The sequence below is a fragment of the Variovorax robiniae genome, assembly GCF_037889955.1.
In the GTDB taxonomy this organism is placed as follows: Bacteria; Pseudomonadota; Gammaproteobacteria; order Burkholderiales; family Burkholderiaceae_C; genus Variovorax; species Variovorax robiniae.
Genome location: NZ_JBBKZS010000008.1, coordinates 112,705 through 225,266 on the forward strand (window position 1 = coordinate 112,705; position 112,562 = coordinate 225,266).

At 66.7% G+C, this 112,562-nt stretch carries 103 protein-coding genes (2 of these 103 only partly in view); 57 read left to right on the forward strand and 46 right to left on the reverse strand.

The genetic code is table 11. The features are described from left to right. Positions 1–2,068: the 3' portion of a penicillin acylase family protein gene (locus tag WKW79_RS19450; RefSeq protein ID WP_340336834.1), read on the forward strand. 410 nt of this gene lie to the left of the window's left edge; the window shows 2,068 of its 2,478 coding nt (coding positions 411–2,478); its start codon lies off the left edge, out of view; its stop codon occupies positions 2,066–2,068. Between the two features lie 76 nt (positions 2,069–2,144). Here the strand turns inward: WKW79_RS19450 and WKW79_RS19455 are convergent, their stop codons facing one another. The 4 genes from WKW79_RS19455 to WKW79_RS19470 all read right to left on the reverse strand — a co-directional run bounded on the left by WKW79_RS19455 (position 2,145) and on the right by WKW79_RS19470 (position 5,802). Then, positions 2,145–3,965 (reverse strand): AfsR/SARP family transcriptional regulator, encoded by a 1,821-nt coding sequence (locus tag WKW79_RS19455; protein ID WP_340336835.1) that lies wholly within the window; start codon positions 3,963–3,965, stop codon positions 2,145–2,147. Between the two features lie 44 nt (positions 3,966–4,009). Next, positions 4,010–4,363: a DUF4242 domain-containing protein gene (locus WKW79_RS19460; protein ID WP_340336836.1), complete on the reverse strand. Its 354-nt coding sequence runs from the start codon at positions 4,361–4,363 to the stop codon at positions 4,010–4,012. After that, a complete protein-coding gene (locus WKW79_RS19465) occupies positions 4,360–4,680 on the reverse strand; it encodes a hypothetical protein (protein WP_340336837.1) in 321 nt (106 codons plus the stop codon). The genes WKW79_RS19460 and WKW79_RS19465 overlap by 4 nt, the downstream gene beginning before the upstream one ends. A 108-nt stretch (positions 4,681–4,788) precedes the next feature. Then, positions 4,789–5,802: a LysR family transcriptional regulator gene (locus WKW79_RS19470; RefSeq protein ID WP_340336838.1), complete on the reverse strand. Its 1,014-nt coding sequence runs from the start codon at positions 5,800–5,802 to the stop codon at positions 4,789–4,791. A gap of 131 nt (positions 5,803–5,933) precedes the next feature. Between WKW79_RS19470 and WKW79_RS19475 the strand changes: the two genes are divergently transcribed. Both WKW79_RS19475 and WKW79_RS19480 read left to right on the forward strand, forming a co-directional pair. Next, entirely contained in the window at positions 5,934–6,923 is a 990-nt protein-coding gene (locus WKW79_RS19475) for a Bug family tripartite tricarboxylate transporter substrate binding protein (RefSeq protein WP_340336839.1), read from the forward strand. A 3-nt stretch (positions 6,924–6,926) separates the two neighbouring features. Next, positions 6,927–7,937: a methyltransferase gene (locus tag WKW79_RS19480; RefSeq protein ID WP_340336840.1), complete on the forward strand. Its 1,011-nt coding sequence runs from the start codon at positions 6,927–6,929 to the stop codon at positions 7,935–7,937. A 160-nt stretch (positions 7,938–8,097) separates the two neighbouring features. Here the strand turns inward: WKW79_RS19480 and WKW79_RS19485 are convergent, their stop codons facing one another. The 3 genes from WKW79_RS19485 to WKW79_RS19495 form a co-directional block, all read right to left on the reverse strand. Continuing rightward, positions 8,098–9,624 carry an AMP-binding protein gene (locus WKW79_RS19485; protein WP_340336841.1) on the reverse strand — a complete coding sequence of 509 codons (1,527 nt, stop codon included), beginning with the start codon at positions 9,622–9,624 and terminating at the stop codon, positions 8,098–8,100. Between the two features lie 42 nt (positions 9,625–9,666). Beyond that, the gene (gene sauS, locus WKW79_RS19490; RefSeq protein WP_340336842.1) at positions 9,667–11,106 is read right to left on the reverse strand and encodes an acylating sulfoacetaldehyde dehydrogenase; all 1,440 of its coding nucleotides are present in this window, start codon (positions 11,104–11,106) and stop codon (positions 9,667–9,669) included. A gap of 172 nt (positions 11,107–11,278) precedes the next feature. Further along, positions 11,279–12,265, reverse strand: a complete 987-nt coding sequence (locus tag WKW79_RS19495) for a tripartite tricarboxylate transporter substrate binding protein (protein WP_340336843.1) — start codon at positions 12,263–12,265, stop codon at positions 11,279–11,281. Between the two features lie 333 nt (positions 12,266–12,598). Here WKW79_RS19495 and WKW79_RS19500 point away from each other — a divergent pair, with 333 nt between their 5' ends. Next, positions 12,599–13,888, forward strand: coding sequence for an SGNH/GDSL hydrolase family protein (locus tag WKW79_RS19500; protein ID WP_340336844.1), 1,290 nt, complete (start codon positions 12,599–12,601; stop codon positions 13,886–13,888). Between the two features lie 15 nt (positions 13,889–13,903). Here WKW79_RS19500 and WKW79_RS19505 read toward each other — a convergent pair whose 3' ends face one another. From WKW79_RS19505 to WKW79_RS19515, 3 genes are read right to left on the reverse strand one after another with little or no spacing between them, the layout of a single operon-like run. Next, complete coding sequence (locus WKW79_RS19505) at positions 13,904–15,619, reverse strand: cobaltochelatase CobT-related protein (RefSeq protein ID WP_340336845.1); 1,716 nt, start codon at positions 15,617–15,619, stop codon at positions 13,904–13,906. Positions 15,620–15,647: 28 nt separating this feature from the next. Next, a complete protein-coding gene (locus WKW79_RS19510; RefSeq protein ID WP_340336846.1) occupies positions 15,648–16,586 on the reverse strand; it encodes an AAA family ATPase in 939 nt (312 codons plus the stop codon). Positions 16,587–16,603: 17 nt separating this feature from the next. Next, positions 16,604–17,437, reverse strand: a complete 834-nt coding sequence (locus WKW79_RS19515; RefSeq protein ID WP_422823925.1) for an IclR family transcriptional regulator — start codon at positions 17,435–17,437, stop codon at positions 16,604–16,606. Positions 17,438–17,613: 176 nt separating this feature from the next. On the opposite strand from WKW79_RS19515, the gene xsc reads away from it, so the two are divergent. After that, positions 17,614–19,434, forward strand: coding sequence for a sulfoacetaldehyde acetyltransferase (gene xsc / locus WKW79_RS19520; protein WP_340336847.1), 1,821 nt, complete (start codon positions 17,614–17,616; stop codon positions 19,432–19,434). 63 nt (positions 19,435–19,497) lie between these two features. Here the strand turns inward: xsc and WKW79_RS19525 are convergent, their stop codons facing one another. Both WKW79_RS19525 and WKW79_RS19530 read right to left on the reverse strand, forming a co-directional pair. Next, the gene (locus WKW79_RS19525; RefSeq protein WP_340336848.1) at positions 19,498–20,925 is read right to left on the reverse strand and encodes a hypothetical protein; all 1,428 of its coding nucleotides are present in this window, start codon (positions 20,923–20,925) and stop codon (positions 19,498–19,500) included. 88 nt (positions 20,926–21,013) lie between these two features. Continuing rightward, positions 21,014–21,976 carry a LysR family transcriptional regulator gene (locus tag WKW79_RS19530; RefSeq protein ID WP_340336849.1) on the reverse strand — a complete coding sequence of 321 codons (963 nt, stop codon included), beginning with the start codon at positions 21,974–21,976 and terminating at the stop codon, positions 21,014–21,016. Between the two features lie 80 nt (positions 21,977–22,056). Between WKW79_RS19530 and WKW79_RS19535 the strand changes: the two genes are divergently transcribed. The 9 genes from WKW79_RS19535 to alkB all read left to right on the forward strand — a co-directional run bounded on the left by WKW79_RS19535 (position 22,057) and on the right by alkB (position 32,224). After that, positions 22,057–24,996 carry a molybdopterin oxidoreductase family protein gene (locus WKW79_RS19535; RefSeq protein ID WP_340336850.1) on the forward strand — a complete coding sequence of 980 codons (2,940 nt, stop codon included), beginning with the start codon at positions 22,057–22,059 and terminating at the stop codon, positions 24,994–24,996. Then, on the forward strand, positions 24,993–25,844 hold the full coding sequence (locus tag WKW79_RS19540; RefSeq protein WP_340336851.1) for a 4Fe-4S dicluster domain-containing protein: 852 nt from the start codon (positions 24,993–24,995) through the stop codon (positions 25,842–25,844). Before WKW79_RS19535 ends, WKW79_RS19540 begins: the two co-directional genes overlap by 4 nt. Continuing rightward, positions 25,841–26,764: a dimethyl sulfoxide reductase anchor subunit family protein gene (locus tag WKW79_RS19545; protein WP_340336852.1), complete on the forward strand. Its 924-nt coding sequence runs from the start codon at positions 25,841–25,843 to the stop codon at positions 26,762–26,764. Before WKW79_RS19540 ends, WKW79_RS19545 begins: the two co-directional genes overlap by 4 nt. A gap of 248 nt (positions 26,765–27,012) precedes the next feature. Next, positions 27,013–28,023: a taurine ABC transporter substrate-binding protein gene (tauA, locus tag WKW79_RS19550; RefSeq protein WP_340336853.1), complete on the forward strand. Its 1,011-nt coding sequence runs from the start codon at positions 27,013–27,015 to the stop codon at positions 28,021–28,023. A 22-nt stretch (positions 28,024–28,045) separates the two neighbouring features. Then, positions 28,046–28,834 carry a taurine ABC transporter ATP-binding protein gene (locus tag WKW79_RS19555; RefSeq protein ID WP_340336854.1) on the forward strand — a complete coding sequence of 263 codons (789 nt, stop codon included), beginning with the start codon at positions 28,046–28,048 and terminating at the stop codon, positions 28,832–28,834. Then, a complete protein-coding gene (locus WKW79_RS19560) occupies positions 28,827–29,714 on the forward strand; it encodes an ABC transporter permease subunit (protein ID WP_340336855.1) in 888 nt (295 codons plus the stop codon). The genes WKW79_RS19555 and WKW79_RS19560 overlap by 8 nt, the downstream gene beginning before the upstream one ends. An 83-nt stretch (positions 29,715–29,797) precedes the next feature. Then, positions 29,798–30,895 carry a bifunctional DNA-binding transcriptional regulator/O6-methylguanine-DNA methyltransferase Ada gene (ada, locus tag WKW79_RS19565; RefSeq protein ID WP_422823927.1) on the forward strand — a complete coding sequence of 366 codons (1,098 nt, stop codon included), beginning with the start codon at positions 29,798–29,800 and terminating at the stop codon, positions 30,893–30,895. After that, positions 30,892–31,578, forward strand: coding sequence for a 2OG-Fe(II) oxygenase (locus WKW79_RS19570; protein ID WP_340336856.1), 687 nt, complete (start codon positions 30,892–30,894; stop codon positions 31,576–31,578). Before ada ends, WKW79_RS19570 begins: the two co-directional genes overlap by 4 nt. A 4-nt stretch (positions 31,579–31,582) precedes the next feature. Beyond that, positions 31,583–32,224, forward strand: coding sequence for a DNA oxidative demethylase AlkB (gene alkB / locus WKW79_RS19575; RefSeq protein ID WP_340336857.1), 642 nt, complete (start codon positions 31,583–31,585; stop codon positions 32,222–32,224). 14 nt (positions 32,225–32,238) lie between these two features. Here alkB and WKW79_RS19580 read toward each other — a convergent pair whose 3' ends face one another. From WKW79_RS19580 to WKW79_RS19590, 3 genes are all read right to left on the reverse strand, one after another. Then, positions 32,239–32,433 carry a hypothetical protein gene (locus tag WKW79_RS19580; RefSeq protein WP_340336858.1) on the reverse strand — a complete coding sequence of 65 codons (195 nt, stop codon included), beginning with the start codon at positions 32,431–32,433 and terminating at the stop codon, positions 32,239–32,241. Positions 32,434–32,531: 98 nt separating this feature from the next. After that, positions 32,532–33,098, reverse strand: a complete 567-nt coding sequence (locus WKW79_RS19585) for a hypothetical protein (RefSeq protein WP_340336859.1) — start codon at positions 33,096–33,098, stop codon at positions 32,532–32,534. A gap of 14 nt (positions 33,099–33,112) precedes the next feature. Then, positions 33,113–33,700: a 2OG-Fe(II) oxygenase gene (locus tag WKW79_RS19590; RefSeq protein WP_340336860.1), complete on the reverse strand. Its 588-nt coding sequence runs from the start codon at positions 33,698–33,700 to the stop codon at positions 33,113–33,115. A gap of 92 nt (positions 33,701–33,792) precedes the next feature. On the opposite strand from WKW79_RS19590, the gene WKW79_RS19595 reads away from it, so the two are divergent. Next, the gene (locus tag WKW79_RS19595; RefSeq protein WP_340336861.1) at positions 33,793–35,067 is read left to right on the forward strand and encodes a hypothetical protein; all 1,275 of its coding nucleotides are present in this window, start codon (positions 33,793–33,795) and stop codon (positions 35,065–35,067) included. Between the two features lie 11 nt (positions 35,068–35,078). On the opposite strand, the gene WKW79_RS19600 is transcribed toward WKW79_RS19595, so the two are convergent. Beyond that, positions 35,079–35,333: a hypothetical protein gene (locus WKW79_RS19600; RefSeq protein ID WP_340336862.1), complete on the reverse strand. Its 255-nt coding sequence runs from the start codon at positions 35,331–35,333 to the stop codon at positions 35,079–35,081. Between the two features lie 236 nt (positions 35,334–35,569). On the opposite strand from WKW79_RS19600, the gene WKW79_RS19605 reads away from it, so the two are divergent. Beyond that, positions 35,570–36,547: a Bug family tripartite tricarboxylate transporter substrate binding protein gene (locus tag WKW79_RS19605; protein WP_340336863.1), complete on the forward strand. Its 978-nt coding sequence runs from the start codon at positions 35,570–35,572 to the stop codon at positions 36,545–36,547. Positions 36,548–36,571: 24 nt separating this feature from the next. Here the strand turns inward: WKW79_RS19605 and WKW79_RS19610 are convergent, their stop codons facing one another. Together WKW79_RS19610 and WKW79_RS19615 are read right to left on the reverse strand one after the other, a co-directional pair. After that, positions 36,572–38,245 (reverse strand): alpha/beta hydrolase, encoded by a 1,674-nt coding sequence (locus WKW79_RS19610; RefSeq protein WP_340336864.1) that lies wholly within the window; start codon positions 38,243–38,245, stop codon positions 36,572–36,574. A 71-nt stretch (positions 38,246–38,316) separates the two neighbouring features. After that, complete coding sequence (locus WKW79_RS19615) at positions 38,317–38,883, reverse strand: LuxR C-terminal-related transcriptional regulator (protein WP_340336865.1); 567 nt, start codon at positions 38,881–38,883, stop codon at positions 38,317–38,319. An 89-nt stretch (positions 38,884–38,972) separates the two neighbouring features. Here WKW79_RS19615 and WKW79_RS19620 point away from each other — a divergent pair, with 89 nt between their 5' ends. The 4 genes from WKW79_RS19620 (at position 38,973) to WKW79_RS19635 (ending at position 42,383) form a co-directional block, all read left to right on the forward strand. After that, complete coding sequence (locus tag WKW79_RS19620; RefSeq protein WP_340336866.1) at positions 38,973–39,773, forward strand: CoA transferase subunit A; 801 nt, start codon at positions 38,973–38,975, stop codon at positions 39,771–39,773. 1 nt (position 39,774) lies between these two features. Next, positions 39,775–40,413, forward strand: coding sequence for a 3-oxoacid CoA-transferase subunit B (locus tag WKW79_RS19625; RefSeq protein ID WP_340336867.1), 639 nt, complete (start codon positions 39,775–39,777; stop codon positions 40,411–40,413). Further along, positions 40,410–41,474 carry an aldose epimerase family protein gene (locus WKW79_RS19630; RefSeq protein ID WP_340336868.1) on the forward strand — a complete coding sequence of 355 codons (1,065 nt, stop codon included), beginning with the start codon at positions 40,410–40,412 and terminating at the stop codon, positions 41,472–41,474. The genes WKW79_RS19625 and WKW79_RS19630 overlap by 4 nt, the downstream gene beginning before the upstream one ends. Positions 41,475–41,546: 72 nt before the next feature. Beyond that, positions 41,547–42,383, forward strand: a complete 837-nt coding sequence (locus tag WKW79_RS19635) for a hypothetical protein (RefSeq protein WP_340336869.1) — start codon at positions 41,547–41,549, stop codon at positions 42,381–42,383. A gap of 17 nt (positions 42,384–42,400) precedes the next feature. Here WKW79_RS19635 and WKW79_RS19640 read toward each other — a convergent pair whose 3' ends face one another. After that, complete coding sequence (locus WKW79_RS19640) at positions 42,401–43,324, reverse strand: SMP-30/gluconolactonase/LRE family protein (RefSeq protein ID WP_340336870.1); 924 nt, start codon at positions 43,322–43,324, stop codon at positions 42,401–42,403. 60 nt (positions 43,325–43,384) lie between these two features. Next, positions 43,385–44,341: a LysR family transcriptional regulator gene (locus WKW79_RS19645; RefSeq protein WP_340336871.1), complete on the reverse strand. Its 957-nt coding sequence runs from the start codon at positions 44,339–44,341 to the stop codon at positions 43,385–43,387. An 88-nt stretch (positions 44,342–44,429) separates the two neighbouring features. Here WKW79_RS19645 and WKW79_RS19650 point away from each other — a divergent pair, with 88 nt between their 5' ends. From WKW79_RS19650 to WKW79_RS19730, 17 genes are all read left to right on the forward strand, one after another. After that, on the forward strand, positions 44,430–45,881 hold the full coding sequence (locus tag WKW79_RS19650; protein ID WP_340336872.1) for an aldehyde dehydrogenase family protein: 1,452 nt from the start codon (positions 44,430–44,432) through the stop codon (positions 45,879–45,881). A gap of 57 nt (positions 45,882–45,938) precedes the next feature. Continuing rightward, the gene (locus WKW79_RS19655) at positions 45,939–46,901 is read left to right on the forward strand and encodes an ABC transporter substrate-binding protein (RefSeq protein ID WP_340336873.1); all 963 of its coding nucleotides are present in this window, start codon (positions 45,939–45,941) and stop codon (positions 46,899–46,901) included. Between the two features lie 194 nt (positions 46,902–47,095). Next, positions 47,096–48,169 carry a multiple monosaccharide ABC transporter substrate-binding protein gene (gene chvE / locus WKW79_RS19660; protein WP_340336874.1) on the forward strand — a complete coding sequence of 358 codons (1,074 nt, stop codon included), beginning with the start codon at positions 47,096–47,098 and terminating at the stop codon, positions 48,167–48,169. Between the two features lie 72 nt (positions 48,170–48,241). Next, a complete protein-coding gene (gene mmsA, locus WKW79_RS19665) occupies positions 48,242–49,765 on the forward strand; it encodes a multiple monosaccharide ABC transporter ATP-binding protein (RefSeq protein WP_340337047.1) in 1,524 nt (507 codons plus the stop codon). Continuing rightward, entirely contained in the window at positions 49,755–50,972 is a 1,218-nt protein-coding gene (mmsB, locus tag WKW79_RS19670; RefSeq protein WP_340336875.1) for a multiple monosaccharide ABC transporter permease, read from the forward strand. Before mmsA ends, mmsB (WKW79_RS19670) begins: the two co-directional genes overlap by 11 nt. Continuing rightward, positions 50,972–52,498, forward strand: a complete 1,527-nt coding sequence (locus WKW79_RS19675) for a sugar ABC transporter ATP-binding protein (protein WP_340336876.1) — start codon at positions 50,972–50,974, stop codon at positions 52,496–52,498. The genes mmsB (WKW79_RS19670) and WKW79_RS19675 overlap by 1 nt, the downstream gene beginning before the upstream one ends. Further along, on the forward strand, positions 52,491–53,540 hold the full coding sequence (locus WKW79_RS19680; RefSeq protein ID WP_340336877.1) for an ABC transporter permease: 1,050 nt from the start codon (positions 52,491–52,493) through the stop codon (positions 53,538–53,540). The genes WKW79_RS19675 and WKW79_RS19680 overlap by 8 nt, the downstream gene beginning before the upstream one ends. After that, positions 53,537–54,556 (forward strand): galactofuranose ABC transporter, permease protein YjfF, encoded by a 1,020-nt coding sequence (yjfF, locus tag WKW79_RS19685; protein WP_340336878.1) that lies wholly within the window; start codon positions 53,537–53,539, stop codon positions 54,554–54,556. Before WKW79_RS19680 ends, yjfF begins: the two co-directional genes overlap by 4 nt. Positions 54,557–54,581: 25 nt before the next feature. Next, on the forward strand, positions 54,582–55,514 hold the full coding sequence (locus tag WKW79_RS19690; protein WP_340336879.1) for a dihydrodipicolinate synthase family protein: 933 nt from the start codon (positions 54,582–54,584) through the stop codon (positions 55,512–55,514). Then, a complete protein-coding gene (locus WKW79_RS19695; protein WP_340336880.1) occupies positions 55,511–56,908 on the forward strand; it encodes a CoA transferase in 1,398 nt (465 codons plus the stop codon). The genes WKW79_RS19690 and WKW79_RS19695 overlap by 4 nt, the downstream gene beginning before the upstream one ends. A 147-nt stretch (positions 56,909–57,055) precedes the next feature. Next, positions 57,056–57,331 carry a hypothetical protein gene (locus WKW79_RS19700; protein WP_340336881.1) on the forward strand — a complete coding sequence of 92 codons (276 nt, stop codon included), beginning with the start codon at positions 57,056–57,058 and terminating at the stop codon, positions 57,329–57,331. 310 nt (positions 57,332–57,641) lie between these two features. After that, positions 57,642–58,742, forward strand: coding sequence for a LacI family DNA-binding transcriptional regulator (locus WKW79_RS19705; RefSeq protein WP_340336882.1), 1,101 nt, complete (start codon positions 57,642–57,644; stop codon positions 58,740–58,742). 2 nt (positions 58,743–58,744) lie between these two features. Beyond that, complete coding sequence (locus WKW79_RS19710; RefSeq protein WP_340336883.1) at positions 58,745–60,355, forward strand: FAD-dependent oxidoreductase; 1,611 nt, start codon at positions 58,745–58,747, stop codon at positions 60,353–60,355. 40 nt (positions 60,356–60,395) lie between these two features. Further along, complete coding sequence (locus WKW79_RS19715) at positions 60,396–61,667, forward strand: ABC transporter substrate-binding protein (protein ID WP_340336884.1); 1,272 nt, start codon at positions 60,396–60,398, stop codon at positions 61,665–61,667. Positions 61,668–61,701: 34 nt separating this feature from the next. Then, positions 61,702–62,637 (forward strand): carbohydrate ABC transporter permease, encoded by a 936-nt coding sequence (locus tag WKW79_RS19720; protein ID WP_340336885.1) that lies wholly within the window; start codon positions 61,702–61,704, stop codon positions 62,635–62,637. After that, positions 62,627–63,469 carry a carbohydrate ABC transporter permease gene (locus WKW79_RS19725; protein WP_340336886.1) on the forward strand — a complete coding sequence of 281 codons (843 nt, stop codon included), beginning with the start codon at positions 62,627–62,629 and terminating at the stop codon, positions 63,467–63,469. The genes WKW79_RS19720 and WKW79_RS19725 overlap by 11 nt, the downstream gene beginning before the upstream one ends. 18 nt (positions 63,470–63,487) lie before the next feature. Next, a complete protein-coding gene (locus WKW79_RS19730; protein ID WP_340336887.1) occupies positions 63,488–64,546 on the forward strand; it encodes an ABC transporter ATP-binding protein in 1,059 nt (352 codons plus the stop codon). An 18-nt stretch (positions 64,547–64,564) separates the two neighbouring features. Here WKW79_RS19730 and fusA read toward each other — a convergent pair whose 3' ends face one another. The 5 genes from fusA to WKW79_RS19755 all read right to left on the reverse strand — a co-directional run bounded on the left by fusA (position 64,565) and on the right by WKW79_RS19755 (position 69,877). After that, entirely contained in the window at positions 64,565–66,625 is a 2,061-nt protein-coding gene (gene fusA / locus WKW79_RS19735; RefSeq protein WP_340336888.1) for an elongation factor G, read from the reverse strand. 197 nt (positions 66,626–66,822) lie between these two features. Next, on the reverse strand, positions 66,823–67,644 hold the full coding sequence (locus WKW79_RS19740; RefSeq protein WP_340336889.1) for a methyltransferase domain-containing protein: 822 nt from the start codon (positions 67,642–67,644) through the stop codon (positions 66,823–66,825). A 46-nt stretch (positions 67,645–67,690) separates the two neighbouring features. Continuing rightward, positions 67,691–68,272, reverse strand: a complete 582-nt coding sequence (locus WKW79_RS19745; RefSeq protein WP_340336890.1) for a putative pterin-binding protein — start codon at positions 68,270–68,272, stop codon at positions 67,691–67,693. Between the two features lie 125 nt (positions 68,273–68,397). Next, on the reverse strand, positions 68,398–68,892 hold the full coding sequence (locus WKW79_RS19750; RefSeq protein ID WP_340336891.1) for a hypothetical protein: 495 nt from the start codon (positions 68,890–68,892) through the stop codon (positions 68,398–68,400). 91 nt (positions 68,893–68,983) lie between these two features. Continuing rightward, positions 68,984–69,877, reverse strand: coding sequence for a LysR family transcriptional regulator (locus tag WKW79_RS19755; RefSeq protein WP_340336892.1), 894 nt, complete (start codon positions 69,875–69,877; stop codon positions 68,984–68,986). A gap of 112 nt (positions 69,878–69,989) precedes the next feature. Here WKW79_RS19755 and WKW79_RS19760 point away from each other — a divergent pair, with 112 nt between their 5' ends. The 5 genes from WKW79_RS19760 (at position 69,990) to WKW79_RS19780 (ending at position 75,756) form a co-directional block, all read left to right on the forward strand. Next, positions 69,990–71,516, forward strand: coding sequence for a CoA-acylating methylmalonate-semialdehyde dehydrogenase (locus WKW79_RS19760; RefSeq protein ID WP_340336893.1), 1,527 nt, complete (start codon positions 69,990–69,992; stop codon positions 71,514–71,516). Between the two features lie 132 nt (positions 71,517–71,648). Next, positions 71,649–72,803 (forward strand): acyl-CoA dehydrogenase family protein, encoded by a 1,155-nt coding sequence (locus WKW79_RS19765; protein ID WP_340336894.1) that lies wholly within the window; start codon positions 71,649–71,651, stop codon positions 72,801–72,803. A gap of 42 nt (positions 72,804–72,845) precedes the next feature. Then, entirely contained in the window at positions 72,846–73,961 is a 1,116-nt protein-coding gene (locus WKW79_RS19770) for an enoyl-CoA hydratase/isomerase family protein (protein ID WP_340336895.1), read from the forward strand. Positions 73,962–73,987: 26 nt separating this feature from the next. After that, complete coding sequence (mmsB, locus tag WKW79_RS19775; RefSeq protein WP_340336896.1) at positions 73,988–74,884, forward strand: 3-hydroxyisobutyrate dehydrogenase; 897 nt, start codon at positions 73,988–73,990, stop codon at positions 74,882–74,884. A gap of 152 nt (positions 74,885–75,036) precedes the next feature. Continuing rightward, positions 75,037–75,756, forward strand: coding sequence for an oxygen-binding di-iron domain-containing protein (locus WKW79_RS19780; protein ID WP_340336897.1), 720 nt, complete (start codon positions 75,037–75,039; stop codon positions 75,754–75,756). A 30-nt stretch (positions 75,757–75,786) separates the two neighbouring features. Here the strand turns inward: WKW79_RS19780 and WKW79_RS19785 are convergent, their stop codons facing one another. The 3 genes from WKW79_RS19785 to WKW79_RS19795 form a co-directional block, all read right to left on the reverse strand. Next, the gene (locus tag WKW79_RS19785; RefSeq protein WP_340336898.1) at positions 75,787–77,019 is read right to left on the reverse strand and encodes an MFS transporter; all 1,233 of its coding nucleotides are present in this window, start codon (positions 77,017–77,019) and stop codon (positions 75,787–75,789) included. Between the two features lie 8 nt (positions 77,020–77,027). After that, on the reverse strand, positions 77,028–77,378 hold the full coding sequence (locus WKW79_RS19790; protein WP_340336899.1) for a GFA family protein: 351 nt from the start codon (positions 77,376–77,378) through the stop codon (positions 77,028–77,030). A gap of 260 nt (positions 77,379–77,638) precedes the next feature. Beyond that, the gene (locus WKW79_RS19795; RefSeq protein ID WP_340336900.1) at positions 77,639–78,838 is read right to left on the reverse strand and encodes a cation:proton antiporter; all 1,200 of its coding nucleotides are present in this window, start codon (positions 78,836–78,838) and stop codon (positions 77,639–77,641) included. A gap of 66 nt (positions 78,839–78,904) precedes the next feature. Between WKW79_RS19795 and WKW79_RS19800 the strand changes: the two genes are divergently transcribed. Further along, positions 78,905–79,369, forward strand: coding sequence for an EVE domain-containing protein (locus WKW79_RS19800; protein ID WP_340336901.1), 465 nt, complete (start codon positions 78,905–78,907; stop codon positions 79,367–79,369). Beyond that, on the forward strand, positions 79,369–79,902 hold the full coding sequence (locus tag WKW79_RS19805; protein ID WP_340337048.1) for a GNAT family N-acetyltransferase: 534 nt from the start codon (positions 79,369–79,371) through the stop codon (positions 79,900–79,902). Before WKW79_RS19800 ends, WKW79_RS19805 begins: the two co-directional genes overlap by 1 nt. On the opposite strand, the gene WKW79_RS19810 is transcribed toward WKW79_RS19805, so the two are convergent. Then, a complete protein-coding gene (locus WKW79_RS19810; protein ID WP_340336902.1) occupies positions 79,869–80,777 on the reverse strand; it encodes a LysR family transcriptional regulator in 909 nt (302 codons plus the stop codon). The genes WKW79_RS19805 and WKW79_RS19810 overlap by 34 nt on opposite strands. Before the next feature lie 85 nt (positions 80,778–80,862). Here WKW79_RS19810 and gtdA point away from each other — a divergent pair, with 85 nt between their 5' ends. The 4 genes from gtdA to WKW79_RS19830 are packed head-to-tail and all read left to right on the forward strand — an operon-like array spanning position 80,863 to position 84,955. Further along, positions 80,863–81,942, forward strand: a complete 1,080-nt coding sequence (gene gtdA, locus WKW79_RS19815) for a gentisate 1,2-dioxygenase (protein ID WP_340336903.1) — start codon at positions 80,863–80,865, stop codon at positions 81,940–81,942. Between the two features lie 51 nt (positions 81,943–81,993). Next, on the forward strand, positions 81,994–82,698 hold the full coding sequence (locus tag WKW79_RS19820; RefSeq protein WP_340336904.1) for a fumarylacetoacetate hydrolase family protein: 705 nt from the start codon (positions 81,994–81,996) through the stop codon (positions 82,696–82,698). 11 nt (positions 82,699–82,709) lie between these two features. Further along, on the forward strand, positions 82,710–83,981 hold the full coding sequence (locus WKW79_RS19825) for a 3-hydroxybenzoate 6-monooxygenase (RefSeq protein WP_340336905.1): 1,272 nt from the start codon (positions 82,710–82,712) through the stop codon (positions 83,979–83,981). Further along, positions 83,978–84,955: a Bug family tripartite tricarboxylate transporter substrate binding protein gene (locus tag WKW79_RS19830; protein WP_340336906.1), complete on the forward strand. Its 978-nt coding sequence runs from the start codon at positions 83,978–83,980 to the stop codon at positions 84,953–84,955. The genes WKW79_RS19825 and WKW79_RS19830 overlap by 4 nt, the downstream gene beginning before the upstream one ends. A 116-nt stretch (positions 84,956–85,071) precedes the next feature. On the opposite strand, the gene WKW79_RS19835 is transcribed toward WKW79_RS19830, so the two are convergent. Next, on the reverse strand, positions 85,072–86,892 hold the full coding sequence (locus WKW79_RS19835; protein WP_340336907.1) for a winged helix-turn-helix domain-containing tetratricopeptide repeat protein: 1,821 nt from the start codon (positions 86,890–86,892) through the stop codon (positions 85,072–85,074). A gap of 205 nt (positions 86,893–87,097) precedes the next feature. Between WKW79_RS19835 and WKW79_RS19840 the strand changes: the two genes are divergently transcribed. Then, the gene (locus WKW79_RS19840; RefSeq protein WP_340336908.1) at positions 87,098–88,435 is read left to right on the forward strand and encodes a vanadium-dependent haloperoxidase; all 1,338 of its coding nucleotides are present in this window, start codon (positions 87,098–87,100) and stop codon (positions 88,433–88,435) included. Positions 88,436–88,458: 23 nt separating this feature from the next. Here the strand turns inward: WKW79_RS19840 and WKW79_RS19845 are convergent, their stop codons facing one another. The 10 genes from WKW79_RS19845 to WKW79_RS19890 all read right to left on the reverse strand — a co-directional run bounded on the left by WKW79_RS19845 (position 88,459) and on the right by WKW79_RS19890 (position 98,016). Further along, positions 88,459–88,785 (reverse strand): chaperone modulator CbpM, encoded by a 327-nt coding sequence (locus WKW79_RS19845; protein ID WP_340336909.1) that lies wholly within the window; start codon positions 88,783–88,785, stop codon positions 88,459–88,461. A 2-nt stretch (positions 88,786–88,787) separates the two neighbouring features. Then, complete coding sequence (locus WKW79_RS19850; protein ID WP_340336910.1) at positions 88,788–89,750, reverse strand: DnaJ C-terminal domain-containing protein; 963 nt, start codon at positions 89,748–89,750, stop codon at positions 88,788–88,790. 24 nt (positions 89,751–89,774) lie between these two features. Then, positions 89,775–90,434, reverse strand: coding sequence for a histidine phosphatase family protein (locus WKW79_RS19855; protein WP_340336911.1), 660 nt, complete (start codon positions 90,432–90,434; stop codon positions 89,775–89,777). Then, on the reverse strand, positions 90,431–91,030 hold the full coding sequence (locus tag WKW79_RS19860) for a glutathione S-transferase family protein (RefSeq protein ID WP_340336912.1): 600 nt from the start codon (positions 91,028–91,030) through the stop codon (positions 90,431–90,433). Before WKW79_RS19860 ends, WKW79_RS19855 begins: the two co-directional genes overlap by 4 nt. A gap of 55 nt (positions 91,031–91,085) precedes the next feature. Further along, entirely contained in the window at positions 91,086–91,727 is a 642-nt protein-coding gene (locus tag WKW79_RS19865) for a CDP-alcohol phosphatidyltransferase family protein (RefSeq protein ID WP_340336913.1), read from the reverse strand. A gap of 28 nt (positions 91,728–91,755) precedes the next feature. Beyond that, entirely contained in the window at positions 91,756–92,511 is a 756-nt protein-coding gene (locus WKW79_RS19870) for a glutamine amidotransferase (protein ID WP_340336914.1), read from the reverse strand. An 11-nt stretch (positions 92,512–92,522) separates the two neighbouring features. Next, positions 92,523–93,080, reverse strand: coding sequence for an SRPBCC family protein (locus WKW79_RS19875; RefSeq protein ID WP_340336915.1), 558 nt, complete (start codon positions 93,078–93,080; stop codon positions 92,523–92,525). 5 nt (positions 93,081–93,085) lie between these two features. Beyond that, on the reverse strand, positions 93,086–94,495 hold the full coding sequence (locus WKW79_RS19880; RefSeq protein ID WP_340336916.1) for a GTPase/DUF3482 domain-containing protein: 1,410 nt from the start codon (positions 94,493–94,495) through the stop codon (positions 93,086–93,088). Further along, entirely contained in the window at positions 94,492–95,871 is a 1,380-nt protein-coding gene (locus WKW79_RS19885; RefSeq protein ID WP_340336917.1) for a DUF2868 domain-containing protein, read from the reverse strand. The genes WKW79_RS19880 and WKW79_RS19885 overlap by 4 nt, the downstream gene beginning before the upstream one ends. A gap of 279 nt (positions 95,872–96,150) precedes the next feature. Then, the gene (locus tag WKW79_RS19890; protein WP_340336918.1) at positions 96,151–98,016 is read right to left on the reverse strand and encodes an ABC transporter ATP-binding protein; all 1,866 of its coding nucleotides are present in this window, start codon (positions 98,014–98,016) and stop codon (positions 96,151–96,153) included. Here WKW79_RS19890 and WKW79_RS19895 point away from each other — a divergent pair. Further along, positions 97,987–98,661, forward strand: coding sequence for a helix-turn-helix domain-containing protein (locus tag WKW79_RS19895; RefSeq protein WP_340336919.1), 675 nt, complete (start codon positions 97,987–97,989; stop codon positions 98,659–98,661). The two genes, WKW79_RS19890 and WKW79_RS19895, sit on opposite strands and share 30 nt — an antisense overlap. Beyond that, positions 98,654–99,367, forward strand: a complete 714-nt coding sequence (locus tag WKW79_RS19900; protein WP_340336920.1) for a nucleotidyl transferase AbiEii/AbiGii toxin family protein — start codon at positions 98,654–98,656, stop codon at positions 99,365–99,367. Before WKW79_RS19895 ends, WKW79_RS19900 begins: the two co-directional genes overlap by 8 nt. A 35-nt stretch (positions 99,368–99,402) precedes the next feature. Here the strand turns inward: WKW79_RS19900 and WKW79_RS19905 are convergent, their stop codons facing one another. Together WKW79_RS19905 and WKW79_RS19910 are read right to left on the reverse strand one after the other, a co-directional pair. Further along, the gene (locus WKW79_RS19905; RefSeq protein WP_340336921.1) at positions 99,403–100,341 is read right to left on the reverse strand and encodes a class I SAM-dependent methyltransferase; all 939 of its coding nucleotides are present in this window, start codon (positions 100,339–100,341) and stop codon (positions 99,403–99,405) included. A gap of 73 nt (positions 100,342–100,414) precedes the next feature. After that, positions 100,415–101,296 carry a LysR family transcriptional regulator gene (locus WKW79_RS19910; protein ID WP_340336922.1) on the reverse strand — a complete coding sequence of 294 codons (882 nt, stop codon included), beginning with the start codon at positions 101,294–101,296 and terminating at the stop codon, positions 100,415–100,417. A gap of 94 nt (positions 101,297–101,390) precedes the next feature. Between WKW79_RS19910 and WKW79_RS19915 the strand changes: the two genes are divergently transcribed. Continuing rightward, complete coding sequence (locus WKW79_RS19915; RefSeq protein WP_340336923.1) at positions 101,391–102,224, forward strand: DODA-type extradiol aromatic ring-opening family dioxygenase; 834 nt, start codon at positions 101,391–101,393, stop codon at positions 102,222–102,224. Positions 102,225–102,267: 43 nt separating this feature from the next. On the opposite strand, the gene WKW79_RS19920 is transcribed toward WKW79_RS19915, so the two are convergent. Next, a complete protein-coding gene (locus WKW79_RS19920; RefSeq protein ID WP_340336924.1) occupies positions 102,268–103,164 on the reverse strand; it encodes a LysR family transcriptional regulator in 897 nt (298 codons plus the stop codon). A 172-nt stretch (positions 103,165–103,336) separates the two neighbouring features. On the opposite strand from WKW79_RS19920, the gene WKW79_RS19925 reads away from it, so the two are divergent. From WKW79_RS19925 to WKW79_RS19935, 3 genes are read left to right on the forward strand one after another with little or no spacing between them, the layout of a single operon-like run. Then, positions 103,337–104,908: an AMP-binding protein gene (locus tag WKW79_RS19925; RefSeq protein WP_340336925.1), complete on the forward strand. Its 1,572-nt coding sequence runs from the start codon at positions 103,337–103,339 to the stop codon at positions 104,906–104,908. A gap of 15 nt (positions 104,909–104,923) precedes the next feature. Beyond that, positions 104,924–106,132, forward strand: coding sequence for an acyl-CoA dehydrogenase family protein (locus WKW79_RS19930; RefSeq protein ID WP_340336926.1), 1,209 nt, complete (start codon positions 104,924–104,926; stop codon positions 106,130–106,132). Positions 106,133–106,153: 21 nt separating this feature from the next. After that, positions 106,154–107,125, forward strand: a complete 972-nt coding sequence (locus WKW79_RS19935; protein WP_340336927.1) for a tripartite tricarboxylate transporter substrate binding protein — start codon at positions 106,154–106,156, stop codon at positions 107,123–107,125. Between the two features lie 125 nt (positions 107,126–107,250). On the opposite strand, the gene WKW79_RS19940 is transcribed toward WKW79_RS19935, so the two are convergent. Both WKW79_RS19940 and WKW79_RS19945 read right to left on the reverse strand, forming a co-directional pair. After that, entirely contained in the window at positions 107,251–107,670 is a 420-nt protein-coding gene (locus WKW79_RS19940) for a nuclear transport factor 2 family protein (protein WP_340336928.1), read from the reverse strand. A 107-nt stretch (positions 107,671–107,777) separates the two neighbouring features. After that, on the reverse strand, positions 107,778–109,229 hold the full coding sequence (locus tag WKW79_RS19945; RefSeq protein WP_340336929.1) for a glycosyltransferase family 2 protein: 1,452 nt from the start codon (positions 109,227–109,229) through the stop codon (positions 107,778–107,780). 110 nt (positions 109,230–109,339) lie between these two features. Here WKW79_RS19945 and WKW79_RS19950 point away from each other — a divergent pair, with 110 nt between their 5' ends. Beyond that, on the forward strand, positions 109,340–109,903 hold the full coding sequence (locus WKW79_RS19950; protein WP_340336930.1) for a cytochrome b: 564 nt from the start codon (positions 109,340–109,342) through the stop codon (positions 109,901–109,903). A 27-nt stretch (positions 109,904–109,930) separates the two neighbouring features. Here the strand turns inward: WKW79_RS19950 and WKW79_RS19955 are convergent, their stop codons facing one another. After that, positions 109,931–110,374: a universal stress protein gene (locus tag WKW79_RS19955; RefSeq protein WP_340336931.1), complete on the reverse strand. Its 444-nt coding sequence runs from the start codon at positions 110,372–110,374 to the stop codon at positions 109,931–109,933. A gap of 104 nt (positions 110,375–110,478) precedes the next feature. Here WKW79_RS19955 and WKW79_RS19960 point away from each other — a divergent pair, with 104 nt between their 5' ends. Then, positions 110,479–112,562 carry the 5' portion of a heavy metal translocating P-type ATPase gene (locus tag WKW79_RS19960; protein WP_340336932.1) on the forward strand. 241 nt of this gene lie beyond the right edge of the window, so the window shows 2,084 of its 2,325 coding nt (coding positions 1–2,084); its start codon is at positions 110,479–110,481; the stop codon falls past the right edge of the window.

The window sequence follows — 112,562 nt, forward strand, 5'->3', positions numbered from 1 at the left end:
ACGAGTGCGAGAAGTGCTTGCCGACAAGTCGAAATGGATGCCCAAGCAGTTCATCGATGCCGGCTTCGAGCCCAAGGCCGACTGGACCGACTACGACGTGGCGATGGTCTGGATCGGCACGATGGCCAACCGCTTCTCCAATGCAAGCAGCGAGATTGCCAACCTGCGACTGCTGAACCAACTGAAGCAGGCACGCGGCGACGTCGTCGGAAAGCAGTTGTTCGACCAGATCCTGTGGCTCGAGGACCCCTTGGCGCCCACCACGGTGCCGCGCACGACGAAGCTTGCGGCCCAGGCCGATTCCCCGACGCGTGGCGAGGCGCAGATGGCGCGGCTGGGTCAAGTCTCACCGGAAGTGTTGGTGGCGATGAACGACGTGGACGCTGCGCGGCGTGGCGTCGTGCCGACGGAGACGCGGCCCACCGCGAGCAACCTCTGGATTGCCGGGCCGAGCAAGACCACGGACGGCTCCACGGTCTTCATCAACGGCCCGCAGTTCGGCTGGGTCAACCCGTCGTACGTCTTCGCGGTCGGCCTGCACGGGGCCGGCTTTGACGTGACCGGCAACACGCCGTTCGCACACCCCGTCGTGCTGTTCGGCACCAACGGAAAGATCAGCTGGGGCGCGACGGCCGGGCCGCAGGACGTCAACGACATCTACCAGGAGAAGCTCAATCCGGCGAACCCGCACGAATACCTGTTCAATGGGCAGATGCGCAAGATGGGGCAGCGCACCGAGGTCATCAAGGTCAAGGGTGCTCCCGACGTGTCGCTCGACGTCTATTCGACCGTGCACGGCCTGGTTACCAGCTTCGATGTGCCCAACAACGCCGCCTATTCGATGCGCCGCAGCTGGGACGGCCTGGAGCTGGAATCCATGGTGGCCTGGATCCGCTCGATGCAGGCTCAGAACTGGACCGACTGGCTGGCGCAGGCCCGGCGTGTCGCGATCACGATCAACTGGTACTACGCCGACACCGACGGCAACATCGGCTACGTGTCGCCGGCGCGGCTGCCGATCCGGCCGGCGTCGCAGGATGTGCGCCTGCCCGCGATCGGCGACGGCAGCATGGAGTGGGCCGGCTTTCGGCCTTTCAGCGACGTGCCGCAGGTGCTGAACCCGGCGCAGGGATACATCAGCAACTGGAACAACCAGCCGGCACCCGGCTCGACCGGTGACGGCAACAACTACGGTGCGGTCGACCGGGTCAACGAATTCAATCGTCGCTTCGAGGCCAAGCCGCGGCTCACGCCGGACGAGGTCTGGCGCCTCAACTACGACACCGCGTTTGCCGACACCAACGCGCGCTACTTCATTTCGTTCATCAACGAAGCAACGAAGGATCTCCCGCCCGGCGATCCGGTCAGGCAGGCGGCCCAGACGCTCGCACGCTGGAACATGCTCGACGAGGACACGCGCGACACGGGTCGCTACGAAGGCGCAGCCGCGACGATCATGCGCGAGTGGCTTCCGATCATGTACCGCAAGCTGCTGCAGGCCGACCTGCCGCCGGCCTTGCTGCCTGCGTACTCCAACCCCGGCTATGCCAACGCGGACACTGTCGGCAGCATCCGGCCGGGCAATGGGTCGAAGCTGCTCTACAACGCCTTGCTCGGCTCCCGTGCGGGCGTGCCGCAGACGATCGACTTCTTTCATGGGGCCGACAAGAATGCCATGATCCGCAGCGCGATGTCCGATGCGCTCGCGCAACTGACCACCCGCTTCGGCGCCGATCAATCGAAGTGGCTGACGCCGGTCACGCGGCACACGTTCCTTCCCAAGAATTTCATCGGCGCGCCGCAGGCCGGCCCCGACGAGACGTTGACGCTGCCGACCTACATGAACCGCGGCACGCAGAACCACAAGGCCGTGCTGACGAAACAGGGCGTGACGCTCTGCACCGTCGCACCGCCCGGCCAGAGCGGTTTCATTGCGCCCGACGGCCGCAAGTCGGGGCACTATGCGGACCAGATGCAGCTTTACAAGGACTTCGGCTGCAAGCCCGAATGGCTGACGCCGGCTGCGTTGGACGCGAATCTCGAGTCGACGAAAGTACTGAAGTACTGAGGCAACAATCCGAAGTCCTGCCAGGTACCAGGCTCGATAGGCGGCGCGAACGGCTACCGGGCCTCTTGGGCTTTCTTCAACATCTGCCGAGCAGCGTTGCGACGGGAGTGGCGAGCGCCAGCAACACGGGGTTGCCGATCTCTTCGGCGAGCAAGGCCGCCGCGCTGCCGCTGGCGTGGTCCCCCAGTGCCGCACGATGAAGATGGGCCCGCATCGTCAGCTCTCGCATTCCGCTGCGCGCCGCAAGGCGCTGCATCTCTTCGATCCAGCCTGCCGCTTGCGGCAGGCCCAGATCCACAGCCAGCGCACACAACACATCCAGCGCGTACCCCTTGCCCCACAGATAGGCGTCAGGCAGGCGCACGCTGCGAGCGATGGCATCCGTCAGGATCTCGACGGCGCGCTCAGTCTCGCCGCGTGCTATGGCAACACGTCCACGCCCGCGTCCGGCAATGCCTTCCCAGCACGGATCGCCCAACTGGCAGCCGAGCGCGAAAGCATGCTCGAGGCGGTCTGCCGCTGCGTCCACGTCGCCGTTCATCAGGTCAATTTCAGCGCGCAACGATTGAGGCCATGGCACGAACGCCGTCCAATGCCGCTGCGCCTTTGCGACTGCAATGTCGATGACCTCGGCAGCGGCGGCCAACTCACCCTGCAGCAGGTACGACCGGCCGATCATCGACGTCGCGTAGGCGATCTGCTTCTGATCGCCGATCTCCGCAGCAAGCGATGCGGCCTCGCTCAGCAATGCAGTTGCATGCGTGTAGTGCGCCATGTCGCTCAGCGCGCTTCCGTGTACGGTGAGGATTCGCGCCTGCTCCCCTCGATCGCTGCCAGCCAACGCGGCAGCGCGTCGGAGCCAGGGCAGCGCGCGCTCATAGCGCCCGCGCAAGAACTCGACGTACCCGAGTTCCCGGCACGCCGCTGCGGCGAGCGCTGGTGAAGCCTCCTCTCCCACGCCAAGGGCTTCGTGCAGCGCAGTTGCACCTTCCTCGTCGCGTCCTCTCGCGGCGTGTACCAATGCGCTGCCCAGTGCGACGCGGGTGCGCGCACGCAAGACGGGGTCGCCCGTCGCGTCGGCCTCGACGATGGCACGGCGCAAGCATTGCAAGCCGGCTTCGAGCACGCCGCCGCTGATGGCGGCCTCGCCCGCCTCGAGTTGTGCCATGGCCGCCATGCGTCCGGTCGCCGGTGGTGCTGTCGGCAGGGCAGTGACCGTGCGCATTGCCGCTTCGAGCGTGGCACCGGGCGCCACACCGAGTTCGCGCATGAAGAGCGCCCTGCAGGCCGCGACCTGGCGCGATGCGCCGACGCCGTCGCCGGCCGCCGCAAGGCTGCGCACCAGCAGCGCCTGGAAGTTCTCGTCGAGCGGGTTCAAACCCACCAGTCGGGCCGCGAGATCGGTGGCTTCGATCGCCGCGCCCGCAGCAAGTCGAGCCAGTGCGGCCTCCCGCAACACAGCCTCCGAGGTGGCCTGCAAGTGACGCCGCTGCGTGGAGAGCCATACGTCAAACGAAGGACTGCTGGCGAAGCTGATGCCCTCCAGCAATTCGCGGCCCAGGCCGGGCATGTTCAATGCCTCATCCCAACGGCCCCTCGACACAACGTCGACATCGACGTAGCTCGCCGGGTCTTCCAGGGAAAGCGACAGGGGATCGCCGCGCAGGGCGTCGTCGCTCAGCAGTCGGCGCAGTTCGCTCAGATTCCACCGCAGCGCAGCAAGCGGGTCCTCCGCGTCTTCGAACAGGAGCGACGCGAGGTGCTTGCGGCTGACTGGCGATGGGCTGCGCACCAGGAAGGCGAGCAAGCCCCACACCTTGTTGCCGCGCGCGCCTGGCAAGGGCTCGCCATCGCGCACCACACGCGGCGTACCCAGAAGCTGAATGGCCAGACCCATGCGCAATGGTCCCTCGGCAACTGCTGGACCGCAAGCCGCAGGTGTCACGCCGCGTCGGCGGTGGTCGGGTCGATGATGGAACTCACACGCGCGACGCTGTTCGCTGGAAAGCCACCGCGCTGTGCGTGCTCGCGCACGATCGCTTCGCTCGACGCGTTGTAGATGCAGTACATCTTGTCGCCCGTCACAAAGCTCTGCACCCACTGCACGCCGGGGCCCAGCGCTTGAATCACGCTGTTGGACTTCTGAGAAATGGCATGAAGCTCGGCCGGGTTGAGGGAGCCGAGGCCGGGAACATTGCGTTCGATCACATATTTGGGCATCACATCACCTTTTCGTTGAAAAGAAGGAATGCCAAGGATCGCAAGCGGGCGTTTGAGCGGTCGTTTGATGGTCACTTGGGTGTGCCGCCGGGCACGGGCGTCGGCCTTCCAGGCCGGCGCGTATTGCGAGTTTCGGCCCGGCGCTCGCCGGATATTGCAGCCTTGTCGGTTCCAATCGCGCCGCCTTCGGCGACCTTGGGCATGTCGCTGCCTCGTGGGGTGACGCCTTGTGTCAGTCGCGAGTCCTTGCGCACCTCTCCTGCCCGCTGAGCCTTGTCACTGGCCACCCCCGGTGTTTGTGGAGGAACCGCCACGCCCGGTGGGCTGGATTGCGCCCAGGCTCCGCCAGTCAGCGCGCTCAGCAGCGTGAGTGTGTAGAAAATTCTCTTCATCCTGACTCCTTCAAAAGTTGAGCGCCGTCGGCGCCAGTGCGAATGCACTCTGCTACTACGCAAGCGGAAGGCGTTTGGATGTGCGGGACCCCGGGATCGCCGGCCTGCTCAGCCGGGATCGGGGCGCAAAGTCGCCGACGCCCGAGAGCGCCGCCCGATCGCCCAGCGCGGCATCGAGGTGGCGGGCGCGTGGATTTCCCGTTGCTGCTCGATCTCACGAAAGAGCTGTGTCACGAAGTCCATGAACAGCCGCACCCGCGCGATGCGCCGTGCACTTGGTGGATAGAGCATGTTGACCGGCGGCACCTCGTCGTCCATCTCCCAGTCGGCGAGCGCTGCGACCAGCGCACCGCTCGCGATCTCGCGGCCCTGGCGCTTGTGCCAGTCGAGCACGCGGATCACGCCGGCGCCTGCGACCGCCAGGTCGCGCACCATGTCCCGGTGCGCGTTGTCGACGACCAGCCAGCCGCCCGCCGTCACCGAGACCCGTTCATCCCCGCGCCGGAAGCGCCAGAGGTCCATGACCGACCCATGGTTCGACCGGATGCACATGCAGTTGTGGTGTTCGAGCTCGCTGGGGTGGCGTGGCATGCCGTGCGCCGCCCAGTATGCGGGCGCTGCGCACACCACGAAGCCGGTCGCGCCGATGGGGCGCAGCACCAGGTCGCCGATCGCCTGCGGCCAGCCCATCACGAGGAAGACATCGACGCCGCGCACCTGCTCGTCCGTCGCGCGCATGAAGTAGCGGATGTCAAGCTGGATCTCGGGGTACATGGAGGCAAATCGCGGCAATGCGGCCGTCAGGCATTCCTGGGCGATCACCGGCTGCACGCCGACCACCACGGTGCCGCGGGCGCGCGACGTCGACGCGCTCGCCTGCTCGTCGGCCAGGGCCAACTGCTCGAGTGCGGGCAAGCAAGCTTCCAGGTACGCCCCACCGGAGGCCGTGAGCACCAGCCCTTGCGCATGCCGTTCGAACAGGGTCATGCCAAGCTCTCGCTCCAGCGCGCCGATCATCTTGGCGACGGCGGCAACGCTCACGCCGAACCGGCGCGAGGCCGCGGAAAAGCTGGAGGTCTCCGCAGCGGCGACGAAATAGTGGAGCGAACGCAGTTTGTCCATGCCCGACCCCGTAGAGGCCCCGAGGGGGCTTCAACTTCCGGTTGATGCCACCGGCGCGCGGAGGAGTATTCCCTTCGCGCCGCTTGCCGCGCATATTGAGCGCATCGGGCTGTTGCGACAAGGAGCACACCATGGACACCGGCCGTCGTTCCTGTACCTTCGCCGCACTGGCGGCTGCCGGGCTCGCTGTCGTCGGCGCACCGGTTGCGCGTGCCCAGGCGCCCACGTGGCCGTCGCGCCCTTTGAAGATCGTCGCGGGTGGCGTCGGCAGCGTGACGGACATCCGGGGCCGCTGGCTGGCCGAGCGGCTCTCCAGCGCCCTGGGGCAGCCCGTCATCGTCGAGAACAACGCGGCCGCAGGCGGCAATGTCGGTGCGGAAACCGTCGCGCGCAGCGCACCGGACGGCTACACGCTGCTGCTGATCCATCAGGGAACGGCGGCCTTCAACCCGCACTTGTTCGCGCGCACAGGCTACGACCCGCTCACCGATTTCGCGCCGATCACGCGATGGGGCTACGGCTCGCTGCTGCTCACGGTGGCACCGGGCGTGCCCGCCACGTCGGTGCGCGAACTCGTCGCACTGGCAAAGGCCAAGCCGGGCGAGTTGAATTTCGCCTCACCGGGCATCGGTACGCCGCCGCACCTGGCCAGCGAATTGTTCAAGCGTGCGGCGGGAATCGATGCGGTGCATGTGCCTTACAAGGGCGGCGGCGCGATGATGGCCGCGCTGCTCGCCGGACAAGTCACGTGGGCCATTGAAGGCCTCACGGCCCAATTGCCGCAGGTGCGTGCCGGATCACTGCGTGCGCTGGGTGTGACCGGCGCGCAGCGGTCACCCTCGCTGCCGGACGTTCCGACGATTGCCGAAGCGGGCGTGCCGGGCTACGAGTTTGCGGGCTGGACGGGCATCGCCGCGCCTGCGAACACGCCCAGACCCGTGATCGACCGCCTCTACGCCGAGATCGTGAACATCAGTTCAACGCAGGACGCCCGCATCTGGTTCGCCAATGGCGGCGCGGAGCCCGGCCTTCTGGCTCCGGAGGCCTTCGGCGCGTTCATCCGCAGCGAGAACATGCGCTGGGGCCAGGTGATCCGCGAAGCCGGCATCCGGATGGAATGAACGATGGACCGCAGCGGCGAGTTGCTGGGGCTCATCAATGCCAACTGGACGACGCAGGTCGTGCGCGCGGCCTGCGTGCTCGATATTCCGGGACGTCTTGCTGAAGGCGCGATGGGGGTGGAGCAACTGGCCGGCGCGACCGGGTGCCACGCACCGTCCGTGCATCGGCTGCTGCGTGCGATGGCCACGCTCGACCTGTGTGCCGAGACGGACGCAGGTCAATACGCGCTCACATCGATGGGCCGTCTGCTCTGCGAGGACGATCCCGGCTCGCTGCGCGCCTGGGCGCTGCTGGTCGGCGGGCCGCACTGGGCGCGGTGGGGCGAGTTGCACGAGAGCGTTCGCACCGGCCTCAGCCACAAGCAGCGCCATCTCGGCGAGGTGGGCTTCGGTGATCTCGATGCGGACCCGGCCACGGCCGCGCTCTTTCACGGCGCGATGGTGCAGATGACCCGGCGCGTGGCGGATGCCATCGTCGCAGCGCTTCCGCTGGACGGCGCCGACTGCATCGTCGATGTCGGCGGAGGGCAGGGCGAGTTGATCGCGAGGGTATTGCAGAGCCGCGCGCAACTGCGCGGCATTCTCTTTGACCTGCCCACGGGCGTGGTTGGTGCGCAGGATGCACTTCGGCGAGCGGGGGTGGACGATCGTTGCAAGGTGGTCGGCGGAGACTTCTTCCACCGCGTTCCCGCAGGCGGCGACATCTACCTGCTCAAGAGCGTTCTGCACAACTGGAACGATGAGCGAGCGACGCAAATCCTTGCGAACTGCCGGGAAGCCATGCGGCCGGGTGGTGCGGTGATTGCCGTGGAAAGGGTGATGCCGTCGCGGCCGGGCACTTGCGGAAAAGATCGGGTCGTCGTCAGGTCCGACCTGAACATGCTGGTTGCCCTCACCGGGCGGGAGCGCACCCGCGATGAGTTTGACGCGCTGTACGCAGGGGCGGGCATTGGCGGGACGCGCTTCCTACCGACGCATGGCGATTTTGCGCTGGTCGCCGGCGTCGTGGACTGAGCGAGCGGCGATCGGACACAAGTGCTGCACGGCGCGGCGCTTGATGCTTGAACCGGCCACTGCAACTTGCAGGAGCTACGACGGCCGTGGGCCCCAGGTTGCCTGTAGGCCTCCCCCCACGGGACAGACCGCTTGCAGACTCGCCATCAAAAGCGCAGGCTCAGGCGGCTTTAGCAGTGTCGAACAGCGGCGCCAGCTTGAGGCGTTGCACCTTGCCCGACGGCCCTCGCGGCAGGTCGTCGACGATGCGGAAATACGCGGGCGTCTTGAATCGCCCGAGCGTCGTTTCGCAAAAAGTGCGCAGCGCGTCTTCGTCGACCGCATGACCTTCGCGCAACACGACGCACACGCCGATCTGCTGTCCGTAGTGCTTGTCAGGCACGCCGACCGCGGCGGCCTCGCGCACCGCGGGGTGCTGGAGCAGCGCCTCGTCGATCTCGCGCGGCGCGATGTTCTCGCCGCCCTTGATGATGAGTTCCTTGATGCGACCGGTGACGAAGAAGAAGCCGTCCGCATCGCGGTGGCCGAGGTCGCCGGTGCGCAGCCAGCCATCTGGCGTGAAGCTGTCGCGGGTGGCCTGCTCGTTCTTGTAGTAGCCGCGCATGACGTTGGGCCCGCGGATGGCGAGTTCGCCGGTGTTGCCGTCGGGCACTTCATGCAGTGCCGCATCGATCACGCGCGCTTCGCAGCCCGATGCGCGGCCGACCGAGCCGAGCTTGCGTTGTTCCGGCGCCATCGGATTGGAGAAGGAGGGCGCCGCCGTCTCGGTGAGGCCCATGGTCTCGACGATGCCGATGCCGAACATCGATTCGAAAGTGCGGTGATGCTCGGGCGGCAAGGCGGCGGAGGCGGAGCGGCAGAAGCGGATGGGGTCGGTTTGCGTGCGCGACGGAACGGCGCCTTCGAGCAGATAGGAAATCATCGTCGGCACGACGTTGATCCAGGTGCATCGCGTGCTCGCCACCTGTTCCCAGAAACGGCCGGCCGAAAAGCGCGCGGGCATCGCCAGGCTGCCGCCATGCGCGAGCGGCGCGAGCATGGTCACGGCGAAGGCGTTGATGTGATAGAGCGGCAACACGGCGAGCACGCGGTCGCTGGCAACCAATGCGTGCTCCCGGCTGATTGCATGCGCATTGGCCGCGAGGTTGGCCTGCGTCAGCATCACGCCCTTGGGTTGGCCGGTGGTGCCGGAGGTGTACATCAGCAGGGCCACTGCACCCGGGTCGGGTGCTGGTGCGCGCGCCGCCTGATCGGGCTCGCCCGGCAGTGTCCTGTCATCCGGGTCGACCACGATCACTGTTACTTCGCGCCCGATGCCGTCCAGCATGGCGCGCACGCGTGCCTCCCATTCGGGGGCGACACATGTGATGCGGCAGTCTGAGTGCATCAGCACGTAGCGCATCTGCTCGGGCTGCGAGACCAGGTTGATCGGGTTGACGCACAGGCCGGCATGCATGGCGCCGAGCAGCAGGCGCAGGGTCTGGAGGCCGTTGGGCATGACGATGGAGACGATGTCGCCGGGTCGCGCGCCATGGCGATGCAGCACGGCCGCGACGGTGCGGCAACCGTGGGTCAATTCGCCATAGCCGATGCGGCGGCCGTCCTCGGCCGACACTGCGTACGTCGCCGACGGCTGGCATTCCGCCTGCTGTTCGATCAGTTCATGGACCGTTCGCGCCGCGCTCATCTCAGTGCTCCGAGGCGTTGAACGCGCATTCGGGGGCGAGCGTCATTTGCCGTGCTGCGCAAAGTACGCGCCGAAGATCTCTTCCTCGCCCGGCACGCGCTCCGGAATCGGCCGCGAGATGCGCGTGATGTTGAGGTAGTGCCGGTAGTTCATGTTGTCGGAGAAGTTGTTCTTGCCCCAGGTGCCGCAGCCCATCGAGAGCGAGAAAGGCAGCCCGTTGTCGAAGCTGCCACCGGTGGCGATGCAATGCGCCTGGTCGACGATCACGCGCGAGACCGGCAGGTGCAGGCCGAGCTGCAGCGCGCGCTCGGGCACCGCGCTGTGCAGGCCCACCGAATGGCCTGCGCCCTCGTAGGCGTAGATGCGCGCGACGGTGGCGGCGGCCTCGTCGAAATCACGCGCCGCGTAGATGGCGAGCACGGGGCTCAGTTTCTCGCCGGAGAAGGGGTGGTCATGGCCGAAGCTGTCTTCCGCGACCATCAAGATGCGCGGCTCGGTCGCGGCGATGGCCAGCCATCCCTCGCGGTTGGCGCCGGGCAGGGCGGCGGCGCGCTCGCAGATGGTGCGCGCCGACTGGCCGATGACGGCGGGCGAGAGCTTGCCTTCCGGCCACATCAGCGCCTGCAACGTCGCCTTCTGCGTCGCGGCCAGCATGACGGCGCCGCGGTCCTTGAGGGCGGCCAGCATCTGCGGGCGCACCGCGTCGACGATCACCAGGCTGTTCTCCGACGAGCAGCTGGTCGCGTTGTCGAAGGTCTTGGAGCGCAGGATGCGATCGGCCGCCGCGTTCACGTCGGCTGTCTCGTCCACGATGCCGGCCACGTTGCCCGCGCCCACGCCAAAGGCCGGCGTGCCGCTCGCATAGGCCGCCCGCACGTTGGCTTGCGAGCCAGTGGCCACGACCAGGTCGCACAGGCGCATCAGCTCTGCCGTCGACTGCTTGTTGATCGGGGCAGGCAACAATTGCACCAGGTCGCGCGGCGCGCCGATGCGGTCGAGTTGCTGATGGATGAACTCGATGAGCCGCGCCGCCGTGGACCAGCCCTTGGGCGAGGGCGCGACGATTACCGCGTTGCGGCCCTTGAGCGCATTGATGATCTTGTTGGCCGGTGTCGCGCCGGGGTTGGTCGAAGGCGTGATGGCGCACACGACGCCCACCGGCCGCGCAATTTCCACGATCCCGCTCGCCGGGTCTTCCGAGATCACGCCCACAGATCGCGCACCCTTGAGGTCGCGCAGCAGGCCGAAGGTCTTGCGGTGGTTCTTGCGCACCTTGTCCTCGACGTTGCCAACGCCGGTATCGGCCACCGCCAGCTCGGCGAGCTCACGGTTGCGCGCAGGCTCGATGATGGCCCAGCCCGCCGCAACGACGGCCATGTCGACCTGCTCTTGTGTCCAGGTTTCGTAGATGCGTTGCGCCGCGCGAGCTCGTGCCACGAGTTCGGCAATGGGGCTGGTAAAGGTGGGAGGCAATTCAGTCATACCGATCAGTCAGATTCATGAAGTTCCTGGAGCAGTGCGGTGCGGCGCCAAAAAGGTGTGAAGATTTCGTAGCGAGGGCGTCGAGGTCGGGTTCGCGGCGCGGAACCGTACTCAAGTACGGTGAGGACCGCGGACCCGAGATCGGCGTCCGCAGTAGAAAGATTCATACCTTTTAATCGACGGAGATGTGGGCGTCTTTGACCAGCTTGTTCCACCGCACCAGTTCCGCGTTGACCACCTTGCCGAGCGCCTCCGGCGGCCCGCCGACGCCTTCGCTGCCCTGGGCCAGCAGCTTGTCGCGGATCTCCGGCTCATGCACCACGGTGTCGATCACCTTGTTGAGCTTGTAGATGATAGGCCGGGGCGTTTTCGCCGGCACGAACACCGCATACCAGGAGTCGACCTCGAAGTCCGGAATGCCGGCCTCCTGCATGGTCGGCACGTCGGGGAAGGCGGCGCTGCGCTTCGTGGTCGACACGGCCAGTGCCTTGAGCTTGCCGGCCTTCACGAACTGCGCCGCCGCGGGGATCGACACCCACAGCAGCGGCACCTGCCCGCCCATCACGTCGGTCACGGCCGGACCGCCGCCGCGGTAGGGGATGTGGGTCATCGCCACGTCGGTGCGCAGCTTGAACAGTTCGCCGGCCAGGTGTCCCGGCGAGCCGTTGCCCACCGATGCGAAGGACAGCGTGCCCGGCTTCTCCCGGCCCAGCGCCACCAGTTCGGCGATGGTGTTGGGCCTGAACTGCGGGTTGGCCACGAGGATCTGCGGAAGAGAGGCGACCATGCCGACGGGCTCGAAGTCCTTGGCCGTATCGAAAGTCAGCTTGGGATAGATCGCGGGATTGATCGTGTGCGAGGACAACGTGAACAGCACCGTGTAGCCGTCGGGCGGCGACTTGGCGACCGCCTCGGTGCCGATGGAGCCGGCCGCGCCGCCGCGGTTCTCGATGACCACCGGCTGGCCCAGCAGCGCCTGGAAGCGCTCCTGCACGATGCGCGCGATGACGTCGGTGCCGCCGCCGGGCGGGTAGGGGACGACGAGGCGGATCGGCTTGGTGGGGTAGTCGGTGGCGGGCTGGGCCTGGGCGCCCAGGCCGATGCCCGACGCGATGGCGGCGAGCAGGCCGATCCTGAGCAAGCGTGCAAGGCAATTCATTCTTCGTGTCTCCATGAACGACAAGGTCAGAGGACTTGAGCAGGGTTTCCCGGGCCGATGCGGAACGCGCCCAGCCCGGGCGCAATGTTGCGCGACACTTTCGATTGCGCTACCAGAGCTTCCACCAAGGCCGCCGGGCTGGCGGAGCCTCGCGATATTCAGCATAGCCGTGGGTGCGCGCGTGCGCCAGTTGGGTTTCGCTCGCCCGTCGCCGACCACGCTTGTCGAAGGGCCAATGCGAGCGCTGCCGGCCCGATCGGCGTAGAACCTGCGCTCGCCGTGAATGACGAGGCCGGGCGGGCGGCTACGGCCCAACGCAACGAGGAGAGCGTCATGAGAACCATCGTTCGAGCCTTTGCCGCGTTGAGTCGCGGTGTCTTGCACCGAGTGTCCAGGGCATTCGGGCGTCCGGGACTGCCGCGCCGCGCGCTGCTGGCGGCCGCGACATCGACCTGCCTGCTCGGCATCTCGCCCACTTGGGCGGCGTGGAGCGATGAAAGCTGGGTCGCGACCTGGGCCGCCGGGCCGCACGCGGGCAACGACTTCGGCACGGCCATCACGCAGTTCGGCGCCCAGACCACGCTGCGGCAGGTCGTGCGCGTCAGCAGCGGCGGCAGTGCGGTGCGGGTGCGCTTCTCGAACGAATTCGGGACGCAGCCGCTGGTGATCGGTTCGGCGCACGTCGGCCTGCGCAGTTCGGGCGCCGGCATCGTTCCCGCGTCGGATCGGGTGCTCACCTTTGGCGGCGCGAACTCGGTCACCATCCCGCCCGGTGCGCCGGCCCTGAGCGACCCGGTCGCGCTGACCGTGCCGGCGCAGGCGGATCTGGCGGTCAGCCTGTACCTGCCCAACGCCACCCAGGGCGCGACACGGCACTTCATCGCACTGCAGACCAATTACCTTTCGCAGTTCGGCGACTACACGGGCATGCCGGTCCCGCCGGTGATGTCGACGGTGCAGGCCTGGTTCTTCCTGTCCGCTGTGAACGTGCTCGCCGGGACCGGGGCGTCGACGGTCGCGGTGCTTGGCGATTCCATCACCGACGGCTTCGGCTCCACGGCCGACACCAACCGGCGCTGGACCAACAGGCTGGCGGAGCGCTTGCAGGCCGCGGGCATGCCGGTGGCGGTGGCCAATGCGGGCATCTCGGCCAATCGGGTGCTGCGCAACGTCACGGCGCCGAGTGCGACGGCGCGGTTCGATGGCGATGTGCTGGCCCAGAGCGGGCTCAAGTACGTGATCGTGCTCGAAGGCATCAACGACATCGGCCTTGGCGCCCTGGCCTCGGCCGAGCCGGTGACGGCCAGCCAGCTCATCGCCGGGTACCGCCAGCTCATCGCGCGTGCGCACCAGAAGGGGGTGCGCATCTTCGGCGCCACGCTGCCGCCGTTCGAAGGCGCGGGCTATTACTCCGCGGAAGGCGAAGGCAAGCGGCAGGCGGTGAACAACTGGATCCGCACCGGCGGCGAGTACGACGGCGTGATCGACTTCGACCAGGCCATCCGCGACCCGAATCGCCCGTCACGCATGCGCACGCAGTACGACAGCGGGGACCGCCTGCATCCCAACGATGCCGGGTACCGGGCGATGGGGGACGCGATTTCACTGCAACTGTTCCGGTAGCGGGTTGGTTGGCCTTCAGTGCCGCAATCGGGCCATCAATCCCACGATCTCCCGGAACACCTGATTGCCCGTTGAGGCCGCGAGGTCGATCACCTGGCTGTGCCGGTAGTACGGGCTCAAGTCCAGCCCGACGCCGATCGCGCCAATCTCGACCTGACCTGCCTGCTCTTGACGCGACACCACATCGCGCAGGTGGTGGTCGAGGTAGTGCGGGTCGTTGGCGAGCTGGGTGGCGCTGTCCATCGGCGAGCCGTCGGAGATCACGAGCAGCAGCTTATGTTCTTCTGCGCGTGCCATCAGCCGGGCACAGGCCCAGTCGACCGCCTCGCCATCGATGCCCTCGCGGAAGAGGTCGGCCTTGAGCAGCGCGGCGATGGCGGGACGGGCGCGGCGCCACGGTGTGTCGGCGCTCTTGAAGACCAGGTGGCAGCGCTCGTTCAGGCGGCCTGGGTGATGCGGCTTCCCGGCGCGTTGCCAATCGCGCATCGCACGGCCGCCGTTCCATGCGCCGGTGGTGAAGCCGAGGATTTCGCTGGTCACGCCGGCCAGTTCAAGTGCGCGCGCGAACACGTCGACCAGCATCGCGACCGATTCCGCATGCGCCTTCATCGAGCCCGAGCAGTCGATGAGGAAGGTGACTGCGCAGTCTGCCACGGGCTCATGCCGTTCACGGCGGAACACGCGGCGTTCGGTGGGCGAGGCAATGAGTTGCGCAAGGCGGCGGCCGTCGATGTGGCCCTCTTCCTGGCCGCCGTCCCAGCCGTCGCGCGCGGGCACTGCGAGCAGTGTCCGCAGCTCTCTTGCGAGGCGTGCGATGTTGACGCCCTGGCCGGCGATGCGGCGGTCGAGCTGTTCGCGGTATTCCACCAGCACCGCCTTGCGCGCGAGCGATGCGGCCTCGTGCTCCCGGTCGTAGGCGGTGGTGAAGACGCGGTAGGCACCGGCCGCGGCTTCGAGCACCCTGCTGCGGCCCGTGTCGGCCACGGCAAATGCCTCCTCGAACTCACGGTCCATCTCGGCGATGAGGCTGAAGAGGTTGTGGCGCTTGTCGTCGGGCTCGGCCGCGCCGTCGCGAGGATCCTCGCCTGCCTCGTCGAGCATGCCGGCGACGGTGCGTGCAATCGACAGCGCATGCGTGGCATAAGCGGCCTGATCGGCGCGGTCGCGGCGCAGGCCCGCCAGCGCGTGGCCGATGCGCGGCGACAGCGCGAAGCGCGTGGCCTCCAGCATGTCCTCGGTTTCTTCCAGAACCTGTTCGCCATGCACGCGGGCGCGGCAGACTTGCGCGACGGTGTAGAGCAGCAGGCCCTTGGCCGTGTCGGTCATGCCGGAATGGTGGAAGTCCAGCGACCATTCGTCGTGCCGGTGCCGCAGGTTGCGGGCCATGCCGGGCATGGACGCGGGCACCATGGCCTCACAGCGGAACTGCTCCAGCATGTCGAAGATGAAGCGCTCGACGGCGGCTTCCGGTTTCAGGCGCGCATGCAACTCGGCGTCTGACGTGCTGAGGCGCAGCGCGATGCCATCGGCCACTCCGCGGAAGGAGTCGAAGTCGTCTGTATCGGGCGAGGGATGCAGGTGCGGCGCGAACCATGGCAGCGCCGCGTTGCCGCGATGCAGGCGCCGGCCCCGGAAGTGCAGGTCGCGCTCGCCGCTTTCGGCTCGGATCACCGCGGCGCAGAGTTCGAGGGCACGCTGCTCCTGGCGGATGCGCTGCTGCAGGTCGCTCATGGCGGCGTTCGCGAAGCCCCAAGGCGCGTCATGGGAAGCAGCGCTGGAAGTATTCGGCCACCAACGGGCGCTCCGCCTCATCGCACTTGTTGACGAAGGAGAGCCGGAAGGCCACCGCCGGGTCCTTGAAGATCTCGACGTTCTCGGCCCAGGTGATGACAGTGCGCGGCGACATCAGCGTCGACAGGTCGCCCGCCGCGAAGCCCTTGCGCGTGAGGTCGGCCACGGCGACCATCCTGGCAACTGTTGCATGGCCTTCGTCGTTGGCGAGCGACGGCACGCGCGCCTGCACGATTGCGATCTCCTCCTCGTGCGGCAGGTAGTCGAGCGAGGCCACGATGTTCCACCGGTCGATCTGCGCATGGTTGAGCCGCTGCGCGCCGTGGTAGAGGCCATTGAGGTTGCCCAGCCCCACCGTGTTGGCCGTCGCGAACAGGCGGAAGTACGGATGCGGCCGCAGCACGCGGTTCTGGTCCATCAGCGTGAACTGGCCATCGCGCTCCAGGATGCGCTGGATCACGAACATCACGTCGGGCCGGCCCGCGTCGTATTCGTCGAAGATCAACGCAACGGGGCGTTGCAGCGACCACGGCACGATGCCTTCCTGGAACTCGGTCACCTGCTGGCCGTCGCGCAGCACGACCGCATCCTTGCCGACCAGGTCGAGCCGGCTGATGTGGCCGTCGAGGTTGAGGCGCACGCAGGGCCAGTTCAGGCGCGCGGCCACCTGCTCGATGTGGGTGGACTTGCCGGTGCCGTGCAGGCCCTGCACCATCACGCGCCGGTCGCGCATGAAGCCGGCGAGGATGGCCAGCGTCACGTCGGGGTTGAAGCGGTAGACGGCGTCGATCTCGGGCACATGCTCGTCGCGCTCGCTGAAGGCGGGCACCTTGAGGTCGGTGTCGATGCCGAAGGTGTCGCGCACGCTCAGCAGGCGGTCGGGGAGGAGGGCGGCGGTGTCGGTCACGGCTTGCAATCAGGTGGTCACGCGCGGGCGCGGGTGTCGGTATCGGCGTCCATGCCGAGACGGCTCAAGGCGAGTGCGGCGCGGCGCAGGGCTGGCAACAGTTTCCTGGCCTTGGCCATGTCGAGCCGCATCACCGGCGCCTGCACCGCGAGGCACAGGTTGGAAGGGCCTTGCGGGTTGGGCACCAGCGCGGCGATGCACAGCAGGCCGGGCAGGAACTCCTCGTTGTCGAAGGCATGGCCGTCCTTCTGCACGCGCTCGATCTCGGCTTCGATGTCCGGCAGCGTCGTGAGCGTTCTTGGGGTGTAGGCCTCAAGCGGCACGTTGGCCAGCAGGCGGCGGCGTTGGGCAGGGTTCATCTGCGCCAGGAATACCTTGCCGCTGGCCGAGCAATGCACCGGCACGCGCGAGCCGGGGTGCAGGTAGAAGCGCAGCGGCGCGGCCGTTTCCACGCGGTCGAGGTACACCACCTCGCCGCCCGAGAGCGCCGTGAGATTGCAGCTTTCCCCGACTTCCTCGACCAGGCGGCGCAGCACCGCGTGGCGCGCGCCGTGCAGGCTGTCGTTCATCAGCAGGTTCTCGGCCAGGCGGCGCAGGCGCGTGCCCATGCCGTAGTGGCGGCCATCACCCTCGCGCTGAAGCAGGCCGGCGCCTTCCAGTTGTTGGAGCATGCGATGAAGCGTAGGCTTCGGCAGCCCCATTTCCTCGACCAGGCCCTGCAGCGAATAGCTCTGGTCCTTGGCCGCAATGGTTTCGAGCAGCGCGAAGAGCCGCATCGCGGGCGTGTCGGCGCCGGCGTCCGATGTCGCTTCCAGCTTGGGCTCGGCCTTGGGGCTCTTGACGATCTTCATGGGGTCGCATCATAGGCTTTTGCAAAAAAATAGTACATGGCGTTCCGGTTTTTGAAATTTGTTTGACGCCCGCGCCGGGCACACCTATATTCGGCGCCATGCGAATTCGGAACTGGACGTTCCATCTTTCGTGATGCCGCCCGCCGGCCAACCCGCCCTTCAGGAGACATATCCACATGACCAAGCAGCCCCCCGCGAACACGCGCACCGCCGTCACCGGCGTGCAGAAGATGACCCCTTCGGAAGCCTTCGTCGAGACCATGGTGGCCAACGGCGTCACCGACATGTTCGGCATCATGGGCTCGGCCTTCATGGACGCGATGGACATCTTCGCGCCGGCCGGCATCCGGTTGATCCCGGTGGTGCATGAGCAGGGCGGCGCGCACATGGCCGATGGCTATGCGCGCGTGTCGGGCCGCCACGGCGTGGTGATCGGCCAGAACGGGCCCGGCATCAGCAACTGCGTGACCGCCATCGCGGCGGCGTACTGGGCGCACAGCCCGGTCGTCATCGTCACGCCCGAGACCGGCACGATGGGCATGGGCCTTGGCGGCTTCCAGGAAGCCAACCAGTTGCCGATGTTCCAGGAGTTCACCAAGTACCAGGGCCACGTCAACAACCCGAAGCGCATGGCCGAATACACCGCGCGCTGCTTCGACCGCGCCATCTCCGAGATGGGCCCGACCCAGCTCAACATCCCGCGCGACTACTTCTACGGCGAAGTCACCTGCGAGATCCCGAAGCCGATGCGCGTGGAGCGCAGCGCCGGTGGCGAGAACAGCCTGGCCGCCGCGGCCGAACTGCTGGCCTCGGCCAAGTTCCCGGTGATCCTCTCAGGCGGCGGCGTGGTGATGGGCGATGCGGTGGAAGAGTGCAAGGCGCTGGCCGAGCGGCTCGGCGCGCCGGTGTGCAATGGCTACCTGCGCAACGACTCCTTCCCCGCGAGCCATCCGCTGTGGGCCGGCCCGCTGGGCTACCAGGGCTCCAAGGCAGCGATGAAGCTGATCGCGCAGGCCGACGTGGTGATCGCACTGGGCTCACGCATGGGCCCCTTCGGCACGCTGCCGCAGCACGGCATGGACTACTGGCCGAAGGACGCGAAGATCATCCAGGTCGAAGCGGACCACACCAATCTGGGCCTGGTGAAGAAGATCACCGTCGGCATCCATGGCGATGCCAAGGCTACCGCGAAGGAGCTGCTCAAGCGCCTCGACGGCAAGACGCTCGCTTGCGACGCCACCAAGGCCGCGCGCGCCGAGACCATCAAGGCCGAGAAGGCCGCCTGGGAAAAGGAACTCGACGAGTGGACGCATGAGCGCGATCCCTTCAGCCTCGACGCCATCGAGGAAGCCAAGGGCGAGAAGACGCCGACCGGTGGCACGTACCTCCATCCGCGCCAGGTCCTGCGTGAGCTGGAAAAGGCCATGCCGCCGCGCGTGATGGTCTCGACCGACATCGGCAACATCAACGCAATCGCCAACAGCTATTTGCGCTTCGACGAGCCGCGCAGCTTCTTCGCGCCGATGAGCTTCGGCAACTGCGGCTACTCGCTGCCGACGATGATCGGCGCCAAGTGCGCGGCGCCGGACCGCCCGGCCGTGGCCTATGCCGGCGACGGCGCCTGGGGCATGAGCATGGTCGAGATCATGACCGCCGTGCGCCACGACATCCCGGTGACGGCGGTGGTCTTCCACAACCGCCAGTGGGGTGCGGAGAAGAAGAACCAGGTGGACTTCTACAACCGGCGCTTCGTCGCGGGTGAATTGGAGAGCGAGAGCTTTGCGGGCATTGCGAAGGCGATGGGCGCGGAGGGCATCGTGGTCGACAAGCTGGAAGATGTCGGCCCGGCGTTGAAGAAGGCAATCGACATGCAGATGAACGAAGGCAAGACCTGCGTGATCGAGATCATGTGCACGCGGGAGCTTGGCGATCCGTTCCGCCGTGATGCGTTGTCCAAGCCCGTGCGGTTCCTTGACAAATACAAGGACTACGTCTGAATAGGTGGGAGTCCCCCTGCGGCGGGTACCGAGCTCGCCGCCATCGGCAACCCACCTTGTCCTTCAGCGTTCGAAACGCTTGAGTCGAGGTGCGAGTGCCGTCACGACACTCGGGGTGATCTGTATCGTCGAAGGTACCTGGCGCCTCTTGATGGTTCGCATGGCGTGCTCCGACGCCTTTGCAACGGCCGGGGGGAGCGTGAAGGTCTTTTCGAGCGCATAGACGCGGAATTTCTTGAAGACACTTCCGAGGTACCGTTTTCGTCCCCGGGTGATTGCATATCCAATCGCGAGTCCGCCCAGGCTCCCTGCGGCGACGGCTGCGGGAGCCATGCCGGCAGCACTCAGCGCGAGCCCCGCGCCAGCGGCGACGGCATATTTCGCCATGTCGCCGACCACGAACTCGACGAGTTCCTCGGTCTCCTTGAACTTCACCTGTGTTCCTACGAATTCGGACAGTCTTCGAGCGTATTCCTCGCCCGCGTCGCGGACTTCCTTTGCAATGTGCGTGCGGTGCACGGGCAACGAGGCCTCCCACTCGTTGCGCAGCTTCAGCCAACGCGTACGTGAATCTGCAACGCTGCTTCCGGGCACGACGAGACTCGCCAGACGTATGGGGTCAGCCTGCGTGATCGCCAATGGGACACTGAGACGCGGAAGCTGCGGAATGTCGCTCACCAGGAACTTCAGGCTTGGCGGGATCAGGAGATCGTCGAACGCCGCTGAAGTCTGTGTCTGCACTGACACGCTTGAACCGTGTTCTGCCGTCAACAGGATGCCCATGTTGTAGTGGTACATCTCGTTGGCCAGGTTCATCAATGCATCCTTGAACAGCTTGGGTGCGTTGGTCTGGTCGGGATCGTCGGCGTATTTGATCGCAGTGAGTTCCCAGGTCGTCCTTGCCCCTCGCGTGTCCTTGGACAGAATGTCGGCGACCTCGTCCAAGAAGGACGCGAATGTCGTCTTGCCCACGTGCCGCCCGATTCCCAGTGCATGCGGAGAGGCGCCGCGTTCGCGCAGGTTCTCGACCAGCGCCAGGAATCCCGAGCCCGCGTCCAACGATGGCCAAGGCACAAGAAGCCCCGCGTCCCTGAGTTGTTTGTCGAGGCCGGACAGGGCCTCCCGAAATTCCGTCCATTGCACCCCCGGAATCCGATCCTCGACCAAGGCTTTGAACGTCGGGATGTGCTCCGCCATGCGCAGCGGCATGTCATGAAGTTTGAACTGATCGCCGCCGCGCGCCATCACGCGCACAAACCCATTTCGGACAAGTTCCCACAGCAGGCCATCACGCTTGAGCAGCTCGGCTCTCGCGATTTCGTTGTTCACCAGGTAGCCGTCGTTCAGCAGGACGGGCTTGCCGTGGATCAGTTCGACGGTGAGCAGGTAGTTGAGAACGCCCACATCGACTTTGAAGCGCCACGGATACCTGACCACGGAATCGTCGAGCAGTCCCATGTAGGTGTACGAGTCGTTCCTGAGCGTCTTCATCGGCAAACCCTTCGGCATTGGATGGTTGAACATCGGCAATGTAGCCCGCGATCTTCGGTTGTGCCGCTCGGCCCGACCTGCTGCACGTTCATTTCTCCGGTCGACCAGACGCTCCTTGTCGTTTGGATCGCGCACTGCGCGGTGCCGCCGCGCTGCAATGCGCCAGGAACTCCGTCGTCGCGCGCCCCAGCCGCTTCTCCCGATGCAGCACGATCGACAGCTTGCGCGCCGCCCTGGGCAGTTTGGTGCGCAGCTCGACCAGCCGCCCGTCGCCCAGGCTCTGCGCCAGGGCGAAGCGCGACAGGCAACCCAGTCCGTCACCCGCCGCGACCACGCGCTTGATCGCCTCGCTGCTGCCCAGCTCGAAGCCCACGCGCACCTGCTCCAGGTTCTGCATCAGCCAGAAATCGGTGGCCAGGCGCGTGCCGGAACCGTGCTCGCGCACCACCCAGGTCGCTTCCGAAAGCTGCGCGGGCGTCGCGATACGGCGTGCCAACGGATGATTCGGCGCGGCGAAGATCACGAGTTCGTCATTGAGCCAGGGATGCACCACCAAGTCGGAATGGGTCTGCGGGCCTTCGATGAAACCTACGTCCACGTCGAACCCGGCCACCGCCTCGGAGACCTGGAAGGTGTTCATGATGCGCAAGTTCACCTGGCTGCGGGGATGCAGCCGCGTCCACTGCGCAACCAGATCGGGCAGCAGGTATTCCCCGATGGTGAAGCTCGCGGCCACACGCAGCGGTGCCGCATGCTCAGCGCTGAAGAGCGACTGCAACTCGGCCGCCTGCTCGATCAGCGCCTGGGCCTTCGGCAACAGGGCGCGTCCGTTCTCGTTGAGCACCAGGCGGCGGCCGATGCGGTCGAACAACTCGGCTCCAAGCGCGCTCTCCAGTTCCGCCAGCGCGGTGCTCGCGGCCGACTGTGAACGCGAGACGCGATCCGCTGCAGCGCGCGTGCTGCCACCGCGCGCAGTGGCCACGAACACCTCGACCTGCCGCAGGTTCAGGCGCAGGCGGCGGAAATCCTGCTGATTCGATTTTTCGATCATTCTGAACAATATTCTCCGCTTTTTCCTTTGAGCACCTTTGCCTACGATCGTGCGCACTCACGCAACGACAAAGGCCCACGGTGTTCAATTTCCTCTCGCGCGAGCCGCTGCACGACCCGCTGGCTTCTCCCTCGCCGACCGCGGAATGCGAGGTCAAGAACACCACCTGCTACATGTGCGCCTGCCGCTGCGGCATCCGCGTGCACCTGCGCGAAGGCGAGCACGGGCCGGAGGTGCGCTACATCGACGGCAACCCGGATCACCCGCTCAACAAGGGCGTGATCTGCGCCAAGGGCTCGTCGGGGATCATGAAGCAGGTCTCGCCGGCGCGGCTCACCCAACCGCTGCTGCGCAAGCCTGGCAGCGAGCGCGGGGCAGGGGAGTTCGAGCCGATCAGCTGGGAGCGTGCCTACGAGATCCTCACCGAGCGCTTGGGCAAGATCCGCGCGACCGACCCGAAGAAGTTCGCGCTCTTCACCGGCCGCGACCAGATGCAGGCGCTCACCGGCCTGTTCGCGCGCCAGTTCGGCACACCCAACTATGCGGCGCATGGCGGCTTCTGCTCGGTGAACATGGCCGCCGGGATGATCTACACGGTGGGCGGCAGCTTCTGGGAATTCGGCGGCCCGGACCTGGACCGCGCGAAGCTGTTCGTGATGATCGGCACGGCCGAGGACCATCACAGCAACCCGATGAAGATCGCGTTGTCGAAGTTCAAGCGCGAGGGTGGCCGCTTCATCTCGATCAACCCGGTGCGCACCGGCTACTCCGCCATTGCCGACGAATGGATCCCGATCAAGCCCGGCACCGATGGCGCGCTGTTCATGGCATTGCTGCATGAACTGATCACCCACAACCTGATCGACCATGCCTTCCTGAAGCGCTTCACCAACGCGCCGCAACTCGTGGTGCTGGACGATGGCGAACGCGAAGGGCTGTTCGCCTTCGACCCGATGCGCGGCCCGCCGGGCGATGGCCGCAATCCGCACAACAAGCTGATCTGGGACCGCGCCGACAACACCGTGAAGCCGGCGTACCCCGAAGGCATCGGCGAGTGGTGCGACCCGGCCCTCGAAGGGCACTACATGCTGGCCGACGGCACGCACGTCGCGCCGTCCTTCCAGTTGCTGCGCGACCGCGTGGCGAGTTGCACGCCGGAGTGGGCCTCGGCCATCACCGGCATCGACGCCGACCGCATCCGCAAGCTGGCGCGTGAGATGGGCGAGACGGCCTTGCAGCAGGCCTTCGAACTGCCGATCCCGTGGACCGACGCCTGGGGCAAGCAGCACCCGACCACGCAGGCGCGTCCGGTGTCCTTCCATGCGATGCGTGGACTGGCCGCGCATTCGAACGGCTTCCAGACCGTGCGCGCGCTGGCCGTGCTGATGAGCGTGCTGGGCACGATCGATGCACCCGGCGGCTTCCGCCACAAGGCGCCGTACCCGCGCCACATCGTGCCGAACTACCGCGCCTTCAACTCGCCGGAGATGATCCAGCCGAACACGCCGCTCAATGCCGCGCCGCTGGGCTTCCCCGCGAATCCGGACGAACTGGCCATCAACGCGGATGGCTCGCCGATCCGCATTGACCATGCCTTCTCCTGGGAGCATCCGCTGTCGGCCCACGGGCTGATGCACAACGTCATCACCAATGCGGTGAAGGGCGACCCGTACCGCATCGACACGCTGATGATCTTCATGGCCAACATGGCCTGGAACTCCAGCATGAACACGATGGGCGTGCGCGAGATGCTCAACCGGAAGGACGAGCAGGGCGAGCACATGATCCCTTTCCTGGTGGTGTGCGACGCGTTCCAGAGCGAGACCGTGGCCTTTGCTGACTTGGTGCTGCCCGACACTACCTACCTGGAGCGGCATGACGTGATGGGCATGCTGGATCGGCCGATCAGCGAGTTCGACGGGCCGGTCGATTCGGTGCGCATCCCGGTGGTGCCCCCGACCGGCGAATGCAAGCCCTTCCAGGAGGTGCTGATCGAACTGGCCTCGCGCCTCAAGTTCCCCGCCTTCACCGCGCCGGAGGGCGGGCGCAAGTTCAGCGGCTACACGGATTTCATCGTCAACTTCCAGCCGCAGCCGGGCATCGGCTTCCTCATGGGCTGGCGCGGCAAGGACGGCACCGAGCACCTGAAGGGCGAGCCCAATCCGAAGCAGTGGGAGGCTTACGAACAGAACAACTGTGTGTTCCAGTACCACATGCCCGAGTCCATGCACTACATGCGCAACTGGAACCGCGCGTACTTGGACTTCGCCAAGGACAAGGGCTGGCGCCAGCGCAACGATCCGGTGCAACTGGCCTTGTACTCCGACACTTTGCAGACCTTCCGCCTGGCCGCGCAGGGCAAGACACGCGGCCGCCAGCCGCCCGACGAACTGCGCAAGCGCATCGAGAGGTACTTCGATCCCTTGCCCTTCTGGTACCCGCCGCTCGAAGACAGCGTGACCGACCGCAAGGCCTTCCCGCTCAACGCGATCACGCAGCGCCCGATGGCGATGTACCACTCCTGGGATTCGCAGAATGCCTGGCTGCGACAGATCCACAGCCACAACTACTTGCATGTGAACCCGCAGACCGCGCGGGCGGCCGGCATCGAGGACGGGGGCTGGTGCTGGGTCGAAAGTCAATGGGGCAAGGTGCGCTGCATGCTGCGCTACAGCGAGACGGTGGAGCCTGGGACCGTGTGGACCTGGAATGCGATCGGCAAGGCGGATGGCGCCTGGCAGCTCGCGCCGGGTGCGGACGAGGCGCGCAAGGGCTTCCTGCTGAACCACCTGATCACCGAGGAGCTGCCTTTCGCCAATTCGCATGGCGGCACGACCATCAGCAACTCCGACCCGGTCACCGGGCAGGCTGGCTGGTACGACGTGCGTGTGCGCATCCGGCCGGCCGAGCCCGAGGAGCCGGAAGAGAGCTTTCCGCAGATGAAGACGATGCCGGCCGCGCCCGGCGTCATCGGCAAGGCCGCGAACGTGTTGACCTACTTTGCCGGGAGGCGGAAATGATCCAGTGGTTGAAGGACTTGATGTTCGCGCCTGAACTCCCTCCCCCGCTGGGGGAGGGCAGGGGTGGGGGCACGGGCGGTGGATCGAGCGCTGCAGAGTTGACGGAGCGCTTGCCCCCACCCCGACCCTCCCCCAGCGGGGGAGGGGGAAATACCCGCTGGGAGCCCGGTGACACCCTCGCCAAGCAACTCGCCCTCGTCATCGACCTCAACGTCTGCGTCGGCTGCCATGCCTGCGTCACCTCCTGCAAGCAATGGAACACTTCCGGTAGCGCCGGCGCGCTGGCCGACCTGAGCCCCTACGGCGCCGACCCCACCGGCACCTTCTTCAACCGCGTGCAGACCTACGAGGCCGGCGCGTACCCGCTCACCGAAACCATCCACTTCCCCAAGAGCTGCCTGCACTGCGAAGACCCGCCCTGTGTGCCGGTGTGCCCCACCGGCGCCAGCTACAAGCGCAAGGAAGACGGCATCGTGCTGGTCGACTACGACAAGTGCATCGGCTGCAAGTACTGCGCATGGGCCTGCCCCTACGGCGCGCGCGAACTCGATGAAGAGCGCCAGGTGATGACCAAGTGCACGCTCTGTGTCGACCGCATCTACGACGAGAAGCTGCCCAAGGAAGACCGCAAGCCGGCCTGCGTCAAGGCCTGCCCGACCGGCGCGCGCATCTTCGGCGATGTGAAGGACCCGGACTCCGAAGCGTCGAAGGCCATCCGCGAGCGCGGCGGCTATGCGCTCATGCCGGAATGGGAGACCCAGCCGTCCAACCACTACCTGCCGCGTCGCGTGACCGAGGTGGTGGGTGATGCGTCGAAGGTGCAGCCGCGCGTCGGAGGTGAGGCATGAACCCGGCCTTCTCCGTCGTCATCTTCACCACCGTCGCCGGCGCGGCGCAGGGACTGGTGGTCGCGCTGGCGCTCGCAAGGCTGGCCGGCGTGGCCGTGGCGCCAGCTTTCATGAGCGATGCGCTGATGGTTGCGGAAGCCATGCTGCTCGTCGGCCTCGGCGCTTCCTTCGCCCACCTCGGCCGGCCCGAGCGGGCCTGGCGCGCGGTGCTGATGTGGCGCACCTCCTGGCTGTCGCGCGAGGTGATCGTGCTGCCCGCGTTCATTGGCGTCGTCGCGCTGTGGTGGCTGGCGCTGCTTGCCGGCATCGATGGCCTGGTGCTGCCGCTGATCGCCATCGCGCTGGCCGCGCTGCTCTGGTACTGCACCGCGATGATCTACGCCTGCCTGCGCTTCATCCAGGAATGGGCGCAACCGCTGACGCTGGTCAACTTCACGCTCATCGGCCTGTCGTCGGGCCTTGTGTTGCTCAGCGCGCTGGCGGCCCTGCTCCACCAGCCGCACTTGCTCGCCGCCACCGGCCCCGCCGCACTGGCCGTCACCGTCGCTGCGTGGTTCACCCGCACGCTCGCACTGCGCCGAAATGCCGCGCTCAAGCACAAGTCCACCCTGCAATCGGCCACCGGCATCCGCGCGGAGAAGCTCGTACAGAAGTCGATGGGCATGTCGGCTGGTGCGTTCAACACGCGGGAGTTCTTCCACAAGGCCGGGCAGGCGGCGCTGAAGAAAGTCAGGCTTGCGCTGATCGTGCTGGGATTTGCCTTGCCGACGGTACTGATGCTGTGGGGCGTGGCGGCAGCGTCGGGGGCGGCCTTCGTGCTGGCGCTGCTGGTGCAGGTGCCGGGGCTGCTGGCGGACCGGTGGTTCTTCTTTGCGCAGGCGAGGCACCCGCAGAACCTTTACTACCAGGTGGTGTCTTGAGGCATGTCGATCGCATGCGGAAGCCCGCCATCCCTTGGGGCAATCGCTGAGCAACACCAGGTGCAAACGTGTCATGCTTTCGTTTGCCTTGCGCGCGTCGCAGTGCGGCGCGCACCTGTTGCGTGCGGCATGCACCAGGCGCAAGGGTAAGTCCCCGTCGGCTGGCTCCATGGCCTGAACGCTGCTGGCACTTCCGGGCCGCCGTCGATGGGAGCAAAGTGCTTCGATCCATTCACAGGAGTATTCAGATGAACTTGTCACGTCGCCTCACCCTGCAACTCTCGACGCTGGCGGTTGCCTGCATCGTGAGCGGCGGCGCCTTCGCACAGGCCAAGGAAGTCACCTTCGCCCACCAGGACATGCTGGTGCCGCTGCGGCTGGTGATGGAATCCGGCGAGGTCGAGAAGGCGACGGGCTACAAGATCAACTGGCGCATGTTCAACGGCGGCGGCGACGTGATCCGCGCGATGGCCTCGGGTGACGTGCAGATGGGCGAGACCGGCTCCAGTCCATTGACGGCCGCGGCGAGCCAGGGCCAGGACATCAAGCTGTTCTGGATCTCCGCCGACATCGCCGATGCCGAGGCGCTGGTCGCCCGCAACGGCGCCAACATCAACAGCATGAAGGACCTGGCCAGCAAGAAGGTGGCGACGCCCTTCGTCTCGACCGCGCACTACCAGCTCATGGCCGGCATGAAGATGGACGGTGTCGATGCGAAGAGCGTCAACGTCATGAACATGCGCCCGCCGGAAATCGCCGCCGCCTGGGAGCGCGGTGACATCGACGCCACCTTCATCTGGGACCCGGTGCTGTCGAAGATCAAGGGCAACGGCAAGGTCATCGCCACCTCGGGCAGCATCGGCAAGAAGGGCGCGCCGACCTTTGAGGGCATCGTGGTGAATTCCAAGTGGGCCGAGGCCAACGAGCCCTTCATGATCGCTTTCGTGAAGGCGCTGAACCGCGCCAACGAGGAATACAAGGCCACCGGAAAGACCTGGACGGCCGACTCCGCGCAGACCAAGGCGATGGCCAAGTGGACCAAGGCCAATCCGGCCGACGTCGGCCCGGCGATGGCGCTCTACACCTTCCCGACCTATGCCGAGCAACTGTCGCCGACCTGGCTGGGCGGCGGCGCGGCCAAGGCCATGGCCAACACCGCGGCCTTCCTCAAGGAGCAGGGCCGCGTGCAGGAGGTCAAGCCCGACTACAGCGCCTTCGTGACCACGACCTACGTGCAGAAGGCGATGGCAGCCAAGTAGGCCTCTACCTCAAGGAGCCCGCATGCCGACCCTCGACATTCGCGACCTCACGGTCAACTACGCCATCAAGGGTGGCACCTTGCAGGCGCTGGCGCCGGTCAACCTGACGATGCACGGCGGTGACTTCACCGTCGCGCTCGGTGCCTCGGGTTGCGGCAAGAGCACGCTGCTCAACTGCATCGCCGGCTTCCTGCCGCCGTCGAGCGGACAGATCCTGCTCGATGGCCAGCCCGTCACCGGGCCGGGCGCCGATCGCGGCGTGGTGTTCCAGAAGCATGCGCTGATGCCCTGGCTCAACGTGCGCGACAACGTGTCGCTGGGCCTGCGCCTGAACGGCATGGGCAAGGCCGAGCGAGATGCGATCGCGCTGGCCAAGCTGCGCCTGGTCAGCCTGGAGAAGTACGCCGACCGCGCCGTCTACGAATTGTCCGGCGGCATGCAGCAGCGCGTCGGCATCGCCCGCGCGCTGGCCAGCGACCCGGCCGTGCTACTGATGGACGAGCCCATGGGCGCGCTCGATGCCTTCACCCGCGAGACGGTGCAGGAGATCCTGCTGCATGCCTGGGCCAAGGCGCAGAAGATGGTCTTTTTCATCACGCATTCGGTGGAAGAGGCGCTGTTCCTCGGCACGCGGCTGATCGTGATGAGCCCGAGCCCCGGCCGCATCTCTCATGTCTACGAGGACATGCCGTTCTCGCGCCAGTTCCTCGCGCACGGCGATGCGCGCAAGGTGAAGTCGGAGCCGGAATTCATCCGCATGCGCGAGGAAGTCCTGGCGATCATCCATCACCGGGAGGTGGCCCATGCCTGACGTGACCATCGCCTCGCCCGTCGTGGTGTCGCCTTCTTCCTCCGCGCCCCCGTCGGCGCCCGTCGTCGCGGCGACCGGCGGGCAGCTCAAGACCAGCGCCTTCAAGGTGCCGGGCGAGGGCTCCAGCGTGGTCATCAGCGTGGTCACGGTGGTGGTGCTGCTCGTGCTGTGGGCCGTCGCCACGAACGTCGGCTGGATCAAGCCGCTGTTCCTGCCGACGCCACAGGCCGTGTTCCAGCAGTTCTACGAATACCTGACCGGCCAGGCCAACGACAAGCCGCTGTGGCAGCACTTCCTGGCCAGCATGTTCCGCGTGTTCTCGGCCTTCTTCCTGGCCTGCATCACCGCGATCCCGATCGGCATCGCGATGGGCATGAGCCGCGTGGTGCGCGGCATCTTCGACCCGCCGCTGGAGTTCTACCGCCCGTTGCCGCCGCTGGCCTACCTGCCGCTCATCATCATCTGGTTCGGCATCGACGAGACGCCCAAGATCCTGCTGATCTTCCTGAGCTGCTTCGCGCCCCTCGCGCTCGCGGCCCGCGCCGGCATGCGCAGCGCCTCGCAGGAGCAGATCAACGCGGCCTACTCGATGGGCGCGAGCTACATGCAGGTGATCCGCCATGTGATCCTGCCCTCGGCCATGCCCGACATCCTGATCGGCATGCGCATCGCGATCGGCTTCGGCTGGACAACGCTGGTCGCGGCCGAGATGGTCGCGGCCAACATGGGTCTGGGCCAGATGGTGCTGAACGCGTCGAACTTCCTGCGCACCGACATCGTGATCATGGGGATCATCGTGATCGGGGTGGTGGCGTATCTGTTCGACCTGCTGATGCGGTGGGTGGAGCGGACGGTGGTGCCGTGGAAGGGGCGGATGTAGAAAGCGAATTCGAAAGCAAGCGGCGGAGTGCCGCGGTCCGGGCCATTGCCTAAAGTCATTCCCATCCACTCAGGAACGAAAGGATGGGCAAGATGAACATGATGATGACCCCCAGCGAACTGCAAGCCGCAGCCACCGTCAACGACCCGCGCTGGGCTGCGGTTCAGGCGCGCGATGGCCGCTTCGACGGGCAGTTCTTCTATTCGGTGAAGACCACCGGCGTGTATTGCCGGCCGTCCTGCGGCGCGCGGCTGGCGCGGCCCGAGAACGTGGCCTTCTACGAGAACACGGCCGAGGCCGAGCGCGCAGGCTTCCGGCCCTGCAAGCGCTGCAAGCCCGACCAGCCGCCGCGCGCGGAACGGCAGGCCGACATGATTGCCGAGCTGTGCCGCTTCATCGAAAGCGCGGAGCAGGTGCCGTCGCTCGATGAACTCGCTCAGCGCGCCGGCATGAGCCATTGGCACCTGCATCGCATGTTCAAGGAAGTGACGGGACTCACGCCGCGCGCCTATGCCACCGCGCATCGCGCGAGCCGCGTGCGCGAAGCCCTGGGCCGCAGCGACACCGTGACGGATGCGATATACGACGCCGGCTACAACGCCAACAGCCGCTTCTACGAGGAATCGGACCACGTGCTGGGCATGACGCCGAGCGCCTTCAAGGCCGGCGGTGCAGACACCGACATCCGCTTCGCCATCGGCCAGTGCTCGCTCGGCGCGATCCTGGTGGCCCGCAGCGGGCGGGGTGTGTGCGCGATCGAACTGGGCGACGATCCGGATCAATTGGCGCGTGCCTTGCAGGACCGCTTCCCGCAGGCGCGGTTGATTGGCGATGATCCGGAATTCGATCGCATCGTGGCCCAGGTGGTTGGCCTGGTCGAGGCACCGGGGCACGGCCTGGACCTGCCGCTCGACGTTCGCGGCACGGCGTTCCAGCAACGCGTGTGGCAGGCCCTGCGCGCGGTCCCGGTCGGCGAGACCGTGAGCTATTCGGAGATTGCAGAGCGAATCGGCGCGCCGAATTCGCATCGCGCGGTCGCGCAAGCCTGTGGTGCCAACACGCTGGCGATTGCGATTCCATGCCATCGCGTGGTGCGCAGCGATGGCGCACTGTCTGGCTACCGCTGGGGCGTCGAGCGCAAGCGCGCGTTGCTGGACCGCGAGCACGAGGCCGTGGCATGAAGGTGGATTGGGAGGCCGTCGGGCAGTCGCTCGACGCGGAAGGTCACGCCATCATCGAGAGCGTGCTGAGGCCCGCGCAGTGCGAGGCGCTGGCTTCGCTCTACGCCAGGGATGAACTGTTCCGAAGCCGCGTCGTGATGGCGCGCCACGGCTTCGGCAGCGGCGAATACAAGTACCTCGCCTATCCCTTGCCGCCGCTGGTGGCGCGTCTGCGCGAAGCCTTCTACCCGAGGCTCGTGCCGATCGCCAACCGCTGGCACCAGGCCATGGGCATCGACGTGCGCTTCCCCCCGACGCATGAGGAGTTCATCGCGCGCTGCCATGCGGCGGGCCAGGCCAGGCCGACACCGTTGCTGTTGCAATACGGAGAGGGCGACTACAACTGCCTGCACCAGGACCTGTATGGCGAGCATGTGTTTCCGCTGCAGGTGGTCCTGCTGCTGTCGGAGCCCGGCCGCGATTTCACGGGTGGAGAATTCGTCATGACCGAGCAACGCCCGCGAATGCAGTCCCGTCCCATCGTCCTTCCCTTGCGGCAAGGGGATGCGGCCATCATCGCCGTGCACCACCGCCCGGTACAGGGCACGCGCGGACCGTATCGCGTGAACCTTCGGCATGGCGTGAGCCGCGTGCGCTCGGGGCATCGGCACACGGCGGGCATCATCTTTCACGACGCGGCCTGAAGCCATGCGCGACCTGTTCGAAGCCGAGGAAGGATTGGCGCTGCCCATCGTGCCGGGGGCTGTGTTGTTGCGAGGGTTCGCAAGTGATCGCGCGCCGAAGTTGCTTGAAGCGCTGGAAGGCGTGCTGGCCGCGTCGCCGTGGCGTCACATGATCACGCCGGGCGGCTTCCGGATGTCGGTGGCGATGACCAACTGCGGCCCGCTGGGTTGGGTCAGCGATCGCACGGGCTATCGCTACGACGCCATCGATCCTGGCAACGGCAAACCTTGGCCGGCGATGCCGCAAGCCTTCCGTGAACTCGCAGGCGCAGCCGCCAGTGCGGCGGGCTTCGATAAGTTCAAGCCTGATGCCTGCCTCGTGAACCGCTATGAACCGGGTGCTCGGCTCTCACTGCACCAGGACCGCGACGAACACGACTACGGCCATCCCATCGTCTCGGTGTCGTTGGGCCTGCCGGCTGTGTTCCTGTTCGGCGGCCCGCAGCGCGTAGACAAGTCAATGCGCCTGCCCCTCGTGCACGGCGACGTGGTCGTGTGGGGCGGCCCGGCAAGGCTCCACCATCACGGCATCCTGCCGCTGAAGGACGGCGACCATCCGTCGACCGGACGCTGCCGAATCAACCTGACCTTTCGCAAGGCCGGTTGAATCTCACGGTCAGGTCAGTGCGCGTGCTCGCGCTCGACCAGACGCTTCAACGCCCGCGTGCCGGCTGCGAGGGCGGCTTCATACGAGTCGAAATCCTTCTCGGAGGTCTCGACATCGCGTACCGATTCGCCCTTGGCGTCGGACTCGATCAAGGCCCAGAAGTACGAGCCTGCGACAGGCTCCCGAACGATGAGTTTGGTGTGTGTCATGCCACTCATATTGGTCCGATGCAAGGGGTATTTCTGTAGGTCATTTCCCCATGTGTTGATTCGTCCAGTTGCGCACCGAAGAGGGGCATGACGCAGGGTCAAGGCGGTGACAGGAAGGGCCGCTTGTCGAACTTCCATTCGGCGTTCGGACCCTCCCGATCGACATAGTGCAGGAAGACCTGTGCCAGCCGATCGCCCATGAATGGTTCGCGCCAGTGATAGCAATCGCATCCCCTGTAGATCAGTCCGTCGCCGGGATCCAGTGACACGGTTGCAATGCCCGTCGGCCCCGCGATCCGGATGGGCCACCGTGCATCTTCATCCATGCCCAAATTGACGGTCATGCTGATTTCACAGGCGGGCCGATCCACATGCGCCCCGAGCAGGCTGCCTCGCTTGTAGACGCGGAAGTACGAGTAGGTCGGCCACAGGCGCAACCCGGTCGCGCGCTCCACCCGGGCGCGCACGCTCTGCAGGAGCATGTCCGTGAAAGGATCGCCGTAGGCAACCGGCGCGTCACGGACCTGGGGATCGCCGGGCGCGATCCTGTCGCTGTCAGCGCGGGCCAGCACATGCGCGCGATGGAGGTCCACGGCGTCGGCGTCGATGACGGCCCGCTCGACGACATACCACTTTTCGGCGAACTCGATGGCGCTGGCTTCCACGTCGACCGAGGCCTTCATGTTGCGTTCCCCGAGATCCTGTGCACCCAGCAGTTGAGTGCGAAGCGCCCATCCTCGAAAGAAGTGCTGCGGCAACGCACAGGCAGCACCTCGTGCGGAAACCATGACGGAAAAATGACGGCCCGGTCCCATCGCGGCTCGATCTCCTGGTAGTCGCTGCTGCCTGGTTGCGCGCCCAGGCCATACAAGCGCAATTGACCTCCCTCGAACGCCTTCGGCTCCTTGTGAAAGTAAAGGACCATCGTCAGGACGCGCGGGTTCGCGCGATCCCGGAGCGTGTCGGCATGCATCTTGAAGAAGGCACCGTCACCGGACCAGGCGATCTCGGGCTCCAGAAAGTACGAATCGACATTGACGAGGCCCAGCCTCGGAATGGCATCCGCGACGGCCTTCCTGATCATGGGCTCGATCAAGGGCATCACGGACTCGATGTCCGGATTCACTTTCGACACACGGTGGGTTTCGTCGACATGGCCCTCGTATCCCAGTGCAACTTTCGACGGGAGGAACACAGCTTCATTGGCGATCGCATATTCGAGCAATCGCTGCGCCGTCGCGTCGCCGACGAAGTCATCCAGGACCATGACGGGCGCCGGGCAGTTCAGCACGATCGTCGAGCCACGAACGGAATCGGAGGGCCATACTTGCGCGCTCGGGACTGAATCGACGGAGGCGCATGAAAGCGACAGTGACGGCGTTCGAGGTGCTGGACGCGCTCGGCCTGGCGCAACTTCAGAAGCGCAGCGGCGACCTTGGCGGGTCGGTACCGCTGCGGGTGGCGCAGGCGTGCGCGCCGCTGTTCGAAGGCAACGCTTTCGGCTTCCAGATCACGCTGCGCCAGCCCATCGTGCTGCGTCGCACTAACGGGCATTTGGCCGTGGAGATGGCCTCCCCGTATGGCGAAGCTTTCACCGCCGCTCATCGCGCTGTGCTGCCGAGGCTTGTGGCGCAGGGGATTCTTCGCGCCGACGGACTGCTGCCGACGACCTTCGCCGACGACTTCGTGAAGGTTGCAAGCGCAAGCCCGGGCGAGGTGCGTGTGCATCTTTGGACCGGGCTTTGCGTGCGCGCCGACGCGGGCGTATGGCTCCGCGTCTCCGCGACGGCGAACCGGCGCAACCGCTTCTTCGAAGTGGAGGAACATTTCATCGCCGACGATGGCGCGTTCGCGCCGTTGATCCTCGAAATCAAATTGCGCCCGGACGCCCCGGATCGCATCCGCCTCGAAGGCGAGATCGGCACCGTGGCGCCCGTTGCACCCGGTGTACGCATCGAGGAGATTTCGCTTTTGCAGGCACCGGAGATCGGCGCCGCGCATGCAGCCTTCTATGACGCGGCCTACTTCGAAGCGAAGGCGCACGGGCCGACACGGAAGTACCGCAAGACGGATCTTTCCGACGACCCCGGCAGCGATGCACCGGCACGCTGCCGCGTGATCACGGTCGGACCACCGGCACACACCATCACGGGCCCCATGCCACGCGTCATCTTCTCCAACCGCGTGCCCTTCGAGGCGAGCCATGACGGCTACGCCCTCACCATCGAGCCGGACGAGTCGTTGCTGCGAGCCGGTGCGCGCGAGGTGGAGCGGGCCTTCGCAGACGCGCTCGGTCCCACCTTCCTGGGCGAGAACCCGCGTGCGATGTTGTATTTCACAAAGTACTTCACGCCCCATCCGCCGGGCGAGCCGCACTTCTTCGTCAAGCCATGGGCCTTCGTGCAAACGCCGCCGGGTTGGTCCTGCCTGCTCGAGGGTGTGTATGGCGAAGGCTTCGATGTCCTGCGCGGGATCGTCGCCACGGATGTGTTCCATGCGACGCCGGCGGTGTTCCAGGTGCATCGATCGGGCGAGCCCATCCGGGTGGCCCTTGGCGCGCCACTCCTGCACGTGCTGCCGATCCCCCGGCGACTGCTGCAGGCAGGCTTTCGCGAGGCCACGCTCCATCACTGATCGACGATGCGCTACTTGACTTTCGCGTTGAGGGCGCGCACTTCGCGCTGCAACTCGAGGAGCAGATTCAATATCGCCGGCGTTCCCACATCGGGGCGTGCGGGACCGGGCGGCGGGGGAGGGGGGCCGCCCGGGCCACCGCCGGTCCCATCGGGTCCCGCGACTTCGTCGAGAAGGTGCCGGTAGTTGTGGATGATCTCGATGACCGCGTTGGGCGATTTGTCCAGATCGATGACTCTTCCGTACCGCTTCTTGATCGCTTCCACGATCTCGAGGTCCTTTGGATTGGTCGGCATGGCGTTCCCAAGGTTGAATCGACTGAAAGTGAGTGGATACTAGGATTGGGCCCCTTGGGTGTCCAGCATTGACCCTGCCGCCGGGTGCGTCGGGATCGAGGGGATTGACGCGACGGGCGGGGGCATGCAATTTGCGTGAGCGATCAACGGGCTCTGCGTTGTGCAGTGCCTGTCGTGCTTCGGCTTCTCGTGAAAGAAAGGGATCCATGGCTTTCATCCGTTCGGCAATCGTTTCGGCTTGCGCTGCGTCCGGCTTCATCTGCGTGTCGCCTGTGTCGGCGCAGGACAGCTACCCAAGCCGCCCCGTCAAGGTCGTGGTCGCGCTGCCGGCCGGTGGCAGCGTGGACATGGTGGCCCGCATGGTCAGCCAGCAGCTGGCGACCGACACGGGCCAGCCCTTCGTGGTCGACAACCGTGCGGGCGGCTCCGGGCAGATCGGCATGCCGGTCGTGGCGAAGGCGCCGCCGGATGGCTACACGCTCGCGGTGTCGCCGGCATCCTTCCTGACGACCAACAAGAGCATCTTCAAGACGCTGCCCTACGACCCGGAAACGGACTTCACGCCCGTCACAAAGCTGGTCAACCAGGCGATGGTGCTGGTGGTGCGGGACAAGGCACGCTTCGCGACGGTGGGCGACATGCTGGCCGCCGCCAAGGCCAGCCCCGGCAAGCTCAACTACGCGTCGTCAGGCGACGGGAGCCCTCAGCACCTGGCGGGCCTCCTGTTCGAAAGCCGCACCGGCGCGAAGCTGACGCACATCCCGTACAAGGGCGGCGCTCCGGCGATCACGGACCTGATGGGCGGGCAGGTGGACATGATCTTCGCGCCGCTGCCCGAAGCACTCCCGCATATCAAGTCCGGCAAGTTGCATCCGCTGGGCGTGCTGAGCGAGAAGCGGGCCGTCTCGGCACCGAACATTCCCACGCTCGGTGAAGGCGGCGTCGATCGCGTCTTTCTTTCCGCATGGATCGGCCTGCTGGCGCCTGCGAAGACGCCTCAGCCCGTGCTGGATCGGCTCGACAAATCCGTGAAGGCGCTGCTTCAGGGAGACGCCAAGGCCAAGCTGCTGGAAATCGGGATGGAGCCCGCGGCCGATGAGGCCAAGCCTCTCAAGCAGGTGATCTCAGAAGAAATCCGTCTGCATGCGGACTTGGTGAAAGCTGCGGGCCTGGTGCCGCAGTAGTCTTCGCCTGGTGCGAGGCACGGCTCACTGGTTCGGCGACTTCGGTGGGCTGGTGCGGGGCGCCGAAGACGGTTCCCAGGAGTCCGGCGTGGTGGCGACGAGCTGCTTCAGATCGTTCCATGGCCTCGCGCCCGGAACGCTCTTTGCGCCCGTCACCGCGCCCTTGGCGAACGCGACCATGCGCTCCTGCAAATAGCGCAGGTCTTGCGCGGGCCAAGTCTCGATCGAATGCGGACCGCGCGCCACGACGATCTCCTTCAATCCGCCGATGCGGTCGTATGCAGCGATGGTCCCTTCCACCGTCTCGGCGCGATCCCACAGCCCCTTGCCGAAGAACGCCGCCGGCCACTTGTCCATGCCCGCCAGCGGCGCCGAGTTGGGATAGAAGACGATGTGATGGTCGGCCGCCATGCCGCCGAGGAACTGGTTGCGATCGGACAGGTCGGGCGATACGCCCACATAGCCCGCGCCACTCGCGAAGGACGACAGCAGGATCGCGCCCTTGATGTTCCTCAGTCCCTTGGCCGGCGTGCAGGTGGGCGCGGGCATGTCGAAGCTGCAGGAGGCCGAGAAGTTCTTCGTCATGGCCCACGCGGTCGACATCGAGCCGCGCGAATAACCGCCGAGCAGGATCGGGATGGTGTCGGCTTTCATGCCGGCGAGCAGCCTGCCACGGGCGGCGGGGCCTTCGAGCACGTGGCCACCCGGCGTCAGCATGCGCATGCCGTCGCCGCTCTCCAGTTGCGCCAGCACCCGGAACACATCCTCGCCTTGCTCCAGCGTGTTGGTGTCGCTGAAGCCGCCCGAGAGACCCTCGCCGCGCCGGTCGTAGGCCAGCACGTCGAAGCCGGCCTGGTTGAGCGCATGCAATTGGTCGCGCCACCAGCGCTGGCCCATGGTCTCGGTGGTCGCGTTGGGGAAGCGGATGGGGACCGTCTTGCCCGTCGCCGGATCGATGCGGTAGGACTTCTCGTCCGGATGCTGGATGGCGGTGAGTTGACCGCCGCCGCCGGGCGCCATGACGACCAGCGCACGCACCTTGCCGCCCTTGCCGTCGTCGACGCCCGCGCCTTCGATGTACCAGCCGCGCAGCTTGATCAGGTCGCGCATGTTCAGGTCGATGCGCTCGAAGGCGTCGCGCGGGGCGGTGAACTCGACCGTGTACGTGCGGGCCTCGTCGGCGGCGATCGCTTCGTTCCACGGCGCCCTGGCGAAGAAGGCGGGGCGGCGGATCTGCTTCAGGTCGACAAGGCCGTCCGGGTCGATCTTGCCGGACGGGTCGAGCACGCCGGTGGAGCGTGTCGCACGCTCCTTGTTGGGCGGCAGCCAGCGCTGCATCTGTGCGTCGATGCGCTTGAAGCACGCGGCATCGGCCTTGCAGGCGGCCCAACGCGTCTTGAGTTTCGCGTCGGTGAATTCGTCGACGTAGTAGTCGCTGCCGGTGTAGTTCACGGGCGGCTTGTTGGCGGTCTGCAGGAAGGGCACGCAGACGCTGCCGCCACTGGCTTGCGGCAGCAGGTAGCCGGGGATTTCCGCGTCGCGGTCGGTGCCGACCCAGGCCTTGCAGTTGGTGAGTGGCGGCGCGGCACGCGCGGTGCGCTGTGTGCTGCCAGTGCTGGAGCAGGCAGCGAGGGTCGCGATGGAGAGCGCCGCGAATGCTGCAGCCAGGCCACGCTGTGCGGCGGAGAATTTCGACATGTAGATTGCCTCCTTGGATTGGCTTGGAGAACCCCAATCAACGCCACTGCGACGAGCTTGACCAGGCTCTCCTATCCCGCCAACAACTTCTGCACCAACTCGGCGGTCGTGCTCGCACTGTACTTGCGCATCAACCGCGCCCGATGCAACTCCACGGTGCGATGGCTGATCCCCAGCGCCTTGCCGATCTGCTTCGAGGTCATGCCCTGCATCACATGTGCCGCGACCTCCCGCTCGCGCGGCGTCAGGTCCGCCGTCTTGCCGGCGCGCCGCGAGCCCAGGTCCTCGAAAGTCCAGATGCCGGCTTCGTGCGGCGCGGCCCGGTTCAATGCATGCCCCGTGACATGGCACCAGAAGGTCTCGCCGCGCAGCGGACCGTCCAGCCGTTTCATCATCCGGTTGTCCGCGTAGCGCCCACTTGCATTCAGGATCGGCTCCATGCGCTTGCCGATGCGCTCGAATTCGGCGACGCTCGGGTACAGCACGCGAAACGACTGGCCGACCAAAGCCTCGCGCGTGGCCCCGAACATCTCGCACAGGCGTGCGTTGCAGTCGACCATCGTGCGATGGCGCGACAGCACCATGCCCACGGGCGCGTTCTCGAAGGCCAGGCGGTAGTCGATATCGGGTGTGCCCATTACGAATTACTACGTATGCGACTACGTAGTATCGTTGCAGCAGTCTCCAACGTGTTTTTTCAACCCACTCGACCCAAGGATTCCACGCCATGGCGAACAAGATTTTTCCCTCCGCTGACGCGGCGCTGAAGGGCATCGTGGCCGATGGCCAGACCCTCGCCGTCGGCGGCTTCGGCCTCTGCGGCATTCCCGAGGCGCTGATCGACGCGCTGCACGACTCGGGCGTCAAGGACCTCACCTGCATCTCCAACAACGCGGGCGTCGACGGCTTCGGCCTCGGCAAGCTGCTGGAGACGCGCCAGATCAAGAAGATGGTCGCGAGCTACGTCGGCGAGAACAAGGAGTTCGAGCGCCAGTACCTGGCCGGCGAACTGGAACTGGAATTCACGCCGCAGGGCACGCTGGCCGAGAAGCTGCGCGCAGGCGGCGCCGGCATCCCCGCCTTCTTCACGAAGACCGGCGTCGGCACGCAGGTTGCGGAAGGCAAGGAACTGCGCGAGTTCGACGGCGAGACCTACGTGATGGAACGCTCGCTGGTGCCCGACGTGGCACTGGTCAAGGCCGACGTGGCCGACAAGTCCGGCAACCTGCGCTTCCGACTGACGGCGCGCAACTTCAACCCGGCCGCGGCGATGGCCGGCAAAGTCTGCATCGTCGAGGTCGAGAAGATCGTCGAGGTCGGCGAGATTGCACCGGACGACATCCATCTGCCGGGCATCTACGTGCACCGCATCGTGCTGAACGCGACGCCTGAAAAGCGCATCGAGAAGCGCACGGTGAGCGCATCGGCGCCGGTCGACCCGGTGGCCGCCAAGATCGAGGCCCAGGCCGTGATCGCCCAAGCCGCCGTCATCGACACGCCTGCTCCCGCCAAGATCAAAGGAAACTGACATGCCCTGGACCCAAGACCAAATGGCCGCACGCGCGGCGCAAGAGCTCGAAGACGGCTTCTACGTCAACCTCGGCATCGGCATCCCCACGCTGGTCGCGAACTTCGTCGGCGACAAGGAAGTCTGGCTGCAAAGCGAGAACGGCATGCTCGGCATCGGCCCCTTCCCGACCGAGGACCAGGTCGACGCCGACCTGATCAACGCCGGCAAGCAGACCGTGACCACGCTGCCCGGCAGTGCGATCTTCGGCAGCCATGACAGCTTCGCGATGATCCGCGGCGGCAAGATCAATCTGTCGATCCTGGGTGCCATGCAAGTGAGCGCGAAGGGCGACCTCGCCAACTGGATGATCCCCGGCAAGATGGTCAAGGGCATGGGCGGGGCGATGGACCTGGTGGCCGGCGTCAAGCGCGTGATCATCTTGATGGAGCACGTCGCTCGGAAGAAGGACGGCACCACCGACCTGAAGATCCTCGAAGCCTGCACCTTGCCGCTGACCGGCGTGGGCGTGGTCGACCGCATCATCACCGACCTGGCTGTGATGGACGTGACGCCCGAGGGCCTCAAGGTGACGGAACTCGCGCCGGGCGTGAGCATCGACGAACTGCAAGGCAAGACGGGCTGCAAGCTCATCCAGTGATCCAACTCAGCGAGCGCGGCTTCGGGCGCATGCCGGACGGCCAGGACGTGGTCGAGTACTCGCTCGACAACGGCCGTGGCCTGCGGCTCTCGGCGATCAACTACGGCGGCATCGTGACCGCGCTGCATGTGCCCGATCGCAACGGGCACAGCAGCAACATCGTGCTGGACCTGCCGACGCTCCCGGACTACGTCGAGCGCAACCCGAACTTCGGCACGATCGTCGGGCGCTTCGCGAACCGGCTGGCGGGCGGGCGCTTCGAGATCGACGGCGTGAAGCACCAGGTCACGCTGAACAACGGCCTCAATTCACTGCACGGCGGCAATCGCGGCTTCGGCAAGCGCTGGTGGCACATGGCGCCGGTGCAGCACGAGGGCGCCACGGCACTCGAACTGCGCTACACCAGCGTCGATGGCGAGGAGGGCTACCCGGGTGAAATGCGCGTGACCGTGCGCTATTCGCTGGGCACCGAAGCCAACGCATGGCGCATCGACTACGAAGCGGTCTGCGATGCGCCGACCATCGTCAACCTGAGCCATCACGGTTACTTCAACCTGGGTGGTACGGGTTCGATCCTCGACCATCGCCTGACGCTCCACGCGAGCCGCTATGCGCCGGTCGATGCGACGCTGATCCCGACCGGTCTGGCCGAGGTCGAAGGCACGCCTTTCGACTTTCGCAAGGCGACGGCGATCGGCGCGCGCATCCGCCAATCGCACCCGCAATTGCTCACCGCGAAGGGCTATGACCACAACTGGGTGCTCGACCGGACGGATGCCGGCGGCGATGGCCTGTCGCTGGCCGCGCGTGTCGAGCATGACCCCTCCGGCCGCGCGTTGGAGGTCTGGACCACGGAGCCCGGTGTGCAGTTCTATTCGGGCAACTTCCTGGACGGCAGCCTGGCCGGCACCGCGGGCCAGGCGTGGCGGCAAAGCGACGGCCTGTGCCTGGAAACCCAGCACTTTCCGGACTCGCCGAACCACACGGATTTCCCCTCCACGACCCTTCGGCCGGGAGAGGTTTTCCGCAGCAGCACGGTGCATCGCTTCGGAATTTGCTGACCGTCAAATGACTTGATCGACCGGCTGTCTGGGGGACTATGCACGCGGCATCCAGCGTGGTTGAATGCAGAAATGGGTTCCCCCAAACTCAAGGTAGACCGGACGATTCATGGGGCAGTCTTGCTGGCTGCCCTGGTGCCGGCCTTTGCTGATGCGCAGACGGCGCCGGCCGATGCGAACCCCAATGCCTGGCGCTATTCCTTGTCGGTTTACGGCTACCTGCCGAACTTCGGCGGGCAGGTCGATTCGGTGACATCACCCGGCGGGCCGGGCTTCCAGGCCAACGTGGGCCAGTTCTCGGACAGCCAGAAGTTCGGCTTCATGGGTTCCTTCAGCGCTGGCAAGGGGAACTGGGGTGCCTTCAGCGATTACCTCAACCTGAACCTCGCGAGTGCCAAGCCCTACAGCCCCGACTTCTCGCTTGGCGGTGGCGCGATCTCGTCGAGCACGGCGACGGACTTCAGCCTGAAAGGCTCGGTCTGGACCCTGGGTGGCGAGTACCGCGTGATGTCCGACCCGGTGCTGACGCTGGACCTGCTGGCCGGCGCGCGCATGTTCGCCATGAAGCCCACGTTGCGATGGAATGTCCTGGGCGATTCCGGGTCGCTGCAACCAGTGAGCCGAGTCGGCGGCAGCGCGGGCACCGACACGCAGTGGGACGGGATCTTCGGGCTGAAGGGGCGGTATGTGGTGGGCAACAACGGCAGGTGGTCGCTGCCCTTCTACTTCGACGCGGGCACCGGACAGTCGCACCTGACCTACCAGGCTGCCGCGGGCGTGAGTTACTCCTACTCGTCGATCGAACTCACTGCGATGTGGCGCTACCTGTCGTACGACATGAAGTCAGGCGGGCCGATCGACAACCTGCATTTCAACGGGCCGATGGTGGGGGCGACGGTGCGCTGGTAAGCGCACGGCTTGTCGATTCACCCGCCGAACAGGTTCGCCGCCACGCCACCGCCGTCGATACGCACGGCAAACAAAGCGCCCGCCAGAGGCTCCGCTTCGCGCTGTTCCGGCGTCAAGTCACTGGTCGCGCTGGTGATGAACATCGTGCACATGTCGGCCCCGCCAAAGGCGCAGTTGGTGATGTAGCGAGTCGGCAATGCCAGGCGGTACAACTCGGCCGCGCTCACGGGGTCGTGGCAGGTGAGGCAGGAGGCGCCCCAGTGCGCGATCCACAGGCGACCGGTCGCATCGGTGGTCATGCCGTCGGGGTAGCCGTCGTCCTTGGCGAAGCGCAGCCACTGGCGCTTGTTGGACAGGTTGCCCGAAGCAGGATCGAAGTCCCAGGCGTAAACGCGCTGGGTCACGGTGTCGTTGAAGTACATGGTCCGACCGTCCGATGACCAGGTAGGGCCGTTGCTCACGGCAATGCCGGTCTCGTGCTTCGTGCAGCGGCCGTCGGGGTCGTAGCGGTAGAGCGAGCCTATCGGTGCTTTGCAGTCCCACTCCATCGAGCCGCCCCAGAAGCGGCCTTGGGCATCGCACTTGCCGTCGTTGAAGCGGTTGGCGGTCAGTTCGGGTTCAGGCTGGTGCAGGTACTCGGGCTTGCGATCGGGTTGGGCCGGGTCGAACAAGGCGAAGCCGCGCCGCAGCGTGATGATGAGGCCGGGTTGGTTCGCGCGTTCGGCCACGGCGGAGATCTCCTCGTCGAAGTCCCAGCTTGCGCGTGATCCGTCCGCCGGCGTGAATCGGTACAGGCGGCGCGAGAGGATGTCGACCCAATACAGCGACTGCTCGCGCTGCGACCAGCAGGTGCCTTCGCCCAGCGTGGCAGCGGCGGGCCAGATGCATTCGAGGGGGCCGAGCAGGGTCGGCGCGGGCACGGTGGCGGATTGTGTGTTCATGGAGTTGTTGTAGTCGTTGGGAGAAAGGCGTCGCGAATCGTAGGGCCGTCCGGCCGCGGGTCAATCCTCCAGCCGCCGCCCATACACCGCCAGGCTCTGCCGCTTCAACGCATTCATCATGATCTTCGCCGCCGGCGACAGCAGCCGGTCGGTGCGGGTGATGATGCCGAACATGTCCATGTGGCAGGGCAGCTCGATCGGCAGGATGGAGACGATGCCGTGTGAGGCGTAGTAGCGGGCCACGTCGGTGGCCAGCACGGCGATCATGTCGCTCTGCTGCAGCATGCGGGTGATGAAGAGCAGGGCGGCGCTCTCGATCACGTTGAGCGGTGGCGGCAGGCCTTCCTCCTGGTACATCAGGTCGAAGCGGTGCCGCAGCACGCTGCCCGCGGGCGGCACGATCCAGCCGGCCGACACCACGTCCCGCAGCGTCAGCCCGCTCATGCCCAGCAGCGGATGGCCGGGGCGCACGAGGGCGCAAACGGGCTCCTCGGTCAGGGCTTCGTAGCGCAGCTTCGACTTGTCGTGCTCCGCGAACAGGCGGGCCACGAGGATGTCGAGCTTGCCTTGCTCCAGCCGCTCCATCAGCACGGGGCTGGTCTCGATCTCGACGGAGATGCGCAGGTTCGGCTGCTCGCGCTTGACCGCGGCCACCGCGCCCGGCAGCAGGGCCAAGCCCGGCGCGGTGATGACGCCGACGTTGACCTGGCCGAAGCGTCCGGCCTTCAGCGCGTTGAGCTCATCGTGCGCCTCGTTCAGCGTGGCGAGCGCGACGCGGGCGTGCCGGATCATGGTCTCGCCATACCAGGTGGGCCGCATGCCGCGCGGCAGCCGGTCGAACAGCGACACCTCCAGCACGTCCTCCAGGTCCTTCAGCAGCTTCGATGCGGCCGGCTGGGTCATGTTCAGCACTTGCGCCGCGCGATGGATGTTGCCTTCCTCGGCCAGCGCCACGAGCAGCAGCAGTTGGCGGGTCTTGAGTCGCGCACGGATGAACCAGTGCGTGTAGTTGGTCATGGGGTAAACGTCAATGCCGGATTTGATATCGATTCAACCAAATTTACGATTTGAAAGATATCAGTGACATTCCTACACTCGCGCCACTTTGAAACGCAGTGACCTCACCCAACGCGCTCGCCATTACATCAATGGCCGCTGGGAGACAGGCGTGACCACCGGATTGAGCGAGAACCCGTCGGACACGAGCGAAGTGGTGGCCGAATATGCGAGGGCCGATCGCATCCAGACAGAGTTGGCGATCCGCGCCGCGTCCGATGCATTCAAGCACTGGAGCCACAGCACGCCGCAGCGACGTGCGGATGTGCTGGACCAGATTGGCAGCGAGATCATCGCGCGCAAGGATCAACTGGGGCTGCTGCTCGCACGCGAGGAAGGCAAGACCTTGCCCGAGGCGGTGGCCGAGGCCACGCGGGCCGGCCAGATCTTCAAGTTCTTCGCCGGCGAGGCATTGCGCGCGGGCGGGGAAAGCATCGCTTCGGTGCGGCCCGGCGTGCATGTGGACGTCACGCGCGAGCCGGTCGGCGTGGTCGGGTTGATCGCGCCGTGGAACTTTCCGTTGGCGATACCGGCGTGGAAGATCGCGCCAGCGCTGGCCTATGGCAACACGGTGGTGTTCAAGCCGGCCGAGCTGGTGCCGGGGTGCGGCTGGGCGCTGGCCGAGATCATCAGCCGCGCTGCCTTGCCCGCGGGCGCCTTCAACCTGGTCATGGGCAGCGGGCGTGAGGTCGGGCAGACACTGGTCGACAGTCCGCTGGTCGATGCCTTGAGCTTCACCGGCTCGGTGGAGACGGGCGAGCGCATCCTGCAGGGCGCCACAGCGCGCCGCGCCAAGGTCCAGCTGGAGATGGGCGGCAAGAACCCGCTGGTGGTGCTGGCCGATGCCGATCTCGACAAGGCGGTCGATTGCGCGGTGCAGGGCGCCTACTACTCGACCGGTCAGCGCTGCACGGCATCGAGCCGGCTGGTGGTCGAGGCCAAGGTGTTCGATGCCTTCGCGGCGCGACTGCGCAAGCGCATGGCGGCCCTGCGCGTGGGCCATGCGGTGGAGCCGGAGGTGCACATCGGCCCGGTCGTCAGCCGTGCCCAGCTGGAGCAGAACCTCGCCTGGATGGGCATCGCACGGGACGAGGGCGCGGAGCACCTGGTCGGTGGCGAACCCTTGCAACGCGCGACGGTCGGCCATTTCATGAGCCCCGCGCTCTTCCTGGCCAGGCCGGAGCACCGCGTGGCGCGCGAGGAAATCTTCGGGCCGATCGCCTGCGTGCTGCGCGCCGACGACTACGAGCACGCGCTGGCCCTGGCCAACGACACGCCCTTCGGCCTCTGCGCGGGCATCTGCACCACCTCGCTCAAGCATGCGACGCACTTCAAGCGGCACGCCCGTGTCGGCATGGCGATGGTCAACCTGCCGACGGCGGGCGTGGACTACCACGTGCCTTTCGGCGGGCGCAAAGGATCGAGTTACGGCCCGCGCGAGCAGGGCCGTTACGCAGCGGAGTTCTACACCTCGGTCAAGACGGGCTACACGCTGGCCTGATCGCGACCGGGGTCGAACATTTCTAGTCGTCATCACGCCAACCAGGAGAACATCACCATGAAACTGACACGCCGCAACCTGACCAAGGCACTCGCCTCCGCATCGCTCACGGGCCTGCTGCCGGCCACTGTCTTCGCGCAAAACAAGATCGTTCTCGGCTTCGCTCAGGTCGGCGCTGAAAGCGAATGGCGTACCGCCAACACGGAGTCGATCAAGTCCTCGGCTGCCGCGGCGGGCATCGACCTCAAGTTCTCCGACGCGCAGCAGAAACAGGAAAACCAGATCAAGGCGATCCGCTCGTACATTGCGCAGAAGGTCGACGTGATCGCCTTCTCGCCGGTGGTGGAATCGGGCTGGGACACGGTGCTGCTGGAGGCCAAGGCCGCGAAGATCCCGGTGGTGCTGACGGACCGCTCGGTCAACTCGAAGGACACCTCGCTCTACGTGACCTTCATGGGCTCCGACTTCACCGAGGAAGGCCGCAAGGCCGGCAAGTGGCTGGTCGAGAAGATGAAGGACAACAAGGGGCCGATCAACATCGTCGAGCTGCAGGGCACGGTGGGCTCCGCGCCGGCCATCGATCGCAAGAAGGGCTTCGAGGAAATCATCAAGGCCGATCCCAAGTTCAAGATCACCCGCTCGCAGACCGGCGACTTCACCCGCGCCAAGGGCAAGGAAGTGATGGAAGCCTTCCTGAAGGCCGACAAGAACATCAATGTGCTCTACGCGCACAACGACGACATGGCCATCGGCGCGATCCAGGCGATCGAGGAAGCGGGCCTGAAGCCGGCGAAGGACATCACCATCATCTCGATCGATGCGGTGAAGGGCGCCTTCGAAGCCATGATCGCCGGCAAGCTGAACGTGTCGGTGGAATGCAGCCCGTTGCTCGGCCCGCAACTGATGAGCGCGGTGAAGGACATCAAGGCCGGCAAGACCTTGCCCAAGCGCATCGTGACGGAAGAGGGGATCTTCCCGATGGAAGTGGCCGCGAAGGAATTCCCGTCACGCAAGTATTGAGCGACAGGACGCGCGGCACATCGTGCCGCTCTTCCGACCCCTGCCAGGGGTCTGCACCAGCGGGCCGGCGACGCCGGTTCGATGGTGTTGCTGGAATGAGATTCGCGGCCCGGCAAAAGGCTGGCCCCGCGGTGCTTCCAGGACGAGAATCGCAGCCCGCAGTACAACGCACAACACACCCAAGGAGAACTTCCATGAAACGCACATTCCTCAAGACCCTGCTCGCCGGCATCGCCGCCACGGGCCTCGTCGGCGTCGCCTCGCTTGCGCAGGCGCAGGACAAGGGCCCGATCGCGATCTCGATGCCTACCAAGTCCTCGGCCCGCTGGATTGCCGACGGCAACAACATGGTCAAGTACTTCAAGGAGAAGGGCTACAAGACCGACCTGCAGTACGCCGACGACGACATTCCGAACCAGCTCGCGCAGATCGAGAACATGGTGACCAAGGGCTCGAAGGTGCTGGTCATCGCCGCCATCGATGGCACCACGCTCTCCGACGTGCTGCAGAAGGCAGCAGACAAGGGCGTGAAGGTCATCGCCTATGACCGCCTCATCAAGGGCTCCAAGAACGTCGACTACTACGCCACCTTCGACAACTTCCAGGTCGGTGTGCTGCAGGCGCAGTCCATCGAGAAGTCGCTGAAACTGAAGGAAGGCAAGGGCCCGTTCAACATCGAACTCTTCGGCGGCTCGCCGGACGACAACAACGCCTTCTTCTTCTACAACGGCGCGATGTCGGTGCTGGACCCCTACATCAAGAGCGGCAAGCTGGTGGTGCGCAGCAAGCAGATGGGCATGGACAAGGTCGGCACGCTGCGCTGGGACGGCGCGGTGGCGCAGGCGCGCATGGACAACCTGCTGTCTGCCTTCTACGGCAAGGAGCGGGTCGACGCGGTGCTGTCGCCGTATGACGGCCTGTCGATCGGCATCCTGTCCTCGCTCAAGGGCGTGGGCTACGGTTCGGCCTCGCAGCCGATGCCGGTGGTGACCGGACAGGACGCGGAAGTGCCCTCGATCAAGTCGATGATCCGCAAGGAACAGACCTCGACCATCTTCAAGGACACGCGCGAACTGGCCAAGGTGACGGTGGCGATGGTGGAAGCGATGGCCTCGGGCAAGACGCCGGAAGTCAACGACACGAAGACCTACAACAACGGCGTGAAGGTCGTGCCCTCGTACCTGCTGAAGCCGGTGAGCGTGGACCTCAGCAACTGGAAGCAGGTGCTGATCGACAGCGGCTACTACACCGAGGCGCAGATCAAGTAAGGCAACTGCCTGCCTGATTGCCTGCCTGCGAGGATTGACGGGAGAGAACGATTGAACGACACCATTCTGGAGATGCGAGGCATCACCAAGACGTTTCCGGGGGTGAATGCGCTCGACAACGTCAACCTCGCGGTGCGCGCGGGTGAGATCCATGCCGTCGTCGGAGAAAACGGCGCCGGCAAGTCCACGCTGATGAAGGTGCTCAGCGGGGTCTACCCCGCCGACACCTACACCGGCGAGATCCACTTCGAAGGCGAGCTGCGCCGCTTCAAGGGCATTGCCGACAGCGAGAAGCTCGGCATCATCATCATCCACCAGGAGCTGGCGCTGGTCCCTCTGCTGTCGATTGCCGAGAACATCTTCCTCGGCAACGAGACGGCGCGCGGCGGCGTGATCGACTGGTTCGAGGCTTATGCGAGGACGCGCGAGCTGCTGGCCAAGGTCGGCCTGCACGAGCAGCCGACCGCGCTCATCACCAACCTCGGCGTGGGCAAGCAGCAACTGGTGGAAATCGCCAAGGCGCTGGCCAAGGAAGTCAAGCTGCTGATCCTCGACGAGCCGACCGCGAGCCTGAACGAAAGCGACAGCGACGCGCTGCTGCAACTGTTGCTCGGCCTGAAGGCGCAGGGCATCTCCTCGATCCTGATCTCGCACAAGCTCAACGAGATCGCCAAGGTGGCCGACTCCATCACCGTGCTGCGCGATGGCGGCACGGTCGAGACGATGGACTGCCGCAACACCGCGATCAGCGAGGACCGCATCATCCGCGGCATGGTGGGGCGCGACATGGCGCACCGCTATCCGCAACGCTCGCCGAAGATCGGCGAGACCATCTTCGAGGTGCGCGACTGGCGCGTGCACCACGCGCAGCATGCCGACCGCGAGCAGATCAAGGGCGTGAACCTGCATGTGCGCAAGGGCGAGATCGTCGGCATCGCCGGGCTCATGGGGGCAGGGCGCACCGAGTTCGCGATGAGCGTGTTCGGCCGCTCCTACGGGCAGAAGATCAGCGGCACGGCCCTGATGCACGGCAAGGAAGTCGACCTGAGCACCATCCGCAAGGCCATCGACCACGGCATCGCCTACGTGACCGAGGACCGCAAGGGCTATGGCCTGGTGCTCGAGGAAGACATCCGCAAGAACATCAGCCTGGCCAACCTCGAGGCGGTGGCCAGCGCGATGGTGATCGACGACGGCCGCGAATACCAGGTGGCGGCCAACTACCGCAAGGCGCTCAACATCCGCTCGTCCGACGTGTACCAGCAGGTGGTGAACCTGTCGGGCGGCAACCAGCAGAAGGTGGTGCTCAGCAAGTGGCTGTTCGCCAAGCCGGAGTTGCTGATCCTCGACGAACCCACGCGCGGCATCGACGTGGGCGCCAAGTACGAGATCTACACCATCGTCGACCAGCTTGCGAGCGAGGGCAAGGGCATCCTGATGATCTCGTCGGAGATGCCGGAGTTGCTCGGAATGTGCGACCGCATCTACGTGATGAACGAGGGGCGCTTCGTCGCCGAGTACGCGGGCAGCGAAGCCACGCAGGAAAAGATCATGCGGGTTATTGTCAATTCGGGGAGTTCAGTCCATGACGAGTGAAGTGAAGGGGCTCACGGCCCAGCCGGCGAGTGCGCCGACGACGACAGGCACCACATCCCACGCAGGCTTCATCAAGAACAACCTGCGCGACTACGGCATGCTGATCTCGCTGGTCGCGATCATGGTGCTGTTCCAGGTGCTGACCGACGGCACGCTGATGCAGCCGCTGAACCTCACCAACCTGCTGCTGCAGAACAGCTACATCGTCATCATGGCGCTGGGCATGCTGCTGGTGATCGTGGCCGGGCACATCGACCTGTCGGTGGGCTCGGTGGCCGGCTTCATCGGTGCGCTGGCCGCGGTGCTGATGGTCGAATACGAATGGCACTGGGTGCCGACCATCGCGGTGAGCCTGGTGGCGGGCGGGATCATCGGCGCTTCGCAGGGCTGGTTCGTCGCGTACTTCCGCATCCCCTCGTTCATCGTGACGCTGGCGGGCATGCTGGTGTTCAAGGGACTGGCGCTGGCAATGCTGGCCGGGCAGTCGGTGGGGCCGTTTCCGACGGCGTTCCAGCGCTTGAGTTCGGGCTTCATTCCCGATGTGTTCGGTGGCGAGACGCTGCGCACCACCTCGGTGGTGCTGGGCGCGATCGCCGCGGCGGCGATGCTGTTCTTCGCGATGCGCAGCCGGGCCAAGCTGTCGGCGCATGGCATGGCGCAGGAGCCCTACGCCTTCTTCCTGGTCAAGAACATCTTCTTTGCCGGCGTCATCCTGTTCCTGAGCTACCTGCTGGCCTCGTACAAGGGCCTGCCGAACGTGCTGATCGTGATGACGGTGCTGATCGTGGCCTATGACTTCGTCACCAACCGCACTACTGTCGGCCGCCGCATCTATGCGCTGGGTGGCAACGAGAAAGCGGCGCGCCTGTCGGGCGTGAAGACGCAGCGGCTGGCCTTCCTCACCTTCGTGAACATGGGCGTGCTGGCGGCGCTGGCGGGGCTGGTGTTTGCGGCGCGCCTCAACACGGCCACGCCCAAGGCCGGCCTCGGCTTCGAGCTGGACGTGATCGCGGCCTGCTTCATCGGCGGCGCCTCGGCCTCGGGCGGCGTCGGCAAGGTGATGGGCGCGGTGATCGGCGCCTTCATCATGGGCGTGATGAACAACGGCATGTCGATCATGGGCATCGGGATCGACTACCAGCAGGTGATCAAGGGCTTGGTGCTGCTGGCCGCGGTGTTTGTCGACGTCTACAACAAGAACAAGTAATGGCTGATTCCGGCGTCGCGCCCGTTCTCGAACTCACCGGGATCTCCAAGGATTTCTCCGGCGTCAGCGTGCTGCGCGACGTGCGGCTGCGCTTGTACCCCGGCGAGATCCATGCACTGATGGGGCAGAACGGGGCGGGCAAGTCGACGCTCATCAAGGTGCTTACGGGCGTGTTTCCTTCGAGCGGTGGCGTGATGCAGTTGGGTGGCGAGGCGATCAGGCCTTCGTCTCCGCAGGAGGCGCAGAAGCTGGGCATCAGCACGGTTTACCAGGAGGTGAACCTGTGCCCGAACCTCTCGGTGGCGGAGAACGTGTTCGCGGGGCGTTATCCGCGCCGGGGCATGGCGCAGGGCTATCGCATCGACTGGGGCACGGTGAATCGCCACGCAGAAGAACTGCTGGCGCGCATCGGGCTGGACATCGACGTGACGCGGCTGCTGTCGAGCTATTCGGTGGCTGTGCAGCAGATGGTCGCGATCGCGCGGGCGCTGGGCGTGCAGTCGAAGGTGCTGATCCTCGACGAGCCGACATCGAGCCTGGACGACGATGAGGTGCACAAGCTGTTCGAGGTGTTGCGGCGGCTGCGTGGCGAAGGGCTGGCGATTGTGTTCGTCACGCACTTCCTGAACCAGGTCTATGCGCTGTCGGATCGCATTACGGTGCTGCGCAACGGGGCTTGGGTGGGGGAGTGGCGGGCGAGCGAGCTGGGGTCGCAGGCGTTGATTGCGGCGATGCTGGGACGTGAACTGGCGGCGCAGTCTGCGCGGCCTGCGGAACTGCCTGCGTTCGATGAATCGGCGACGGCGTTGTTGCAGGCGGAGGGCATGGGGCAGGCTGGGCAACTGCAGCCGATGGACTTGCGCGTGCAGGCCGGTGAAATCGTCGGGCTGGCGGGGCTGCTGGGCGCGGGCCGCACGGAGCTCGCGCGGCTGCTGTTCGGGCTGGAAGCGCCCGATCGCGGCGTGCTGAAGATCGACGGCAAGACGGTGAAATTCGCAAACCCTGTCGATGCGATCCAGCAAGGCCTGGCCTTGTGCCCCGAGGAGCGCAAGACCGACGGCATCGTGGCCGAGCTGTCGCTGCGCGAGAACATCGCGCTCGCATTGCAGGCGCGGCTGGGCACGCGGCGCTTCCTGTCGAAGGCGGAGCAGACCGCGCTGGCGGAGAGGTTCGTCGCCGCGCTCGGCATCAAGACGACCAGCGTGGAGACGCCCATCGGGCTGCTCTCCGGCGGCAACCAGCAGAAGGCCATGATCGCGCGCTGGCTTGCGACCGAGCCGCGCCTCCTGATCCTCGACGAGCCCACGCGCGGCATCGACGTGGCGGCCAAGCAGGAAATCATGGAGCAGATCCTCAAGCTGGCGCAGGCCGGCATGGCGGTGCTGTTCATCTCGTCGGAGATGAGCGAGGTGGTGCGCGTCGCGCATCGCATCGTGGTGCTGCGCGACCGGCGCAAGGTGGGCGAGCTGCCCGGCGGCGCGAGCGAGGACGACGTGTACGAAATGATCGCGGCCGAACATGCCTGAAGCAACATCTCCCAATCTCTTCCACACGCTGATGAAGCACCGGCTCGCCTGGCCGCTGGTCACGCTGTTCCTGCTGCTGGCGCTCAACGCGGCCTTCAATGCAAGCTTCCTGCACATCGAGGTTCGCAGCGGACATCTGTACGGCAGCCTCGTCGACATCCTGAACCGCGCGGCGCCGCTGGTGCTGGTGTCGCTGGGCATGACGCTGGTGATCGCGACGCGGGGCATCGACATTTCGGTGGGCGCGGTGGTGGCGATCTCGGCGGCGCTGGCGGCCTGGATGATCGGCGGCTCGGTCAAGCCGGATGTGAGTCGGTTTCCGATGTGGATGGCGCTGGTGTCAGCGGTGGCGCTGGCGCTGGCCTGCGGGCTGTGGAACGGGCTGCTGGTGGCCAAGGTGGGCATGCAGCCGATCATCGCGACGCTGATCCTGATGGTGGCGGGGCGCGGCATCGCGCAGCTCATCACCGAGGGGCAGATCATCACGATCTACTACGCGCCGTATTTCTTCCTGGGTAGCGGTTATCTGTTCGGGTTGCCGTTCTCGGTGTACATCGCGGCGGCGGTGTTCCTGCTGCTGTACCTGGCGATCACGCGCACGGCGCTGGGGCTCTTCATCCAGGCGGTGGGCATCAATCCGACGGCGGCGCGCGTGTCGGGCATCCAGGCGCGGAGGTTGATCGTGGGAGCCTACGCTTTTTGCGGCATGTGCGCGGGGATCGCGGGGCTGCTGATCAGTTCGAACGTGAAGAGCGCGGATGGCAACAACGCGGGGCAGCTGCTGGAGCTGGATGCGATCCTGGCGGTGACGCTGGGGGGCACGGCGTTGACGGGCGGGCGCTTCAGCCTGGTGGGGAGTGTGATCGGCGCGTTGATCATCCAGACGCTGACCTACGCGATCTATTCGCTGGGGGTGCCGCCCGAGATCAACCTGGTGGTGAAGGCGGTGGTGGTGTTCCTGGTGATGTTGATGCAGTCGGCGGAGTTTCGGGGGACGGTGCGCGGCTTCGTGCAGCGGCCGGCGTTGGGGGCAGTCAGATGAGTGCTGTGTTGGCGAAGGATGCACCCTCACCCCGGCCCTCTCCCGCGAGCGGGAGAGGGAGGAAGACACTCAATCCGAAGTACTTGCCATTGGCGGCGACGATTTCGCTGTTCCTCGTGATGGCGACGCTGGGCTCGGTGATGTACACGGGCTTCTTCTCTGCGCAGGTGTTCCTCAACCTGCTGATCGACAACGCCTTCCTCATCGTCGTCGCGGTCGGCATGACCTTCGTGATTCTTTCGGGCGGCATCGATCTGTCCGTGGGCTCGGTGATCGCGCTGACCACGATGGTGTCGGCCTCGCTCGTGGAGAAGCATGGCTGGAGCCCGCTCGCGGTGATCCCGCTGGCGCTGCTGATGGGCACGCTGTTCGGCGCGTTCATGGGGCTGCTGATCGAGCGCGTCCGCTTGCAGCCTTTCATCGTGACGCTGGCCGGCATGTTCCTGGCGCGCGGGCTTTGCTACGTGATCAGCATCGACTCGGTCAGCATCCAGAACGAGTGGTACACGCAGGTCTCGCAGATCCGCATTCCGGTGTGGGGCGATGCGTCGGTGTCGATCAGCGCGGTGATCGCGATCGCGGTGATGCTGGTGGCGATCTTCGTCGCGCACTGCACGCCCTTCGGTCGCACGGTGTATGCGATCGGCGGCAGCGAGAACTCGGCGCTGCTGATGGGCCTGCCGGTGCGCTCGACGCTGATCGGCGTCTACACGCTGTCGGGCTTCTGCTCGGCGCTGGCCGGCGTGATCTTCACCTTCTACATGCTCTCGGGGTACGGCCTGCATGCGGTCGGGCTGGAGCTGGATGCCATCGCAGCCGTGGTGATCGGTGGCACCTTGCTCACGGGCGGTGTCGGCTATGTCGCCGGCACGCTGTTCGGCGTGCTGATGCTCGGCATCATCCAGACGCTGATTTCCTTCGACGGCACGCTGAGCTCCTGGTGGACGCGCATCGTCGTCGGCGCCTTGCTTTTCGTGTTCTGCCTGCTGCAACGCTTCTTCACCGCTCGTCGCTGACCCTCCCATCCCTCACTGGACTCTCATGGCCCACACCCGCTCCAACCCGCGCTACCGCGGCATCTTCCCGGTCGTGCCGACCACCTTCAACGAGGCCGGCGAGCTCGACCTGGAAAGCCAGAAGCGCTGCCTCGATTTCATGATCGACACCGGCTCCGACGGCCTCTGCATCCTGGCCAATTTCTCGGAGCAGTTCCTGCTGTCGGACGAAGAGCGCGAGGTGCTCACGCGCACGGCGCTGGAACATGTCGCGGGCCGCGTGCCGGTGATCGTGACGACCACGCACTTCAGCACCAAAGTCTGCGCCGAACGCAGCCGCCGCGCGCAGGACATGGGCGCGGCCATGGTGATGGTGATGCCGCCCTACCACGGCGCCACCTTCCGCGTGCCGGAGCCGAAGATCGAGGAGTTCTATGCGCGGGTGTCGGATGCGATCGGCATTCCCATCATGGTGCAGGACGCGCCCGCGGCCGGCACGCCGCTGTCGGCCGCGCTACTCGCACGCATGGCGCAGCAGATCGAGCATCTCGCCTACTTCAAGATCGAGACCGCCGGCGCCGCGTCCAAGCTGCGCGAGCTGGTCCGCCTCGGCGGCGAGGCCATCGAAGGCCCGTGGGATGGCGAAGAAGCGATCACGCTGATGTCGGACCTGGACGCCGGCGCCACGGGCTCGATGACCGGCGGCGGCTACATGGACGGCATCCGTCCGATCATCGAGGCGCACCGCGCGGGCGACCGCGAGAAGGCCTTTGCGATCTATGAGAAGTGGCTGCCCCTGATCAACTACGAGAACCGGCAGGCCGGCTTTCTGGCCGCCAAGGCGTTGATGAAGGAGGGCGGCGTGATCGCGTGCGAAGCGCCGCGTCATCCGTGGCCGTCGATGCACCCCGACACGCGCTCGGGATTGCTGGAAGTGGCGAAACGCCTCGATCCCCTGGTGCTACGCTGGGGTCGATGAATGAAGTCACACTGCTGCACGGTTCGCATGTTCTTCGTCACTTGTGGTCACTGGCGGGCCTGCCCGCCGAGGCATTGCGTCTTGCCAGCCTGACCGGCGTCGACCCGGTCTTTCCTTCTTCCTTTGCGGTCGGCGCCGCCGCGCAGGCCACCACCGCCGCCGCGGCGCTTGCGGCCTGCGAACTGGGCCATGTGCGCGGCGTCGCGCGCCAGCAGGTGTCGGTCGACATGCGCGAGGCCGCCATCGAATGCACAGGCTGGTTCAGCCTCGATGGCCAGGCGCCGGATATCTGGGATGCGTTCTCCGGCCTTTATCGCTGCGCCGACGGCCACGTGCGCGTGCATGCCAACTTTGCGCATCACCGCGAGGGCGCCTTGCGTTTGCTGGGACTGGACCCGGCGACGGCACAACGCGCCGATGCGGAGCAGGCGATGCTCGGCTGGCGCGCGCTCGACTTCGAGGAAGCTGCTGCCCAGCGCAAGCTGGTGGCCACGGCGCTGCGCCGCTTCGACGAATGGGACGCCACGCCGCAAGGCCGCGCCATCGCCGCGCAGCCGCTGTTCACCATCGAGCGCATCGGCGATGCGCCACCGCTGGCCTTGCCGCCGCTTCGTGAAGACCAGCGCCCATTGACTGGCCTGCGCGTGCTCGACCTCACGCGCATCCTCGCCGGGCCTGTGGGCGGCAAGGCGCTCGCGGCGCATGGGGCGGACGTCATGCTCGTCAACTCGCCGAACCTGCCCAACATCTCCGCCATCGCCGACACCAGCCGCGGCAAGCTCAGCGCGCATGTCGACCTGCAAACCGACGCAGGCCGCGATGCGATGCGGCGTCTCGTTGCCGATGCGCATGTGTTCGTGCAAGGCTATCGGCCCGGCGGCCTGCGGTCCCTGGGGTTCGGCCCTGACGATCTCGCGCGCCTGAGGCCCGGCATCGTCTGCGTCTCCCTCACCGCCTACGGAACGCAAGGCGCGTGGGCAGGCCGACGCGGCTTCGACTCGCTGGTGCAGACGGCCATGGGCTTCAACCATGCAGAGGGCGAGGCGGCCGGCGATGGCAAGCCGCGTCCCATGCCGATGCAGATCCTCGACGAGGCGACTGGCTACCTGATGGCCTTCGGTGCCGCGGCGGCCATGGCGCGCCAGCAGCGCGAGGGCGGGAGTTGGCATGTGCAGGTGTCGCTGGCCCAGACCGGGCAGTGGCTGCGCTCGCTGGGTCGCGTGCCGGATGGCCTCTCGGCAGCCCGGCAAGATGTGACGGCGCAGGTCGAAACCACGGACTCCGGCTTTGGCCGGCTCGCCGCGCTGCGCCACAGCGCCCGGCTGTCCCGCACGCCCGCCGCATGGACGCGCCCGTCGATGCCGCCAGGCACGCATCCACCCGCGTGGCCCTGATGCGCCCTTGGCATTCCGTGCGAAGGAACACGAGATGCCGTATGGAAGTCGACCAATGGGTAACGGTCGGTTTCAGCGACTTCGATCGCGAGAACTTTGGTCCTATAACCGCTCACTGAACAGAGATTGAAGTCGGGAGTGGCAGTCGTGGACGCGTTGAGATCGAATTGGCTGGTGTGGGGCGGCGTGGTGCTGATGCTGATTGCGGCAGCACTCGTCGTCTTCATGCGAACCCGGCGGGGGCGCGAGACGCCGACGCTGGCCCTGGTGCGCCGCCGACGCGAGTTGATGGCTCAACTGGAAGAACTGGCCGGCGACACCGGTCCCGCGCTGCTGCAAGCCGAGGCGCGTCGGCAGCGGGCCAGCCCTGCGAGCATCGAGGTGCTGGAAGCCGCGGTGGCACGCGCGACGAAATCCAGCTAGAGGCGTGCATGAAGTCCGCCGCGAGGCGGTTGCGCGACCCCGCGGAGGACTCGATCGCAGCCTCCTCACGCGGCGTTTGCTACCAAGCTTGCCCGGTTCCGTTGCATCGTCGGAAGCCACTACTGCGCTGACACCTCAAGCGCAGCGATACACAAGCGCCTTCTCATTACGCAAGACCCCCGCAGGGGTCGATCGGGGCGGGAAATCCCTCCCATTCCCCCGCTTGATTGGCAAGAAATTCTCTTGATAATTCGCATTAGCAATTTAGTAATGCGAATTAGCACTCGAATTTCTGGCGATCGAACTGTCCATGCCCACCACCCGCCGCTTGACCCAGCACGACATCGCCAAGCTCGCCGGCGTGAGCCAGGCAACGGTGTCGCTGGTGCTCAATGGCGCGGACAACGCGCTGGCGCGCATCCCGCCGGGAACGCGGGAGCGGGTGCAGGCCATCATCCGCGAGACCGGCTATGTCCCCGACCCGATCGCCCGCCGGATGGCGAAAGGATCGAACCGCATCCTCGCCGTGTTCACCTACGAGCCGGCCTTCCCGAGCGCGCATTCCGACTTCTTCCTGCCCTTCCTGTTCGGCATCGAGGAAGAGGCGCAGGCGCGCGGGTATGACCTGCTGATGCTCACGGGCGCGGGGCAGGGCGCGCAGCGCAAGATATTTGCCGAGGAAAGCCGGCTGCGCATCGCAGACGGCTGCATCGTGCTGGGCAAGACCTTCGACCCGGCGGAACTGGCGCGGCTGGTGGCGGGCGACTATCCCTTCGTGGCCATCGGCCGGCGCGAGGATGCGGGCGGTCCGGTGCCCTTCGTCGGCGGCGACTACGCGACCGCCACCGGCGCGCTGGTGCAGCAGGCACGCGAGCTGGGGCACCGGCGCCTGGCCTACCTCGGACACACCGGCCCGGCCGAATCGATGGCCGATCGCTGGACCGGCTTTTCCGCCGCGCTCGGCGACGACCTGCAATTGGCCCTGCACCTGTCGGACCTCCCTGATCGCGACGACGAACTGCTCGATGCACTGCTGGCCAGCGGCGCCACCGTGGCCTTCTGCGTGGAACTGGTGGATGCGGTGCGCCTGCAGCGCGCGGCCCATGCGCGCGGCTTGGGCCTGCCGGCCGACCTGTCGGTGATCGCGCTGGGCTCGCACATCCGCACCGAAGGCAGCGGCACGCGCTTCGCATCCTTCGCGATTCCACGCGAAGAGATGGCGCGGCAGGCGACGGCCATGCTCGTCCGCCTCGTCGAAGGCGGCAGGGTGCGCGAAGTACAGCAGTTGCTGTTGCACTGCGAGCCGATCCGTGGCGAGACCCTCGGGCCGGCGAAGGCCAGTCCGCAAAAAGCACATCAGCGCGCGATCGCCACGCCGGCCGCGGGCACCGTTTTTCCCTCCAAGAAGTGAACATGCAAGAACTGAAGACAGACATCCTCGTGGTCGGCGGCGGCCTGGGCGGCGTCGCTGCCGCGCTGGGCGCGCTGGCGCTCGGCCGCAGCGTGGTGATGAGCGAGGAATACGACTGGATCGGCGGCCAGCTCACCAGCCAGGCGGTACCGCCGGACGAGCACACCTGGGTCGAGCGTTTCGGCGTCACGCGCCGCTATCGCGCGCTGCGCAACGGCATCCGGCGCTACTACCGCGACCACTATCCGCTGACCGAGGGCGCCCGCGCCTGGGATGAACTCAATCCAGGCGCCGGCTGGGTCAGCCGCATCTGCGCCGAGCCACGCGTGGGCCTCGCCGTGCTCGAGGCCATGCTCGCGCCGTACCGCGCCGGCGGCCTGCTGACCGTTTTGCAGCCGTACCGCCCCGTCGCCGCGGATACGCAGGGCGACACGGTCGGCGCAGTGACCTTGCGCCATCGCGACACCGGCCATGAAGTCACCGTGCAGGCTGCGTACGTCATCGACGCCACCGAGCTCGGCGACCTGCTGCCCCTCACCGGCACCGACTACGTGACCGGCTTCGAAAGCCAGTCCGACACCGGCGAGCCCAGCGCGCCCGCTACCGCGCAGCCTGCCAATGTGCAGGCCGTGTCGATCTGCTTCGCCGTCGATCACGTCGATGGCGACCACACGCTCGACAAGCCGCGCAACTACGACCATTGGCGTTCTGTGCAGCCGCACTTCTGGGGCGGCCCGTTGCTCGGCTTCAAGGCACCGCATCCGCGCACGCTGGAGATCGTGGAGCGCTCCTTCACGCCCAACCCCGACGATGATCCGCTGCTGGTCGACGCCGACCAGCGCAAGGGCGGCGGCGACATGAACCTGTGGACCTTCCGCCGCATCGCGGCGCGGCGCAACTTCGTGCCGGGCGCCTATGCCTCGGACATCTGCCTGGTCAACTGGCCGATGATCGACTACATGGAGGGCACGATCCTCGATGTGTCGGAGGCCGAGAAGGCGCACCACCTCGAACGCGCGGCGGAACTCTCCTATTCGGTCTTCCACTGGCTGCAGACCGAGGCGCCGCGCGAGGATGGCGGCACCGGCTTCCCCGGCCTGCGACTGCGCGGCGACATCACCGGCACGACGCGCGGCCTGGCCATGGCGCCCTACATCCGCGAGAGCCGCCGCATCCTCGGCGTGACGCGCATCGTCGAGCAGCACCTGTCGCATGCGGTGCGCGGCGACCAGGGGGCGGTGCGCTACCGCGACAGCGTGGGCGTCGGCATGTACCGCATCGACCTGCATCCCTCCACGGGCGGCGACAACTACATCGACGTGCCGTCCTGTCCCTTCGAGATACCGCTTGGTGCGCTGTTGCCGCGCAGGATGAAGAACCTGCTGGCAGGCGGCAAGAACATCGCGACCACGCACATCACCAACGGGTGCTATCGCCTGCACCCGGTGGAATGGAACGTGGGCGAAGTGGCCGGCATGCTGGCCGCCCATTGCCTCGCGACCGGCGCCATGCCGCACCAGGTGCAGGCCGACGACACGCGGCTGGCCACCTTCCAGGCGCTGTTGCAGCGCGCTGGCGTCGAGATCCACTGGCCCGACGTGCGCGCCTACTGAAGCATTCGAATTCGACAACCAGAACGAGGAGACCATCACCATGTCCCATCGCAAGACGCACTTCACATTGCGCACCATCGCCAGCGGCCTGGCCCTGTCGCTCGCCCTCGCGGCCAGCGCGTCCGCGGAGGTCAAGCTGCGCATGACGATCTGGAGCGCCAACGAGGCGCACCTGAAACTCTTCAACGGCATCGCGGAGGACTTCAAGAAGACCAAGCCCGATGTCACGGTCAGCTTCGAGTCGCTGCCCTTCGAGAACTACACCACCGCGCTGACCACGCAGATTGCGGGCGGCAATGCGCCCGACATGGCCTGGATCTTCGAGACCACGGCCTACGACTTCGTCAACTCGGGTGCGCTGGTGCCGCTCACCAAGACGCTGTCGGCGACGCCTGGCTACAACCTCGGCGACGTTGCACCGAGCGCGACCGAGCGCTGGTCGAAGGGCGGCGAACTCCACGCCTACCCGTTCTCGACCTCGCCCTTCGCCGTGTTCGTCAACAACGACCTTATCAAGAAGGCCGGCGCCAAGACCCCCGCCGAACTCATCGCCGCTGGCCAGTGGACCTGGCCCAATGCCATTGCCACGGCGCAGGCGGTGGCCAAGGAGCCCGGCAAGGGCGGGTTGGTGGTGCGCGACTTCAACTACCAGGCCTGGCAGTACCTGTCGTCGGTGTGGAACGCGTGGGGCGCCGCACCCTGGAGCGCCGATGGCAAGCGCTGCACGCTGGCCGACAAGCCCATGGTCGATGCGCTGGGCTTCATCCATGACGCGATCTTCACCAAGAAGGCGATACCGGGCCCGGGCCAGAACGTCGACTTCTTCGCGGGCGATGCCGCCATGACCATCACGCAGATCAGCCGCGCCTCGCTGCTGCCGAAGGATAAGAAATTTGACTGGGACCTGGTGCCGCTGCCCAAGGGCTCGGCGGGCGACTATGCGATCGTCGGCCAGGCGGGCATCGGCGTGCTGAAGGCGGGCAAGCAGCCCGCCGAGGCGGCCGCCTTCGTCGCGTTCATGACCAACCCGGCGAACTCCGCCAAGTTGGCGCAGTTCTTCCCCTCGGCACGCAAGTCGCTGCTGAACGCGGAGGTGCTGGGCAAGACCAATGCGCTGCTGTCGCCGGCGCAACTGGACAAGGTGGTGGTGTCGGGCATCGAGACCGGCAAGCTGATGCCGGGGCACACGGACTTCGCGCGGCTGCAGCAGATGGTGCGCTCGGGGCTGGATGCTGTGTGGCAACCACAGGCGGACATTCCGGCGGCCACGAAAGCGATCTGCGCGCAGATCGGGCCGCTGCTGGCCAAGTAGCCGTTTGTTTGCCGGTAGCGCACCAGTCACCTCCATGAGCATCACGTCCGACCCCGTGTCTCCACTGCCGCCTCATTCAACGCGGCGGTTCTGGACTATCGCGCGACGTGATGCGCTGGCGGGCTATCTCTTCGCCGGGCCGCAACTCGCGGGCACGCTCGTCTTCGTGCTGGTGCCGCTGGCCCTGGTGTTCTGGTACTCGCTGCACGAATGGAACGTGCTGGCCAACACCTTCGAATACACCGGCCTTCAGAACTACGAGCAACTGTTGCAAGACCCGTCCTTGCTCGGCGTGCTGCTGGCCTCGGCGCTGTTCTCGGGCGGGCTGGTGGTGCTGAACATGAGCCTGGCCTTGTTGCTGGCCGTGCTGCTGAACCAGAAGCTTGCCGGCATCGCGGTGTTCCGCACGCTGTTCTTCTCGCCGGTGGTGGTGTCGCTGGTGGCCTGGACCATCGTCTGGGGCTTCCTGCTGCAGAACAACGGCGGCATCAACGGCATGCTCGGGTTGTTGGGCATCCAGGGGCCGAACTGGCTGCGTGCGCCCGGCACCGCCATGGTGTCGGTGATCGTCATGCAGGTGTTCAAGAACGTGGGCCTCAACATGGTGCTGTTCCTGGCCGCACTGCAAGGCGTGCCGCGCGAGCTCTACGAGGCCGCGCGCATCGACGGTGCACCGCGCTTCGCGCAGTTCCGCCGCATCACGCTGCCGCTCATCAGCCCGACCATCCTGCTGACGTCGATCATCACCATCGTCGGCTCGCTGCAGGTGTTCGCGCAGATCGCGGTGCTCACGCAGGGCGGGCCGGGCGTGTCGACCACGGTGCTGGTGTACTACCTGTACCAGCAGACTTTTCAGTTCCATCGCTTCGGCTATGGCTCCACGCTGGCCATCGTGCTGTTCGCGATCGTCGCGCTGCTCACGCTGGCGCAATGGCAGATGCGCAAGAGGTTCGTGTTCCATGAACAGTGAGCTGTCGCCGCGCATGAAGGTTGCGCTCTATGGGTTGATGTGCGTGCTGCTCATCCCCTTCGTGTTTCCGACGTGGTGGATGGTGACCTCGTCGCTCAAGCCGATCAGCGACATCTTCGTCTTCCCGCCTGAGTTGTTCCCGACGCACCCGGACTGGAACAGCTACAAGCAGGTCTTCACGCTGCAGCCCTTCGCGCAGCAGTACTGGAATTCGGCCTGGATCGCGGGCGTGGTGACGGTGGGCACGCTCGCGCTGTCCTCGATGGCGGGCTATGCCTTCGCGCGCATCCGTTTTCCGGGTGCGAACGCATTGTTCATCGTGGTGCTGACCGGGTTGCTGATTCCGTCGGAAGTGACCATCGTCCCGCTGTTCCGGATGTTCCTGCAACTGGGCTGGGTCAACACGCACTGGCCGCTGGTGCTGATCCCGGTTTTCGGTGCGCCGAGCGTGTTCGCGACGTTCATCATGCGGCAGTTCTTCATTGCGCTGCCGGTGGAACTGGAGGAGGCCGCGCGCGTGGACGGGCTGGGGCGCTTCACGATCTTCCGCACCATCGCATTGCCGCTGGCGCGGCCCGCACTGGCGTCGGTGGCCATCTTCACTTTCCTGCACAGCTGGAACCTGTACCTGGAGCCGATCGTGTTCCTGTCGACGCCTTCCAAGTTCACACTGCCGCAGGCCCTCACGCAATTCACCGACGCCTATGGAGGGCCCATGTGGAACATCCAACTGGCGGCGGCCACGCTGACGGCGCTGCCGGTGCTGATCGTCTTCGTGCTGGCGCAGAAGCAGTTCGTCGAAGGGCTCGCGCATACCGGACTCAAGGGCTGAATCCACTCAATCAATCGCATGGCAGAAGTCCTCCTTTCCTCGGTCCAGAAACGCTTCGGTTCCGTCAACGTCATCCACGGCCTCGACCTGCACATTCCCGACGGCGAATTCGTCGCGCTGGTGGGCCCTTCGGGGTGCGGCAAGTCGACTTTGCTGCGCATGATCGCGGGGCTGGAGAACGTCACGCAGGGCAGCATCCGCATCGGCGGCCGCGATGTGACCGACCTGGACCCGAAGGACCGCGACATCGCGATGGTGTTCCAGAACTACGCGCTGTATCCGCACATGACGGTCGCGGTGAACATGGGCTTCTCGCTGGAGCATCGCGGCCGGCCCAAGGCGGAGATTGCCGAGCGCGTGCGTTGGGCGGCGGAGATCCTGGGCTTGTCGCAACTGCTCGACCGCTATCCGCGCCAACTCTCCGGCGGCCAGCGCCAGCGCGTGGCCATGGGGCGCGCGATCGTGCGCGATCCGCAGGTGTTCCTGTTCGACGAGCCGCTGTCCAACCTGGATGCCAAGCTGCGCATCCTCATGCGCGGCGAGATCAAGGGGCTGCACCAGCGGCTCAAGACGACCACGGTCTACGTCACGCACGACCAGGTCGAGGCGATGACGATGGCGGACCGGATCGTGGTGCTCAACGCGGGAAGGGTGGAGCAGGTGGGGACGCCGCTGGAGTTGTTCGACCGGCCGGCCAACCAGTTCGTGGCCGGGTTCATCGGGTCGCCGGCGATGAATTTCATTCCGGGGCGTTGCACGGCGCAGGGCTTTGAGACGCAGGGCGCGCTGCTGCCCCTGGACGCTGGCGCGATCGCGGCGCACGCAGGACGCGGGGCCACCTGCGGTATTCGGCCGGAGCACTTCGAGCTCTGCGCAGCGGGCGAGGGCGCTGCGGCGCAGGTGTCGGTCGTGGAGCCGCTGGGCTCCGACACGCAACTCAGCCTTCGCCTGGGCGATGCACAGGTGATCGCGCTGTTCCACGAGCGCCTGGACGTCGTGCCGGGCGATGTGGTGCACCTCCGGCCAAAGGCGGGGATGGTGCATCTGTTCGATGCGGACGGGCTGCGGTTGGAGTGACGCTGGCGACCGAACGCCTCACTCATCGTCCTTCTGATGATGCTGCCCCATCAGCGTCTGCTGCACCGAAGGCGGCACCGCCTCGTAGTGCGACAGCTCCATCGTGTACCGCCCCTGCCCACTGGTCAGCGCATTGAGCCGCGACTGGTAGCCCGAGAGCTCCGCCAACGGCACCTGCCCGCGGATCAGCACCATCCCCGCCGCGCCGTTGGACGTGCCCGTCACCAGCCCACGCCGGCCTGACAGGTCACCGGTCACGTCGCCCACCACGCGGTCCGGCGTGGCGATGTCGACGTTCACGATCGGCTCCAGCACGATCGCGCGCGCCGCCTGGATGGCCGCGATGAAGGCCTTGCGGCCAGCGGTCGCGAAAGCGATGTCCTTGCTGTCCACGCTGTGGTGCTTGCCGTCGTACACGACCACCTTCACATCGACGACGGGATAGCCGGCGATCGCACCGTGCTCGAGCACTTCGCGCACGCCTTTCTCTACCGCTGGAATGAACTGGCCGGGGATGGTGCCGCCACGCACTTCGTCGGCGAACTGGAAGCCCGCCCCGCGTGCCAGCGGCTCGATGCGCAGGAACACCTCGCCGAATTGCCCCGCACCGCCGCTCTGCTTCTTGTGCCGGTGATGTCCCTCGGCCGGCATCGTCACGGTCTCGCGATAGGCAATGCGCGGCGGGCGCGTGTTGACCTCGAACTTGTAGACCTCGCGCAGCCGCTCCAGCAGCACGCGCAAGTGCAACTCGCCGAGACCATAGACGATGGTTTCGTTCGTGACCACCGCATGCTCCAGCCGCAGGCACGGGTCTTCATCGACCAGCTTGCCCAGGATTTCCCACATGCGCTGCTCGTCCCCATGCCGCTTGGGCTCGATCGCGAGGCCATGCACGGGGATCGGAAAGTCCAGCGGCGCGAGGTGCACGTGGTCGTCCTCGGCCGCGTCGTGCAGTACTGCGTCGAAGTGGATCTCGTCGACCTTGGCCACGGCGGCGATGTCGCCTGGCATCACGCGGTTCACTTCGACATAGTTCTTGCCCTGCAGCATGAACAGGTGGCCCACCTTGAAGGGCTTGCGGCCATCGCCGATGAAGAGCTGGCTGTCGCGCGTCAGTGTGCCTTGGTGCACGCGGAAGATGCCCATCTTGCCGACGTACGGATCGACCGTGACCTTGAACACATGCGCCAGCACATGCAGCGACGGGTCGGGCGAAACGGTCATCGGCTTGGCTTCGTCACCTTCGCCGAGCAGGAAGTCCGGCGGGTTGGATTCGGTCGGATCGGGCAGCAGCCGCACGATCACGTCCAGCAACTCGGACACGCCGGCGCCGCTGCGCGCCGAGACGAAGCACACCGGGATCAGGTGCCCTTCGCGCAGCGCCTGTTCCAGCGGGGCATGCAGTTCGGATGGATCGACGTCGCCTTCTTCCAGGTAGCGGTCGACGAAGGCCGCATCGACTTCCACCACCTGCTCGACCAGCGCCCGATGCGCCGCCTCCACCGGCCCGAAATCAGACTGCCCATGGCGGTTGAAGAAGCAATCGACCACCTTCTTGTCCATCGCATTGGGCAGGTTCAGCGGCAGGCATTCGCGGCCGAAGGTGGCCTGGATGTCCGCCAGCAGACCCTGCAACGAGATCCCCTGCGAGTCGATCTTGTTGACGATGATGATGCGCGTGAGATGGCGCGAGGCCGCGTACTCCATCATGCGCACGGCCATCGGCTCGATGCCCGTGGCGGCGTTGATGACGACGGCGGCGGTCTCGACGGCTTCCAGCGCGGGCAGGCTCTGGCCGAGGAAGTCGGGTCCGCCGGGGGTGTCGAGGAGGTGGATTCGGGTGGCGCCGTGCGTCAGGTGCATCACCGAGGAATTGAGCGAATGCTGCATGCGCCGCTCGATCGGGTCATGGTCGCTCACGGTGCTGCCGCGCTCGACGCTGCCGGTGGCGCCGATGGCGCCTGCGCTCTTGAGGAGGAGTTCGGCAAGGGTGGTCTTGCCGCTGGCGGACGGGCCGACGAGGGCCAGCGTGCGCACTTTCTCCAGTTCGGCCGCAAGGCCGTTCGATCGGCTTGGCATGGATCGTCTCCTTCCGTCCTCGAAAAGGGACGGTACCTGCGTTTTACGCCGGAGCGCGTCGATCGGAATGCGGGCAAACGTGGGGGCGCGGGCGCGGCGGCTCGGGGCATTGTGCGACTGGAGAGGCCGCGCGACAAGGATGCCTTGCTCCCTCTCCCCTCTGGGGAGAGGGCTGGGGTGAGGGGCTAGGGTGGTCGCTACGCCAACTCGGGCACGCGCCCCCAGGCCTGGATGAAGAGGGACGAGACCACGAGCGTGGCGGGATCTTCCAGGTGCCGTCGCAAGGCGGCGGTCAACGCATCCAGCTCGTCATTGCCAACCAGGCTGCATTCGATAAGCCGACTTCGCGCGTTCTCGACGAATTCGAGCAGCAGCATGCGGCGCCCATGGCCCACCGGGTACACATGGACCAGGGGGTGCACGCGCAAGTCGACCAATCCCGCGTCCCGCAGCATCCCAGGCACCTTGAGTCCGATCATGCGATCGATGCCGTTCATTTGCGCGTAGCTGTCCAGAAGCTGCAACAGGCGCTTCTGCGCGGGATGCGGCGGCTCGCATCGCTGAAAGGTCGCATCAGGCTCGTGCAGGGCGACGAAACCGCCGGGGCGCACGAAGCGCACCATCTCCGCAACGATCCGCTGTGGCTCCGGTACGTTGACCAGGACCAGTCGAGCGGTCGCCAGGTCAAAGGCGCCGGTCGCCAGGCCGGTGGCGCGGGCATCGGCGGCCAGCACCTCGACGTTCGACAGATGATGCCCGGCGGCGAAGCGACGCGCCGTCTCGGCCTGCTCCTTGCTCAGCTCCAGGCCGGTCACGTGTCCGCTCGCGCCGACGCGGCTCGACAGGAGATCGAGGCAGCCCCGCGGTCCACAGCCGACCTCCACGACGCGCCAGCCCTCGCTCACGCCGATCTGGTCGAACAGCCATTCCGATTCGCCCGCGAGTTCGATCGCCTGGCGTTCCAGCCGCTGTTGTTCGGCGTGGCGGTAACCGAGCAGGTAGGGGTCCTTCTCGCTCATCCCGAGCCTCCAGCGGCGCGGCGGACCTGCCACCTGGCCTCGCACCTCAGGTGCGCGAAACCTCGATGCTGTAGAGGCCCCAGGGGCACAGCGCGAAGCGTTCTTTCAGCGGCTTGTCCTTGAAGGCGGCCAGCGTGTCGGCCTCGTAGATGCCCCATTGCGGGCCCAGTCCGCCCAGCACGAGCGGCATGCCGTCCATCTCGGTCGCGACGATCATGCGATAGGTCCGCGCATCGGCCATCTTCAGCGGCACCACATAGCCATCCACCGCGCGCATGCCGAGCATCGCGTCCGGCGCCACGCCGACCGACTCCAGCACACTGGTGAGCAAGGGGCCGGACAGCGTGTGGACCTTGGCGTCGTATTCGAGCGTCGGCTTGATCTTCACCGCGGGAAGCCGGGCCAGCGCATCGGCGTCCACCACGAAGGCCTTGTCGAAGCTGACCTTGTGCTTGACCATCAACTGGTCTAGCAACGGATCGACAGGCCCCCGGTTGGACTTGCCAACTGCGCCGCTGATGGTCAGCAGGCCCGGACCTTTGCGCGGCGCATCAGCGGCCCCTGCGCCGCCTGCAACGGGCAACAGCCCCGCAAGTGCCGTGCTACCAAGGAAGTGGCGTTTGTTCATCGGTTCATTGTGGGACGGGGGGCTTGTATCAGTCCACTGTGGGGCTGTAACCGCAGGTCAGCGGATCGCCTCGGGCCACGCACCTCAGGCCAGACTCAAAGTCGAAGTGGTGCGCCGCCAATGCCTCAGGACTTGGCGCCCATCTCGCCGGCAATCCGGCAGAACTCATCGCGCACAGCGTCTTCCGAAGCGCTCAGGCCACCCGTGATGGAGAAGCTGAAAGCGACCGACGAGCCCTTGCCCTCGCTTTGCACCACGACATTGAGGGGCACGCTCTTGCCTCCCTTGGAGAAACTGACGCCCTGCGCCGCCGAGATCACGCCAGCGCCCTTGTCTGACTGGACGATCTGATAGCCGGTCTTGGCCAGTGAGCCGTACGCCTTGGTAAAGGCGGTGTCCTTGCTCACGCCTGGCAGAGGCACTTGCGTTGAAAACTTCTTGCCCGAAATGAAGCTGCCCGACGACGCGAAATTGGCTGCGCACGGAGCGATGTTTGCCGCAGTTTTTGCCGCTGTCGCCTGTGCCTTCGCTTCGGGAGCAGGGGAGGCGGGGGATGTTGCCGTGCTGCTGCAGGCAGAAAGGACGAGCGCCGACACTGCGGCGAGGAGAATGGATTTCATGGGGTTCCCTGAATGTTGTTGTGTCTGAGAGTTGCCAACGAAGCTGGCGAGGCTGAATCTAGCATTGCCTCATGCGAGGCCGTCCGGATCGCTATCCCATCAACACCCCCCGCTGCGCCTCCACCGTATCCCGCAGGAACCCCCACACCGCCTGCATCCGCGCCACCTGCTTGTTCTCCACCGGCATCGACATCCAGAAGGTGCGCGTGAGGTTGGCCTGCGCCAACGCGGGCAGCACGCGGCGCAGCGACTTGTCCTCGTCCGCAATGAAGGCCGGCAGCACCGCGATGCCGGCGCCCGCCGCCGTGGCGCGGTGCTGCGCCATGATGCTGGTGCTGCGCAGCGCGAAGGCATCGGGCTTGTGCAGGTCGTCGAGGTACTGGAGTTCCTTGCTGAACAGCAGGTCGTCCACGTAGCTGATGAAGCTGTGGCCGCGCAGGTCTTCGCGCGCCTGGATCGGCGGGTGCTTCGACAGGTACGACTTGGCCGCGTAGAGCCGCAGCGTGTAGTCGGTGAGCTTGGTGACGACGACGGCGCCGCGGGCGGGGCGCTCCAGCGAGATCACGATGTCGGCCTCGCGCCGCGACAGGTGGACCAGGCGCGGCATCGCGAGCAGGTCGATGGTCAGGCCCGGATGCTGGCGCGCGAACAGCGAGAGCTGGGGGGCGAGGATGACCGTGCCGAAACCCTCGGTCGCGCCGATGCGCACCACGCCCGACAAGCCCTGTTGCGCGGCCGGCGCCGTGCTCGCCACGGCCTGGAACGCGCTCTCCATCGACTCCACCTGCGGCTGCAGTCGCCGCCCCGCTTCGGTCAGCCGATGCCCCCCGGCCTCGCGCGAGAACAGCGGCGTGCCGATCTCCTTCTCCAGCGCCTGGATGCGCCGCGCCACCGTCGTGTGGTCCACCTCCAGCCGTCTGGCCGCGCTCATCAAGGTGCCCGAGCGTGCCAGCTCCAGAAAGTAGCGAAGGTTGTCCCAATCCATGCGTTGCGATTATGCAGATCACGGATGCATTTATGTCTATTGCCATCGCAAAACTGCAAAGCTAGGATGCCCGCCTGCATCGCGAAACCCGCACCCAAGGAGACACATTCACATGGACGCCACCACCACTTCCACGACCACCCAGGTCGCCACCGTCAAGCTGCTCATCGGCGGCCAGTTCGTCGAGTCGAAGACCACCGAGTGGCGCGACATCGTCAATCCGGCCACGCAGGAAGTGCTGGCCCGCGTGCCCTTCGCCACGCAGGCCGAGGTCGATGCGGCCGTGGCCTCGGCGCAGGAAGCCTTCAAGACCTGGAAGAAGACCGCCATCGGCGCGCGCGCCCGCATCTTCCTCAAGCTGCAACAGTTGATCCGCGAGAACATGGGCGAGCTGGCCGCGATCCTCACGGCCGAGCAGGGCAAGACGCTGCCGGACGCCGAGGGCGACGTGTTCCGCGGCCTGGAAGTGGTGGAGCATGCCGCGAGCATCGGCAACCTGCAGCTCGGCGAGATGGCCAACAACGTGGCCTCGGGCGTCGACACCTACACGCTGCTGCAGCCGCTGGGCGTCTGCGCCGGCATCACGCCCTTCAACTTCCCCGCAATGATCCCGCTGTGGATGTTCCCGATGGCCATCGTCACCGGCAACACCTTCGTGCTGAAGCCCTCCGAGCAGGATCCGATGGTCACGATGCGGCTGTGCGAACTCGCGCTGGAGGCCGGCATTCCTCCCGGCGTGCTCAACGTCGTGCATGGCGGCGAAGCGGTGGTCAACGCCATCTGCGATCACAAGGACATCAAGGCGATCAGCTTCGTCGGCTCGACCAAGGTCGGCACGCACGTCTACAACCGCGCCACGCCGACCGGCAAGCGCGTGCAATGCATGATGGGCGCGAAGAACCATGCCATCGTCATGCCTGACGCCAACAAGGAGCAGACGCTCAACGCGCTGGCCGGCGCGAGCTTCGGCGCGGCTGGGCAGCGCTGCATGGCGGTGTCGGTGGCGGTCCTGGTCGGCGACGCGCAGAAGTGGGTGCCCGACCTGGTCGCCAAGGCGCAGACGCTGAAGATCGGCGCCGGCACGGAGAAGGGCGTGGACATCGGCCCACTGGTGTCCTGCGCCGCGTATGACCGCGTCAATGGCCTGATCGAACGCGGCGTGGCCGATGGCGCCACGCTGGCCCTCGATGGCCGCAAGCCCACTGTGCCCGGCTACGAGAAGGGCAACTTCGTCGGGCCGACGGTGTTCGCCGATGTGAAGCCCGGCATGAGCATCTACGACCAGGAAATCTTCGGCCCGGTGCTGAGCCTGGTCAACGCCGACAACATCGATGAAGCCATCGAGTTGATCAACGCCAACCCGAACGGCAACGGCACCGCGATCTTCACGCAGTCCGGCGCCGCGGCGCGCCGCTTCCAGGAAGACATCGACATCGGCCAGGTGGGCATCAACGTGCCGATCCCGGTGCCCGTGCCGATGTTCTCCTTCACGGGTTCGCGCGCATCGAAGCTGGGCGACCTGGGGCCGTATGGCAAGCAGGTCATCTTGTTCTACACGCAGACCAAGACGGTGACGTCGCGCTGGTTCGATGACAGCACGGTGAGCCATGGCGTGAACACCACGATCAGTCTCAAGTGATTTCCTCCCTCTCCCTCCGGGAGAGGGTTGGGGTGAGGGCACCGGGCGGTCGAAAGGCTGCGAGGTCTCCATCGCCCATGCCCCTCACCCCCACCCTCTCCCCAGAGGGGCGAGGGCGCAAGAGAATGCCTCATGGACTTTGAACTGACCGAAGAACAGCGCGCCTTCGCGCAAACCGCCCGCGACTTCGCGCGCGCAGAATTTGCCCCCCACGCGGCGCAATGGGATGCCGAGGCCATCTTCCCCAGGGAGGCGATTGCCAAGGCCGGCGAACTCGGCTTCTGTGGACTCTACGCGCCGGAGAGCATCGAAGGCCTCGCATTGCCGCGCCTCGATGCCACGCTGGTGTTCGAGGAAATGGCCGCCATCGACCCGTCGACCACCGCCTTCATCACGATCCACAACATGGCGACCTGGATGCTCGGCACCTGGGGCACCGAGGCCGTGCGCCAACGCTGGGGTGCCGACCTGACCAGCGGCCGCAAGCTGGCCTCGTATTGCCTCACCGAGCCGGGTGCTGGGTCCGATGCAGGTTCGCTGAAGACGCGTGCCGACGCGAAGGATGGCGGCTACGTCATCAACGGCGGCAAGGCCTTCATCTCCGGCGCCGGCTCGACCGACGTGCTGGTGCTCATGGCGCGCTCCGGTGGCGGCGGCGCGGGCGGCATCTCGGCCTTTGCCGTGCCAGCAGACGCGCCCGGCGTGAGCTACGGCAAGAAGGAGCACAAGATGGGCTGGAACAGCCAGCCCACGCGCACCATCAGCTTCGACAACGTGCACGTGCCCGCCGACCATCTGCTCGGCGGCGAGGGCGAGGGCTTCCGCATCGCGATGAAGGGGCTGGACGGTGGCCGCATCAACATCGCGACCTGCTCGGTGGGCGCAGCGCAAGGCGCACTCGATGCGGCGCGGCGCTACCTCAACGAACGCCAGCAGTTCGGCAAGCCGATCGCCAGTTTCCAGGCGCTGCAATTCAAGCTGGCCGACATGGCCACCGAACTCGTCGCCGCGCGCCAGATGGTGCGCCTGGCCGCATCGAAGCTCGACGCCGGCCATGCCGATGCGAGCACCTATTGCGCGATGGCCAAGCGCTTCGCCACCGACGCCGGCTTCAACGTCTGCAACGACGCGCTGCAATTGCACGGCGGCTACGGCTACCTCAGCGAGTTCCCGCTGGAGCGCCTGGTGCGCGACGCCCGCGTGCACCAGATCCTCGAAGGCACCAACGAGATCATGCGCGTGATCGTTGCGCGCAAGCTGCTGGAGGGGGATGCGGATATCCGTTGAGAAAGAATCCGGACATCCACATTCCCAGAAACTGAAAAAGACATGACCGACCCCGTCGTCCTCTTCCACGAAATCAACACCGCCAGCGGCCAGCGCTTTGGCGTGGCCACGCTGAACTCGCCAGCTTCGCTCAACGCGCTGGCCGTGGAGATGGTCGCGCTGCTCACGCCCAAGCTGCGCGAATGGGCAGCCGACAGCGGCATCGTCGGCGTGCTGCTGCAGGCGGCCGGCGAGAAGTCCTTCTGCGCGGGCGGCGACCTGCGAAAGCTCTACCAGACGCTGCTCGAAGTCGGGCCGGCCCGCAATGAGTACGCCGAGCGCTACTTCGCGCAGGAGTACGAGCTCGACCACCTGATCCACACCTTTCCCAAGCCCTTCCTCTGCTGGGCGCATGGCATCGTGATGGGCGGCGGCATCGGGCTCATGGCGGGCGCCTCGCATCGCGTGGTCACGGCGCAGAGCCGGCTGGCGATGCCGGAAATCAACATCGGCCTGTACCCCGATGTCGGCGGCAGCTGGTTCCTGCGCCGCATGCCGGGCCGGGTCGGCTTGTTCCTGGCGCTCACGGGCGTCAACTTCAACGCGAGCGACGCGATCTTCTGCGGCCTGGCCGATTTGTTCGTGCCGCACGAGCGCAAGCAGCAGGTGCTCGATGCCATCTCGGCGGGCACCTGGACCGGCAATGCCAAGGCCGATCGCGCCGCGCTCTCGTGCATCCTGCTGCAGGCCGGGGAGGGCGCGGACGCGCCGCCGTCGAAGGTGCGCGAGCATTTCGATGAGATCAACAAGCTGATGGCCGGCGACGACCTGCTCGACATCGCGAAGCGACTGCGCGCCTTGCAGAGCGACGACAAGTGGATGCAGACCGCGGCCGAGACTTTCACGAGGGGCGCGCCCAGCACCGCCGCGCTCAGCTTCGAACTGTGGCAGCGCGTGCACCGCATGTCGCTCGCCGAGGTGTTCCGTCTCGAATACTGGGCGTCGCTCGGCTGCTGCGCCAACAAGGACTTCGCCGAAGGCATCCGCGCCCTGCTGGTCGACAAGGACCGCAACCCCAAGTGGACGCCGGCCAGCATCGAAGAGATCACGCCCGCCTTCATCGATGACCACCTGCGCGAGCGTGGCGCCATGGCACCGGAACTGGCAGGACTGGTTTGAGATAAACAACGCTTGGAGACACCCAAATGAAGATCGCATTCATCGGACTTGGCAACATGGGCGGCCCGATGGCCCTGAATCTGCGCAAGGCGGGGCACGTGCTCAGCGCCTTCGACCTGTCCGCCGACGCCTGCAAGAAGTTCGCGACCGAGGGCTTGCCCATCGTCGCATCGGCAGCCGACGCGGTCGCGGGAGCCGAGGTGGTCATCAGCATGCTGCCGGCCAGCGCGCATGTCGAAGGGCTCTACCTCGGCGGTGAAGGCAAGCCGGGCCTGCTCGAACACATCGCCCCCGGCACGCTGGTCATCGACAGCAGCACCATTGCCGCGGCCACCTCGCGCAAGGTCGCCGATGCGGCCGGCAAGCGCGGCATCGCGGTCATCGACGCGCCGGTGTCGGGCGGCACCGGCGGCGCCATCGCGGGCACGCTGACCTTCATGGTCGGCGGCAGCGCGCAAGACCTGGAACGCGCCCGGCCTGTGCTGGAAAAGATGGGCGCCAACATCTTCCACGCGGGAGACGCCGGCGCCGGCCAGACGGCCAAGATCTGCAACAACATGCTGCTCGGCATCCTGATGATCGGCACCTCGGAAGCGCTGGCCCTCGGCGTGGCCAACGGCCTGGACCCCAAGGTGCTGTCCGAGATCATGCGTCGCAGCTCCGGCGGCAACTGGGCGCTGGAGAAGTACAACCCGATGCCCGGTGTGATGGAGACCTCGCCCGCGTCGAAGAACTATGCCGGCGGCTTCGGCACCGACCTGATGCTGAAGGACCTGGGGCTGTCGCAGGAGAACGCTACGGCCGTGCGTGCCGCCACGCCATTGGGCGGCATGGCGCGCAACCTCTACGCGGCGCACAGCCTCGCCGGCCATGGCGCGCTGGACTTTTCCAGCGTCATCAAGCTGGTGCAGAAGGCAGGCTGATGGGCATGGCGGCGGCCGGCCGCCTGCCGCTTCGACGTCGGCACTGGGCGCGGCAGCGGCCTTGAACATCCGTGTGAAAGCCCCGACGAATTGCTCGTCGAAGTGGTGGAAAAACGTGCATAGTTCCGCATCCGCAAATTTGGAGTGCCGCCATGCAAACCAGCACTTGTGAGATAGCCGACCGCATCTACCGCATCTCGACCTGCGTGCCCGACGCGGCGCCCGGCGGCTTTACCTTCAACCAGTTCCTCATCGACGCCGACGAGCCGCTGCTCTTTCATACCGGCTTGCGGCAGATGTTCCCCCTCGTCTCCGAGGCCGTCGGGCGCATCGTGCCGTTGTCGCGCCTGCGCTGGATCACCTTTGGCCATGTCGAGGCCGACGAATGCGGCGCGATGAACGAGTTCCTTGCCGCAGCGCCGCAGGCCGAGGTGGCGCATGGCGCGACCGGCTGCATGGTGTCGCTGGACGACCTGTGCAACCGGCCGCCGCGCAAGCTGGCCGATGGCGAGGCGTGGGACCTGGGCGGCAAGCGCGTGCGCCACATCGACACGCCGCACGTTCCGCACAACTGGGAGGCGCGGGTGCTGTTCGAGGAAAGCACCGGCACGCTGTTCTGTGGCGACCTTTTCACGCACACCGGCAACGGACCGGCCCTTGTCGAAAGCGACATCGTCGGCCCGGCGATGGCGGCGGAAGCGTTGTTCCATGCCACCTCGCTTTCACCGGCGACGGCGCCTACGATCCGGACCCTCGCGAAACTCGAACCGCAGGCGCTGGCACTGATGCACGGGTCATCCAGGCGCTCGCGCTGCGGTGAGGCCTTGATGCAACTGGCCGACGCGTACGAGGCCATGGCCCGCGCGCATTGAGCCGCTCGCAGCCGCGGCGCCGCGCGCGCCTCAGCCGGCCGGCTGCATGACCGGCGCGCCGCCTTGGCGCACGCGCGGGAACGACAGCGCGATGGCGACCGCACCCAGCCCGACGACGAGCGAGCCGCTGTACATCCAGGCGTAGCTGCCGGTCTTGTCGTAGAGCCAGCCGCCCACCATCGGACCCAATGCCATGCCCAGGCTCGACACCATCGTCGCGGCGCCGAGCACGGTGCCAAGGATGCGCACGCCGAAGTAGTTGCGTGCCAGCACCGCATACAGCGGCATCACGCCGCCATAGGCCATGCCGAAGACGATGGCCACCGCATAGAAGCCGCCCAATTGATTGACCAGCATGTAGCTCGCGGCCGCAAGGGCCTGGATGACCAGGCCCGCGATGAGCACGCGCTTGGCGCCCACCCGGTCGGCCAGCACGCCGAAGAGCAGTCGCCCGCCGAGTCCCGCCGCACCTTCCATGCTGTAGATAGTCACTGCGGCAAAGGTCGGGAGTCCGCAGCCGATCGCATAGCTGACCGTGTGGAAGATCGGACCGGAGTGTGTCGCGCAGCAGGCGAAGTACGTCGCTGCCAGCACGAGGAACGCGCGCGACCGGAGCGCTTGCCCGACCGGAACCGGCTGCATGCCGGCAGCACTGGCCACATGGTCATCGGCTGTGCGCGGCGCGGCACGAATGAAGCAGACCGCAGGCAACAGCACGACCCACGCGCCGATGCCGATGATCAATTGCGAGGTGCGCCAGTCATGGTGCGTCACCAGCCATGCAGCCAGCGGCGCGATGGTCATCGGCGCCACGCCCATGCCGGCCGACACAAGCGACACGGCCAGGCTGCGATGCCGGTCGAACCAGGATGCCGTGTTCGCCATGATCGGCGCAAAGAAGCTGCCCGCTGCGATGCCTGTCATCACGCCGAAGGTGAGCTGGAACCCGATCAGCGAGGTCGCGCGGCTGGCCAGCACGGCAGACAACCCGAGCAACACCGTGCCTGCCGCGACCACCACGCGCGGGCCGTACCGGTCGCTGAGTGCGCCCCATCCGAACCCGGCGACACCCATGCTCAGGAAGGCCAGCGTCATCGCGGTGGAAATGCCACCGCGCGACCACCCCGTGTCGGCGCTCATCGGCTCCAGGAAGACGGCCAGCGAGAACAGCACGCCGAGCGCGACGCAGGTCATCAATGCACCGGCGGCCACGATGGACCAGTTGCGGTCGATCCCGGCTGCGGAATGGCGCGTGGTATCCATGGTCGACCTCACTTCGCCGAACGGCCGTCGTAGTGCTGGACCGGGATGGCCTTCAGGTCGATGCCGTCGATGCAGCGTGCATTGATGGCCGCCATCCTGTTGCCATCGGGCGTCGTGGCTTCGCCGTAGGTGTGGATGCCGCAATGCGGGCAGAAGTGGTGCTTGATCGCGTGCGTGTGGAATTGGTAGACACTGCTGTCCGACTCGGGCGAGTGCAGGTGCAGGGCGTCGCGCGGGACGAACCACAACAGCGCGCCCTTGCGCTGGCAGATCGAGCAATTGCACTCGGTGACGGAGGCGATGTCGCCCTCGGCCTCGAACTTGTTGCGTCCGCAGTGGCAGCTTCCGTGATGGGTCATGTCAGGCCTCTCGCGTTCGAGCCCGGATCGGGCTTTTCAATGGTGAACCATTTGGTTGAGTATTGAGGCACGCGAGGGCGTTTGTCAAGTGAGCCTGCAGCGCCGCCGGCCGTGACGCTCGCCGCATTCGGCATCGCGCTGCCCGTGTTCTGGACCGTGCCGACCGCGAATGCTGGGCGGCGTCGCCACGGCACGTGGGCATTGCGCGGAAGCGAGCGTTGCTCGGCGCGCAACCGGTGCGCGCCTGATCACATTCGCGCCTACCTGTTGCGGAAGACGATCTCCTTCATCCGCGCCAGCTTGGGCGTGACGATCGGCACGGTGAGCATCGTGCTGCCCACGGCCATCAGCAGCAGGGCGGTGAAGGCGGCGTTGGTGATCAGCGCCTTGTCGAGCAGCACGTTGGCAAAGACGATCATGATCAGCGCCTTGGTCTGCAGCATCCAGCCGATCAGCGAGCCCTCGCCGGGCTGCCACTGAAGGATGCGGCCGGCGATGTGCGTGCCGATCAGCTTGCCGCTCACGGCCGCCGCCAGCAGCACCGCCGCCGCGATGAAGACGGCCACGCCGCCGGCCTCGAAGTTGGTGCGCAGCCCGGTGCTCAGGAAGTACACCGGCATCACCACCATCAGCAGCTTGTGGCGCAGCGAGTCCATGTCGGCCTGGTCGAACCAGTGCGAATCCATCACCGCGCCGGCGATGAAGGCGCCCACCATGTAGTGCAGGCCGCACCAGTCGGCGCCGAGCCCGCAGGCGGCCAGCCAGATGATGCCGACGTACCAGCGGTCCGGCTCCGGGATGCGCACCATCAACCAACGGATCGCCGCGCTGGCCACGCCGAACAGCGCGAGGAACGCCACCTGCCGGCCCACGCGCTCCCAGTCCAGCAGGATGAACGCGAGCACGCCCCAGATCAGGATGTCGTCCAGGCTCGCATAGCGCAGGATGCGCTGTCCGATCGGCTGGCGGAAGATGCGCAGCTTCTCCATGAGCAGGATCAGGATCGGCAAAGAGGTGACGGCACACGACATGCCGATGCCCAGCACGAACTGCCAGGTCACGGCCTGCGCGCCGACCCAGCCCGGATACATCGCCATGCCGATCCCCGCCACCCCGCCGAACACCAGCGGCACGCCCAGTGCCAGTCCTGCCGTGATGCTGCTTTCACGCCGGTGCGTCCAGGCCTCGCGCAGGTCCAGCTCGATGCCGGCGATCCACACGAACAGCATCACGCCCCATTGCGCGATGGCGCTGAGCGACTGGATCACCGGCTCGCTGAAGACGAAATGGTAGTAGTCCGGATAGTGGGCGCCGAGCACGCCTGGCCCGAGCAGCACACCCGTGATGATCTGCACGATCACCAGCGGCGCGAAGTACTCGGTGCGCCCCAGCCGCCAGATCAGGTAGGGGCCGGTGAAGATGATCAGCATCGCGATCAGGAAGATTTCGGAGGTACTCATTGGCAAGGGGCAAAGGGGAAGCGGGGTCGCGAAGCGCGCCGCAGTTTGCCACGGCAAAATGGGGGCATGCCCAACTACTGGTTGATGAAGTCCGAACCCGAGGAATGCTCGATCGACGACGCGCTGGCCGCGCCCGACGCCACCGTGCCGTGGACCGGCGTGCGCAGCTACCAGGCCCGCAACTTCATGCGCGATGACATGAAGGTCGGCGACGGCGTGCTGTTCTATCACTCGAGCTGTCCCGAGCCGGGCATCTACGGCGTGGCGCGCGTGGCCTCGGGCACACGGCCCGATCCGACGCAGTTCGATGCGAAGTCGCCGTACTACGACGCCAAGTCGAAGCTCGAGGACCCGCGCTGGCTGCTGCTGGACGTGCAGGCCGTGCGCAAGACGCGCGTGCTGGCCTTGCCGGAGATGCGCGATACGCCTGCGTTGGCCGACATGCTGGTCTTGCGCAAGGGCAACCGGCTGTCGATCACGCCGGTCGAGGCGGCGCACTGGCATTTGATCGTCGACAAGATGCTGAAGTGATGGGGGACATCCGGCAGGTCGGCGTTGCTGATGCGCCGGCCGTGGCGGCCGTGTTGCAGGAAGCCGCGCAGTGGCTGGTGGATGGCGGCAGGACGCTGTGGACGGCGGCGCATGTCAGCGACGAGCGTGTGCTGCGCGATGTGGAGGCGGGGCTGTTCTTTGCCGATCGCCGCGAGGGTGAGATCGTCGGCGTCAACAAGTTCGAATTGGAAGACCTGTACTTCTGGCCCGAAATCGAGCGTGGCACTTCGGCCTTCGTGCACAAGCTTGCGGTGCGCAGGCAATGGGCGGGGCAGGGCGTTTCAAGCGGGTTGCTCGCTTTCGCCAAGGCGCGTGCGGAAAGCTTGGGGCTGCCTTGGCTGCGCCTGGATTGCCGGGCGGATCGCGGATCGCTGCGTGCGCTGTATGAAGGCTTCGGCTTCGGATTGCACAGCGTCATCCACAAGGGCTCGGTGGCTTTTGCCCGGTACGAGCTTCGCACCGGCGCGCAGGGGCCCGATCAAGGCTTCGGCGCACCCTCGCCGAACAGCTGAACGATCGTGCGCCGCAGCCACGCATTGCCCGGGTCCGCATGAAAGCGCTCGTGCCAGTGCTGCTTGACGGCATAGGCCGGCAGCGCGATCGGCGGCTCGACCATCTTCACCGGTTCCTGCGTCGCCAGGATCTGCCCGAGGATGCGCGGCACGACGACGATCAGTTCGGTCTGCGCCACGATACGTGCCACGCCGAGGAAGCTCGACAGCCGCACTGCGATACGCCGCTCGATGCCGTGCCTCGCGATGGTCTTGTCGACGATCGCATGGCCGGTGCCTGAGGATGAAATCACCGCATGCGCCTCTGCGGCGAAGGCCTTCTTGGTGAGCTTGCTGCCGATGCGCGGATGGTCCTTCGCCACCAGGCAGACGAAGTTCTGGCGGAACAGCACCTGCTGGTAGAAGCCGGCCTCCAGTTGCGGCATGAAGCCGACGGCCAGGTCGACCTCGCCATCCTCCAGTCGGCGACCGCTGGCGGTCGAGACGATCTCGGTCTCGATCTGCACGCCGGGTGCCTCGCGTTGCACATGGTTCAGGAGCCGCGGCAACAGCACCACTTCGCTGATGTCGGTGAGGCAGATGCGGAAGTGCCGCTGCGCCTGCTTCGGCTCGAACACGGCCTGGCTGCCCCGCGCCATGGCGAGCTGCGCCAGCGCCTCACGGAGCGCTGGGTAGATCTTCTGCGCATGCGGCGTGGGCTGCATGCCCTGCGCGGTGCGCGCGAACAACTTGTCGTCGAAATGCGCACGCAGCTTGTTGAGCGCGGTGCTCGCCGCCGCCTGCGCGATGCCGAGCCGATCGGACGCCTTCGACACGCTGGCGGTCTTGTAGACCTCGTCGAACACGGCCAGCCATTCCAGGTCGAGCTTTGCCATCGCAGTCTCCATTATTGAAAAACGCAATTCGAAGTATCCGCCAGTGTGCTTGATGGAATAGTGGCAAGGGCGAACAATCCGCTCCATGAACACCGCCGTCGCCACCCGCCAAGCCCCACCTGCCCGCGCCCCCGGCCGCCAGGACTTCTACGACCGCATCAAGCCCATGAGCCTCACCCCGCTGTGGGAAACGCTGCACGCGCTGGTGCCCCGCGAGCCCCAGACGCCCTGCGTGCCGGCGATCTGGCGCTACGACGAGATCCGGCCCTTCCTCATGGAGTCGGCCGAACTCATCACGGCCGAGGAAGCCGTGCGCCGCGTGCTGGTGCTGGAGAACCCGGCCATCCCCGGCCGCTCGTCGATCACGCAGTCGCTCTACGCCGGCCTGCAACTCATCATGCCGGGCGAGATTGCGCCTTCGCATCGCCATGTGCAATCGGCGCTGCGTTTCATCGTCGATGGCAAGGGCGCCTACACGACCGTGGGCGGCGAGCGCACCACGATGTACCCCGGCGACTTCATCATCACGCCGTCCTGGGCCTGGCATGACCATGGCAACGAAGGCATCGGCGGCAGCAGCGAGCCGGTGGTGTGGCTCGACGGCCTGGACATCCCGATGGTCCGCTTCTTCGATGCCGGCTTTGCCGAGAACGACGATGCGAAGGCGCAGAAGGTGGCCGTGTCCGAAGGCAATAGCCTGGCGCGCTTTGGTCACAACATGGTGCCGGTGAAGCACGACCACCGGTCGCCTACCTCGCCGATCTTCAACTATCCCTATGCACGCAGCCGCGAGGCGCTGGCCACGTTGCAGCGCCAGGAAGCGCCCGACGCCTGGCAGGGCCACAAGCTGCGCTACATCAACCCGCTGACCGGCGGCTCGCCGATGCCCACCATCGGGACCTTCCTGCAACTGTTGCCCAAGGGCTTCGCCGGCAAGACGCATCGGCAGACCGATGGCGCGGTCTACAGCGTGGTCGAGGGGCGCGGCACGGCCGAGATCGGCGGCCAGCGATTTGCCTTCGGTCCACGAGACACCTTCGTCGTGCCCTCGTGGGCGCCGCTCAAGCTGTCGGCCGACGATGAGGTCGTACTGTTCAGCTTCTCGGACCGTCCGGTGCAGCAGGCCATCGGCATCCTGCGCGAAGCCTTCCTCGACGAAGCCTGAATCCCCTTTTTCTTTCAATCATTCGCCGCCCCTGACGCGGCAGGAGACACCATGTCCTACGTCATCACGCCGCCGTCCGTCGTCGGCCTCCCGGTCGAGGGTTCGACCGACCTGTTCCCGGTGCGCCGCGTCTACTGCGTCGGCCGCAACTATGCGGCGCATGCCCGCGAGATGGGCTTCGACCCGGACCGCGAACCGCCGTTCTTCTTCTGCAAGCCCAATGACGATGCGTCCGTGGTGCCAGTGAATGCGGGCACCACGGCCACGCTGCCATATCCGGGCCAGACGGCCAACTACCACTACGAGGCCGAACTCGTCGTGCTGATCGGCAAGGGCGGCAGCGACATCCCGGTCGCGCAGGCGGCCAGCCACATCTACGGCTATGCGGTCGGCCTCGACATGACGCGGCGCGACCTGCAGATGAAGATGCGCGAGCAAGGGCGCCCCTGGGAAATCGGCAAGGCCTTCGACCATTCCGCGCCCATCGGCCCGGTGCGACCCATTGCCAAGATGGGCGAGTACAACGCCGGCGCCATCACGCTGGAAGTGGACGGCGCCACGCGCCAGAAGAGCGACATCCGCAACCTGATCTGGTCGGTGAGCGAGATCATCGCGAACCTCTCGACCTTGTTCGCGCTGCAACCCGGCGACGTGATCTTCACCGGCACGCCCGAAGGTGTCGGCGCGGTGAAGCCGGGCGAGACCATCACCGTGCGCATCGACGGCTTTGCACCGTTGTCCGTGCGGATCGCTTGAGGAGACACGCCATGACGAAACCTGAACGTGCCTCGGTCCTGCTGGTCGGTGGCGGCATCGGCGGCCTGGCCACCGCGCTGTCGCTGGCGCGCCTCGGACTGCGCGTCGAGTTGCTGGAACAAAGTTCCTCCATCGGCGAAATCGGCGCCGGCCTGCAACTTGGCCCAAACGCCTTCGCGGCGCTCGACGCGCTGGGCGTGGGCGACGAGGTGCGGCGCAAGGCGGTCTTCACCGATCGGCTGGTGATGATGGATGCGGTCGATGCGACAGAAGTCGCCTCGGTGCCCGTCGGCGAAAGCTTTCGCAAACGCTTCAGCAATCCCTATGCGGTGAGCCATCGCGCCGACCTGCACGGTGCGATCTTCGATGCGGTTCGTAGCGATCCGCGCATCCGCTTCCACACCGGCGCCGCGGTCGCCGATGTCGACATCCGCGACGACGGCGTGATCGTGACCACGAAGGACGGCCGCCGCTTCAATGCCGACGCCGTGGTGGGCTGCGACGGCGTGAAGTCGGTGGTGCGGGCCAAGCTGGTCGGCGACGAGGCGCGCGTCTCGGGCCATGTGGTCTACCGCGCTGTCGTGCCCGCCGCCGACATGCCGCCGGAGTTGCGCCTGAACGCACCCGTGGTGTGGGCCGGCCCCGACTGCCACCTGGTGCACTACCCGCTGCGCGCGGGCGAGCAATACAACCTGGTCGTGACCTTCCACAGCCGCGACAAGGAAGAGTGGGGCGTCACCGAAGGCAGCAAGGAGGAGGTGCTGTCGTACTTCCAGGGCATCCACGCGACGCCACGCCAGTTGCTCGACCGCCCGACCTCCTGGAAGCGCTGGAGCACCGCAGATCGCGAGCCGGTGATGGACTGGGGCAAGGGTGCGGCCACCCTGATCGGCGATGCGGCGCATCCGATGATGCAGTACCTGGCGCAGGGCGCGTGCATGGCGCTGGAGGATGCGGTCACGTTGGGCGAGGCCATTCGCGCATGCCGTTCGCGCGATGGTGTCGATGACCTGCCGCGTGCCTTCCGCCTCTACGAATCCGCCCGCGTGGCACGCACGGCCCGTGTCGTGCTGTCGGTGCGCGAGATGGGCCGGCTCTATCACGCCAAGGGCGTGGAGCGCCTGGTGCGCAACAGCCTGTGGCCGGGCCGCTCGGAGCAGCGTTTTCACGATGCAGTCGAATGGCTCTATGGCTGGCGCCCCGAACACTGCCTCGATGCCGCCCCGGCACGACCCGCCCCGCAAGAATTCCATTTCCAACGAGAGACAGAAGAGACATCATGAACGCACGCTTCGCCTTGGCCGCCATCGCCGCCGCCATCATCAGTGCCCCGGTGCTGGCCCAGTCCACCGACTACCCGACTAAGCCCGTCACCATCGTCACGCCCTTTGCCGCCGGCAGCGGCCCCGACGCGGTGCTGCGCCTCATCTCCGACAAGCTCGCCAAGCTCTGGAACCAGCGCGTGGTGATCGACAACAAGCCCGGCGGCGCCGGCTTCATCGCCATCGAACAGGCGACCCGCGCCGCACCCGATGGCTACACGCTGCTGCAACTCGACAGCGAGCACCTGGCCGCGTTGCCGCACCTCTACAAGTCGCGCAACTTCAAGCCGCTGCAGACCTTCGACCCGGTGGCCTCGCTGTTCCGCACGCCCTTCTTCGTCGCGGTGCCGACCGATTCGAAGTGGAAGTCGATGAGCGACATGATCAACGAGGCGAAGGCGAAGCCCGATGCGCTGAGCTACGGCTCCTGGGGCATCGGTAGCCCGGGTCACCTGGGCGCGCAGCAACTCGAGGCGATGGCGGGCGGCCTGCGCATGCAGCATGTGCCGTACAAGGAGGTGTCTCAGTTGTATGCCAGCGTCGGCGCCGGCGACATCGCCTGGGCCTTCGCGAGCATCCCGTCGAGCGCGGGCATCTACAAGGCCGGCAAGCTGCGCTACATCGCAGTCGCTGCACCCAAGCGCGTGCCGCAGATGCCCGATGTGCCGACCATCGGCGAGGCCGGCGGTCCGAAGGGGCTGGAGGTCAATTCCTTCGTCTCGCTGGTTGCACCCAAGGGCGTGCCCGCGGCCATCAAGGCGAAGATCAACGCCGACATGGGCAAGGTGATCGCCGACCCCGAGATCCGCGCCCGCTTCGACACCTTCGCCTTCGAGCCGCTGGCCTGGTCGCCGGAGGAGATTGCGCGGAACGTGGAGGCGAAGTCGAAGGTGTATGGGGAACTGGTGGTGCGGGGGAATATCAGCCTGGATTGAGGCAAGTGCAGCCAGGCAGCCTCTGCGTGGCCAATGGCGCAGAGTGCTCGTGCATCGAGTCTCGGGTCACGGCCGCCAACCGCGATGGCGGGTACGCCGAGCGACCGGCATTTCTCCTATTGCTCCGGAAGGCCCGCGGCACGCATGCCCGCGACCAGGCGGTTGCGGGCGGCCAGGAAGCTGTCGGAGCCCGACGGGTTGTTCGCGATGTAGCGTGCGACCGAGGTGTGGGGCACGAGCCGCAAATGCTCTGCCATGTTCTTCTGCGCTTCGGCCGTGCGGCCGTGCAGTGCATCGATCGCGGCCATCGTACCGAAGGCTATCCCGAAGGTCGGCCGCTCCGCCAACGCGCGTTGCGAAAGTGCGTAGGCCTCGTCGTCATTCCCCTGCACGAACGCCCCCACCGCCGCCAGGCTCCAAGCCGAGGCGGTGACACGCGGGTCGCGGTGGCCGATGCGCAGCGCATTGTCGATGTGCGAACGGGCTTCGTCGGCGCGCCCGACGGAGAGCAGGACCCACGCATAGCGCACGTGTGCATTGGCATTGGAGGGCGCGATGAGCACGGCCTTTTCATAGAAGGGCAGGGCCAGGCGGGGCTGACCCCGGAACACCAACACGTTGGCCCAGTTGATGAGCGCGGCACTGTTGTTCGGCGCGATGCCAATGGCCCGCGCCGACACGCGTTCAGATTCGCCCACGTCCGCCGGGTTGGGCTCGCCGGAGTTGCCGAAGCGCTGTGACATGAGCGCGGCGCCCAGGCCGGTGAGCGCGGTCACGGAGTCGGGGTCGGCACGCAGCGCTTGCTCGAACCGGGCCCGGCCCCGGCTCACATCCTCCGCCGTCTGGCGTCGGTCTATGTCGTCCCATCCCGACACTGCGAGATCGGCCGGGTCGAAGCGATAGTCCGGTACGCTCACGCGCGCCCGGTGCAATTCGGCAAAGCGCAGGCGCAGGCCGCTCGTGGCCCGCCGCGCCGCGTCCAGGTTCATGCCGGGATCGTTCGCGTCGGGGTAGTCGTAGTGATCGGCCCAGACCACGGCGCCGTCCGCAACCGACTTGACTTGCAGGTCGATCGCGACACCGGCGCCGCGCGCGACGAAGCTGCCGCTCATTGCGTAGCGCGCGCCAGCAGGCGTTGCCGAACGCGTCACCTGCGAGTTCTGCCGCTGTGCAAGCTCGGCGGCTACCGCTTCGACGAGGCCGTCGCGGACCAACTTGGGCGCGGGCGTCCTGCCCAGGTCCTGGAATGGCGTCACGACGATGGAATAGCGCCTCGCGAGCTCGTCATCGATACGGTATGGCGCCGTTGTCGGCTGCAGATAGATCGCCCCCCCTACCGCAGTCAACACACTCAGTACCAGGGCCAGCGCGAGGCCATGCCATGGACGCCGCAAGGGCACGGACCACTTGCTGGACGCGATGGATTCCACTCGACTGAAGAGGTCAACCGGTTTACCTGGCGTGACTGGCGATGCATGTGCCGCAGGGGCGATGGGTGCGACTGGCGAGGGCGCCGCAATCGCCCCTTCCAATGTCGCGCCAGGCGCCACGGGCCATACATCCGCCTCTAACATGTAGCCACGCCGCGGATGGGTCGTGATAAGCAACGCACCGTCCTTGCCCATCCGGCTGCGCAATTCGCCCACGCATTGCACCACCGAGTCGTCCGTGACCACCACGTCGGCCCACAGGTTGTCCAGCAACTCGGACTTGCCGATCAAGCGTTGAGGGTGCGCCAGAAAGTAACGCAACAGTGCACTTGGCTTGGGGCTCAGCGGAATGACGGTGTCGCCGCGCCGCAACTGGTCGCGCGCGAAATCGAACTCGAAGCCGGCAAAGCGCACCATTGCCGGCGTACTGCCAGCACCGCCCATCGCGCGCGGAAGGGCAGCCGCCGACGCGGGGCGCTCGTGAACCGCGGATAGCTCGTCGTTCATGGACCATCCTCCGACCTTGTGCGCCCAGGGCGGGGCGTGCGGTTGAACAAGCGGATTCTGTCCCCGTTTTCCGCGTCGCGAAAGGACTCCTTCGGACGCTTCTCGGCGATTGATCGCCCTTTCATCGGCGCGCGCTCGTCGGCCTTCCGGGGTCGCCTCCTATCCTGAGACGTGGCGAAGGTCCGCCAGTCCCGGAGGTAGAAACATGAACAGAAGGCTCTGGATGCTCGCCGCGGCCGGCGGGCTCGGTTTCCTGGTCTCCCTGATGGCCGCATGCGGGGGCGGCGGTGGTGGCGGCCTGAGCGGATTGGGCGTCGCGGCACCCATGGATGCAAAGGCAGTGCAGGTCACGGTCGGCAAGCCGAACGCCGTGACTTACTGGAATGCAGTGGGCACCGATGTCGTCGCAGCACCGGCCGACGCCTCGGGCTCGCCGGCGGAGATGCGGCCGAGCGATTCGGTCGACCTTGCCGTCATGCACCTTGCCATCTACAACGCGCTGGTCTCCATCGCCGGGCAGTACCAGCCCTTCGGCGTTGTCCTGGCTGACGCGACGGGCAGCGGGGCATCGCAGCAGGCGGCTGTGGGGGCGGCGGCCTATGGCGTGCTGAAGGGCATGTATCCCCACCGCACGGCGCAATACCAAGGCGCCTACGACAGCTTCGTGGCATCGATTCCGGATGACAGCAGCAAATCCCTGGGTCTGGCCATCGGCAAGGACTCGGCACAAGCGATCCTCGCCTTGCGTGGCGACGATGGGCGTTCCGTGGAACTGGCGCCCTACGTGCCGGGCACTGCGCCGGGCCAGTTTCGCGGGATGAATCCCGTCAATCGATTCGCGCCGTTCATCAAGCCTTTCACCTTGGCGGCCGCCTCGCAGTTTCGCGCGCCCGCCCCACCGGCGCTCGACAGCGAACTCTACGCCAGGGATTTAAATGAAACGCGCGCGATGGGCGGCGCCGTCAGCAGCACGCGCACCGACGCCCAATTGGAGATTGCGAAGTTCTACACCGAAGCACCACCGCGCTACTGGAACCGGAATCTGCGGCGATTCGCCATGTCCGATGCGAGCCTGCTCGAGCAGGCTCGCCTGATGGCAATGTTCCTCGTCGTCGAGGCCGATACGGGAATCGCCTGTTTCGATTCGAAGTACTACTACCAGTCCTGGCGCCCGCAAAGCGCGATACCGCTGGCCGACACGGACGGCAACTCGTCCACGACAGCCGACCCGGCATGGAAGCCGGTCGTGCCGACGCCCAACCACCCGGAGTATCCGGCAGCGCATGGGTGCGTGACGGCGGCAGTGGCGGAGACCATCAAGACTTACTACGGCACCGACCAGGTCGCGTTCACGCTCGACAGCACCGTGACAGGCACCACCCACAGTTTCAAGACGACTGAGGCGATGGCCGCAGAAGTGATCGACGGGCGCGTCTTCGGTGGCATGCATTTCCGCAACTCGGTCGAGCGCGGTGAAGACATCGGGAGGCAAGTTGCACAGTGGGTGCTCAAGCGAAATTTCCTGGCCCGTGAGAAGCCATGACGGCCCACCCGGCACCCGTGTTCTCACAACGTCCCGCGCGATTCCAGCACCGCTTTCAACCTGCGCACCTCCTGCTGCAGATCCAGGATCAACGCAGCCGCATCCAGCCCCACCCCAAAGTCCCGCTCCAGCCGCCGCGCAGCCAGCGCGCGATGAAGGTCCCCGCTGCCAAAGCGCCATTGCGCAGGCGGCGCGTCCTGCTGTTCGATGCGTGCCCGCACGATGCCCACTTCGACGAGCTGCACCACCCAGGCCACATCAGCCCCGCAGGCATGCGCCAGTTCGCCGACGGCCAGCGGTTGCGCGGAACTGACCACCGTGGTGGTCGCGATGACGGATCGAGTCGCCATGATCAGACTCCCAGATGGCGGCGTGGGTTGAAGGATGTGGCCGCTTTCGCAAGCGCCTCGTAGGCGGCGCGGGCGGCGTCGTTGTCGGCGGGCGGCAGCGCGATTTCCAGCAGCAGGTACAGGTCGCCCGGCGTCTTGCCCGGCAGGCCGCGGCCCTTGAGGCGCAGCTTCATGCCGTTGCGCGCGTTCGGCGGCACGGTCACTTCGACCACGCCGCCGGTCGGCGTCGGCACCTCGACCTTGGCGCCGAGCGCGGCTTCACTCGGCGTCACGGGGAGCGTCATGTAGAGGTCGCGCTCCTCGATGCGGTAGTGCGCATGCGGCGCGATGCGCACCTCCAAGTACAGGTCGCCGGCCGGTTCGCCGCCGTGGCCGGGCATGCCCTGGCCCGCGAGGCGGATGAACTGGCCGGGCCGCACGCCGGGCGGGATCTTCACGCTGAGCGTGCGGTTCTCCCACTGCGGCATGCCTTGCGCGTCGATGGTCTGCGCGCGCAGCGTGATCTCGCGCTCGGCGCCGTTGAGCGCGTCTTCCAGCGCGATCTCGATGGCGGCGTGATGGTCTTCGCCGCGCATGCGCATGTTCTGCCGCGTCGCACCGCGGCGCTCGCCTGCGCCGAAGATGGACGAGAAGAACTCGCTGAAGTCGGCATGGTCGGCCGGGCCCGCGTGGGGGCCGCGATGGAACTCGTAGCCGGTGTCCCAGCCCGGCGGCGGCTGGAAGTCGCCCTCGGGCGACCCGCCGCGTGCCACGCGGTCGGCCAGGGCGTCGTAGGCGGCGCGCTTTTCCTTGTCGCGCAGCACGTCGTTGGCCTCGTTGACGTCGCGCATCTTCACCTCGGCGTCGGCTTCCTTGCTGACGTCGGGGTGGTACTTGCGGGCCAGCTTGCGGTAGGCCTTGCGGATGTCGTCTTCGGTGGCGCCGCGCTCGACGCCGAGGGTCTTGTAGTAGTCCTTGAATTCCATGGTGATGGGGAATTGAAAGCGGAGCTATGCGATGGCGGACTCCGCATCGCCCTTGGCTTGCAGCGCCCTGATCGACCAGATGGTGCCGGTGCGCTCGAATCGCAATGGTTGCGCGTTGCCGAGGATGCTCAGGTCGATGGTCACCCCGAGCAGCGCGGCCAGCACGAACAAGCTGCCGCCGTGCGCCACGACCAGCACGGGCGCCGGCTGGGCCAGCGCGGTGGCCAGTGCGATGCGCTTGCGGTCGACGAACTGCTTGAGCGTCTCGCCGCCCTCGGGTTCGCAGGCCCAGTCGATGTTGGCCGAGGACGTGCCGATCAGCGCGCCGAAGTGCCGCTCGCGCAAGCCGGCCTCGGCAGCCGGCACGAGCCCGTGCGGCACTGCCACGGTCTGCGCCGTGACGTGGGCGCGGGGCGCGTCGCTGCAGACGATGCTGCGGATGGTCTCGCCGGCCAGCACGCTCGCAGCCTGCGCGGCCTGTGCCAGCCCGAGTTCGCTCAGGGGCTCGTCGGCGGCCTGGAAGATGCGCAGTGCGTTGCGCCCGGTCTGGCCGTGTCGCAGGAAATAGAAGTGGTCGCAGGCCGGTGCGATGGGCTCGGCGGCGGCCAGTTGAACCAGCAGGTCGAGCCCGGCAGGATGGAAGTGGGCGGGGGTGACGAGGGACGCTTGGCTTGTGGTGCTCATGAAGTCTTGTGGGAGGCTGTATTGCCGAGTAGTTTCATTGCCGCTGGCCGGGCCAGCAGGCGCTTGATGTAGGCGTCGATCTTGTGGCTGCCCGATTGGCCACCGAACAGTTTCTGCCAGATGAAGACGGAGCCGATCATCACGTCGGCGGCGCTGAACTGGGCGCCCAGCAGCCAGGGGCCAAAGCCCAGTTCGTGTTCCACGACGTGTACGGCTTCCCGGAAGTCGGTCCACTCACGCGCGGCGGTGGGCGTGACCTTCATGAAGGCGTCGCTCACCGCGGGTTCGAGTTGCGAGGCCGAATAGGCCATCAGCGACAGGTAGCGGCCTCGGTCGTCGGCGCCCACCGGCGGCGCCAGGCGCTTCTGCGGAAAGCGCTCGGCCAGGTACATGCAGATCGCGGCGCATTCGTAGATCCGGGTGTGTCCATCGACCAGCACCGGCAGCTTGCCGGCCGGGTTGATCTGAAGGAAGGCAGGTTGCCTGTGCTCGCGCTTGCTGAAGTCGATGTTCACCAACGCGTAGTCGATGCCGCATTCGTCGAGCATCCACTTGGCGGTGACGGCCCGGCTGTGCGGGTTGTAGTAGAGCTGCATGGTTGTCTCCTGCGCTTCTATCAAGGTGGGCCGTTCGCTCCCCCGGCCCCGGGACTCAGAACTTGGGAATGCGAAGCGTCTTGCTGATCATCAACGTGCCCGACAGCGCGAACAGCAACGCGATCGGGTGCAGCATCCAGGGGCCGAGCGTCCATGCGCCGCCCCAGAGCGTGGCGCCGATATTGCCCTTCCACGCGGCATATGCCAACACCCCGACGAGCACCACGCTGGTCGGGATGGGGGTGCCCTCGAAATACTTGACCTTGTCGGCGCCTTCGGAGAGTGCCTCGGCGGTGACGTTGTAGCGTGCGAGCCGGCTCACGCCGCAGCAGACGAAATAGATCAGGATGGCGGCATCCCAGCCGCCATTGGCGCCGGCGGCAAAGGCCAGTGAAGCAGGCATCACGCCGAAGGAGATCACGTCGGCCAGCGAGTCGAGTTCGCGGCCCAGCGCCGAATGCGTCTGGCGCCAGCGCGCGATGCGGCCGTCGAACACGTCGAAGATGAAAGCCGCGGGCGCCAGTGCCGCGGCCCACATGAACAGCGACAGGTCACCCTTGGCGGCGTAGGCCATGGCGAGGAACACGCCGCCGACGCCACAGGCCGCGTTGCCGAGCGTGAAGGCGTCGGCCAGGTGAAAGCCTCGGATCATCGAGAAGTGCTTGCGGGGCCGCGTGGCGGGGCTGGGCAGGGGCATGGGTGACCTCCGGGGGAACTGACGCACCTTAACGCAAGCTGGCCGCCGCGGCATCGTGCGCTTCGGCCAATTGGGCGAAGCGGCCCAGCAGTTGCGCGGCGGATGGCGTGGGCTGGACCTTGTCGCGTAGTGCGTCGGGATCGGCGCCTTCGGCGCGCAGGTCGTCGGCCAGCGCATCCACGTAGCCGCGCATGGCGGCGGCGTCGAATTCGGGATGGAATTGCACGCCCCAGGCGCGCTCGCCAAAGCGGAAGGCCTGGTGGGGTTCGAAGGCATTGCCCGCGAGGCGCACCGCGCCGGGTGGCAGTCGCAAGGCGCTCTGGCGATGCACGACGTTGGCCGGGAACTCGCGCGGCATGTCGTGGAACAGCGGATCGTCGGCGGACGCGTCGGTGAGGGACACGGTCACCGTGCCGATCTCCAGGCCGCCGGGATGGTCGTCGGCCTCGCCGCCGAGCGAATGGGCCAGCAACTGGTGGCCGTAGCAGATGCCGAGCACGGGCTTGCCCTGGTGCACCACGTCGGCCAGCCATGTGGCTGTCGCCTCGCTCCAGTCCTCACGGTGCGACACCATCGAATGCGACCCGGACAGCACCACGGCCGAGAGTTGCGCGGGTCCGGGCAGCGTATCGCCGCGGCGCGGGTCGAGCACCACCACCGGCAGGCGCGTGTCGCCGAGGCCCTCGGCAATCCAGTGCTCGAAGTCGCCGCGGTCGTTGCGCAGGTCATCGAAGGTGTCGCCTGTCTTGACGATGACGAGCGGGTGGGGGAGAGCGTCTTCCATGCCAGTTGATTTCAGTCGGTGATTCGTTGGTCGTATTCGGCCGCGGCCTTGTCCAGGTGCGACCAGAAGGGGCGCGGGATGCGGCCGTCCAGCACGTCGAGCAGCACGCCCAGATGCGCATGCCAGCCGGCGGCCACGTCTCGCATTTCTGCCGCGTTGGCCAGGCCGCTGTGTGTCAGGCGCAGCGAGGTCTGCTTGTCGCCTTGCGACGCGAGTTCGAATCTCGCTTCGGACGGCGGCGAATCGGTGCCGCCGCCCCAGGCCAGTACCAGCAGATGCGGTCCCTCGTATTGCAGCACGCGCGAAGCTTGCGTCACCGGGACGCGAAATTGCCTGAAGCGCTCGGGCGCCTGTTCGCCGCTGAGCGCGGTGTGGTCGAACAACAGATCGAAGGCATCGCCAGGCTGCGCGCCCATGGCGCCGCCGGCCAGCCAATGGGCGCGCAACTCCGGCTCGACCAGGTGGGCCCACGCACGGTCGATGCCCACGGGCAACAGGCGTTCGAAGCGCAGCGTGCCGGGTGCGGTCACGTCGCCAAGGTCTTCCTTCATCACGGTGTGCTCCTTCATCAAGCTCAAGCGCGGTCGATGGCCGGACGCACGGCGCGCGCCACCTCGTCGACCAGTTCCCGGCGTTCCGTGGGGGCGAACCAGTGCGTGGTGAGGCCGGCTTCCCAGTCGGGGTGGCCGCGCGCCGGCTCGGCCGCTTCGACGATGGCTTCGAGGCGATGCCCGATGAAGGGCTCGGCCTGCGGGTCGGCGGAGGCGGCGATGCGACCGGTGGCGGCGTGGCCGCGCTGCTCGAGCGCATGGACCAATGCGAGCAGCCAGGCCACGAGCACCTGCAGCACGCGGTCTTCCACGGTCAGTTCCTGCACGTCGTTCATCAGGTTGATCAGCTTGCGGCCCATCGGGCCGAAGCCCTGCGACAGCGCGCCACCGATGGTCGCGCCGAGGGCCGTGGCCGCGCCCAGCGACAGGCCGGCCAATGCCATGTCCGCCACCACGCCGACGGCCGCGCCAACCGCCGCGCCCTTGCCCAGGCGCACGCCGGCATCCTTCATCGCCTCGGCGCTGAAGAAGTCCATGCTCCAGCGGCCAGCGAGTTGGGGCAGCGGCGCCTCGTCGGCATCGCCTTCGCGGAAGCCGTAGAGCGCCAACAGGTCGTCGGCGCAGCGCTGGGCCTTGGTGGAGACGGTGGCCTGGAGGTCGGCGATGAGTTTCTGCCGGCGCACGGTGTCGTTGAATTCGTCGGACGGCACGGTGCGGCGCAAGGCGCTCACGTCGACCACCAGTTCCGCGATGCGCGCCGCGGCGGCGCTGCGGCGTTCGGTGGTCTCGGCCGCCAGCGAGGCGACGATGCGGGTCAGTTGTTCACGCCGGTCGCGCAGCAACGTGCCCAAGTCTTCGTAGAGCGCGCGTTCGGCGCCGACGAAGGGCGCGGCGGCGTCGAAGCGCACCACGGCATGCAGGCCATAGGCGGAGAGCAGTTCGCGCCAGGCGGGCTCGCGGCTGGCGTCGCTGCGCACGAAGTTCAGCACCGGCAGCACCGGCCGGGCGCAGGAGTTCAGCAACTCGATCTCGGCACGGAACTTGGGCAGTACCGGCTCGCGCACGTCGATCACGAGGAAGGCCGCGTCCACATCGAGCATGGCGCGCAGCACCTTGGCCTCCTGCTCGAAGGCGCCATGCGCCTCCGGGCCTTGCAGGAAGGCGCGGATGCGATCGGGCGGGGTCGCCGCGCTGGCGGCGAAGGCCGTGAGGTGCTCGCGCAGGCTCACCGCATCTTCCAGGCCCGGCGTGTCGAGGAACGTGACGGCCGCGCGGCCGGCCACTTCGAGCGCGATCTTCTCGACATGGCGCGTGGTGCCGGGGCGCTCCGACACTTCGCCGAAATGGATGCGGCGCGTGAGCGTGCGCAGCAGCGAGGTCTTGCCGGCGTTGGTGTGGCCGACGACGGCGATGCGGATGCTGGTGTCGTTCATGGACTCGCCAGTGTCGCCGCAAGGTCGTCACAGGCCTTGATGCGGTCCAGGCCCACGTCGCCGAGCCAGCGCCGCCAGCGCCCGCGTGCCGCTTCGTCGCCACTCATCAGCCACAGGCGGCATTCACCGCAGTGGGTGAGCAATTCGCGCAGCAATCGTTCGGTGCCACGGTCGGGGCTCGATGCGGCGTGGCAGGCCATCAGCAAGGTGCGCGGGCGCAGCCGGCCGATGGTGGCGAGTACGGCATGACGTTGGCCGGCGCTGCCGTCGACATGCAGCACCGGCGCGATGGAGGGCGGAAGTCCGGCGGGCGGCCATGGCGTTTCTTCCGGCAACTCGAAACCGACAAGCACCTGCTTGTCGCTGGTCTCTCCGGCACCCAGCCCGACAGGCGACTGGCCCCGCACGAAGCCCGGGTCGCCATCGACGATGCTGGCCGGCGCCATCGCCTCCAGGCGCGCGAGCAGCTTGACGTAGTACGGTTGCGCGAGGTCGGGCCGCAGGTGACGCTTGCGGCGCTGCCACACCAGCGCGCTCACGACCGCGAAGAAGATGCGCGGCAGCAGCCCATAGGTCACGATGCAGCCGGTGAGCCACAAGGCCCAATCGCGCTGCTCGGCCGGGCCGGCGATGGGCGCCAGAACGGTGGATGCGTCCGGCACCGGAAAGCCCAGCAGGCCTGGCGCCCAGCCCAGCCACTTCACGCCGTTGACGAAGAAGCCGGGCTCGAGGATCGTCGTTTCCCAACTCAGCGTATAGCTCCGAAAGGCCAGCGCGAAGAGCAGGGCGCCCAGCACTGCCGCGAAGGACAGCGCCCAGATGCAATGGCTCACGAAGCCGAAGGCCCACGGCACCAGCCGCGCTCGCCCGAGCAACTGCGTGGCCGCGCGCAACAGAACGGGCGCCTGGCCGCGCTTGCCGCCCGCGACGCGTGCGGTCAACGCCATCCACAGCCATCCGAGAGAGGTGTTGAAAGAGGTCAGCGGGAGCACCAGCCCCGCAAGCCAGAGCAGCAGCGTCAGCAGGTGCACGCCCAGCAGGCTCACCAGCGCGACCATGATGTTGATGCGGCGCTCGCTGCCGCCGACGACATTGCCGGCCAGGGACAGTCCAGCCATCACAACCAGTATCACCAGTCCCAAGCCGACCCAAGGCGCCCAGTGCCATGCACGCAGCAGTTCGGCCTGGAGCCCGATGCGCTCGCCGAGGACGTTGGCGCGGTGCGTGATGCGGGATGTGCTTGATGCCTTGGCGAGGGTCGCCTCGCGCATGGCCGCGGCGTCGTCGAGCGGCCCGGTCTGCTCGATGAGCTGCACCGCCTCGGTGACCACCGCGTCCTTCAACAGCCAATCGGTTTCGCGCAGTGCGGTGTTCAATAGCGTCCCTCGGGCAACAGCTTGTCAGAGCGCTGAAATTATGCCCGTCGATGCGCCATGGAAAAGGGCTGCCAAGGCAGCCCGTTGAATGCCGCCTTGATGGCGGGGTCTCGTCCGGTCAGCGCATGCCGAAGAAGGAAAGCACTGCAACCACGACAACGACCAGCCCGACGATATAGATGATGGAATTCACGGAGGACTCCTCTGTTTAAGGTGTTTCCAGTATTGGACCCAGGGCAGGGCAAGGCTGTCGGCGGGCGTGGTCGCGTGGTGTAGGAATCAGGCCGCTTCCGCTGCCTCCTCCTCGTCCAGTTCGCCCAGGAAACCGCCGCTCTGGTGCGCCCACAGCCGCGCGTAGAGCCCGCCTTGTGCCAGCAGCGTCTTGTGGTCGCCTTGCTCGACGATGCGGCCTTCGTCGAGCACGATGAGCCGGTCCATCGCCGCGATGGTGGAGAGCCGGTGCGCGATCGCGATCACGGTCTTGCCTTCCATGAGCCGATAGAGGCTGGCCTGGATCGCGGCCTCGACCTCCGAGTCCAGCGCGCTGGTGGCCTCGTCGAGCAGCAGGATGGGCGCGTCCTTCAGCATCACGCGCGCGATGGCGATGCGTTGCCGCTGGCCGCCGGAGAGCTTCACGCCGCGCTCGCCCACATGGGCGTCGTAGCCGTGCCGGCCGCTGGCATCGCTCAGTGTCTGGATGAAGTCGTGCGCCTCGGCACGCTGCGCCGCTGCGCGGACGGCCGCGGCGCTCGCATCGGGCCGGCCGTAGGAAATGTTGTCGGCCACCGAGCGGTGCATCAGCGAAGTGTCCTGCGTCACCATGCCGATGTGCGCGCGCAGCGAATCCTGCGTGACATGCGCGATGTCCTGCCCGTCGATCAGGATGCGCCCGCCCTGCAGGTCATGGAAGCGCAGCAGCAGGTTGACCAGCGTGGACTTGCCGGCGCCGGAGCGGCCGACCAGGCCGATCTTCTCGCCGGGCGCCACGACCAGGTTCATGTCGTCGATCACGTTGCGGCCCTTTTCCGCGGGCGTGCCGTAGCGGAACACGGCATGGTCGAAGCGCACCTCGCCGCGCGGCACGTCGAGCGCGACGGCATCGGGCGCATCGAGCACGCTGCGCGGCCGCGAGAGCGTCTTCATGCCGTCCTGCACGGTGCCGATGTTCTCGAACAGGCTGGTCATCTCCCACATGATCCAGTGCGACATGCCTTGCAGGCGCAAGGCCATCGCGGTCGACGCCGCGACCGCGCCGATGCCCACGCTTCCCTGCGACCACAGCCACAGGCCGGTGCCAGCCATCGCCGCTGTCAGGCCCATGCTCAGGATGTGGTTGCTGATCTCGAAGGCGCTCACCAGCCGCATCTGGCCGTAGCCGGTCACGATGAAGTCCTGCATCGCGGAGCGCGCGAAGCCGGCCTCGCGGTGCGTGTGCGAGAACAGCTTGACGGTGGCGATGTTGGTATAGGCGTCGGTCACACGGCCGGTCATCATCGCGCGCGCATCGGCCTGCGCCTTGCCGATCTGGCCGAGCCGGGGCACGAAGAACCAGAGCTGCACCACGTACAGCAGCAGCCACGCGATGAAGGGCAGCATCAGTTGCCGGTCGAGCACGGCCGCCAGCACGATCAGCGTGGCGACGTACACCGCCATCGCCACCAGCACGTCGGCCAGCACAAAGATGGTGTCGCGCACGGCCAGCGCGGTCTGCATGACCTTGGCCGTGATGCGGCCGGCGAATTCGTCCTGGTAGAAGGCCATGCTCTGGCCGAGCATGAGACGGTGGAAGTTCCAGCGCAGGCGCATCGGCAGGTTCACCGCCAGCGTCTGGTGCTTGACGATGGTCTGCAGCGCCACCACGCCGATGCTCGCGATGAGCGCAAAGCCCAGCCACATCAGCGTGACGCCGCGCTCCTGCCACAGCCGCGCCGGATCCTGCCCGCCGAGCCAGTCGACGATGCGGCCGAGCATGGCGAAGAGCAAGGCCTCGAAGGAGGACATGGCCGCTGTGAGCAGGGCCATCGCGAGGATCTTGCCGCGCACGCCCTCCGTGCAGGCCCAGACGAAGGCGAAGAAGCCGGAAGGCGGCAGCGTCGGCTCGGAGGGCGGGTAGGGGTGGAGGAGTTTTTCGAAAAGGCGGAACAAGGGGAGTCGGCTCCTGGGTGCGACACGGCTGTCGTGCGGGACGTGATTTTGAGCCCTGCACGGAACCTTGGCTTTTGCAAGGCATTGGCACAAGAGATGTTTCTCATTATGTTCAATAATCGAAAATCGAATAAAATGAGAAACGTCATGCCCGCCAAAGCTCCCATGCCGAAAGCAGATGCTGCCGATGTCCTCGGCGCGTTGGGGGCGCGCATCCGCCAGCGGCGCAAAGACCTTCGCGTCAGCGCCATCACGGCCTCCGAAGCGGCTGGTTTGTCCCGCGTGACCTTGCATCGCATCGAATGCGGCGAGCCCTCGGTCACCATGGGTGCGTATGCCAATGCGATGGCCGCGCTGGGCATGAAGATTCACGTAGTCAACGGCGGCGATGGGGCGCAGGAAGTGGCGGTTGATCCCGCAGCGGTGCGCGCGAGGAAAGTCCGGCGCATCCAGCTTGCCGACTATCCGCAGTTGAAGCAGTTGGCTTGGCATGTTCCGGGCGCCACCGAGTTGACGCCTGGAGAAGCATTGGGCTTGTACGAGCGCAACTGGCGGCACGTCGATTCGTCACAGTTGCAGGCCAGCGAGCGCGCCTTGATCGATGCGCTGGTCCGCACGGTGGGCAAGGGGAAGTTGCTTGTTTGAGCGCCCGCACCACGCCCGCGTCGCCGCAGTACTGGCGTCGCTCGATGGTCCTTTGCTGTTGGCAAACGGCTGCCTGTTCGGTGGCGGCACCGCCATGGCGTTGCGCTATGGCGAATATCGCGAGTCGGTGGACATCGACTTCCTCGTCTCCGAGATCGAGGGCTATCGCGCGCTGCGGCAGCGCCTCACCGGCAAGGACGGGCTTGCCGGCATCACACGCAAGGGCGCTTCGCTGAACCAGTTGCGGGAGGTGCGTGCGGACCAGTACGGCATTCGCACGGCTGTCGGTATCGACGGCGCTGCCATCAAGTTCGAGATCATCCTGGAGGCGCGCATCGCATTGACGCCACCCGGCCCTGACGACATGCTATGCGGCGTGGCGACCTTGTCTCCGCTCGACATGGCGACGAGCAAGCTGCTCGCCAACTCCGACCGATGGGCGGACGACGCGGTCTTCAGCCGCGACCTGATCGACCTCGCGATGATGCAGCCGGGTGCGAAGTTGCTGAAGCTGGCGCGGGAGAAAGCGATGAACGCATACGGCAGCAGCATCGACACCGACCTGGCGCGAGCGATCCTGAAGCTTCTTGCTCGCGAAGGCCGGCTGGAGCGCTGCATGCAGATGATGCAGATGACCGTGCCGCCCGCGCTGTTGCGCCAGCGCATCAAGCGGCTGATGCCGAAGGCCGCTACCGCGCGTCCATGAAGCAACGCGGCTTCCCTTGCCTCACCGGGGCCTGTTCAGCCCGGTGCCGAAGGGGCCCCACCAACAACCCGCGCATGCGCGATGTGCGCCGCCCCGCTGGAGCGCAGGCCGTTGACACCGTCCTTGTCGTACCGCGCCGTCGTCTGGTCGCCACTCAGGTCTTCCAGCAGGACCAGGCCGCATTCTCGAAGCTCATCCGCGAGCGTTGCCGGGTCGAAGCCTGACAGGAATGCCTCGCCGATCGACGCGACGGACGCCCGCAGCCTCTCGAACGATTCGCTGCCCGCGAACGCGGGCGAGAAGACCGCGCTGTCCACATAGGTGAAGACCAGCTCGCTGCCGGCCGCCGCACACGAGGCGATCGCGCGCAGCGTCGCGAGGTTGGCCTCGCGCGGGAGGTACATCGTGACACCGAGCCACGAGAAGAAGCTGGGACGGCCGGGGTCGAACGACGATCTCGCCAGCGCCGCGTCGAGGCTTTCGCTCGCCAGGTCCGCGGCGATGAAGTGCAGGTTGTCGGGTGCGGAGATGCCGGTCTCGGCCAGCCGCCGCCGCTTCATGCCTTGTGTGGCGGGATGGTCGATCTCGAAGATCGCCAAGCCTTCTGCATAGGCGAGTTGGCGCAGCGCAAAGCTGTCGAAGCCCGCACCGACGATGACATATTGGTCGATTCCGTTGCGAATCGCCGCCGCCAGCGCGTCCTCCGAATAGCGCGACCTGAGGATGACGTCCGCGTAGGCCGCATTGGCGCGCAGCCCGATGTCCAGCGCCGCATCGCCCAGCGCTTCAACCTTGGCGCGCGCTTCCGGTTCCATGCGTGCCAGGGCCGCCTGGAGAAAAGCCGATCGCACGGTGTCCGGAACAAGACGGTCTGCCCAGCGGTCGTCGAGCAAGGGCTTGGGTGCCGTGCGCGAATGCACGGCACGCATCATGGAAGTGGCAAGGGCCGTGCGGCTGGGGTCGGCGGGATTCAATGCAATGTCCTCGAGTGGCAATGAGGCCGCGCAGTGTCGATTTCCTTCGCCCTTTTGTACAGAGCCTGGGACATCACGACAAGCGCTCCGCAAGAAAGTCGATGAAGCTGCGCAGCTTGGGCGCCATGTATTGCCGGCTCGTGTACACCGCGAAAAGGGTCACCGCCGGTGCGGTGAAGTCGGGCACCAGGCGCGTGAGCAGCCCTTGCGCGAGGTCGTCATCGACCAGCCATTCGGGCAGGAAGGCCATGCCCATGCCGGCGCGCACCGCGTACAGGCTCAGCGTGGTGTCGTCGGAGCGCATCACTGGCGCCAAGCGCAACGGCGCCTGCCGACCGCCCGCGGCCTTGAGCGACAGCCCTTCGATGTTGACGTAGCTCGGCACGATGGCGCCGAGCCGCGCAAGGTCCGCGGGCACGGCGGGCGTGCCGACGCGCTTGACCAGCGCCGTCGCGGCCACCAGGTGGAACTGCACCTTGCACAGCGGCCTGGCAATCAGCGCCGGCGAAGGCTCATGGGTGGCGCGCAACGCCAGGTCGTAGCCGTCCGCCGCGAGATCGACCTTGCGGTTCTCCAGGTGCATGTCGACCAGCACATCCGGGCAGCGCTCGCGGTATTCGGCCAGCAGGCGGGCGAAGCGCGGCGTGGCGCACCAGACCGGCGCGCTGACTTTGAGCTGGCCGCGCGGTATTTCGTCGCGCTGGCCGATCGAGGCTTGCGCCGCGTCCAGCAGGTCCAGCGCCTGGCTGCTCTGCGCATACCAGGTGGTGCCGGCTTCCGTCAGGCTCAGGTGTCGGCTCGATCGGTTCAGCAGGCGTGCGCCGAGCGTCTTCTCCAATTGCGCCACATGCTTGCTGGCCATGGGCGCGGAGATGGCCAGGCGCTCCGCCGCCGCGGCAAAGCTGCCCGCGTCGACAACCTCGCGGAAGACGCGCAGGCTGGTCAGGCGGTCCATCGATGGTTTCCTGTCGAGAAATGAATCATTGAATCCGTGGCTCTCGAATTCTGCAAGGGAAATCACTACATTCGATGAAACGGAGATTCACGACATGACCACCCCCACCACGAATTCGCGCCTGCCCACCTACTTCATCTCGCATGGCGGCGGCCCCTGGCCCTGGATGAAGAAGGAGATGGGCAACGCCTACACCCGGCTCGAGGCCTCGCTGGCCGACATGCCGCGGCAGATCGGCCGCAAGCCGCGCGCCATCCTCATGGTGTCGGCGCACTGGGAGGAGCCGGCTTTCACGGTGCAGGCGAATCCGAAGCCGCCGATGATCTATGACTACGGCGGCTTTCCCGCCCACACCTACCAGGTCCACTACGACGCGCCGGGTGCGCCGGACCTGGCGTTGCGCGTGAAGCAGTTGATCGAAGGCGCGGGGCTGCCGGCCGCTATCGACGCCGAACGCGGCTTCGACCATGGGGCCTTCTCGCCGATGGCGGCGATCTATCCGGATGCGGAGGTGCCGATGGTGCAACTGTCGCTGCGTCGCGGCCTCGACCCGGCCGAGCACGTCGCGCTCGGTCGTGCGCTGGCGCCACTGCGCGACGAGGACGTGCTCATCATCGGCAGCGGGCTGAGCTATCACAACCTGCGCAACTTCGGGCCGCAGGCGCATGGCGTGTCGAAGGCTTTCGACGACTGGCTCGAAGAGGCCGTGGTGGAGGGCGCACCGGCCAAGCGTGCGGAACAACTCGCCAATTGGGCCACAGCGCCGTCGGCCCGCGCGGCGCATCCGCGCGAGGAGCATCTGATTCCGCTCATGGTTGCCGTCGGCGCGGCCGAAGCGGAGGAGGGTGTGCGCGTGTACCACGAGGACGCCTTCATGGGCGGCCTGGTGGTGTCGAGCTACCGGTTCGGGGCGGCGGCGAACGCTTGAGGTTTTCAGCCTGCACGATGACCCGCTTGCAGTCAGGCAACCGTCACTGGGCCCCCTCTTTCAGGATTTCAAGAAAGCGCAGCGCCAGCGGCGAAAGCACGTGATTCTTGCGCGTGACCGCGCCGATGGCCCGCGTGAAGCGGGCCTCCGCGAAGGGTAGCGGCGCGAAGCCCTCACCACTCGGGCCTGCCAGGTTGGCTTCGCTCATGAGCGCCACCAGATCGCTGTGCGCAAGCAGCCGGCTCAGCGGCGCGGCCGTGTTGCTCACCTCGACCGCAACCCGCGGAGGCGGAAGACCGGCCTCCACCAACCTTGCCTCGACCCCGCGGCGGGCAGCCACGTCGGGACCGGGCAGCATCCACTGCGCGTCCGCCAGATCTTGCAAGCGCACACGTCGGCGTGACAGCAGAGGGTGGCCTTCGCGCACGACCATGCAGAGGTCGTCCTTCATGAGCGTCAGCGCCTGCAGGTCATCGGGCAAGGTGCGCGGGATCGCGTTGATGCTGAGGTCCAGGTCGCCCAGACGCAGCGCGGCAAGCAGCGTGTCGTTCAGATTGATCATCAGGCGCAGCCGTGCGGCGGGGCGCTGCTGGTGCAACTGCAGGAAGGCCGGCACCAACAAGCGATCCGCGTAGAGCGGTGACACGCCCACGCGCAACGTGCCCATCGCGCCCAGGTGCAGGTCCGCGGCTTCCTTTATGGCATCGCCCAGGCTCGCGCGCAGCGTCTGCGTCCGTTGGCGGAACTGATCGGCCACCGGCGTGAGCGTCATGCCGCGCGCGCCTCGCTCGAACAGTGGAAAGCCCAGCTCCTTCTCCAGCCGCTGCAGGCCCTTGGTCAGCGCGGGCTGTGACAGACCCAAGGCCGCGGCAGCGCGGCGCACTTGCCCGTGCCGGGCCACGGCCAGGAAGTAATCGATGTCGTCCAGCCGCAGGGCCATGGCGCTACTCCGTGAGGCTTCCCGTCGCACACGGGCATGGCCGCTGCGATAACGCGGCGTTATCGGAGAGCGGCGATTGATTATCCGCAGGAAGGGCACCGCTTCCTAGACTTCCGCATCACTTCAGGAGACAACCGATGAACCACAGCCCTTGCAGATCGGAGCGCCAGTCATGAACCTCGGCATGTATCTCGCGCGCGGCGCCCGCCAGTGGGCGGAGCGTCCCGCCGTACTGTTCCGCGACGGCGCGCTCACTTACCGTGATCTTGAACTGCGCTCCAACCGGCTCGCCCACGCCCTCAAGGCGCTGGGCCTGCGGCGCGGCGACCGCGTGGCCGTGGTGTCGCCCAATCGGCCGGAAATCGTGGAACTGGAATGCGCGCTCTACAAGGCCGGCCTCGTGAAGGTCGCACTCAACTCGCGGCTTGCGCCGCAGGAACTGGCGGACGCGCTCGCCAACGCCGAGCCTGTGGCCTGCCTTGCCGGACCCGAACACCGGCGCATGGTCGAAGAGGCTTCCGCCAGCCTGCCGTGCCTGGCGCACCGGATTGCCTTCGAGCCCGGACCCGCGAACGAAGAAGGCGGCTGGCTTTCGTATGAAGACCTCCTGGCCGGCTCGCCCGATAAGCACCTGCACGAGGAGATGCGGCCGGAAGAGTTGGCCGTACTGCACTACACCTCCGGTTCAACCGGCAAGCTCAAAGCCGCCATGCAGACGGTTGGCAACCGCTACGCCTCGCTGCGCAAGAACGTCATGGGCCGCATGCACGCCACAGCGGGCGACGTGCTCATGCTGTCCGGCCCGATCACGCACGCCAGCGGCATGTTCATCCAGCCGATGCTGTTCCAGGGTGCAACCATCCTGTTGATGGAGGGCTTTCGCCCCGCCGAGTACCTCGAGGCCATCGAGAAGCACCGTGTCACCATGGCTTTCCTGGTCCCCGCCATGATCTACGCGCTGCTGGCCGAGCCGAGCCTTCGCTCGCGCGACCTGTCCAGCCTGCGCCTGCTGAGCTATGGCGCGGCCCCAATGTCGCCGGCACGCATTCGCGAGGCCTGGGCTGCCTTCGGCCCCGTGCTGGCGCAAGGCTACGGCGCTGGCGAGACCACGGGCGGTGTGGTAGGCCTTGGCATCGCCGACCATGCGGCGGCCATCGAGGGCGGCAGGGACGCGCTGCTGTCGGCGTGCGGGCGTCCGATCTGCGAGTCGGATGTCCAGGTGCTGGACGATGCTGGCCAGCCCGTCAACGGCGATGCCATCGGCGAGATCTGCGTGCGCGGCCCCGACGTCTTCGCCGGCTACTGGCGCGCGCCCGAGCAGACCGCACAGGCGCTGGATGCCGACGGATGGCTGCGGACCGGCGACCTCGCGCGCATGGACGCGCAGGGCTACATCTACATCGTCGACCGCAAGAAGGAGATGCTGGTCTCCGGCGGCTTCAACGTCTACCCGAGCGAGATCGAGTCGGTGCTGGCCCAGCATCCTGCGATCTACGAGGTCTGTGTCGTCGGTGTGCCCGACGACCGCTGGGGCGAGACGGTCAAGGCGGTCGTCGTCCTGCGAGAAGGCGCCCGGGTGGATGACGGCGAGATCATGGACTTCTGCCGCGGCCGGCTGGCGGACTTCAAGCGGCCGCGCTCGGTCGACTTCGTGCCGCACCTGCCGAAGAACGGCAACGGCAAGCTCTCGCGCAAGGACGTGCGTGAACACTATTGGCGTGGCCGCGAGCGGCGCGTGAACTGAGGAGCCCGCATGGACATGAACACCACCCACCTGGCCCTGCGGATGCCGCTGCCGCCTTTCGAAGGCTCCGACGCCGCGCGAGATTTCATCGCCCGACTCGACGCCTTTCTACGCGAAGAGTTGCAGCCGCTCGCCGCCGAGCACCACATCACCTCCGAGAACGGCGCGCCACGCGAACTGCTGGAGCGGGTGTGGAAGCGTTCGCGCGACCTCGGCTTCTACGGCATGACGCTGCCCAAGGCACTGGGCGGCGCCGGCTTCGACATCGTCGACCACGTGCTGATCAAGGAGTTCATCTACGCCAGCGGCTCCCCCTTCGCACCGCACATCCTCGGTGAGCTGACGGGACCGCCGCGCGTGGGCGCGCTGGCCAGGCAGGCGACGCCGGATCAAATGGAGCGCTTCATCCTGCCGGTGGCACGCGCCGAGAAGGCAATCTGCTTCGCGATCACCGAGCCCGAGGCAGGATCGGATGCCGGCGCATTGCAGACGCGCGCCGTGCGCGACGGTGACAGCTTCGTGCTGAACGGAACCAAGCGCTTCATTTCGGGCTCTCCTTTCTGCGACTTCGCAGTGATCATCTGCTCGACCAGCGAAGATCCGGCGGTACGCGAGGCCACCGCCTTCTTCGTCGAGCGCGATCGCGAAGGCTTTCGCGTCGATGCAGGCTACAAGACCATGGCGGGCCAGTCCCACACCGGCAACATCGTCCTGACCGACTGCCGCATTCCGGCCACCAACCAGATCGGCGAGCGTGGCCGCGGACTGGCACTGGCCCTGGGACGCATCACCGTCAACCGCCTCCTGCACTGCCCTGCAATGCTCGGGCTGGCCCGGTTGGCATTGGAGGATTCGCTCGCGCATGCCACCAGGCGGCGCCAGTTCGGGCAGCCCATCGGCGCCTTCCAGGCGGTGCAGCACCTGCTGGCCGACATGGCGACCGAACTTGCCGCCGCGCGCGCACTCATGCTCAGCGTGGCGCGCAGCCTGGATGCAGGCGGCGAGGCGCGTGCCGATGCCTCGATGGCGAAGCTGTTCTGCTCGGAGACCGCCTTTCGCATCGCCGATCGTGCCGTGCAGGTGCATGGCGGTGAAGGCATCGTGCAGGGAAGCCGCGTCGAATTCCTCTTCCGGCTGCTGCGCATGTACCGCGTGCTGACCGGCACCAGCGAAATCCAGCGCAACACCATTGCCCGCGAGCTGCTCGGCCAGGCAGTGCGCTGAACAACAAATCAGGAGACAAGCATGCAGACACTCACGCGACGCGGCCTGTTGCTGGCCGCCGCCGGCCTCGCACTGCACAGTGCGGCGCTGGCACAAGAGTACCCGGCGCGACCGATCAAATGGGTCGTGCCCTACCTCGCCGGCACAGCCCCCGACATCACCGTGCGCATCACCGCCGAGGCGATGTCGCGAATCCTCAAGCAGCCGGTGGTGGTCGAAAACAAGGGCGGCGCGGCTGGCAACCTGGGTGCGCAACTCGCGGCCCGCGCGCCGGCCGATGGCTACACATGGGTCTACTCCGCCACGCCCATGGCCACCAACATGCGCATGTACCGCAAGCCCGGCTATGACGTGATGAAGGACTTCATCCATGTGGGCGGGATCACGCGCTCCGACGTGGTGCTGGTGGTGGCGGCGGATTCCGGCATCCGCGACGCCAAGGATCTTGTCGAGCGCATGCGGCAGCAGCCCGGAAAGTTGTCCTATGCATCCGGCGGCGTGGGTACCCCGGCGCACATGGGCGCGGAGCTCATCCTCAAGACGACCGGGACACAGGCGCTTCACGTACCGTACAAGGGCGCATCGGAATCGGCGAATGCCGTGCTGGGCAAGCAGGTGGATTTCGCGCTCACGATCAGTTCGGTGTCGCTGCCCCACATTGCCGGCGGCAAGCTGAAGGCGCTGGCGGTGACGGCGCCTACGCGCAATCCGCGACTGCCCGAAGTTCCCACGCTTGCGGAAGCGGGCATACCCGGTGTGACCCTGGTGTCCTATGGCGGCCTCTCATTGCCGGCGGGCACGCCGTCACCCATCGTGCAACGCGTTTCCGACGCGCTGCAGAAGGCGCTGGTCGACCCCGCGGTCCGTGCGAAGCTCGAAGCCAACGGCGCCGCCGTCGTGGCCAGCAAGTCCGAGGAGTACGCGCAAAGCCTCGAATCGGAGATTGCGCTGACAGAGAAGATGATGAAGGTCACCAACGTCACGGCGCAGTGAGTTGCGCTGCGTCGGGCGGCTCCAGAAGTGCATGACGGCCGCGTCGTCGCCGATTGCGCGGCTGAAGTGCGCCGGCCACATCTTCGGGGCCATGCATTGGCAGCATGCGGATGCTTGCGTGCGCTTCAAGTCGTTGCCGCGATCGCCTGGGCCGTGTCGTAGAACTCCATGAAATCGACGAGCTTGCCATCCCGCATCCGCAGCACATCGGCCTTCGGCGAATCCACGACCTTGCCGGTCTTGCGGTGCCTCCAGCGGCACGCGCCCAGCATTACGACCCGGTCCCCTTGCGCAATGAACTCATTGGCGTCGTAGCCCAGCATCTCCCACTGGCTCCCCATTTCCTCGAAGTACTTCTGCACCAGGGGCTTGCCGCTGCATTCGCGCGTGAACTCCGAGCCTGCCGCGCCGCCACCGAGCGAACGCCAGTGAACGTCGTCCGCCATCAACTTCATCCAATAGTCCGAACTCTCGGCCCGGGATTCGTGCCAGAGGCGATAGCCTTCGCGGAGGATCTCCACGTTGCGTTCTTCTTCAGCGGTCATGTTGGTCTCCTCGCGTTGAAGCGGCAGATGATGCCGGCGAGGGGCGGCGCGTCAATCGGCCATCGGGCCGGGGTCTCAGGAATGTGACGGAACGACGTCCTCGCGGCTCAGGCCTCGCTGTCTTCGTCGCGTGCGCCCAGGCCGGCGCGCGATTGCCGACCCCATGAACGGTTGCCGCTCAAGAACACCCACCACCCCATCGCCGCCCCCGTGTGCCGCAGGATCTGGAAGCTGAAGGGCTCGACCAGCGCGGCCATGAAGGCCTGGAACAGCCCGGCCTCGCCATGCTTGCCGATCCAGCGCCGATAGAGGAACACCGACCACAGGTGAAAGGCCAGGTCCAGCACGATCTTCGCGCCGATCACGCCGGCCACGGGCGCCAGCACGCCGAGGTTTCCGCGCACCATGTAGACCAGCAGCAGGAAGAACGCGGCCAGGCCGTACAGCGGTTGCAGCGTGTCGATCGCCTTCACCGGCAGCATCAGCGTGCCGAGCCATCCGTAGCGCCGGTCGCCCACCATCGCGCGGTACAGGTACTGCGTCTGCAGGAAGCCGCCGAACCAGCGCCGTCGCTGGCGCAGGAAGGCCGGCACGCTGCTCGGCGCATCGGTGTGCGCCTGCGCATCGCCGAGCACGCGCACGCGCCACGGCAGGCCATGGGCTTGCGCGTAGCGGTGCAGGCGGTGGATGAGTTCGTAGTCCTCGACCAGGCAATCGGGGTCGAAGCCGCCGACGGCACGCACGGCATCGAGCCGGAAGCCGGCGAAGGCGCCGGAGATGAGCAGCAGGCCGTTGAGCCGCATCCACGCATAGCGCGAGAGGAAGTTGCGGATGTATTCGTAGGTCTGGAACCACTGGAAGCAGCGCCCGCCCAGGCTGCGGCTGCAGACCGGCGTGATGACGCCGGTGGCCGCGACCAGGGAGGGTTCTTCCGAGAAGGCGCGGCGCACCGCGGCGATGGCCTTGTCGTCGAGCAGCGTGTCGCCGTCGACGGTGAGCACGGTGTCGGTGCGGATGCAGAGCATCGCCGCGTTCAGCGCGCGGGCCTTGCCGCCGTGGGGCAGGCGCAGCCAATACAGCGACGGATACAACGCGCTGGCCGTGCTGATCTCGCCGAGCGCGGGCGCGATGAGGCCGTAGCGGGTCTGCAGAAGTTCGGCGGTGCCGTCGGTGGAGCCGTCGTCGGCGATCACGATCTGGTCGGGCGCATCGGTCTGCGCGAGCAGGGCGCCGAGTGTGACAGGCAGCACGGCGGCCTCGTTGTGCGACGCGACGATCACGCCGACCGTGCAGGGCGGCGCGCTCATCGCGACCCGGGTTTTCGCGCGGAGGATGGGCAGGGTGGCCCAGGCGGTGAACAGCAGCAAGGCCGTGTCATAGGCCACATAGGCCACGCCGACCGACCAGCTCCACACGCCGCCGGCCATGAAGGCCATGCTGAACAGGCCGATCCACAGCAGCAGCACGCCGCTGTGGATCAGCACGCTGAGTGCGGGCGTGGGAGGTGGCGTGAGCCTCGGGGAGGCCGCTGCAAATGCGCGCTGGAGGGAGTCTTTCAAAAGCGGATCCGATGACTTCAAGTGGGTACGCAAGCCGCAAGGACTTGGTTTCAGCGACCGCGCAACCCGGGACAATGCTGACAGACTCCGCCCACCCCGAAAAATTCCGCATGCCCTCCATTCCCGACAAATACACGAAGCCGGCCATCATCCTGCACTGGCTGGTGGCCGCGCTGATGGTGGTGAACGTCATCCTGGGCCTGACCGCCGAAAGCCTGCGCGACGAGTGGGTGCGCCCGGCCATCGACACGCACAAGTCGATCGGCATCACCGTCCTGGGGCTCGCCATCCTGCGCGTGCTCTGGCGCGCCACGCACAAGCCCCCGCCGATGCCCGGCACCTATGGGCGGCTGGAGCGCCTGGCCGCGCATGCGGCGCACGGCGTGCTGTACCTGCTGATGTTCATGCTGCCGCTATCAGGCTGGATGCACGACTCGGCCTGGAAGGATGCGGCGACGCATCCGATGCAGTACTTCGGCCTGTTCGAATGGCCGCGCATCGGCTGGATCATGGCCATCGAACCGGTGGCGAAGGAGCGGCTGCATGACCTGTTCGGCCTGGCGCACATGTGGATCGGCAACGTGCTGTACGTGATGTTCGCGCTGCATGTGCTCGGTGCCCTGAAGCACCAGTTCCTCGACCGTGAAAGGGAACTGCAGCGCATGCTGCCGTGACGAGCTTCGCGCCCGTCGCGGCGGGGTCTAGCGAAGCACGAGCACCGGCAGCGCCGAATGCGTCAGCACATGCTGCGTCTCGCTGCCGAGCAGCAGCCGCTTGATGCCCTTGCGGCCGTGCGAGGCCATCACGATCAGGTCGCACTTGTACTTCTTCGCCGCTGCGATCAGCGCTTCGGCCACGCTGTCCGAACTCGGCGCGGTGGTCTTGATCCGCACGCCCGCCGCCCTGGCGAGTTCGCTGATCGATTCCAGCTTGCCCTGGGCCTTTTCCGCCCATTCGCCTTCGATGCGCGCGATGTCATCCGGCGAGAAGGCCATCGCCCCCTCGAAATAGTTCTTCGGATAGCGGGGCACGACGGTGACGGCCACCAACTCGGCCTCGTTCCCGGCCGCAAGGGAAATGGCGCTGTGGACCGCCTTCTTCGAAAGTGTCGAGCCGTCGGTGGCGACGAGGATGCGCTTGAACATGATCGGGTGCTCCTGGTGTTGATGGAGCAAGCCTAGGCATCCGGTTACGCGGAGGGTTGACACAGATCAAGGTGGTGCCGCATGGATGCGCCTAGCCTCGCAGGATGCAAGCTGCCGCCATTTCGTTCGAAACCACCGGACCCGACGGATTCCCCGCGGCCCGGGCGCGCGAAGTGGAGGCGGTGCTGGACGATCCTGCCGAATGGCCGGCGTACAGCCGGCTGCTGGGCGGCGATCCGGTCGAGGGGCGCTGGGAGTCGCATGTGGTGGTCGACGGCGTGCGTTGTGCCGGGTGCGCGGCGGCCGTCGAGGCCGCCCTGGCGCGAGTGCCGGGGCTGGTCAGTGCCGAGGTCAATGCGGCGACCCGGCGCGCACGCATCGTGTGGTCGGCCGCGCAGGTGCGGCCCTCGACCTGGTTCCGTGCCGGCGAGGTCGCGGGTTACCGCTTCGTGCCCGCGGGCGACACCTTCGTGCGCGAACGGCGCCTGCGCGAGGGGCGGCTCGCGCTGTGGCGCTGGCTGGTGGCCGGCCTTTGCATGATGCAGGTGATGATGTACGCGTACCCCGCGTACGTCGCGCGGCCGGGCGACATGTCTCTCGATGCGGCGCAACTGTTGCGATGGGCGTCGTGGGTGCTGACCCTCCCGGTGCTGCTGTTCTCGTGCAAACCTTTCTTCGCCGCGGCGTTGCGCGACATGAAGGGATTGCGCATCGGCATGGACCTGCCTGTGGCGCTCGGCATCGCCATCACCTTCGCCGTGAGCAGCGCCGCAACCTTCGACCCGTCGGGCCCCTTGGGTGGCGAGGTGTACTTCGACTCGCTCACGATGTTCGTGTTCTTCCTGCTCACCGGCCGCTGGCTCGAGACGCGCCTGCGCGGGCGCACCGCGGGTGCGCTGGAGGCGCTGATGAACCGCCAGCCCGACAGTGCCGAGCGGCTGACCATCACCGGCGCCTTCGAGACCGTGGCCGTGCGGCGCCTGCTGCCCGGCGACGTGGTCCGTGTGCGGCCCGGGGAGCGCTTTCCGGCCGATGGCGTGATCAGCCTCGGCAGCACCACGGCTGACGAGGCGCTGCTCACCGGTGAATCGCATCCGGTCGTGCGCGGCCTGGGAGAGCGCGTGCTGGCCGGCAGCCACAACCTGTCGTCGACGGTGCAGGTGCGCGTGGAGTCGGTGGGGCAGGGCACGCGTTTCGCGCAGATCGTGGCGCTGATGGAAAGCGCCTCGCTGCACAAGCCCCGGCTGGCCGCGATGGCCGATCGCGCGGCGCGGCCGTTCCTGCTGTTCGTCCTGTGCGCGGCGGTGGCGACCGGTGCCTTCTGGTGGCCGGTGGACCATGGCAAGGCGCTGATGGCCGCCGTGGCGGTGCTGGTCGTCACGTGTCCGTGCGCGCTCTCGCTGGCCACGCCGGCGGCGATGCTGGCCAGCGCGGGCATGCTGGCCCGGCGCGGCGTGCTGGTGCGCAATCTCCAGGGCCTGGAAGGCCTGGCGGGCGCAGACACCGTGGTGTTCGACAAGACGGGCACGCTGACCCTGGACACCCCGCGCATCGGGCGCATCGCTTGTCGCCAGGGCTGGCGGGTCGCCGAGGTGCTGGATTGCGCCGCCGCGATGGCGGTCCAGTCGCTGCATCCCGCCGCGCGCGCGATCGTCGAGGCATGGAATGCCACGCCGCACCCGGCGTCGCCGTGGCAGGTCTCGCAAGCATTCGAGCAGGTGGGCATGGGCGTGGACGCCTGGATGACCGATCAAGGGAGCGACGCGGGCCCGTGCCGCATGTGGCTGGGCTCCGCTTCGTTCTGCGGCGTGCCGCCGCTGGGCGAGCATGCGTCCCAGGTCCACCTGGCCGACGCGCAAGGATGGCTGGCCAGCTTTGTCCTCGAGGAGAACGTGCGGACTGATGCGAACGCGGCGATCGATGCACTGCGCTCGCAGGGGGTGTCCGTCCACCTGCTGTCCGGTGACCGTGCCGCGGCGGCGAGCGCCGTCGCACAGCGCGTCGGCATCGAGAGCGTGCAGGGCGACTGCACGCCTGAAGCCAAGCTGGCTTTCATGAAGGCCTTGCAGGAGCAGGAGCACGGCGTCGCGATGGTGGGCGACGGCCTGAACGACGGCCCGGTGCTGGCCCGCGCCAACGCCTCCTTCGCCTTCGGCAATGCCGTGCCGCTGGCCCAGGCACGGGCCGA

What these genes read in the sequence shown, in the direction of transcription:
- WKW79_RS19865 (WP_340336913.1), bottom strand. Translation starts at nt 91,727, where the DNA reads ATGCCCCTGCCCAGCCCCGCCACGCGGCCCCGCAAGCACTTCTCGATG.
- WKW79_RS19940 (WP_340336928.1), bottom strand. Translation starts at nt 107,670, where the DNA reads ATGACCGCTGAAGAAGAACGCAACGTGGAGATCCTCCGCGAAGGCTAT.
- WKW79_RS19755 (WP_340336892.1), bottom strand. Translation starts at nt 69,877, where the DNA reads ATGGATTGGGACAACCTTCGCTACTTTCTGGAGCTGGCACGCTCGGGC.
- yjfF (WP_340336878.1), top strand. Translation starts at nt 53,537, where the DNA reads ATGAGTGCTGTGTTGGCGAAGGATGCACCCTCACCCCGGCCCTCTCCC.
- WKW79_RS19545 (WP_340336852.1), top strand. Translation starts at nt 25,841, where the DNA reads ATGAACCCGGCCTTCTCCGTCGTCATCTTCACCACCGTCGCCGGCGCG.
- WKW79_RS19950 (WP_340336930.1), top strand. Translation starts at nt 109,340, where the DNA reads ATGCCCTCCATTCCCGACAAATACACGAAGCCGGCCATCATCCTGCAC.
- WKW79_RS19615 (WP_340336865.1), bottom strand. Translation starts at nt 38,883, where the DNA reads ATGGGCACACCCGATATCGACTACCGCCTGGCCTTCGAGAACGCGCCC.
- WKW79_RS19920 (WP_340336924.1), bottom strand. Translation starts at nt 103,164, where the DNA reads ATGGCCCTGCGGCTGGACGACATCGATTACTTCCTGGCCGTGGCCCGG.
- WKW79_RS19480 (WP_340336840.1), top strand. Translation starts at nt 6,927, where the DNA reads ATGGACCGCAGCGGCGAGTTGCTGGGGCTCATCAATGCCAACTGGACG.
- WKW79_RS19925 (WP_340336925.1), top strand. Translation starts at nt 103,337, where the DNA reads ATGAACCTCGGCATGTATCTCGCGCGCGGCGCCCGCCAGTGGGCGGAG.
- WKW79_RS19845 (WP_340336909.1), bottom strand. Translation starts at nt 88,785, where the DNA reads ATGGCGACTCGATCCGTCATCGCGACCACCACGGTGGTCAGTTCCGCG.
- WKW79_RS19955 (WP_340336931.1), bottom strand. Translation starts at nt 110,374, where the DNA reads ATGTTCAAGCGCATCCTCGTCGCCACCGACGGCTCGACACTTTCGAAG.
- WKW79_RS19740 (WP_340336889.1), bottom strand. Translation starts at nt 67,644, where the DNA reads ATGAGCGAGAAGGACCCCTACCTGCTCGGTTACCGCCACGCCGAACAA.
- WKW79_RS19850 (WP_340336910.1), bottom strand. Translation starts at nt 89,750, where the DNA reads ATGGAATTCAAGGACTACTACAAGACCCTCGGCGTCGAGCGCGGCGCC.
- WKW79_RS19605 (WP_340336863.1), top strand. Translation starts at nt 35,570, where the DNA reads ATGGCTTTCATCCGTTCGGCAATCGTTTCGGCTTGCGCTGCGTCCGGC.
- WKW79_RS19910 (WP_340336922.1), bottom strand. Translation starts at nt 101,296, where the DNA reads ATGGACCGCCTGACCAGCCTGCGCGTCTTCCGCGAGGTTGTCGACGCG.
- WKW79_RS19795 (WP_340336900.1), bottom strand. Translation starts at nt 78,838, where the DNA reads ATGAGTACCTCCGAAATCTTCCTGATCGCGATGCTGATCATCTTCACC.
- WKW79_RS19525 (WP_340336848.1), bottom strand. Translation starts at nt 20,925, where the DNA reads ATGAAGACGCTCAGGAACGACTCGTACACCTACATGGGACTGCTCGAC.
- WKW79_RS19875 (WP_340336915.1), bottom strand. Translation starts at nt 93,080, where the DNA reads ATGAAGGAGCACACCGTGATGAAGGAAGACCTTGGCGACGTGACCGCA.
- WKW79_RS19590 (WP_340336860.1), bottom strand. Translation starts at nt 33,700, where the DNA reads ATGGTCCTGGATGACTTCGTCGGCGACGCGACGGCGCAGCGATTGCTC.
- WKW79_RS19560 (WP_340336855.1), top strand. Translation starts at nt 28,827, where the DNA reads ATGCCTGACGTGACCATCGCCTCGCCCGTCGTGGTGTCGCCTTCTTCC.
- WKW79_RS19855 (WP_340336911.1), bottom strand. Translation starts at nt 90,434, where the DNA reads ATGAGCACCACAAGCCAAGCGTCCCTCGTCACCCCCGCCCACTTCCAT.
- WKW79_RS19870 (WP_340336914.1), bottom strand. Translation starts at nt 92,511, where the DNA reads ATGGAAGACGCTCTCCCCCACCCGCTCGTCATCGTCAAGACAGGCGAC.
- WKW79_RS19750 (WP_340336891.1), bottom strand. Translation starts at nt 68,892, where the DNA reads ATGAAATCCATTCTCCTCGCCGCAGTGTCGGCGCTCGTCCTTTCTGCC.
- WKW79_RS19515 (WP_422823925.1), bottom strand. Translation starts at nt 17,437, where the DNA reads ATGAAGATCGTCAAGAGCCCCAAGGCCGAGCCCAAGCTGGAAGCGACA.
- WKW79_RS19830 (WP_340336906.1), top strand. Translation starts at nt 83,978, where the DNA reads ATGAACGCACGCTTCGCCTTGGCCGCCATCGCCGCCGCCATCATCAGT.
- mmsB (WP_340336875.1), top strand. Translation starts at nt 49,755, where the DNA reads ATGACGAGTGAAGTGAAGGGGCTCACGGCCCAGCCGGCGAGTGCGCCG.
- xsc (WP_340336847.1), top strand. Translation starts at nt 17,614, where the DNA reads ATGACCAAGCAGCCCCCCGCGAACACGCGCACCGCCGTCACCGGCGTG.
- WKW79_RS19555 (WP_340336854.1), top strand. Translation starts at nt 28,046, where the DNA reads ATGCCGACCCTCGACATTCGCGACCTCACGGTCAACTACGCCATCAAG.
- sauS (WP_340336842.1), bottom strand. Translation starts at nt 11,106, where the DNA reads ATGACTGAATTGCCTCCCACCTTTACCAGCCCCATTGCCGAACTCGTG.
- WKW79_RS19810 (WP_340336902.1), bottom strand. Translation starts at nt 80,777, where the DNA reads ATGGCAAAGCTCGACCTGGAATGGCTGGCCGTGTTCGACGAGGTCTAC.
- WKW79_RS19690 (WP_340336879.1), top strand. Translation starts at nt 54,582, where the DNA reads ATGGCCCACACCCGCTCCAACCCGCGCTACCGCGGCATCTTCCCGGTC.
- WKW79_RS19835 (WP_340336907.1), bottom strand. Translation starts at nt 86,892, where the DNA reads ATGAACGACGAGCTATCCGCGGTTCACGAGCGCCCCGCGTCGGCGGCT.
- WKW79_RS19800 (WP_340336901.1), top strand. Translation starts at nt 78,905, where the DNA reads ATGCCCAACTACTGGTTGATGAAGTCCGAACCCGAGGAATGCTCGATC.
- WKW79_RS19790 (WP_340336899.1), bottom strand. Translation starts at nt 77,378, where the DNA reads ATGACCCATCACGGAAGCTGCCACTGCGGACGCAACAAGTTCGAGGCC.
- WKW79_RS19725 (WP_340336886.1), top strand. Translation starts at nt 62,627, where the DNA reads ATGAACAGTGAGCTGTCGCCGCGCATGAAGGTTGCGCTCTATGGGTTG.
- WKW79_RS19495 (WP_340336843.1), bottom strand. Translation starts at nt 12,265, where the DNA reads ATGAATTGCCTTGCACGCTTGCTCAGGATCGGCCTGCTCGCCGCCATC.
- WKW79_RS19610 (WP_340336864.1), bottom strand. Translation starts at nt 38,245, where the DNA reads ATGTCGAAATTCTCCGCCGCACAGCGTGGCCTGGCTGCAGCATTCGCG.
- WKW79_RS19715 (WP_340336884.1), top strand. Translation starts at nt 60,396, where the DNA reads ATGTCCCATCGCAAGACGCACTTCACATTGCGCACCATCGCCAGCGGC.
- WKW79_RS19540 (WP_340336851.1), top strand. Translation starts at nt 24,993, where the DNA reads ATGATCCAGTGGTTGAAGGACTTGATGTTCGCGCCTGAACTCCCTCCC.
- WKW79_RS19645 (WP_340336871.1), bottom strand. Translation starts at nt 44,341, where the DNA reads ATGACCAACTACACGCACTGGTTCATCCGTGCGCGACTCAAGACCCGC.
- WKW79_RS19570 (WP_340336856.1), top strand. Translation starts at nt 30,892, where the DNA reads ATGAAGGTGGATTGGGAGGCCGTCGGGCAGTCGCTCGACGCGGAAGGT.
- WKW79_RS19825 (WP_340336905.1), top strand. Translation starts at nt 82,710, where the DNA reads ATGACGAAACCTGAACGTGCCTCGGTCCTGCTGGTCGGTGGCGGCATC.
- WKW79_RS19470 (WP_340336838.1), bottom strand. Translation starts at nt 5,802, where the DNA reads ATGGACAAACTGCGTTCGCTCCACTATTTCGTCGCCGCTGCGGAGACC.
- fusA (WP_340336888.1), bottom strand. Translation starts at nt 66,625, where the DNA reads ATGCCAAGCCGATCGAACGGCCTTGCGGCCGAACTGGAGAAAGTGCGC.
- mmsA (WP_340337047.1), top strand. Translation starts at nt 48,242, where the DNA reads ATGCGAGGCATCACCAAGACGTTTCCGGGGGTGAATGCGCTCGACAAC.
- WKW79_RS19680 (WP_340336877.1), top strand. Translation starts at nt 52,491, where the DNA reads ATGCCTGAAGCAACATCTCCCAATCTCTTCCACACGCTGATGAAGCAC.
- WKW79_RS19625 (WP_340336867.1), top strand. Translation starts at nt 39,775, where the DNA reads ATGCCCTGGACCCAAGACCAAATGGCCGCACGCGCGGCGCAAGAGCTC.
- WKW79_RS19695 (WP_340336880.1), top strand. Translation starts at nt 55,511, where the DNA reads ATGAATGAAGTCACACTGCTGCACGGTTCGCATGTTCTTCGTCACTTG.
- WKW79_RS19770 (WP_340336895.1), top strand. Translation starts at nt 72,846, where the DNA reads ATGACCGACCCCGTCGTCCTCTTCCACGAAATCAACACCGCCAGCGGC.
- WKW79_RS19880 (WP_340336916.1), bottom strand. Translation starts at nt 94,495, where the DNA reads ATGAACGACACCAGCATCCGCATCGCCGTCGTCGGCCACACCAACGCC.
- WKW79_RS19760 (WP_340336893.1), top strand. Translation starts at nt 69,990, where the DNA reads ATGGACGCCACCACCACTTCCACGACCACCCAGGTCGCCACCGTCAAG.
- WKW79_RS19465 (WP_340336837.1), bottom strand. Translation starts at nt 4,680, where the DNA reads ATGAAGAGAATTTTCTACACACTCACGCTGCTGAGCGCGCTGACTGGC.
- WKW79_RS19655 (WP_340336873.1), top strand. Translation starts at nt 45,939, where the DNA reads ATGAAACTGACACGCCGCAACCTGACCAAGGCACTCGCCTCCGCATCG.
- WKW79_RS19455 (WP_340336835.1), bottom strand. Translation starts at nt 3,965, where the DNA reads ATGGGTCTGGCCATTCAGCTTCTGGGTACGCCGCGTGTGGTGCGCGAT.
- WKW79_RS19595 (WP_340336861.1), top strand. Translation starts at nt 33,793, where the DNA reads ATGAAAGCGACAGTGACGGCGTTCGAGGTGCTGGACGCGCTCGGCCTG.
- WKW79_RS19720 (WP_340336885.1), top strand. Translation starts at nt 61,702, where the DNA reads ATGAGCATCACGTCCGACCCCGTGTCTCCACTGCCGCCTCATTCAACG.
- WKW79_RS19705 (WP_340336882.1), top strand. Translation starts at nt 57,642, where the DNA reads ATGCCCACCACCCGCCGCTTGACCCAGCACGACATCGCCAAGCTCGCC.
- WKW79_RS19935 (WP_340336927.1), top strand. Translation starts at nt 106,154, where the DNA reads ATGCAGACACTCACGCGACGCGGCCTGTTGCTGGCCGCCGCCGGCCTC.
- WKW79_RS19805 (WP_340337048.1), top strand. Translation starts at nt 79,369, where the DNA reads ATGGGGGACATCCGGCAGGTCGGCGTTGCTGATGCGCCGGCCGTGGCG.
- tauA (WP_340336853.1), top strand. Translation starts at nt 27,013, where the DNA reads ATGAACTTGTCACGTCGCCTCACCCTGCAACTCTCGACGCTGGCGGTT.
- chvE (WP_340336874.1), top strand. Translation starts at nt 47,096, where the DNA reads ATGAAACGCACATTCCTCAAGACCCTGCTCGCCGGCATCGCCGCCACG.
- WKW79_RS19765 (WP_340336894.1), top strand. Translation starts at nt 71,649, where the DNA reads ATGGACTTTGAACTGACCGAAGAACAGCGCGCCTTCGCGCAAACCGCC.
- WKW79_RS19730 (WP_340336887.1), top strand. Translation starts at nt 63,488, where the DNA reads ATGGCAGAAGTCCTCCTTTCCTCGGTCCAGAAACGCTTCGGTTCCGTC.
- WKW79_RS19820 (WP_340336904.1), top strand. Translation starts at nt 81,994, where the DNA reads ATGTCCTACGTCATCACGCCGCCGTCCGTCGTCGGCCTCCCGGTCGAG.
- WKW79_RS19860 (WP_340336912.1), bottom strand. Translation starts at nt 91,030, where the DNA reads ATGCAGCTCTACTACAACCCGCACAGCCGGGCCGTCACCGCCAAGTGG.
- WKW79_RS19840 (WP_340336908.1), top strand. Translation starts at nt 87,098, where the DNA reads ATGAACAGAAGGCTCTGGATGCTCGCCGCGGCCGGCGGGCTCGGTTTC.
- WKW79_RS19710 (WP_340336883.1), top strand. Translation starts at nt 58,745, where the DNA reads ATGCAAGAACTGAAGACAGACATCCTCGTGGTCGGCGGCGGCCTGGGC.
- alkB (WP_340336857.1), top strand. Translation starts at nt 31,583, where the DNA reads ATGCGCGACCTGTTCGAAGCCGAGGAAGGATTGGCGCTGCCCATCGTG.
- ada (WP_422823927.1), top strand. Translation starts at nt 29,798, where the DNA reads ATGGGCAAGATGAACATGATGATGACCCCCAGCGAACTGCAAGCCGCA.
- WKW79_RS19500 (WP_340336844.1), top strand. Translation starts at nt 12,599, where the DNA reads ATGAGAACCATCGTTCGAGCCTTTGCCGCGTTGAGTCGCGGTGTCTTG.
- WKW79_RS19915 (WP_340336923.1), top strand. Translation starts at nt 101,391, where the DNA reads ATGACCACCCCCACCACGAATTCGCGCCTGCCCACCTACTTCATCTCG.
- WKW79_RS19640 (WP_340336870.1), bottom strand. Translation starts at nt 43,324, where the DNA reads ATGAACACACAATCCGCCACCGTGCCCGCGCCGACCCTGCTCGGCCCC.
- WKW79_RS19780 (WP_340336897.1), top strand. Translation starts at nt 75,037, where the DNA reads ATGCAAACCAGCACTTGTGAGATAGCCGACCGCATCTACCGCATCTCG.
- WKW79_RS19785 (WP_340336898.1), bottom strand. Translation starts at nt 77,019, where the DNA reads ATGGATACCACGCGCCATTCCGCAGCCGGGATCGACCGCAACTGGTCC.
- WKW79_RS19745 (WP_340336890.1), bottom strand. Translation starts at nt 68,272, where the DNA reads ATGAACAAACGCCACTTCCTTGGTAGCACGGCACTTGCGGGGCTGTTG.
- mmsB (WP_340336896.1), top strand. Translation starts at nt 73,988, where the DNA reads ATGAAGATCGCATTCATCGGACTTGGCAACATGGGCGGCCCGATGGCC.
- WKW79_RS19620 (WP_340336866.1), top strand. Translation starts at nt 38,973, where the DNA reads ATGGCGAACAAGATTTTTCCCTCCGCTGACGCGGCGCTGAAGGGCATC.
- WKW79_RS19485 (WP_340336841.1), bottom strand. Translation starts at nt 9,624, where the DNA reads ATGAGCGCGGCGCGAACGGTCCATGAACTGATCGAACAGCAGGCGGAA.
- WKW79_RS19505 (WP_340336845.1), bottom strand. Translation starts at nt 15,619, where the DNA reads ATGAGCGACCTGCAGCAGCGCATCCGCCAGGAGCAGCGTGCCCTCGAA.
- gtdA (WP_340336903.1), top strand. Translation starts at nt 80,863, where the DNA reads ATGAACACCGCCGTCGCCACCCGCCAAGCCCCACCTGCCCGCGCCCCC.
- WKW79_RS19930 (WP_340336926.1), top strand. Translation starts at nt 104,924, where the DNA reads ATGAACACCACCCACCTGGCCCTGCGGATGCCGCTGCCGCCTTTCGAA.
- WKW79_RS19475 (WP_340336839.1), top strand. Translation starts at nt 5,934, where the DNA reads ATGGACACCGGCCGTCGTTCCTGTACCTTCGCCGCACTGGCGGCTGCC.
- WKW79_RS19530 (WP_340336849.1), bottom strand. Translation starts at nt 21,976, where the DNA reads ATGATCGAAAAATCGAATCAGCAGGATTTCCGCCGCCTGCGCCTGAAC.
- WKW79_RS19580 (WP_340336858.1), bottom strand. Translation starts at nt 32,433, where the DNA reads ATGACACACACCAAACTCATCGTTCGGGAGCCTGTCGCAGGCTCGTAC.
- WKW79_RS19675 (WP_340336876.1), top strand. Translation starts at nt 50,972, where the DNA reads ATGGCTGATTCCGGCGTCGCGCCCGTTCTCGAACTCACCGGGATCTCC.
- WKW79_RS19635 (WP_340336869.1), top strand. Translation starts at nt 41,547, where the DNA reads ATGGGTTCCCCCAAACTCAAGGTAGACCGGACGATTCATGGGGCAGTC.